The organism is Pseudomonas marginalis (assembly GCF_008692035.1).
Lineage (GTDB): Bacteria > Pseudomonadota > Gammaproteobacteria > Pseudomonadales > Pseudomonadaceae > Aquipseudomonas > Aquipseudomonas marginalis.
Window position 1 is genome coordinate 804,140 of record NZ_VTFG01000001.1, and the last position, 115,343, is coordinate 919,482.

Sequence of the window (115,343 nt, forward strand, 5' to 3'; positions counted from 1 at the left end):
AGTGAGCCCAGGTCATGGCCGAGCATGCGATGGAGTCCAAGCTCCGGCCAGCGGTGGAGCTGTACACCGTAGCGATCTGCATCGCCGCCGCGGTGTTGTGCGTGTACTCGCCCTGGGCTGTGGCCATGTCACCCGAGATCGGTTTGGTTGCAGCGCTGGCCTATGCCCTGTTCGGCCTGATCCGGCTGCGACAAGCCTGGGAGGTGCTGCGCTATCGGCGCAATATCCGTCGGCTGCCGCGCTACGAACTGACCAGTCGCCAGATTCCGGTCAGCCGAAAGCGTCTGTTCATGGGGCGCGGCTTTCGCTGGACCCGCCTGCACACCCAGCGCTTGATCGAAGCTCAAGACCCGGCGGTCGCTCACTATGTCGACCAACCGACCTGTTACCGCCTGGCCCGTGGACTCGAACGGCGCCTGGAACATGCAGCGTTTCCACTCTCGACATTGGCCCGTGTCACCGCCTGGGATAGCGCGTTCAATCCGTTGCGCCCTTTGCCCCCGGTCGGTGGTTCGCCGCTATTGCATGGGGTCGAACCCGACGAAACGGAAGTCAGTCTGCCGCTGGGCGAACGGGTCGGGCACACACTGGTGCTGGGTACTACCCGTGTTGGGAAGACCCGGCTCGCCGAAGTGTACATCACCCAGGACATTCACCGCGTCGAACATGAGGTGGTCATCGTCTTCGATCCGAAGGGCGATGCCGACCTGCTCAAACGGATGTACGTCGAAGCCAAACGCGCTGGTCGGGAAAAGGAGTTTTATGTTTTCCATCTAGGCTGGCCGGAGATCTCCGCCCGCTACAACGCCGTGGGACGTTTCGGACGCATTTCGGAAGTGGCGTCGCGCATCGCGGGGCAGCTCAGTGGTGAAGGCAACTCTGCGGCCTTCCGTGAGTTCGCCTGGCGTTTCGTCAACATCATCGCCCGGGCACTGATCGAGCTGGGCCGACGTCCGGACTACTTGCAGATCCAGCGACATGTGGTCAACATCGACGCACTGTTCATCGAATATGCCCAGCAGTTTTTCGCCAAGACCGACCCGAAGGCGTGGGAAGTGATCGTCCAGCTTGAAGGCAAACTCAACGAGAAGAACATTCCCCGGCATATGGTGGGGCGCGAAAAGCGTGTGGTGGCCATCGAGCAGTATCTGGCGGCGAAACGGGTATTTGATCCCGTACTGGATGGATTGCGTTCAGCGGTGCGGTACGACCGCACCTATTTCGACAAAATCGTTGCTTCACTGCTGCCGCTGCTGGAGAAACTCACCACCGGTAAGACAGCCCAGTTGCTGGCCCCCAACTACACCGATCTGAATGACCCACGACCGATCTTTGACTGGATACAGATCATCCGGAAACGCGGCATCGTGTATGTCGGCCTGGATGCGCTGACCGACGCCGAGGTGGCCGCCGCTGTGGGCAACTCCATGTTCGCCGACTTGGTCTCGGTCGCCGGACACATCTACAAACACGGCATAGACCATGGCCTGCCCCAATCAGGTAACAACAGTGACAAGTTGCCGATCAACCTCCACGCCGATGAGTTCAACGAGTTGATGGGTGATGAATTCATCCCGCTGATCAATAAGGGTGGCGGTGCCGGTATCCAGGTAACCGCCTACACCCAGACCCTCAGCGATATCGAAGCACGTATCGGCAACCGCGCCAAAGCTGGCCAGGTTATTGGCAACTTCAACACCCTGCAGATGCTGCGGGTGCGCGAAACCGCCACCGCAGAACTGCTCACCCAGCAGTTGCCCAAGGTCAACGTGCTGACCAAGACCCTGGTGTCGGGGGCGACTGACACCTCCGATCCCGAGGCCAAGACGGACTTCACCTCATCCTCACAGGACCGCGTCAGCAGCACCAGTGTGCCGTTGATCGAACCGGCTCACATCGTCAGTTTGCCCAAGGGGCAAATGTTCTCCTTCCAGGCCGGTGGACAACTCTGGAAAGTGCGCATGCCGCTGCCAAAAGCCTCCAACGACGATGCTATGCCCAAGGACCTGCAGGAACTCACTCAACGGATGCGGGCCACCTACAACGAGCAAGCAGGGCAATGGTGGAGCGCTAGCGGTGACGGCCCAACAACAAACTTTGATTTGGATCGGGTGGGGTAGCCCGCCTCCGCCACCGGTTTCTATTCAGCAGAAAACTATCCAGAAGGCGTCGTGACCACATCAACACTGCAGCGCGCAATGGAGTGAACGATGGCAACTTCCGCCCAGAACTCGCCGCCACAACCGATCCAGCGTCCGGGAATGATCGTCTCAGCCATCAACCTGGTCCTGCGCATCATCGGTTTGCTGATCGCCTCGTTGCTGTTCTCGATTCTGATCGAGTTCGCCGGCTTGCTGCTGTTCTGGGGTGATCAGGGCTGGCGGCATAGTGAGGCCATGCTAACCAGTGAGTTGGGTTGGCTCAGCGAGCACTTCAAATATTCACTCATCCTCCAACAACCCGGACAGACGATTGTCCAGTGGCTGGATTTCCTCAATCAGTGGCTGGTGGTCAAGACCGGTTTGGCGGATTTTGCCCAGCAGGCGCGAGTGGCGAGTCAGGGCAACGGTCTCTGGAGTGGGATCAACCAGCTATATGTGCATATCGAGGACTTTGTACTGTCGGCGGTGTATGTCACTTTCACCTTCGTGGTGCGCCTAACCATTCTAATCCTGGCCACACCACTATTTTTGTTGGCCACGCTCACCGGTTTTGTCGATGGTTTGATGCGCCGCGACCTGCGCAAGTTCGGCGCAGGACGAGAAAGCAGTTTTGTCTATCACCGCGCTAAACGAGCAGTGATACCGCTGCTGATCGTGCCCTGGGTCATTTACCTGTCCCTACCCTTTTCGCTCAATCCTATGGTCGTTTTTCTACCTTGCGCCGTAACGCTTGGTCTGACCACTGTAATTACGTCGTCGACTTTTAAGAAATACCTTTGACTCAATATAACAACGCCCCAAGCCAAAATACCTTCTGCCTTACCCCAAAACCATGAATAACTCATAGACCGAACACTAAGCCGCATCCCCCAAAACTTTACTCAGGTGCCGTCTAATAGAAATTATGGCATTGAAAGTAACTCTAACCTTTTCCTCCGTCAGTTTTGGAGGATAAGCTCTGATCATAGTCCCACCATGACTCACCCCGACATAATAATCACATCCATTAAGAAGAAACTCCCTCACATAACCTACTTGCTTAAACTCCTGCACCAACACGACCACTTCCCGATCAAGCACAGAGAGATTGCTTACCAACGTAGACTCCATCAGATGAACTGCATCATTAAGCTCTCGACAAGTATACGACGCATAGTTCCCACTAAAATCCGAACTCCAAATATTTGCCCCCACCTGGGTTCTTTCGAAGTCAAACTTACTTATTACGCCAGCCGCATCCTTCCTATCAAGAATCACGAACGGGCTCTCGCGATACTCAATAGTTCCACCACCCTCACTATAAACCATATTAATCGGCCTAAGTGAAATCTCTAACGCTTCCATAAATCTCTTATATGGGTACCTAACCACTTGCTCTTCAAGAAGACTTTTCCGATATTCCTGAACCAAAGAAAAAACAAGTATGGCGAGCGAAGAAACAATAACAACCCAACCCGTGAAATTAACTTTTCGAACCCCTACCGCTTTGAATTCCAAGTGCCTCCCTTCACTCCAGCCAAGGCAATTACAAAGGCAAGCAACGACAACAAATAGCTCACAAGACTCCTCCAATTTTTTACGACCCAGAATTTTTCACTTATCTCTTTAAGGGCTTTTTACACAAACGGCTATTCCCCCGCTTGAGCTTGCCCTCTGGAGTTATGCCTGTAGTAAGGTTCAACGTTGCTCTCCCTCATCAATACGATAGCCTTCGTCTCAATTTTTCTGCAGCTATATTGCCACCCTTCCCCGATTCTGCCCCTAGTTAACTCAGGGCCATAATCATGCCTGCTTCTGTCATTCACTACCTGTTACTTCTCCCGCTGGCCATCCTCCATGGCAGTTGCTGTGCCGCATCCGCCCATGAACAGGTCCAACTCGGCTTTATCCAACGGCAACTCGACACTATAGAGACCTCAGCCCATAAAGCCGAAGCGTCCAGTATTGCTGAACCAAACGAACGCTATCGCTTCGACTATCCCCAATTGATCCAAGATATCCAGCGCATCCGTCACGGTGTGCAGGACTATCTGTCCCCCTCTCGCGCTCAACCTCGCGATCCCACTGAATTGGTCGGCGATTACCGCCTCGACGCTCCGTCCGCGGAGCCGTCGCCATGAGCATGACTGATGCCCAGACCTCTGCGTTCCAAAACGCCTCCGGTTTCTCCGCACAGAGCAGTTCGACGCTGTGGCTGTCCCTGGTTCTAGTCCTGGCTTTGCTTTGGTGTGCCTGGGTGATGTGGACGGCTTACCGGGGGTGGGCCGCCGGCAGTGTGCGCTTTGGAGCCTTCGGTGGCAGCGCCGCTCGCGTACTGCTCACCTTGCTGGTTTTGATGTTCTTCACCCTGTCCTAACCCAGGAGATCGCCTCCATGCTCAAGTGCCTTGTCCCCCTGAAAAACAACCTGCGTGATCGTGCCAGCCAGCGCTTGATCGGTCTGCTGCTGGTGCTCGGTCCAAGCCTGGCTTTTGCCGAACTCCCGACCATGGAGGCTCCTTCACGTGGTGAAGGATCAGGGTTGATCGAGACGATCAAAAACTACGCCTACGACGGCGGCATCCTGCTCGGACTGCTAATCGCCCTGCTCGCGTTTCTCGGCGTGGCTTGGCACTCACTAACTGTCTATGCCGACGTGCAGAACCAGCGCAAGACCTGGAAGGACCTTGGGGCAGTGGTCGGCATCGGTGCCCTGCTGGTGGTGATCATCATCTGGTTCCTGACCAAGGCTGCCGCGATTCTGTGAGGTCGACATGAACGACACTATCGAACGCCTTGCCGACAACACCTTGGTCTTTCTGCCGGAGCGGCTTAACCGTGATCCTGCCGTGTTGCGTGGTTTGACCAATGATGAGATGTGGGTAGCGCTCGGTACCGGCGCAATCATTGGCCTGATGCTGGGCGTTCCTCTGACGATCGCCACCGCTTCCATTGCCGTAGCGCCGACCGGCATGATCGCAGGCATGACGGTGGTGCTATTTGCCGGTGGCACGCTACTGCGTCGGGCCAAACGGGCCCGCCCCGAGACCTGGTTGTACCGCAAGCTCGAATGGGTACTGGCCAGCCGTTGGCGCCTGGGTCGCGGCAGTTTGATCCTTCACTCCGGTGCCTGGACGGTTCGCCGTTCACGTCGACTGCGCCCTGCCCTGTCACGGTGGCAGCCATGAGCCGATTTCGAAACAAGGTGGATGCCCAGCAGGCTCATATCTTCAGCCTGCGTCTGGCGGTAGTGATCCTCGCCCTGGTCTGTGCCGGACTCTGGTATGGCTGGCGCTCGGCACCGACCGATCTGACCGTGCATGTACCGCCGGATCTGCGCTCGGGCAGCACCCGTAAGTGGTGGGATATCCCCTCAGAGAATGTTTATGCCTTTGCCCTCTACATCTTTGGCCAACTCAACCGCTGGCCCACGGATGGCGAGCAGGATTATCGCCGTGCCATCTATGGCTTGCAGTCCTATCTGACACCCGCCTGTAAGGCCTTCCTCGACGGCGACTACGAGTACCGCAAGGCCGCCGGCGAGCTGCGCCAGCGAGTGCGTGGGGTCTACGAAATTCTGGGCCGAGGTTACAGCGAAGATCCGGAACTCAGGGTCAAGCAACTCGATCGCGATAGCTGGCTAGTCAAGCTCGACCTCAATGCCGATGAGTATTACGCCGCAGAACCGGTGAAACGGGTGGTGGTGCGTTATCCATTACGCGTAGTGCGTTTCGACCTGGATCCCGAGCGCAATAAGTGGGGGCTGGCACTGGATTGCTATCAGGGCACTCCGCAAAAAATCTCCCTGCCTGGAGGTGAGCCATGAAGCGGATTCGTACCCTGGGACTAACCGTCACACTGATGCTATCGGGAGCTGCAGCGCAGGCCGTCGAACTGATGCACTGGGAACGCCTACCCCTCGCGGTCCCTCTGGTGATCAATCAGGAACGAGTGGTCTTTATCGATGAGGATGTTCGAGTCGGCGTACCCTCAACCCTGACGGGCAAGCTGCGCGTGCAATCAACTGGCGGCACTCTGTACCTGCGCGCGTCGGAAGCCATTGCGCCGACCCGACTGCAACTGCAATCAGTCACGACGGGCGAGATCATCCTTCTAGATATCGCGGCCACTCCCGGCGATCAACCGCTGGAGCCCGTGCGTATTCTCAAGAATGCTCAGGTGCAAGCTACCGAGGCTGAATCTAGCACCGTCCCTGCTCCAGAACGTACACCGATCCCGGTCGCTTTGACGCGCTACGCCGCGCAAAGCCTGTACGCGCCGCTGCGCACCGTGGAGTCCCTGCCCGGTGTACGCCGCGTCCCGCTCAAGCTACGCACCGAACTGCCAACCCTGCTGCCGACCGAAAACATGTCCAGCACACCTATCGCCGCCTGGCGACTCGGTGATTACTGGGTGACGGCGGTGAAGTTGCGCAATCGTGGTTCAGAGACTCTGCAACTCGACCCGCGTCGGCTTCAGGCCAAGCTGTTCGCCGCGGCCTTCCAGCATTCTTTCCTCGGGCCTGTCGGCAGCGCTGAAGACACCACGATTGCCTACCTCGTCACCCTCGGTGCTGGCCTCGAACAAGCCGTGCTGCTCCCGCCCGTTGCGCGAGGTGCTGACGATGAAGGCTAACGCATTGCTCAAATGGCTGGTACCGGCTGCGCTACTGGCCGTGGTGTTGATCATCCTGAAAAGTTGGGTCGCGGGTAGTAGTACTCCCTCTCCAGAGCACCCAGTTGATCAGGGTAATATTCAGTTATCCGCCGAGCAAGCCAAGTCGCTCGGCATTGCTGGCGATACCCCACGCGACACGGTCGCCACCCTGGTCGGCCAGGTGAAAGCCATGCGCAGCGACATGCTCGGATTGAAGAAACACAACGAGTCGCTGCAGACGGAAAACAACCGCTTGCGCGAGCGGGAAAACGGTGTGGATTCGCGTATCCAGACGGCGCTTGGCAGCGTGACCCAGCAGGTCGACGAAGGCCGTCGACAAGCCAACGAGGCCCGACTTAAAGCCGAACAAGACAGTCGTCAGGCTCGCGGTCTGCTGACGCAATTGCAGGATCAGTTGTCGGGGCTGACCGGCAGCGGCAAGGATATGCCAATCGGATTGGGGCTTGAGCCCGGCGACGGTGCTCAGTTTGAAGGGCGGCACTCTGCCAATGATGCGCTGCAATGGATTGAACCCTCGGATGCTCTGTCCACCGACGCCCGAGGCAAAACCAAGACCTCCCCCGCGCAGAGTCTGCCTACCGCCTTCAACTCACTGGAAGGCTTGAAAAACAATCCTATTGATCGCAGCCAGAAACAGCTACGTGCGGTCACCAAAGGTGAGCGTGACCTGACGCGATCCGTTGACCGAACCGAAGGCGCGAAGCCGGTCTACACCATTCCCGAAAACGCCACGCTGATGGGCTCGGTCGCCATGACCGCGCTGATCGGCCGAGTCCCAGTGGACGGCACAGTGAATGATCCCTACCCCTTCAAAGTGCTGGTCGGCCCCGAGAATCTGACGGCCAACGGCATCGACCTGCCGGACGTCGCGGGTGCTGTGATGAGCGGCACGGCGTCCGGTGACTGGACCCTGTCTTGCGTCCGCGGGCAGGTCGAGTCAATCACCTTTGTGTTTACCGATGGCACCATCCGCACGGTACCTCAGCCAAAAGCTGTAGCCAGCCGCACTGCCTCCACCACCCAGAGCTCGAACATTGACAAGATCCGTGGCGGCCTCGGTTACCTGTCCGATCCGCATGGCATTCCGTGCATCGCTGGCGAGCGCCGCTCGAACGCCCAGCAGTACCTCGGCAGCCAGAGCCTGATCACTGCGGCTGGTGCGGGTGTCGCCGCCTTGCTCGGGGATGAGCAGAACAACAGCAGTGTAATCAGTTCGGGCGGCAGTACCCTCGGGGTTACCAGCAGCAGTGGCAACAGCGCGCTGAATTCAATTCTCAGTGGTGGGGTCAGCGACATCCGCGAGTGGGTCAACAAACTGTATGGCGAAGCCTTTGCTGCCGTGTATGTGCCACCCGCCGCACAGGTCGCACTGCACCTCGACCATGAGATCACCATCGACTACGAGCCCAAGGGCCGGAGCGTTCGCCATGAAAAAGACCATGCCTCCCTGCCTGACCTGGATTAGCTTGCTCTGCGTGGTCCTGACGGGGTGTTCCACCGACAAGGAAACGCTTCTGCCTCACGGCGAGCAAACCATGCTGGACATCTGGAACGGTGCTGGTTCGCAAGGCACTCAGCAGCAACTGCTGGATGCTCGGCAGCAGTTACGCCGCCCGCTGGCTCAGGCAGATGCCTCCGCGGCTATCCAGGAACCGTACACGCGCACAGCGGCGAACGAGATCCGCAACCTGTTCCCTCGCCTGCCCAATCCCGATCTGGTGCTGTACGTGTATCCGCACTTGAGTGGTACCGAGCAGGCACCGGTCCCCGGTTACTCGACCGTCTTTCCGTTCTACCAACGGGTGCAGTACGCATTGCCGGGTGAACGTCAGGAAGACTTGTAGTGCGTACCGGCGATTCGCGGAACCGTGCTCCTGCGTGGAAAGCCTGGCGCAACCCATTGCGCCCTCGCGCCACCTTGGCCGATAACGCCGCACTCTATGCGCACAATCCCAGCTTCACCGATCACCTGCCGTGGGTCGAATACCTCGACACCGAGCAGTGTTTTTTGCTGGATGACAATCGCTCGGTGGGTGCGGTGTTCGAGCTACTGCCCATCGGCACCGAAGGGCGCGAACCCGATTGGTTGATGGCCGCCCGCGATGCCCTCGAGGATGCCCTGCAGGATAGCTTTGATGAGTTGGATCAAGCGCCTTGGGTTGCGCAGTTTTTCTGCCAGGACGACAACGACTTCACCCCCTACCTGACCCGGTTCACCGACTATATCCAAGATAGAGCACGAGGCACGGCCTTCACCGAGGCATATTTGGAGCTCAGCCGCCATCATCTGAAGGCCATCGCCAAGCCTGGCGGTCTGTTTGAGGATAAAGTGGTGACACGCCTGCCCTGGCGTGGCAATAACCGACGGGTGCGCCTGGTGGTCTATCGCTGGCTTGAGTCTGACGCTGAGGAGACAGGACTCACCCCGGTGCACTCCCTGCAACAGGCTTGCGAACGAATCGGTGCCTCGCTGCAAGCATGCGGGGTGCAATCGACACGAGTCGATGGCCGAGGTCTTTATGCCTGGTTAGTGCCCTGGTTCAATCCGGCACCCAGGCTCATTGATGAAGCACCCGAGGAGTTCTACCGCCGGGTGGCCTATCCGGAATCGGGTGACGGTGAATCGCTGGAGCTGCCCTTCGATCACGATTTCGCCGAGCGCCTATTTTTCAATGAGCCGCATTCAGATGTGCAGCACGGACTCTGGTTTTTTGACGATCAGCCCCACCGGGTCATGGTGGTGGACAAGCTTCGCCGGGCGCCCTTGATTGGTCAACTCACCGGAGAAACCCGCAAGGGCGACGCGGTGAATGCCCTGTTCGACCAGTTACCTGAAGGCACGGTGATGAGTCTGACCTTGGTGGTCAAACCGCAGGATGTGCTCGAAGACCAGTTAAACCGATTGGCGCGCAAAGCCATCGGTGAAAACCTAGCCTCGACCCAGACCCGCCAAGATGTTGAAGAGGCTCGTGCGATCATCGGTCGCCAGCACAAGCTGTACCGCGGCACCCTGGCATTTTACGTGCGCGGTCACGATGAACAGCAACTGCACCAGCGCTCGGTCGGCCTGGCTAATGCGCTGCTGGGTGCGGGGCTGCAGCCGGTACGCGAAGGCGATGAAGTCGCCGCCTGCAACAGCTACCTGCGTTGGTTGCCGATGGCTTACAACCCGGCCCGCGACACGCACAACTGGTACACGCGCCTGATGTTCGCCCAGCACCTGGCGAACCTGGTTCCGGTGTGGGGTCGCAGCACGGGCACCGGCCACCCGGGTATCACCCTGTTCAATCGCGGTGGTTCGCCGTTGAGCTTTGATCCGTTATCACGCCTGGACCGAGCCATGAATGGTCATCTGCTGTTGTTCGGCCCCACCGGCGCCGGTAAGTCGGCCACCCTGGTCACCCTGTTGATGCAGGTCATGGCCGTGTACCGCCCTCGCCTTTTTATCGTCGAGGCCGGCAATTCGTTCGGCTTGCAGGGGGACTACTTCGCGACACAGGGGCTGTCGGTCAATAAGGTCCAATTGAAACCTGGTGCCTCGGTCAGCCTCGCGCCCTTTGCCGACGCTTGGCGCCTGGTCGAGCAGCCGGATCAGGTCGCGAGTCTGTCGATCGATGAGCTGGACGATGAGGCGGTAGCCAGTCGCGAAGACCAGCGCGATGTTCTCGGCGAACTGGAAATCACTGCCCGCCTGATGATCACCGGCGGCGAGGCCAAGGAAGAGGCGCGCCTGAGTCGAGCCGATCGCAGCTTGATCCGCGAGTGCATTCTCGATGCGGCGCAAACGTGTGTTGCGGCGTGTCGCCAGGTACTGACCCGCAACGTGCGCGACGCCTTGCTGCGCGTCGCCGCTGACCCGCACCTGCCGGAGAAGCGTCGCGAGCGTGCCCAGGAAATGGGTGAGTCCATCGACCTGTTTTGCCAAGGTTTCGAGGGTGAGCTGTTCGATCGCGAGGGCACGCCTTGGCCCGAGAGCGATGTGACCATTGTCGATCTCGCCACTTACGCTCGCGAAGGCTACGAGGCGCAGATGTCCATCAGCTACATCAGCCTGATGAACACCGTGAACAACCTAGCCGAACGCGACCAGTACCTGGGGAGGCCAATCATAATGGTCACCGACGAAGGCCATATCATCACCAAAAACCCGCTGCTGGCGCCATTCGTGGTCAAGGGCACGAAGATGTGGCGCAAGCTCGGCGCTTGGTTCTGGCTGGCGACGCAAAACCTTGCCGACTTTCCCACTGCCGCGCAGACCATGCTCAACATGATCGAATGGTGGATTTGTTTGAACATGCCGCCCGCGGAAATCGAAGAGATCGCACGGTTCAAGAAACTCACGCCGGCACAGAAAGCCTTGCTTCTCTCCGCCAGTAAGGAGCCGGGTAAATACACTGAGGGGGTCGTGCTATCGAAGAAGCTCGAAACGCTGTTTCGGGCCGTGCCGCCGAGTCTTTATCTCGCCCTGGCCATGACGGAGCCCGAGGAAAAATCCGAGCGCTGGACACTGATGCAAGAGAACGGCTGCTCAGAACTGGAAGCGGCGTATAGGGTAGCTGAACGGATCGATATAGCGCGAGGAATAGAACCCGCATAGGGGAATCTATTCCTCGCGCTCTAAAGCGAGTGACCGGTTATTGCGGTACGCCCCGGAGCCGCTGCTGAATCCTCAACAGGAATCCGGCTTCGAAGGCATCCTGGCAGTCACCGTCAGGAAAGGTCTTGCGGGTTTGCGCCAGCTCCCACCACAGGGGAATTTCGCCGGGCGTATCAAGCCAATCCTGAGCACATTGCACGCCACGTTCGATCATCGGGGCAAATTCGTTGCCCCAAGGTGTCAGAAGACTTGGGCAACCATCCGCCGCAGGAATTGAAATGTAGTTTTCGTCCATACCCACCCTAGATTTCTGATTTATTGTTAGACGCTGAGTCCAGCCTCGATAATCTTAACGACACCAAATGAATGCTCGATAACAGGCATGAGCATCAATTGGCCTAGATCAATACCAATGTAGACTATATCCCGTGGATTGAGAGTCCCTCAAAGCGCAATTTGCGCGCATGACTCAAGACTACGAACAGCTTCGCCTGCAACTGGCGGAGAACATCCGCTTGATACGGCGCGTGAAGAACCTTACCCAAGAGCAGTTGGCGCTCATGGCCGAGGTGGATCGTACCTATGTCAGTCAAATCGAACGAGGGGTAGGCAACCCGTCGCTATTGGTCCTGTGCAAACTCGCCAATATTTTCGAGATCACCGCAGATCAGCTACTCATCGATTCTGACGCCCTTCGCCGTGTGCTGGACATCGAGTAGCCATATCATCGTCCTGTAAATCCTTGTAAACCGACAACCCCACGTTCGGCTTTATCACTGACAACTCCCACTTACGTCATTGAACCTGTCCAGGCCATTAGTCCAAAGAGCCTGGATCATGCCTGTCGTATACCCGTCAATTGCGCCCCAGAAGCTACGACCTTTGGCGTTGAGCATCCTGCTGGCGTGCGGGCCAAGCGTGGCGCTAGATACCGGCAGCATCACGTCCTCAGTGTTGTCGCCAAATTGCCTCGCATACAGGGTCGTCGGCATTTGTTTCTGGCTCCTCTGCACGCCCTTCGGCTGCACAGTTAAAACCTCGACCAAGGTTCGTCATTTCATTCCTGAACTCGTGGTCTCGAGCTACGCCACCACCGGCAACAATCCCTGGACCGAGATGGCCGCCCTCTCGTCTCCTATCAGTGGCGCGGAGGGTGGCGGCAACCTGATCACGCCGAACACCCACCGCGACAACCTGCCTCGCTTCAAAAACGTCGATGGCATCGGCCACCCCGGTGGCTGGATCGCAACGCAACTGGCTTCGCAATCCGGCTATGCCTGCGCCAGCGGTGCAACTGCATTCATGCCTTACTACCTGAGTACCCTGGACTCACTGGCCTGGCGCCATGGCATCCCGGAAAGTCTTTATCCCGAGTCGCTCATGCCGGGGATCCGTGAAATCGGTCGTCAGGCCTCAGGAAACATGTGGGGCAACGTCTATCCCCGGCAGGGATTTCTGGTACAACCCGACGACTTCAAAGCCGCTGCGGTGATGACCCAACGGGCCGGTGATGTGATTACCCGTAACTGGCAGCCGCATGTGTATGTACCACTCACACCCGCCAAACGTGACGGCTACTGGCCGCCTGGTCCCATCGTTGAAAACGATGCTTCGACCCACAAATGGCAATTGCTCTACCCCCAGGTTCAATCGACTTGCGCGGTCTTCCCCAGCGATCCGGTACAGAGCGCGGATGGCGGCTACGCCTGGTCGTTATGGCGCCCCTATAGCTGCTGCAAGCGCGAGGGGCAGACCTTCCTGTTCAGCATCGACTTCGAAGGCGGCGCATCATGAGTCGGCTTTGCGCGCGATCATGGTCGGGCGTGATGAGTCTGTTGCTCCACGTACTGCTCGCCATGGCCACGCACGCCCACGCCGCCGAGGACGATTACCGCCTGGGCACTCAAGGCGAAGTGCTCGACGACCGGGTGATGTACACCATCGGTGGCGGCTCGGCAGTCGGCTCACCGAGCTCGCTCTATCGACCCAGTGGTCTCGGCGTCGGCGGGTCATGGCGAGCGAACATGATGTGCGGAAACATGAGCCTCACCAATACCCTGCAAAACCAGCTGAACGGTGCCACCGAAGGTTTCCAGCAGATCATGGGCAGCATCGTGCAGAACGCGACCCAAGCGGTGATGTCGCTGCCCGCGTTGATCATCCAGCGCGCCAACCCAGGCCTTTATGAGTTGCTCAGTAACGGGGTGATGCAGGGGCGTATCGACTTCGACCGCTCCAAGCTGACCTGCCAGGCCATGGCCGAGAAGATGGCGGACAAGGTCGGTCAAGCCGGCTGGGGTGCGCTGGCCAAGAACCAGGAAATGCAGGGCAATCTGGAACAAACTGGCGGTGATGCGGTGGCTGCTGTGAAAAATACCGAGAGCCATAACGGCAACAATGGGGTGTCCTGGGTCGGTAGCCAGAAGGCTGGAGGTAGCGGACAGACGCCCATCCGGGTGACCTCCGACGTAGTGCGAGCAGGCTACAACTTGCTGCATAACCGGACGGTGGATGACAGTGCCTCGATCAGTAGCAGTGACTGCCTGGGTGGGGCTATTTGCCAGACCTGGGCTTCGCCCCAGGAGGAATCCGAATGGGCCGTTCGCGTATTGGGCGAGACCGAAGTCGCGACCTGCGACACCTGCGAAACTCTGCGTGCGACCGCTGGCAGCGGGCTGACGCCACTGATCCAGGAGGCCTACAGCGAACGCCTCAAGGCCCTGCAAGGGTTGCTGTCAGGCTCACTGCCGACTACTCCTGACAACCTGGCTAAAGCCTCGAGCCCGATGCTGCCGGTGACCCGTGGTGTGATCGAAGCCCTGCGCGACGACCCCGACCAGGATCTGTTGGCACGCCGTCTGGCCAGCGAGACGGCCTTGTCCAGCGTACTCGACAAGGCATTGCTACTGCTGCGCACGCTGCTGGCGGGCAGTCACGAACCGAACATTGCCTCCGCCGAGCCGGCCCAGACCGCCTTGACGAAAAACATCGACACCCTGGAGCGCGAAATACGCCTGCTGCAAACCGAGCTGCAGGTCCGGCAGATGCTGACCACCAATACCGCCAGCCTAGTGCTCGATCGGCATGCCGGTGGTGCCGATGCTTCGCGTACCGTCGAGCAAGGCGACCCCGAGCCCGGTCGACTCAATGATGCGGACGCCTGGCGCAAGTGAGCCATGAAACGTTCCCCCCTATTCACTTTGCTTTCGAGTCTGGGGATTGCCGCGGTGATGATCCTGAGCGCCGCACTGGTCGCCTGGATCGGCCGAACTGCGCTGGGTAGTTTCGAGGTCTGGCAGCAGGCATTCGAATCCGTAGGGCCCTATCTGCGGTGGTGGCGTGCCCTGCTCTACGCAGCCCTCTTTGCGCTCTGGTGGGACCTGCTTCGGCGTTACCGCCATCGACCACAGGATCGACTGCGGGTGAAACGTATCGGAACATTAGGGCTCGTGCTCTTTACCTGCGTCGAACTCACCCGACTGTGAGGTCACCACCATGCTCATGAGCACCAATAGCTACCTGGAGTTTTACCTCTCTCTGCTGGCCTGGATCATCAACAACGGCCTCTGGAGTGTCCTGTCCGACACTGGGCTATTCGCCGCGCCCTTTGGTGCAATCATTTTGCAAGAATGGTTATCGGCCCGTCAGCAAGGCACGGATGAAGGTAACAAGGGATTGCTCTCGGTGCCGCGGATCGAGAACCGGTTGTGGCTGGCCTACATCGTCGTATTGTTCGGCTGCGCGCCGGTCTTTCCGTTGAGCCTCGCCTCAATGGCGTTCGATGATGCGGCGAGTCAGCGCTGCGGCGTGAGTGTGGCCAAGCCGGCGGAAACCGCCTGGGGGACGACCTTCAATACTATCGACGAACGCTCCGCCAACGTACCGATCTGGTGGTTTCTGGTGCATGCCTTGAGCAAAGGGGTAACCGCCGCAGCCACCGCCTCCATTCCCTGCGCTCCGGATATTCGGCAGATGCGCATGGAGATCGACAACTCGCGTATCAACAGCCAGGTACTGCTGCAGGAAGTCGCCGACTTCACCCGCGACTGTTATGGCTATTCCCGTTCTCGGTTGTTTACCAATCGCCCGCAACTGGACAAGGCACAAAGTCACGACGCGTCCTGGATCGGCTCAAGCTATCTTCTCGACACGCCCGGCTACTACGACACGGATCGTTCACGCACACCGCGAATCAGTTGGCCGTATGACGAAAGCCGCGATGTTTCCTTGCCGCGGCTGGAGAATGGCGCGGGCTACCCCACTTGCAAGCAGTGGTGGAGCGACAGCGGTGTTGGCTTGCGCAAGCGGTTGATCCAGCAGGTTGATCCCTCTCTGCTGACTCAGCTGAAAGGTTGGCTAACTGGCCGCTCGAGCAACGAGATCGAGGATGCCACCCTGCGCGAACTGGTCAGTCCGCGCCAGCAATCGATGTCCATGTCGCCCGGACAGGTGTACCAGGACTATGGTTCCAGCGCTCGTGGCGGCTCGATCAATCAGGGGCTTAATAACCTGGCCACCAATACCGGCTTGGCCCTCGGCTCTTTCAGCAACTTCCCGGCGATGAATGCGCTACGCGCCGCCCTACCGATGGTGCAGGCTTTCCTGATCATGGGCATCATCATCAGCTTGCCGCTGATCTTGCTGGTCAGTACCTATCAGTTGAAGACCGTCATGACCGTGACGTTCGCGCTGTTCACGCTGCACATGCTGAGTTTCTGGTGGGAGTTAGCACGCTGGGTCGACTCCAGCATGCTCGACACCTTGTACAACCAAGTTTCGGCCTCCAATCAAGTGCTGTTATCGCTGCCCACATCCGGGTTTATGGATGGGACGGTCACGGCGCAGGTAATTGAGTATGTGATGGGGGCGATGTTTATCGTGCTGCCGATGGTCTTTCTAGCCGCAATGAGTTGGGCCGGATATAGCGTAGGTTCCATAGCAGAAGGCATGTTAGGAAAAGGGACACTCAGTGCACAAAATGCGGGTTCGAAAGGTACTGATGCTCTGATCTCTGCAGGTACTTCAATCAGAAAAAGCTAACGACAACCCACTAATGCTCGTCCAGGTCAGGCTGTCCCGGTGCTCGATTGAGTTCGTACTCGCCATAAGGATCGCCGAATGCCTGAGCCCCGTAAAAGTCCTTTGAGGCGTTGGGTCGGCGATGGACGATTACCCAATACAAACCCATTAGAGTCATCAACGACAGGAACAGCCAAAAACTTACAAAAAGCAACGCTCCCACCATAGTGAACTTGACGATCAGAAAGCTTCCGCGAACGAGTAAATTACCCGCAGGCACACCTGCCACCATCGCGCGCTCAGCTAAACGGGTCTCGAATGCTTTCAGTATGCGATACCCGCGTTTTATCGACATGCCACAGGTATATGCCCAGCGGTGGGCGCGGGAAATCTGAACAGGGTTCTGCGTCGGCATGGTCTCGCCCTCTTCTGAGCGTTTTCATGGTTGAGACAGGAGTAACAGCCTACTACTGAAAACGGTCCGTGCCTGACCGCTTATCAGTTTGCCCAGTCGAAAAATCTTCACTGGAAGACAGAAGACAAGCCCCATAAAACAGCTTCTCTACAGTGATTGACCCATGTAATTCGTCCGGCTAAATACTAGGTACGGATCGCTGTTACCGACAGCACCCTTCCCAGATAGTCAGGACCTTCAAGACTACGTCACCTCGGTGATGGTTCTCCCCAAGTGCGATTAGCGTTCGGTAGCTCGCACGGTGACCGTTTCTACGGTGATGAACGCCTACTGCTCTCCTGAGTGCCTTTCGAGCTCTGCTCGCCAGGCAAACCTTCTTGTTTTTCTTCAACCCACCGTGGGGAAATTCTTTCCCGCACGGGACAGGTTTCTTCGCGCTTTCAACGGAGGCACACCATGTCCGACTCACTTACACCGGAAACACTGAACACCCTTCGGTTGCCCATCGTGTTCACTCCTGGCGCGTGGCAACGCGCAGTCCTGCTCGAGCGTTCCGATCACGCTGAGAAGCTGAAGGTCGGTCGGCTGAGCCAGGTATTGCGCGCAGCCTTCGAGGCTCACCTGTCCTCTCCACACGAGCCCTATGTGGTGTTCGAGGTAGCCCACATCGCGCCAATGGGTCATCCACACGATGACCCGTTGCTGCAACTGAGCCTTAGCCTGCTCCTCGAGCCAAACCAACCTGGCGCCTTGCTGATAGCTCTCGCAGGAGAACACCAACGTTAAACGCATACGACCGTACTCGGCATCCAGATCCACACTCAGACGGCATGCAAGTCCTGCATCAATCCAACCCATCACCCACCGGGGAGCCCTCCCCGACGGGTAAGGCGTTCCTCCGTTTTCTGTTGAGGAAAATGCCATGCGCGATATCTACCAAGACGTGACTGACAAGATCGTTACTGCTTTAGACCAAGGCGTTGCCCCCTGGATCAAACCCTGGTCTCCAAGTGGCTCAGTTTACGTCAATCATCACCAACCCTACCCCATCAACGCAATCACGCGTCGCCCCTACTCGGGCATCAATTTACCGTTGCTCTGGGCCGAGGCCAGGTTGCAGGGATTCACTCAAGATCGTTGGCTGACCTTCAACCAAGCCAAAAAGGCCGGTGGGCACATCCGTAAGGGTGAGCACAGCACCCTGGCAGTGCTCTACAAGCCGATGGAGTGCGAGGAACAGACTGAGTCAGGCCAACCCGTACTCGATGAAAACGGTCAGCCCAAGGTCGCTCACTTTGGCATTCTCAGGACGCATTTTTTGTTCAACATCGAGCAAACAGAGGGGCTCGAAATGCTTAATGAAACCGCGCTCGAGACGGAACAGAGTGATCCCTTCCAGGCCAACAGCGCTGCGGAAAATCTGCTGTTAAGTTCAGGTGCACGCATCGTTCATCGGCCTGCCGACGAAGCCTTTTACCACCCGATCAGGGATCTCATCCAACTGCCGACAAAAGCACAATTTCACGATGAAGGCGGGTACTACGCCACGGCACTTCATGAGCTGACGCACTGGACCGGGCATCACTCTCGGTTGCAGCGCGAAGGCGTGACGTCAGCCTGTCCGTTCGGCTCGCCAGGCTACGCGTTTGAGGAGTTGATCGCCGAGATGGGCGCTGCTTTTTTATGTGCCTACGCCGGTATACAGGGGGAGCTGCGGCACGAGGGATACATCGACTCCTGGCTCGGCCTGCTCAAGGCTGACAAACGCGCGATCTTTCGCGCCAGTGGTCACGCCCGAAGCGCTTCGGAGTATGTACTCAATCTGGAGCAGCAACTGAAGCAGATGGTAATGGATGACTCACGATGCATGAACGATGGAGTTTGATCGTTACCTCACAGCTGCAATCGCATCACAGGGCCCAACGCGAGTTGGGCCCTTTTTTCTGCGCCCAGAAAAAACCCCATGCCGCGGGGCTCTGATGCAAAGAATCAGAGATGGGCACACACCCGCAGCCTGTCATTCCGCATCCAGGTTCTGCGCCAGAAAATCCACCAGTTCAAGCGGACTCCGGCTGTCGATCACCTTGTAGATCAGATCGCGTTTACTGCGCGGCAACTTCTTGACCACGCTCTTCGCCGAGGCCCTGACGGCTTCGTCGGTCCCATGGATACGTGCCGCGAGCAGCAGCACGAGCGTGGCGTCAGTGAGGTTCATGACCGTCCCCAAAAAATGTGCACAGCAGTGTACCGACTCTTCCCTTTTCCGTACTAGCACGCACCTCCAACAAAACGGCACCAGGAGAAATCGATATCCCGATTGCCGCACAAAGGGACACGAGACAAAAGGACGGGGAAGGGTTGGAAGGGAATGGGGAGTCAAGGGTAAGAGCTCTATCCGAAAAGGCTAAAAGACCACTGACCCAGCCACTTCCCGGAGGTCACGATGCTCAATCTGTTTCGTCGAAAAAGGCAAAACCCTCCTCTGCCACTGACCATGAGCGTCGCCGAAGGTTACCTGCCCATCGAGTCGGCCCACAGTTTGTTAGCAGCGGAGCATCGCCGCCAGTTGCTCGATCACATCTGGCAGTACACCGCCCTCTCCCATACGCAGTTCATCCAACTCTACTTAAATCCGATCCATCGCTACGCCGAACAGGTCCAACAACTCCCGGCCAGCGAAACGCACCACCATGCCTATCTTGGTGGCATGCTCGACCATGGCCTGGAACTGGTCGCCTGCAGTTTGAAACTGCGCCAATCCTATCTGCTTCCCACCGGCGCCGCCCCCGAAGACCAGGCCGCCCAGACTGATGCCTGGTCCGCTGGCATCGCCTATGGTGCCCTGCTGCATGACATCGGCAAGATCGCTGTGGACCTGCTGGTCGAACGCCAGGATGGCCGTGTTTGGCATCCTTGGCAGGGACCGCTGGACCAGCCCTACCGTTTTCGTTACCTCAAGGGTCGCGACTATCACCTGCATGGCGCTGCCGCAGGCTTGCTTTACACCCAAATTCTCGACCAAACAATCTTGGACTGGCTCAGTGGATTCCCTCCACTCTGGGCCAGCCTGCTGTATGTCCTGGCGGGCCAGTACGAACGTGCTGGCGTGCTGGGCGAATTGGTGATTCAGGCCGACCGCGTCTCCACCGCGCAGAACATCGGCGGTAACCCAAGCAAGGCGCTGCAAGCGCCGATTCATTCGCTGCAACATCACTTGATCACTGGGCTACGCCATCTGGTTCAGCACGAGCTAAAACTCAACCAGCCGGGTGCCGTGGGTTGGTTGACCCAAGACGCACTGTGGCTGGTCAGCAAGACGGTCACGGACAAGCTGCGAGCCTATCTGCTGTCGCAAGCGATTGAGGGCATTCCCTCATCCAACATCGCGGTGTTCGACGAACTGCAATCGCATGGGCTGGTCGAGTCCACACCAGAAGGCAAAGCCATCTGGACTGCGCTCGTGGCAAAGGGAGACTGGCAGCAAACCTTTACCTTTCTGCGACTACAACCGGCTTTGATTTGGGGGAGCGAAAACCGCCCGGAGGCGTTCAGCGGAACGGTGAGCATTGCAATCGATGACCACCCGGCTGACGCTCCGGTATCACCACCAGCTCCCAAGACAGTCAGTACAGGATCGGGTCAAAGCCCATCGCAGCCAGATACCATGGCGACGGAGGATGCCGACTACCTCGGCACGCTGCTGGATATGTTCGAATTGGCTGAACCCGAGGCCAGTGATGCGCTGTCAGAAAGCATTCTCGAAATCTCAACACCCCTTTCCAGTAACCCTGGTCAGTTTTTTGTGAATTGGGTTAAGGAAGGCATCCAGAGCCACAAGTTGATCATCAATGACAGCAAGGCCAAGGTGCACACGGTGAGCGGTTTGGTGTTTCTAGTAACACCCGGTCTCTTCCAACGCTACGCCCAGGAGTTTCCTGGTATCTCACAAGGTGCCAATCAAGAAATCGAAGAGTGGCGCTGGGTGCAGAAGGAATTCGAGAAACTGAAGATCCATAAGAAGCGAGACAACGGTTTGAACATCTGGGCGTGCAAAGTGCAAGGTCCCAGAAAGAAAACGACCTTGAAGGGGTATCTGATTTCGGAACCGACGTCATTTTTAGAATCGATACCGCCAGATAACCCGTTTCTTGCGATTGATGATGGCTAACGACGCTCATCACATCCTTCAGTCTTTTGTTGTACTCGCGACACAAGGCTCGCTGCTTCCTACTCGCTTCCCTGCTCAAAGCCTTTGTCACCTCATCAAGTGTTTCAAGCGGAGACTGCTCGACGAAGTGTCAGCGCTGGAGAAAGGTTTGAACGATGAGCAGGCGCTTGAGTTGCTGAGTAGCGAACTCCGGAAGATCGACGCTCTCGGTGCAACCGATTGTATTGGCGGGCATTACCAGGACGGCAAGGTTATCTGCGTAAGGCCAAATCGACAGATCGACCCGCAGAAGCTCGAAGCCAAACGCTAGGCGAAGGCTGCCGACGAGACCCAAGCCTCGGTGAGCGCGCGCCTCGGCTTGCCACGGTCGGCTGGCTCTGGCTTTCTCAGAGGATTGAGAGACCTGCAAAAGGCATATGCGCCGGTTTGCTGCCAAAGCTTTAACGCCATCTGGGCTCACTCCAGACTGGAGTGAGCCCAGGGTGATCATGCAGTCACTTCAGCGGGACGGTCAGCGATGAACCCACGCTTGCGCCAAGTGACCCTCACGAAGGCCTGGAAATCAGCTTCACCACTCAGCTCGAGTTCATCAGCGTGATCAGTGACGATGATCTGGGGCATGATCCCGGTCGCTTCTTTCGTTTCCTGGCAGAATTCTACGAGCTTGTCGAACATATTGGTGACAGACCCGATGTCCTCGTCAACCTGTTCAACCCGATCGGTGAGCTTCGCCAAGGCCCGTGCATCAAAGCCCTGCTGCCCATGGTCGATCTTAGCCGGGAAATAGACCTGCGTTGGCTGATCCAGAAATAGGATTGGAGGGATCTTGCACCCATCCTTGTGCTTCTGTGCAAATACCGAATGCAAAGCCAGGAATAGCGTCAGGTGCGAATACAGCCAATTCGCACCACTGCCCATTGAGCGAAGGTACACGTTCCCCATCTCGTCGCTTTCATGCCACAAGTCGAAATTTTCGAGATCAAATTTCAGGTTGATCGGCATATAAGCAGGCTCGAAATCAAAGCCAGCACCAATTCGCTCCATCTCACTATTGATCAAGTCGCTCAAATCGCGCATTTTCCCGGGCACGTCATATCCATCCAGGATGGGCTTAAGCTCAGCCATCTTAGCTTCAATTATTTTTCGCGTGCCTTCAAGCTCTGACTTCGGTTTATTGGAGTAGTTTTCAATCTCCAATTCCAAACGATGTTTCACTCGCAGCGCAATCTCATCGACCGTTTTACTCTTCTTAAGATCCTCAACCTGCTTCTCCAAGCGAGTAATTCTCGACTGGATGCCAGACAGAATTTCTTTTTGCTCTGTGAGCTTCTTGGTTATCTTACCCTCCTCCTCGCGGAAACTTTCACGCGCATAGGAAGAAATTTTCAACTCTGAGTTCATCCAGTCGATGGCTTTCGTGAGCTTGTTAGCCTCGCTCTCGACCTGATGATTAGGAGCATCACAGAATGGGCACTGCGTTTCGCTTATCTCAGCATATTCCGGCACAGGCAGATTATTTACGGTGCTAGCAAAATCCTCCGTAAGGCTTATTGATGAACGCACAGCAAAAAGCTTATCTTGAAGCTCTCGCACCTTTACAGTTTGTGCTGCACGCTCTTCTTCTAGCGCTTTTTTCTGGATAGTGTACGAGTCCGCAACACTGTCTATTCGAACGTTAGCGTCTCTGACTTTCTTTAACGAGCCTTTGGGAGAGTTCGCAATCTGAGCAGCAGTCAGTGGGGTTAGTGCGGTGCCACTAATCACTTGGTACTCTGCAAGCAAACCCTCAATCTTGGATGTGAAATCGGCCTTTTCCTGCTTGCTTTTAGGAATTTGATTATCAATCTTCTTTAGCTCTGCCTTGAGCTCATTATAGTCCTGCGAAACCCAAAAATATTGCTGATCCACAAAGTTCATAAATATTTTCAGGTGATCAATGACCTGGTCGCGCTTTCGCCTCTCATCAAACCGATAGAAAAGAGCATGTTTATTTGCCACCAAATTCTGATGCTGCAGCATATAAGATGCAAAACTACGAATCGAAGGCGTCGAGGTTTTGGCAGCTCCATAATCCCTCCCTCCCGCGTCCTCATCAATATCAGTCATCGTGACAGCAAAATAGCGACCAAGCTCTTTTTTGAAGTCTCGCAGAGGAAAATAGCAGTTAGCCTTGAAGAAATCTTTTAGATTTTTCATTCCCAGCAGCACGTCTTCAAGAGTCGCACCGCACATATCCCTAATGAATAATTTTTCACTACTTCCATCCCGCGACAGGACAAGGAGGCCGCTGTCAAATTCGAGAATGGTAAAATAAAGCTTTGTACGAGCAGTGATAACGCCTTTCGGTATTGTATTGTCACTATTTCCAAGGCAAAAATCAAAGATCTCGATAATCGCGCTTTTGCCTGTAGAAGATTTTCCGGTGACAATATTCAGTCCAGCTTTAAAGGTAACTTTATGAATTTCATTATCATGATCGATAACGCCTATGGCCTTTACAATACATTTCATAGTTGAGCAATCCCTAACAACTTATACACATGCGGGGCGTCGCTATTTTCAAAGAGCTTTGCAAGATTGCGCGCCGAGGCAACCTGCTGCACCATGCCATTCAGGGGCGGAAACGTTTTCTTGGTAGCACGTACAATCAAGTCGTCACCAACAATCAAGTACCCTGTATTCACGAGGTTCATCAGCGTGGTGTTCGTAACCTGCCGCAGGGAATGGATACGCTTATGAACACCTGCCACACGCGTTTTATCGGAGCACATTGTACGCAATGAGTAACGATCGTTCACTCGATACAGATATGTGGCTGTCGACTCGTGAAGAACGAAAGGAAGTACTAAATAACTTAACAGAATGTTGTTTTGTGTCTCTTGGAGCTGCTGATAAAACGCCAGAAGAATCGGAGCCATTATCAAAGGACTGCGGTGCAGAGTATGAAGGTGGTCAGTCGTTGTAAGCTTCATTACCATAATCTCCAGTGAAGCTTATCTTTACCCTCTTCGTCCTCATCATCAGCAAGCATATGCCAGATACCGTTTCGAAAATCCACAGAGGTATTGTCAAATGCAGGGAAACAGTCAACAGGCTCCCCGCATCGCGCATCAAAGAACCCCTGTGATTCTTCACACCAGTATTCTTGCGGCATCCGTCGGCAGAGTCTTATTGCCCCCGCCCTTAGGCTAACGTGACGTTTAAGCTGATCAGCCTTGTACCCATCGACATCTATCCTGTCGACAGTAAATCTCCTGAACTCCTGATTGATCGTATGCACGGCCACGATATGTTCAAGAATCGCCGCGGGCACTTTCTGCCCATACTCAATCTCATGGAGCTTCTTCACAAACAAGCGGTCAACATACGCAGACACATCCACCTGGTCTTGGAAGCTAGCTGAATCAATCGAGGGGAATTTACGAGAGTTTCGACCATACCTTGCGAATAAGGTCGCGATTTTCATATCGAAATCTTCGTAGCTGATAGTCCAGCCCTTTTTCACCATGCCTGGCTCAATCAGGTAACCTAGTAGCGCTTCAAAGTAATCTCCTCGCTTTGAGGGATCCAAACCCTTCCCGTACCGACTTTTTGCTTCGCTTGCGCGAGTTTCGAGATCTGGCTCAGCAGATACGATCTTCAGTTTTTCGATGACATCCAGCAGCGCTTCACGCCTCTCCTCGGCCAACACAAACTGCTGGGCTTGAACAGATTTAGAAGGCTTTTTACCCGATACAGCAAGCCGCACCTCACTGTCAGCGAGAACATTTTCGAGCTGGCTTAACCTCTCTTCCACAGACTGCTGGTTCCAGTGACTCAGCTGCGCTGTAGTGCCATACTTCTGAGTCGTTAGTAGTATTAGCTCGGAGTACTTTTCCTGCTTGAATTTCGATGTGACCCAGTTTTTGAGAGTATTCCAAAAATTGATGTGTCCATCCGTGAGATCATCAGCAAAGTTTTTTACTTCGACTTGGACTTTCCCACCAACAGTTACATCACCATAGACCTCCAGCCAAAGCGTCTGGCCTTCAACCAATGAATGGCAATACTCCAGTGTCACGATTAATTGGTAGCTTAATGCTTCGAGTAGCTTTGTCGCATCGTTGGCGAGCTTCTCCACAACATTTCTCCGCTCATTGCTTCATCGTTGCGGTAAGGACGTAGCGCTAGGAGCGTTGGGTTGAAGCCTTCCTGGCAAATCCACTACCAAACTGTGAAAAATCAACCTCGTTACTGCGCGCGGCAGTACCTTGAGAAGCTTAAATACCCAACATACTGATTATATATACAGCAATCTATACCAATATCTGTCCGATTGTAGCGTGATGGCAATATGTTAGCAAAATGCCTTATGTTGCGTTATTTGAGCAGTGTGCCACTGACTCATGCAGAGTTTTCACAGTTAACGATGGAGGGTTGCAAATGGCTTTCAGCACCGACGGCGGCGGTTTTGCCTTTTCCTGCAATGACGCAAAGATGTCCATCAATGCGAGCACCTGGGCGACTCGGTTGACCCAGCTTGGGAGGATGACCGGACGGCTATGCATTTTGACCACAAACCTTCCGGACCCCGATTATGTGATCGACGTGCTGAGCAAGCGGACCTCGGACGTTCAGATCGTGGCCCACGTGGACGCCCGAAAAGCAGCCGAGTACGTAAAACGAAAATTACCCCAGGTAAGAATTGCCCTTCATCCCGACATCGGAGCCAAGGCATTGCTGATCGCACCCGAAACGGTGTGGATCATGAGCTCCGACTTCGGCAAAAAGAGGAGGATCGATGCAGGGATCGGACTACACTCGGCTGATGTTTATCAGAAGACTCTTGCCCAGCTATTTGATCGGGCGTGGGCCGAGGCGACCGAGATCGTTCTTTGACAGAGTTTGCACTGGCCACCCTTGTAAACTATGGGCTCCCCGATTGAAACGAAGCCCCGCGTAGGGATCTCGATCTAATTACCATCTCTCGGCGCTGGGTGCGCGAGCGCATGACTGGTGATTGGGTAGGCGGCCATCAATCAATGGCTACCAAGCTGATCAGCGATCATCAGCAAAGGGAGCGGCCAAGGATCGACTTGAGTCCCTTACCACTCCCAAATTACAACTACCCATACTTGGGCAACCATAAATTTACTGAAAACAGTCCTCGCTCACCTCCTACGGCACTCCCACTCTGAAATGCACCCCCGGAATACGCGCTTTCGCCCAAGTCACTTGCGAGCTCTGCCTCCCCAACCCAAAGCGGGGCGCAAACCATACCCAGCTTAGATTGCCTCTCATTCAGCCCAACTTCCAAAAGCTAGGCCAGCAGTGATCATCGAAATGTGCAGGAGCACCGCTCCAGCAAAGACTGCTCCTGACTTGGTAGAAAGCCCACGTCGGCCTGCGCACAATATCATTTTGCCTTTAGTCTCCCTATCGCCCGCATCAAGCCAAACGATATGATAAGGGGTGGGTGTGTCCAGACCAGGAGCCTGGTTCAGCACTCGGAACGATGGACTGTCAGAGGTGCTGATGAAGATCACCAGAAACCTGAACACCTACGATATCGAAGACCTGTATGGCCTTTGCCACACGGATGCTTTCCTCCGCCTTCCCGTCAGCATGAGTCATGGGGGGCTACTGGGAGTTGATGCTTCGCTCGCCCAGCTGGTGATCAGCTGGGCTCGCGCGCAGGAGCAAAGCGTGTTGCATCTTTTTGCAGACGCTGACAACGCATCCGAGCAAATTTCGCAATTGGGCAGGACGGCCGCAGGGCTCGCTGCGCTGATCATGTGCTCCAGCATCGAAACAGAATCACATGAGCCAATCGATAAGCGAGCAGCACTCACCGTCATCAAACCGCTCATAGAAGCGATGTACGACGGTGATCTGAAGAACACTTCGAATGAGCGAGGTGCTCGCCCCAAAACGATCAATCTCTTCAGCATCAATTTCGCCAAGATGGAGTACATCAAGCCGTTCTACTACGGTGAGCGGAACCCGCAGATCCATCCCCACGCCTCATTCTCGAGCCTTATCGAGACGTCATCCGCGCTGATGCATACGAAGCACGAAAAAAGCGCACTGAATCGAGGTGGGCTTCCGGCATTAGGAAGCGTGTTGGCCGAACTCATCTCAAACGCTGATCAGCATTCCGTTACGGATGTGCACGGCGTCAAGTACAAAAAGGGCTTGCGAGGCACCTCAGTGAAGGCTAGCCGGATCAAAAAGCAGGACATTCACCTTCACTCGGACAGGGAACCAGAATTCGCCAGATTCATCGTTAAGAACATGGTGAAGGGCGAAGACTACCTCGACTTTCTCGAAATCTCTGTAATCGATAGCGGGCCTGGGCTCGCACGGCGGTGGCTTTCCGCGAGGGAAGGTGTGCCGATTGAAGACTTGGGAGATCTCCCCATGGATGAGGAGCTACAGGCCACCCTGGACTGCTTCAAAAAGCATGTAACGACCAAAGACTCTGTCACATCAGGCATGGGGTTGCACAACGCCGTCCAGGCGCTCAACAAGCTCAAGGCATTTGTTCGTCTACGCACAGGAAGACTCTGCCTCTATCAGACGTTCCAAGGCCATGAACAAGTCGTTGAGTACAATCCCAAAAACTGGAGCGGTGACCGTGAGCTGGCGGCAGCTGAAGGCACTGTATTCACCATCTGCATCCCGGTGAACTGACATGCCTGATTTGTTCGATTTCGAGGTTTCTCTCACTCCCTCCCCTGACGCAGAACCGGCTCAGGTTGTCGTGTTCTTCACCGGCCCTGAAAGGATCGATGACGCTCATATCACTGAGGCGCTGCAGAAACGGCTGAGCGAGTACATTCTTCCTGACCATGTCACGTTCCTGGTACCTGAGTGCTATCAAGACTGGATCAAGGATCAGTGCACTGACAAAAAAACACCTATCGCAATCGCGCTCCAGCGTCGCGGCGCTGGCTCCGCTCCATCCTATGGCTTCTCCTTCTTCAACGAGCATGGCGACATTACCAAGCATGTGGTTGTCGCAGGCGCTACAAAAGGGGTTGGTCGGCTCATCACCGGTGGATCAGACAAAATCATCCAGGCTGGGATGAAAAAGCTGGTGAAGTGCACCTCTGTCCTCACCAAGGCTCCTGCCGGCTTCCTGTTCTCGAAGCCATCGTCCAGGTCATCCAATTACTTTATTCGAGCCGAGAATCTGCTGTCCGAAACCCTTCACTCTCACTTTCTGGCATTTTCCTGCCTGCAGGTGCTTAAAGAGGCGTCCAAGGATGGCATGCGTGAGCCCGATACCATCTATCTCGATACAATGGCTTTCCTGCCCATTGCGCTTTCGATCCAGCTGTTCCAAACCAAGTTCAAGAAGCAAACGATCCTGAGTATCAAGTCGTTCCACTCCCACGATGGTTTGAAAGATGGGCCACTCCCGAATGGAGCGTCCTCGCTCTGCTTGATCTCCGCCTCGACCAATTGCGGACTCGCCAAGGAGTGGGTGAAGGTCAATGGAGCGCCGCCTAATCGCGTGGCGACCTTCCTTTCGTTCTTGTCTGAATCTGAATGGTGCGCCGTTCTTCACACCATTGAAAAACCAGAAGATTTCGAATCTCTAGCCGAAGCAGAATCCAGCGAAACCAGGCAGATGATTCGCATCCATGGGGAACGCTTTGCCGCGCAGCACACCGAGACAAGGTTGCTGAACATCAGCATGGATCACTTGCCGGGTGACCTACAGACCAAGTTTTATTCGTTCATGGGTAAGGGGCTCTTCAAGTGCTTCAGCCAGGTTCCCCAGCGGGAGAGGCAGCGTACCGTCCATGTCGATAAGGAAAAGCTTGTCGCCACCGACGATTTCAAGATTTGGTTCAACAAAGCCCTGCTTGAAGAATCCTCTGCATCAACGTCACTCATCATCCACGACGATGATGCCGCTAGCCAGAAAATGGCTAACGATGCCCTGGACTTCCTCAAGGTCAGAGGACTGAGGTGCGATGTAGTCAGCGCGTCTAAATTCGATCCACAGGAGAAGTTCGACGGCTCGGTGATCATCGTTGCAGCTGCAGCTGAGCGAGGATCTCTTCTCCTAAGCATCAGTCGCCGGCTTCGCTCAGCTCAGAACTCAGGCACGCGCGTATATATGGTGGGTGCGCTGTTCGGCCGTTCCTACGAACTGATGAAAGAATTGACTGCAAACCTTACTCAGCCACCTAAAGGAAGTCGTAGATACGTGCTCAAGACGTACCTCGAAATCCCTGCTGCCAGCCTTGCTTGCAACAGCCATTGGCATCAGGAACATCTGTTGTTGAGCAGACTGATTACCTTCGATGGCAACGGCGTATCGTCCTTGGTGCAGACTCGCGTCGACGCTTTTGACAATGCTGGTGCCGACGGCCTCACCGATCACGCCTTCTGGCAGAGTAGTTATCAAGAAGGAGAAATGCGGCTGACAAAGGGGTTTGCCTTCGTAAGCGGTAGTAAAGATGTCACGGTTGCTGCCTGTGTGGACATTTTCCTGACCATCTTGTGGATCCTTCAGAACGCCCGGGAAAACGCCAAGATCAAGGATGCGAAACGACTTGAATCAGGCGAGCTCCAGCAGGTCCTGCTGACGCCTGAAGTCTTCTCTCGTTACGACGACGGCATCATACAAGGTGCATTCCTCCGAGCTGCCTTACCTACAGAGCTCGACTATAGCGCCCACGAAACCTATAGCGCGTCCATGGCAGATATCATCTTGCGTGTCGTCCAGGGCTACGGGTTCGAACGCGGTGACGCTGCTATGGAATTCATCACTTCACTGGCGATAGGAAAGATTCGTCTGCACAAGGAGGTCGACGAAAAACTTCGAGCCAGCATCAAGCTAGCCCTTGAAAACAAAGTCGGCGACATAGGGCTTCTGCTGGGCGAGGAGGCTGCACCGTTCTAGCTCAGACCCTGTACGTGACACTGACCGTCTTGCTGATAGCTATTCGGTCGGTGACGCCTTCCCTCCCCTATCCTCTTGGTTTCAAGAGTTTGAACACGAGAATACTGCCCCTTCGAGAGGTCTACGAACTGCTGCGCGAAGCTACGTTCGGTTCCCCGGGCAATAACCGATTGAGCGCTCGGAGCTGGTAGAGATCTACTGCGGCCTGATGACCATTGAGATCGATGGCTGGGTCACATCCTCTACAACAAGCGAATGCCTACTTTGGGTTGTGGATTCAACCGGTCGATGCTAGACCGTCGCTGTCCAGCCACAAGCAGTCATTCGATGTCTATGAAAACTCAGGAAAATTCATATGAATCACTGCGATCGCGGATCAATGGGGCAACACGTTGGTACCCTGCTGCCTTGATGACTTATCGAGGCTCTACTACTCAGGGGCTCCGCCTGGAGCAACCCACGCTGCCCCCTTTCGTGCAAAGCAGTGCAACACGGACGGCTGAACAGCTTGGTACCGAAGTGGAAGCCGTACATGATGAGAAGCAAGAATGAGCATCGACCTCTTGCTCCCGTGCGGTTGTAATCGCTCACTTTACCGTCACTTAGTATCAAGATACTGTTAGTCATGGCATCTTGACACTTCTGCCTGCTAAGGCACTGCTTTAGCAGGCAGAGGTATTACGAACACGCCCTACTTCGACATGGACGAACGTTGTGAACATTCTCGAGTATTTGGATTCAGCGAAAGAAAAACTAAGAAACTGTCAACTCGGCGCGGTGCGAAGTTTCGTGACGTATGCTGAGGAAAACGAAGCCGATAAGGCCTTCTTAATAAATCTGCCTACCGGTGCGGGAAAAACGGGTGTCATTTCGCTTATATCCCATCTCTCGAGCGCAGCTAAAGTCCTTATTATATGTCACCGCAAAGCAGTGAAAGATCAACTTTTCCGAGAGATTTCTAAAAAATTCTTTCGCATCACAATCAATGATGCGGACTTCAAACTGAAGAAAACCTTCAGGGATTCTGATTTCGGTCAAGGTGATGGTATTTATATCACCAGCTTTCAGAAATTAACATTTATCGGAGATGAGGAGCTTGGAAAAATTCAGCAGGACTTCGATCTAATTATCGTTGATGAAGGCCATTCTGAACCGTCACCCGTTTGGCGAGAAATAATCCGACAATCTTCCGCTATGAAGGTGGTGATTACCGCGACGCCTTATAGGAATGACCTGTTTGAATTAAACGTGAGTACAGACCACTTCTATGTGTTTACGTTCAAAGACGCTGTAGTCGATGGAGTAATTTCGGAACCTTTTTATGAGCAGATTGCCGATGAAGCGAAAATGCTCGCGAAGATTACGGATTATTTGGAAGTCGACGACAGTCTAAAATGCATCGTTAAGTGCAAGAGTCTTGAGGAAATCGAGAGATATCACGACCTAATAGCGCCACTTTTTTGCACCGCAAGCGTCCATGAGCGATTGGAAAATGAGGACGAGAAGAATAAGTTTAAGCGGGTTGGACGAGCGCTTAAAGTTGAGGGCCTCAGGGTAATCATCCACCAGCATAAGCTTGACGAAGGCATAGACATTCCCGAAGCAAAATTATTGGTCTTGACCTACGAGTTGGGTAGTGGGCGAGAGCTCGTACAGGCCGTCGGTCGGATCGTCCGGCGTTACGGGGAAGCGCGGCCCTTGGTATTGGATCTTAGCCGGGGGGCGAATGAGGGGATGTGGGATGGCTACCAAAAATTTGACGATTATCTCGCCAGTGGAGGAGCGTCAGAGTTCGTAAAGTCTCTCAGTACGAGTTACCTAATCGAGTCCTTCCTCGATAGCTTCCCCAAGTACAGCTATTTCGATGGCAAATTCAAGGAGCGAGTGGATCTCAATGAGCTAGTTCCTGAGGACGACATCAAAATCCCTCATGCTTCGGTGTGCTTCGTGCAGAAGGAGGAAGAATTCTCCCTGCCCCTACTTATGGATCGCCTCTATTGGGAGCTTCATGGATCCGGGGCTTTGGTCAAGAGCTATGAGGATATCCTCGACCTAAAAGTTATGGTCTACGTGTCGTTTAACAGCTCAAAATTCTTTTCTAACAAGCTGTTTTTTGAGCCAAAACTTCATGTAATTGTCGTAAAGGAGATGGATTCAGGTGTAGCAATATTCGATAGCGGCGGCGGGCGATACTACAACCAAGAGCAGTATCGGCTTCGTAATGCCATCCATATCGACAAGCTTACTGCGTTGGCGGCCAGGACCGCGATTCATCAGGTCAAGGAGACTCACGCCCGAGCTATTGGCCAAGCTGTACGACGTCCAGAGTCTGTGGCTTTGAAGGGACAGAACCTAGATGGAAGTCGTAGTAATCAGAGCAATTCCAGATACGCCTTAACGATGGTGAAAGTCGACAATATTGGCCTGGACGGAAAGAAAGATAGCAGCTACTACATTGGCGCCAGATCAGGCCGAGTGGTCGATCAGAAGGAATCCAATTTCACGCTATATGATCTTTCTCAATGGATCGACGTGGTTAGCGAATGCATCGAGGCAGGAGGCAATGCTGGACGGCTTATTAAGTCCTACGCGCAACCGATAGCCGAAAGGCCGGACACAAAAATTCTTTCCGTATTGCTGGATTTCAATGAACTCGACGGACCAGCGCAGATAGGCCGGGGCGAGATCCATGCTGAGTTTCTTTACGTAGACTTCAATGACGGAATCAGCTTCCATGCGCAGGGTGAGTTGGTGGAACTAGCTTTGACGTACTCGGACGATGTTTCATCTTTCGAAGTCCAGCTCACTGGTGTTTCTGAAGGAAGGGCTGATCATGAATGGGTAGTGGAATATCTAAATTTTGGTCATCGATTGAAAGTTCTGTATGAGGATGGGGTAACGTATCTAGGAGGAAATTTTTACCGGTTGGCACTTCCTTATGAGCGGGGAATCGAGGCTGAACAAAGTTTCGCGGGTGCCTCGCTGTTTCCACTTCCAGAGATGCGGAGCCAAAATCTTAAGGAGAAAGGTCACGTCCGGGATCACAAATATTTTCGAACCACCAAAGACAGCTTTGATACGGACTCGATTTTCCATCTCATCGACAGGTTAAAGGGATATGGGAATTCAGGCACTCCACACGGTGATCTGGGGCCGTTCGCCAAGTTCATACCTGGTTGTGATCTCGTGCTTTGCTGCGATATGGGCGTTGAGCCGGGCGATTTCATTTTGTCATCCCCTGAGAGGCTATGTTTCGTTCATGTTAAGTGTGGCGACACCCTCAATCCAAAATCATCAGCAGGTGCTCTCGCCGAGGTCGGCAGTCAAGCGATCAAAAATATTCATATGCTTGTTTCTAATAACAAGAATATAAAACCGGGAAATTTCAAAACGTGGAATGGGTGCTGGCCCTCCAACGATGCAACTTATCCGCTCGGGACGCGCTATAGATTATTCGATGGTCAGATTAATCATCCAGTAGCACCTGACGGCTCTCTTTCTGAGCGAGTTTGGGATCTTATTTGCGAACGAAGAAAATCAATGAGATGTAAAAAAGAGATCTGGATCGTAGGCGGAAATTCATTCTCCAGTGACCATTTCATCAAAAGCATGGGAAATCCACTCAAGTCTTCGCCCGAGAGTATTCAAGCCTTTCAGCTTATCGAGGATTGGCTGAGCACTGCGGACGAATTAGATGTGGATTTGAGGATTTTTACTTCGCCCTGAGGAGGCTGCATGACTAGCCTTCAGCCGAATGAATTCCTCTGGCCGATCTCTGCCGATGTTGACCGGCAGCAATGGGTTGTGGATTCAACCGGTCGTGGCGGACGACTTTCGGTGTAAGTCGGAGGATCACTTTTTTAGGATAAGTCCTAAGCTTCTCCACCGAATCCAGTTGTGGCGTTTACACTGAAAGCCACCAAGTGCCGTACTGGAATTCCGTTAGAATCCCTGTTCTCGATCGCTCGTGTAGCGGGTACGAGCGGGGGCAAGATTGGGGGCAACGTCAAAATTTCCAGCCCTGCAACCATCGCCCTAGAGCCCAGTCAAAATGTTTTTCGGAGTTCGCAATTAACCCGGTAAGCATAAGCGTTCTGGCTACCTCTCCTGGGCTACCGTGGCATATTTCGCCCAATCGTCCATGAGACACCGTCGCTTCTCGAAGAGATCTCCACGCCGATATGCAGCTTCGACCGCATTCTCTACTGTATGTGAAAGTGCATGCTCGCAGACCTCTCGAGGATAGTGGGTGACCTCACCCGCCCAATCCCGAAAAGTCGAGCGGAATCCATGAGTCGTGAGATCGTTGCGCTTCATTCGACGCAACACCATCAACATCGCCATATTGCTTAGCGGCTTCCCTTTTCGAGCACCAGGAAATAGGTGATTGTTCCCTTCTACACGAGGAAGATCGATCAGTAGATTCAATGCTGCTTTCGACAGCGGAACGCGGTGCTCTTTCCTGGCTTTCATTCGCGACGCCGGAATGGTCCATACCCCTGCTACGAGATCAACCTCCGCCCATGTGGACGAGAGCACTTCGCTGGTTCGGCACGCAGTAAGGATAGTGAAGCGTAGAGCTTTAGCGCTCAGATCTTGTGCTTTTTCAAGAGTCGCCACAAACCCGGGAAGTTCGCCCCATGGGATGGCTGCGTGATGTTTCACAGCACGCACTTTTTGGCGGGGAGGCAAAAGCTTGTCCAAGTGCCCTCGCCATCGAGCGGGATTTTCACCAGCACGGAGATCCCGAGCCTTTGCTGCATCGAGGACCAATTCAATTCGGTTTCGCAATCGACTGGCGGTTTCGGGCTTTTCTGTCCAAATCGGCTTGAGGATTTTCAGCATATGCTCAATGCCTATCTCCTGGGGGGGAAGATCGCCTATGACCTTGAACGCATAAGTAGTCAGCGTGTTCTTCCACTGTTGGGCGTGCTTGGCATTTTTCCAGCCTGCCTTATGGGCAGCAATGTAATCGAGAGCAACCTCCTTGAAAGTTATCGGTTTGGTCGGGGCCTCGTCCTCTGATAAAAAAGTGGCTTCTTTTTCCAGTTTTTTCCGCTCCAACTCCTCATCTCGACTCGCAATTGGGTCGACTCCAGATCTGCTAAGTCTTCTGGCATCAGCTGCTTTTTCCCGAGCTACCGCCAGACTTGTCTCCGGATGCCTCCCCAAGCCCATGTATCGGCTCTTTCCTGAGAGTTTGTAGCGGAAAAGCCAACTGGCGCCGCCGGTAGGGCCAACTCTCAGATACAACCCATCACCGTCATTGGTCATGCCAGGCAAGCCGATCCTGACTATTTTCTCCACCGCCTTTGTCGTAAGTGAAGCCATGCGTCACCTCATCTTTTTTAAGGACGATGACCTAATCTAAATCAGCTCCAGCCCACACGCCAGCCCACACCTTGGATGATGGCTTTCGGTAACGTCCGTTGGAACACAAAAGACAAAAAACAGGATATCTACATGTTTAATAAAGATTTTTTAGCACACAACCAGACAGCAATAGAACTCAAAATACGTAAAAATAGCGGACATCGCCACCGCCACATCACCGACGTTCTGGCTGCAGGCCGGCGTTGCGATCAGGCGTCGACGCACCGCATTCAGGCGCAGGTTGCGCAGGTACTCCAGCGGACGCATGCCGGTCACCGCCTGGAAACTGTTCTGCAGGGTGCGCCGGCTGACCCGCAGGTGTTCGCACAGGTCGAGGATGCTCAGCGGGGTATCGCCGCTGGCATCGATCAACTCCTGGCAACGCTTGACCAGGTACGCACTCACGGCGAAGTTGCCGCGACGGCAGCGCACCTCATCGGTGGCATTGCTGAACAGGTCGAGAAACGCATTGAGCAACTCGTCTTCGAGCATGTTCTCGGCGGTTGCACTGATGGCCTCGGGTTGTTGCAAAAGGTGACGAAACAGCGGGTAGATGCGCTGGCGTATCCGCAGCAGTAACGCGTCATCCACGCACAGCTGGGAGCGGGTGCTCAAGCGCTTGAGCTGGTCGCTGGACAACTCGAAGGCGGCGAGTTTGGCGAAACGCACCGTGTCGACGTTGAAAGCGAAGAAGTGCGTGCCTTCCGGCGCATGCAGCACAAACTCCTCGCAAGCGCGCAACAGCACCACACTGTGGGTGCCCACCTGCTGGCCCTGCACGACGGGCTCGCCGCCCAATGACATGGCCGCGCACAGCCGTCCCTTGGGCGCATGGCCGCGCTGCACCACGCGTTTGTCCAATACTTCCTGGAAGATCTGAAAGCGCTCGGCCGACAGCTGGCGCAGCTCACTGGTCAGGCAGCCGCGCCCCAGTTGGTCATACACCTGCTGCCAGCCCTGGATGGAACCGGCGTGCAGTTGAGGGTCATTGAAGGTTCGAACTTCGGCAAGCATGGTGGTCGTTCCTCGGGGGCCCCGTTGTTGTCATCGGCCTGAAGGGGACTCAAGTCATCCATGACGGCAGCTGTCGCTTACACGGGGGTGGTGTCCGCGGTGAAAAGCAAAGCCAGTTCCGTGCCAAACATCTGTAGGCGGTAGGTGGCGGGCTGGATATCCATGGGCGCCAACAACGCACCGGACAGCACCACCTGCCCGGCCTCCACCGGCTGACCGTCGGCCAGCAGACGGCGAACCAGCCAGCACAGGTTGGTCAGCGGCGGGTCCTCCCGGCCCTCGGTATCGCCTTCGCCGCACAGCGCGCCGGCACATTCCAGGCGATAGGCGACGTGGGTGTGCGCGACGGCATCGAACGCGCTTCGTGGCCCCAGGCAATACAGCCCCGCCGCCGCATTGTCGGCAAGAAAGGCTCCGACCCCGAACGCCCAGCCCTGCCAACGGCAGTCGGCAATCTCGAACGCCGGCGCCACTTCGGCAATCGCGTCCAGGATCTGTTCATCGCTGTAGTCACCGGGCGCGAGGCTGCGTCCCAGCACAATCGCCACTTCGATCTCCAGCTTGGGCTGGATCAACCGCGACAGCGCCACCGCCGTGTTCGGCTGCACGCACATCGCGTCGGTCAGGCCGCCATACACCGGTTCGTCAATGCCGAAGCGCCGTTGCGCGGCGCTGCCGGCGAAGGCGATCTTCCAACCGCTGAACTGTTCGCCCGCCGCCAGGCGCGCATTCAGCGCCTGGCGTTGCAGGGCGTAGCCGCCGCGCAGGTCCAACGCTTCGGGGGCCAGTGGCGCAATCGCTTGCACCGCACGCGTGGCCTGGTCTAACTGACTCAATACGCCCGTATCGATGCTCATGACAGTTGCCCCGCTAACTTGCGTAATACCGCGTCAAGTCGCTCAGGCGTGGTAATGGCGGCGACAAACCGGTCAGGACGCACCACGACGACGCAGTCACGCACCCTGGAGAACCATTCGCCGAGGCGGTTATCCACATCCTCCACGCTGATGGCGTCCGTGGCCGTCAAGGGCTGGTGGCGGCCCAGGCCGCTGCGCGAGCGATTGACCTGGATAAAGCGCGTGTCCCAGCGCGCCCAGAACCTTGCCATGTCTTCGCTCAGTGGCTCACGGGGATTGACCCGGTAACCCAGCACCGCATAGGAATTGCCCAGCACGTCATCCAGGCGCCGACGCTGGCCCTGGGCGTCTTCGATAAACGGCTGCACAAACAGCTGGCCCACCAGGTCGTCTTCACGCAGTTCGGCACGTTCGTGATAGACCAGCCCTTTGGTGAGGGTGGCCTTGGGTTTGAACTTGAACTCCAGCAGGTGCGAACGCAGGTTATCGACGCTGTTCACCGCCTGGAACAACCAGTCGCGCACGCCGGCCATCAACGGGTTGGTCAGCCCCAGTACCGTGCCCATATTGTCGGCCAGGGCCACCAGTTCGGTGGCGTGCCCGCGACGTTCCTGGTCGTAGCTGGCGAGGATCCCATGGGCCGCACGCCCCTGGATGATCGCGGCCAGTTTCCAGGCCACGTTGGCCACGTCGCGCAACCCGGAATTAAGGCCCTGCCCGGCCCAGGGTGGCGATATATGCGCGGCATCGCCGACCAGTGCCACACGCCCCTGGACAAACCGCGCCGCCACACGCGAATGGTGGGTGTAGGCGCGGATACGGATGATATTCAGCGCGTCCACGGCGTCGCCGATATGCCCACGGATCAGGTCGCGAATGGTGTTCTCGTCACACATCTTCGCCTCGTCCTCGCCCTCCATCAGCATGAATTCCCAGCGCCGCTGCTGGTACGGCAGGTAGATGCACACGAAGGGCCGCTGCGGGTCGGCGTGCAGGGCGGTGTAAGGCGCATCCAGGGTGTCATTGGCGGTATCGACCACCACCCATTTGCGCGCATGGGTCAGCCCCAGCAGTTCGACGCCCAGCTTTTTGCGTACGGTGGAGCGCCCGCCATCGGCGCCGATCACGTAATCGGCGCGCAGCTGATAGACCTCGCCCTGGGCATCGCGGACCTGCAAGGTCACGCCCTCCCCATCCTGTTCCAGCTCCAGCATTTCATGCCCCTGGCGCAACACCACAGTGCTGCGCTGCCCCAGGGTTTCGCGCAGCGTGCCTTCGAGCAACTGCTGCATGAAGATGTTGCGCATCGGCCAGCCGTACTGCGCGGCACTTGGCTTGACCTCGGCAAAACACACGCCCCGCGCGTTGTAATAACGCAGCGGCACATCGCAGATCATGTCACGTACTGCCAATTCGGCGATGCCGATGGCCTGCAACACGCGCAGCGCTTCATCATCCATGCCCACCGCGCGTGGGTAAGGCAGTATGCAGTCGGCAAGCTCAAGGACGACGCAGTCGATACCGTACATCCCCATATAGTGCGCGGCCGTGATCCCATTGGGCCCGCCCCCGACAATCACAACCTGGGTCTTCTCCTGCTTCATCGCTGTTCACCGCTTTCTTGTTGTGGTTTTAAACCGGCGTTGCCAAGGCCGCACGCGTGTCATCAGTGCAGCCCGTCAACGCCCTGGATGTCTTCGGCACGCAGGCCACCCAGCCGTGCGTGCAGGCGCCCGCGCGTGGCGAAGGCCCAGATCACGATGACTTCGTCCGGCGCGGGGCCGTCGCCGAACATCAGCGACATGCTGTCGTAGTGGGAACGTACGTAGAGCGCATCCTTGTGCGCCAGGGGGACGTCAATGGTCGAACCCGGGCCGCCGCGCTTGCCGGTGGAAGGCACCCACGACTTGCCACCGCCCAGCGCGACGCGAATCGGATCGGCGGCCGGGTTGGTCAGGAACGCGTTGCCGTGCTCGTATTCGCCCGCGCTGCCGACCAGGATCGCCTTACCATAGCTGACAATCTCATGGGCACCGGCCAGTGCCTGTATGCGCCGGCCGAACTCTTCGCCCAGCAACGGCGATGGGTCGACCAGTTCGGCGAGCGACTCGCTGTAGCGACCGGCATAGGGGTTGGCGATCACGGCGGCGATCGCGTACTTGAACAGGGGCTCGCCATCGGCCAGCTGGCCGGTTTCGTTGGCCAGGGTTTCTTCGACAAAGCTGTACCATTTGCGGATGTGATACGTAGCAAAATTCGCGGTTTTCATCAGGGTTGCCTCAAAGTGGGTCGAGTGGATCCAGGTTGAAATGTCGGCTCGGCGCGCCGGCGGCCTTGAACCGGGCCTTGCCGCGCGCATCGTCGTGTTCGGTCTCGAGGAAGAACTCCATGCGATTGCCGTCGGGGTCGTTGAAATACACGCCATGGCCGATCTCGTGATCGGTGATCTTCACCACCTCGACGCCCTTGCCCAGCAACATGCCGTAGAGCTGGCGCAGGGTGGTCATGTCCCCGGCGATTTCCAGGCCGTAGTGCTGCAGGCCCAACCCGCCTTGATGGGCGCCGGGGTCGGCGCGAATCAGGGCGATGTCGTGGTGCTTGCCGCCAAATGCCATCATGACCCAGCTCTCGCCCCGGGCACTTTCGTGCATGCCCAGGATGTCGGCGTACCAGCGTGCCGACACGTCAGGGTCACTGACCCACAGCGATAAGTGAGTCCGCAGGATCTCGATCTTCATGGCGTTATCCCTCAGTGCTTTTTGACGATGGATTGATGCCCGGACTTGATCTGCGCAACCGCAGGCGTCCAGAGCACATCAGCGATCTCGCTGAATTCCCGCCAATGCTTCTGCCAGCCGTCACCGCCATTGTCGGAGGTGAACAAATGCCCGTACTTGGTGCCCGCCACGATCTGTCGCGGGTTGGCCGGGTTGAAGGCAATCGCCCAGACACAGGAGTTGGGCTGCTGTGGCAGCGGCAGCACGTTCCAAGTGAGTGCGGCATCACGGGACACCAGGATCTTGCTGGTGGTGCCGGGGGTGCCATCGGAAATACTCAGGTACAGTTCGTTCTGCGTGCCCAACGGCGCGTTCATGGCGCGGATGTAGTACAGGCCGAAGGCTTCGCGACCGATGATGCCGGTCCAGGTCAGCCCCTCGTCCAGGCTGCGGTACACCGCATTGACGCAGACCGCCACAATGACTTTCTCGCCGTGGTTGGGCAGCACCAGGATGTTGTGGACGTCGGAGTTGTAGTCCCACAGCAGCCGGTCGTCGACGCGGGTCCAACTGTCGCCGCCGTCACGGGAATGGAACAGCCCGCCCTCCTCGAGGCCGAACCACAGCTGGTTGCGGTCAGTGGGGTCATAGGCGAAGGCCAGCAGGCGTGGGCGGCTGACGCCGTCGCAGAACTCGGGGATTTCCACCGGGGCGCGATCCCAGCTCAGGCCGCCGTCCAGGGTGCGCCACAACACGGCACGCGAAGGCGCGCCGGTGCCGACGAAAATTCGTTGTGCATCCTGCGGGTCAACCGCAACTTTCCACACGGTTTGCCCGTTGAAAGGCGAATCGATGCGCCGCCAATGCCCACCGGTATCGTGGCTCACACACAAGCCCACATCGGTACCGGCATAGATCCGCTCGGGCGTGTCGGGGTGCAGGCTCAAGGATCGGGTGATCGCATCGAACTCCAGGTCCTGCCCCAGGCCCAGGCGATGCCAGGTACGGCCATCGTCGGCACTGCGGATCACCGCTTGCCCGACGGTGGCGACCAAAAGGGTTCCGTTACTCATCACAGATGCTCCTCAGATATAGATGCCACGGGTCAAGCCACCGTCGATGCCGATGGATTCGCCCGTCACTGCGCCAGCTTTTGGCGATGCCAGGAAGCCGATCAGCCAGCCCATTTCAATCGGTGCGAGGGTGCGGCGAATCGGTGTCGCGTCGATGTAGGCCTGCTCGACCTGCTGCGCGGTCTTGCCTTGCTTGACGGCTTCGCGGTCGTACAGCTCCTGGATATGCGGGGTATCCACCACGCCCGGGTGGATCAGGTTGACCGTGATCCCCGACGGGCCGAGCTGGTCGGACAGGGTCTTGGTCATGTGCGCGATCGCCAGGTTGCGCATGCCCGAAAGCACCTTGCTGCTGCGCCCGGTGAGGCCGCCGATGTTGATGATGCGTCCGAAGCCGGCCGCCTTCATGTGCGGGGTCACAGCCTTGGCGCAGCGGAAATAGCCGATCACCTTGGTGTTGAGGTCCGACAGCAACTCATCGTCGCCGGCGTGTTCGATGTCATTGCGCACCACACCCGATGGCGCCGCGGCCCCGTTGACCAGGATGTCGATGCGGCCGAAATGCTTGTGAGCCGCCTCGACCATCTCCGACACGGCCTTCATGTCATTGGTGTCGCAGAACAGCGGCAGCACTTCATTGCCGGTCTGTGCACTGATCTCTTCGGCCGCCAGCTGCAGGAACGCCATGCGCCGCGCGCAGATCACCACCTTGCAGCCTTCCTCGGAGAGAAAACGTGCGACTTCCTTGCCGATGCCCATACCGCCACCGGTGACAATGGCCACGCGGCCTTTCAATTCCAGATCCATAGCAATTACCTCGTGTGATTATTCAGTTCAGGCCAGATCGACAAACACGCTTTTGGTCTCGGTGTAGGCATCGATCACGTTCTTGCCCATTTCCCGGCCCCAGCCGGATTGTTTGTAGCCACCGAACGGTGAAGAGGGATCGACCACGTTCCAACAGTTGATCCATACCGAGCCGGCCTTGAGCTGTGCCGCCACGCGGTGCGCCGAGCGCAGGTCGCGGGTCCACAGGCCGGCGGCGAGGCCATACGGCGAATCGTTGGCGCGCAGCACCAGGTCGTCGATGTCGGTCCAGCTCATGACGGTCAGTACCGGGCCGAAGATTTCTTCGCGGGCCACGCAGGCGCGCTCGGCACGGTCGAGGAACACGCTCGGTTGAATGAAGTGCCCACGCTCCAGGTGCGCGGGGCGCTCGCCGCCACAGATCAGTTCGGCACCCTCCTCCCGGCCCCGCTGCAGGTAACCCTTGACCGTGTTCAACTGCCGCGCAGACACCAACGGCCCCATGCTGTTGGCCGGGTCCAGGCCATTGCCCAGCACATAGGCGGCGGCATGGCGCTGCAATTCTTCGAGCACCTGGTCGAGCACACTGGCGTGCACATACAGGCGCGAGCCAGCCGTGCACACCTGGCCCTGGTTGTAGAAAATCCCATCGGCGGCCCCCTTGGCGGCGCGCACAATGTCGGCGTCGGGCAGGATGATGTTCGGCGACTTGCCGCCCAGTTCCAGCGAGACCTTTTTCATGTTGCCGGTGGCCGCCTGGGCGATCAGCCGCCCAACCTGGGTCGAGCCGGTAAAGGCGATCTTGTCCACGTCGGGGTGCTGTGCCAGCGGTGCACCCGTGTCGGCACCCAGGCCGGTGATCAGGTTGACGACGCCGGCGGGGAAACCTGCGGCCTCGATCAGTTGCACCAGGCGGATCGCGACCAGCGGGGTCTGCTCGGCGGGCTTGAGCACCGCCACGCAACCGGTGGCCAACGCCGGGCCGAGCTTCCACACGCACATGGTCAACGGGAAGTTCCACGGCACGATCAGCGCGCAGACCCCCACCGGTTCGCGCAACGTGTAGTTGAGCATCGGCGCGCCGCTGGCCGGGGATACGGGCAGCGTGCTGCCTTCGATCTTGGTGGGCCAGCCGGCGAAGTAGCGAATGATGTTTGCCGCGCTGGCCGCCTCACCGCGCGCGTTGGCGATAGGCTTGCCGTTCTCCAGGGTGATCAGTTGCGCCAGTTCCTCGCGGTGCTGATCCAACAGATCGGCCAGGCGAAACAGCAACAGGCCGCGCTGCGCCGGTGACTGCAAGGCCCACGTGCCGGTGAAGGCTGCGCGGGCGGCCGCAACGGCCGCATTCACATCGCGTTCATCGCCTTGGGCGACTTCGGCCAGGGTCTGTTCGGTGGCCGGGTTTTCCACGGCAAAGCGACGACCGCCGACGGCGTCCTGCCAGGTGCCGCCGATAAACAGGCGACCGGGCTGCGCCAGGAATGCCTGGACGGCAGGTAATAATTCGAGCGGATGCATAGTCGACTCCTTCACAGCGCCATTTCGATCAGGCAAGGGCCACGGTCGGCCTTGGCATTGGCCAGGGCCCGTTGCAGTTCGGCATTGGTCTGGACCGTGCAGGCCGGTACTCCGTAGCCTTTGGCCAGGGCCTTCCAGTCGATACGCGGGTTGTCGAGCACGGTCAGGCGCAGGGCCTGGGGGTCCATTTCGGTCATGCCGAAACGGCGCAGCTCGTTCTGCAAAATCGCGTAGCGATGGTTGGCGGCAATCAGGATCACCACCGGCAACTGCTCGCGTGCGATGCTCCACAGGGTCTGGATGGTGTACTGGGCACTGCCGTCGGATTGCAGGCAGAACACGCTATTGCCGCGTTCCGCCAAAGCGGCGCCGAAGCCCACCGGAATCCCCTGGCCGATCGCGCCACCGGTATTGGTCAATACCCGATGCCGCGCGGCGCGGGCGGAGGCGGTAAAGAACGGGTAGCCGCAGGTGCCGCCCTCGACCGAGACAATGCTGTCGTGGGGCAGTGACGCAGCGAGCACTTGGCCGATCGACTGCGGTGTCAGTTCGGCATGGCCGGGCGGCAGTTCGATGCCCTCCGGCGTCGGCACGTAGGCCGGTGCAGCCAGGGCATCGGCCAGCGCCGTCAACGCGCCGGCGACATCGTCACCGACCTCGGCCAGGCTCAGCAGGCGCTCACGCTCGGCGAGGCGCGACGGGATGCCTTCGTAGCCAAAGTAACTGATGGGCTCCGGCACGCCTGCACAGATGACCAGGTCGTACTGCTCAAGGATTTCAATCGCCACTTCCGGGAAATACGGCAGGCGATCCAGGTCGGGCAAGCCACCGCCACGGTAGCTCAGGCGCGGAAAGGTCTCGGCAAACAGGCGCACGCCGGGCAGTTGCGCCAGGCGTCCCGCCGCTTCCAGGCCCGCGACCGACAAGCCCTCATCGCCGACGATAAACACCAGCCGCTGGCCGTCACGCAATGCCTGCGCCACGGTTTCGACCCGGTCACCGGCAAACCGACGAACCGGTGCGCGCAGAGGGGCGAATACACCGTTATGGGTCACTGCGTGGGCCTGCAGGTCCATGGGCAGGATCAGGCTGGCGATCTGGCCTTTGGCCTGCCAGGCCGCACGCACGGCTTCCTGCAGATCCTCACCGATACCGGCAGCGGTGCGCGAGGTGCGCACCCAACCGGAAACGGCACCGGCCAGGGCCTGGATGTCGCTGGCCAAGGGCGGATCGTAGTTGACATGCCAGGAGGCGTGATCGCCGATGACGTTGACGATCGGCGTATTGGCCCGACGCGCGTTGTGCAGGTTGGCGATGCCATTGGCAAAGCCCGGCCCCAGGTGGGTCAGGGTCATGGCCGGCTTGCCGGCGATCCGGCCATAGCCGTCCGCAGCCCCCGTGCAGACCCCTTCGAACAGCGACAACACCGGCTTGAGAGCAGGTGCGCTGGCCATGGCGGCCACCAGGGGAATCTCGGTGGTCCCGGGGTTGGCGAAGCAGTACTCGATACCGCTTGCCGCTGCCGCATTCACTATCAGTTGCGCACCATTCATTTTCAGCCCTCTTGCTTGAGCATTTGCAGTGATGAGATTTATCACATACAAATCCGCAACCAACAAGCATTTTATGTTTGTTTTTCTCATTAAGTGAGATTTATGCGACTTAAACACCCTTAAAATCTAACCCGCGATTGCGTTTTTCTCTCACTGCGGTAGTGTTGCGCCAGCGCTTGGGCAACCGGCTCCCCGTGGGGACGCCACAAGCGCCCTTCCCTTTCTTTTAGGAACACAATGAGCAGCCTGAGCAAATTGCTGAGCATCCTCGACCTGTTCGGTCCGCAAATGCTAAAGATCGACCCCGACACCATTGCCGAGCGCATGGGCCTGTCACGGGCGACCGTGTACCGCTACGTCAAGGATTTGTGTGACGCCGGCCTGCTGACCCGCGTGGACGCCGGCAGCTACGGCCTGGGCCCGCGGGTCATCGAGCTGGACTGGATGATGCGCCAGTACGACCCGATCCTTCTCGCCGGGCGCGAGCTGATGCACGAGCTGTCGGCGCAAACGGGCCTGGCGGTGTTCGCCAGCGTGTTTTACGACGGGCGCATCATCAACACCTACATCGCCGAACCCACCGACACCTATCACTTCGCGTTCGGGCGCGGGCAACCGCTGCCGTTTTTCCGCGGGGCACAATCGAAGGTCTTGATCGCCTTCCAGAAAGGACGCCGCCTGCAACGCCTGTTCGACGAGCACATGGCCAACGACCCGGACAGCCCGTATGACTGGGCGGGCTTCTCCAGGGCCGCGAAAAAAATCCGCAAGGACGGCTACTGCCTGACCCACGACGAACTCAACCTGGGCCTGACCGGTATCGCTGCGCCGATCATCCAGGCGGACCTCGACGAGGTGGTCGGCAGCCTGTCGGCCGTCGGCACCACCCAGAACTTCAAGCTGCTGCGCCAGGAAACCGTGATCGAAATGGTCATGGACACCACCCAGCGGATTGCCGAAAACATGCGCAACCCGCCGAGCCACACCGCCCCCTAGGCGTCATGCTCAGAACGGCACGGCCAGCGTCAACTGGCTGTACAGGTTGGTGCCGTTGCCGCCGACCTGATTGCCCCCGGTGGTCGCGTCCTGCCTGGGTGTGTACAGCCCCACCAGCGGGGTGATGATCAAGTGCGGGTTGACCGCCCACTCGGCGTACACATCCAACTCACGGCCATCGAGGTTCAACGCGTTGCTTTTGCGCACGGTGGCGTAGTCGAAATACAGCGCGCCCAGGCTCAGGTTTTCCAGTGGGGTTGCCTTCAGCCCGACATGGTGGATGCGGGTATTGGTGTTGAACGGCCCGGCGTAGTTGCCGGCCACTTCGCCCTGGAACCAGGTGCCGTAGCCCGTGCTCTGGCCGGTGAACAGTGCATCCCAGTTCTGCGAATAGCGGGTGTAGCGATACGTCACCTTGGGCGCCCAGGCGATATCGGCGAAGGTGTAGCCCGCTTCGCCGTACCAGGCTTTTTCTGGCCCCGCGTCCTTGTCCTGCCAGGCGTACTCGAAGGCCAGGCTGACGTTGGGGATGCCCGCATCGCCCTCACCGCGCACGCTGTAGACATTCATGCCCTTGCGCTGGCGTTGAAAGTCGCTGGCCCATTGATCGTTCACGTCCAGGCCGTGCACCCAGGTCAAGCCGAGCGTCCCCGGCCGGGCGGTGTAGTCCAGGGTCGCGGCGGCCAGTTCGGTTTCGGCCTGGATACGGTTATCGGACTTGAGCCACAGCACACTGCCGTGCAGGCCATCCTGCCCCCCCAGGCGCACCACCGCGGTTTGGTCGAACGCGTGCCGGGCCGCCAGGTAGTAGGCGCCCCCACGGTTCAAGGTGCCATCCGCCGGGCCCTTGCCCGGGTTCAGCCCATCGTCGTTGATCAGGAACCCTCGGCCGACCTTGACCACCTGGCGCCCGCCGGAAATATCCACGCCGTCTTGACCGAGCGCCGGGAACAGGTCGCCGGAGCGCCAGCCCAGGTAGGCGTCTTCAATCTTCGTGGTGCGCTCGGTGCCGAGGCTGTTGCCACCCGGATCGCCATCGCCCCACGTGGCGGAGCTGACCAGGGCAAATGCCCCGTAGGCGCGGCCAATGCCGCCGAGTGCCTGGTCGCCACTCAAGCCATACTTGATAAAGCCTTCACGCCAACTGGAGCCGCCCGGCGTGCCATCGTAGTTCTTGCGACTGTTGAACTGACCGAACACCGCGGTCATGTCGGCGTTGAGGTGACGGCTCTCATCGCTGTACAGCTCATAAGCGTGCACCTGACTGATAGCGCCGAGCGCCAGGGTGCACACAAGCGTGCAACCGAATACGGGATGACGGGATAGATAACGCATGGCTCAAACTCCTTCTTCGACAGCCTGATTGCGCACAAACAACAGTTGCTGCCCCGTGAACTCCAGCAGCCCCTCCAGACCGAACTCGACACCGAACCCCGACATCTTGCTGCCGCCAAACGGCGTGTTCGGCTGGATCTGGGCGTGGCAGTTGACCCACGCCACACCACTCTCCAGGCGACTGGCCAAGGCCTGGGCCTGCTCGACATCCGGCCCCCAGACCGAGCCGCCGAGGCCCATGTCACCGGCATTGGCGCGCTTCAGGACATCCTCGACATCCCGGTAGGCAATCAACGGCAACACCGGGCCGAACTGTTCTTCGTCCACCAGGCGATGGCCGTCGGTCACGTCCGCCACCAGGGTGGGTGGATAGAAAAACCCGGGGTGGTCCAGACGCGCACCGCCGCACAACACCCGCGCACCGTTGGCACGTGCGTCATCGACCAGGGCTTCCACCAGTTCCAGTTGCTCAAGGTTCTGCACCGGCCCGAAGGTGACACCGGCGTCCAGGCCGTCGCCCACGACCTGGCGCGCCGCAATGTGCATCAGCGCGTCGGCAAAAGCCTCGTACTGCGACTCATGGATATACAGGCGTTTGAGCGCAGCACAGGTCTGGCCCATGTTGAGAAAGGCCGCCTGGAAGATCGCCTCGGCCACCGCCTCCACCGGCGTGCCGGGCAACACGATGGCGGCGTCGTTACCGCCCAGTTCCAGGGTCAGGCGCTTGAGGTTGCTGGCGGCACCGCGCATCACGCTTTGCCCGGTGGCCGTGGAACCGGTGAACACGATCTTCTGGATCCCCGGGTGCGAGGTGATCGCACTGCCGAAGCCCTGCTCGCCGGTCACGCAGTTGATGACGCCACGGGGCACATGCCGGGCAATGATCTCGGCCAGGCCCAGGGTGCTCAGCGGCGTCAGGCTCGACGGTTTGCTGATCACGCAGTTGCCGGCACGCAGCGCCGGCATGATGTGCCAGACGGCGATCATGAACGGCCAGTTCCAGGGGGTGATCGACGCCACCACGCCCAACGGTTTGCGGTGCAGCTCAATGCGCTGGGTGGGCGTTTCTTCCACCCGTTCCACCGCAATTTCCTGCCCGGCCGCGTAGCGGGTCCAGGCGGCGGCGCCCATGACCTCGGAAAAGGCCAACTCCAGCGGCTTGCCCTGTTCCAGCACAATCAGCCGGGCCAGTGATGGGGCCTCCTGCTCGATATCGGCGGCAATCGCCAACAAACGTTCACAGCGATCAGGGTGGCTGCTGTGGCGCCAGCTCTTGAAGGCCAACTGCGCGGCGTTCACCGCCTGGTCGAGTTGCCCCAGGGAACCGGCCGGGCATTGGGCGAACACGGCCCCGGTGGCCGGGTTGATCACATCGAACCGGCCTTCTTCACCGGCCACCTGGATCCCATCGATGAGCATTTTATAGTTGTGCATTTGAAACCTTCCTTTCACACGCTGGCGCGCCATGCCGAGCAACGGCAGGCTGCGATTGTCTGGTTAGTCGAGCGATAAAAACGCGGGGGCCTTAAAGCTTGTGGCTGCCCAAGGCCAGGAAGCGTTGCGGCGAGCTGTTGCGCAGTCGCGCGGCGAGCACGATGCCGATGATCAAGGCCGCCGGAATAATCGCGCAGAGGCTGTAGGACAGCAGTTGGCTGGCACCGGTCAGCACATCGAAATGCACCACCGCCAACACCAGCACCATCACCAGCGCCAGGCACGAAATACCGGGCAGGATCCGTCCACGCAGCAGCCCGACCTTAAGCTCGGGATGGCGATGAAAGTAGACGCACACCGACACCGAGGTCAGCGCCATCAACAGGATCACGCACAACGTGGCCAGGTTGGACAGCCAGGCAAACAGTTGCAGGATCGGATCGGCATCCATCGCGGCAAATATCAGCACCACGACCGCAGCGATCAGGCTTTGCAGCGCCGAGCCCATATGCGGGCTCTGGTGCACGCGATGGGTGGTGCCCAGCAGGCTGTGCAACAGGCCGTCGCGGCCGATGGCGTAGAAGTAACGCGCGGCGGCGTTGTGAAAGGCCAACAGCCCGGCATAAATACTGACCATGAACAGCACGCGGATGATCTGGGTCAGCTGCGGGCCGACAAAGTGGTCGGACATGCCATAGATAAAGGTGGTCGGGTCCTGCAGGGACTGCAGCAGCGGCACGATTTTGTCCGCCCCCACGCCCACCACCATCGACCACACCGACAACGCGTAGAAACCACCGATCAGCAACACCGAACAGTAGGTGGCAATCGGGATACTGCGCTTGGGGTTCCTGGCCTCTTCGCCGTAGATAGTGGTGGCCTCGAAGCCGATAAAGGCGGCGAAACAGAACAGCAAGCCGATTGACGGCGTACCACTGAACACATGACGGCTGCTGAACGAGTCCAGGTTGATGCCGCTGTCGCCGCCGGACTTGAGGATGGCAAAGTCCAGGACCAGGATCGCCAGGTACTCGGCGATCACCACCACCGACAGCACCCGCGCCGACAGGTCAATCTTGCGATAGCCCAGGATCGCGATGCTCACCATCGCCATCAGCGAGTAGGCCCACCAGGGCAGCACCAGGCCGAAGGCGGTTTCCATGGTGCCACTGACCACACCACCGAACATCCCGTACAACCCGACCTGCAGGATGTTATAGGCAAACATCGCCAGCACCCCAGCGGCACCGCCCGCCAGGCCACCCAGGCCACGGGACGTGAACGCGTAAAAGCCACCGGCATTGGTCACGTGGCGCGACATGGTGGTGTAACCCACCGAGAACGCCAGCAGCACCAGCAAGGCCAGGATCAGCAAAGCCGGGGTACCGGCACCGTTGCCCAGCATGATGCCGATCGGGAAGCCGCCGGCGATCACACTCAGCGGGCTTGCCGCCGATATCACGAAGAAGATGATGAAGCCCACACCCAGGGCACCACGCTTGAGCTCCGTAGAGCTGTTGACCGGGATAGATACACTCATGTTGTTGACCTTATTGTATGAGGCAGTCGCTTTTGGGTTGGCCCGACCACACCGCATCGGCACCGGTTAGCGTTTTGTTTTAGTTGCGCGCTGAATTTGATCCTATGCCCGCCCTGGAACGGCTCGCTATCCCAAATCGGTAGCATCCAAAGCCCCGCCCCAAAACAGGTCGGGGCCGCCCGATCCCTCCTCGCGCTGTTGCCGATTCGGGATAGCCGCCCGGCCTGTCATGCCCGCACCCTAGCCTCACCCGTGCTATGCGCGGATGCCGGCAACAAGAATAAGAACGTGCCCATCACCGCCAACGCCCCCGTAGGAAGCCCCAGCCATGCGTCCAGCCCATCTCACCCTCCAATGGCGTATCACCCTGCTGAGCGGACTTTGCCTGCTGGCAGTCGTGGGCGCGCTGATTGGCGCCAGCGCCTACCAGAATCAAACCAGTGCAAAGCTGCTCAAAGAGCAGAGCAGCGCGTTGCTGACACAGGCCGCGCTGGAACGCTTGCAGGCCCAGGCCGTGGCTCATGGCCAACAGGTGGAGCGGTTTTTCAATGAAACCGCGCTGTATGGCGAAGGGTTCGCCCAGCAGGTTCTGCAACTGCGCGAGCAAACCCTCAATGGACGCCTGACGGTCGTGCAATTGCGTCAAGCCCTGGTCGGCATCGCCCGAGAAGCCCTCAGGCAGCGCGAAAAAGTCCTCGGCCTGTACGTGATCATGCTGCCCGATGCACTGGCCGGCAGCGACGCCGACTGGCGCGACCAACGCGCCCTGGCCGGGAATGAAACCGGGCGCTTTGCGCTGTACTGGTCCCAGAGCCAGCCGGGGCAACTGGTGCAGGAGGTGTTGAGCGAGGCACAAATCGCCGCCAACACAGCGCCCCCCGGCAGCGCACCGGCAAACGCCTGGTACGCTTGCCCTCAGGCGCAACGACAGGTGTGTGTGGTCGAGCCGTACACCATCGAAGTGGAAGGCCACAAAGCCCTGATGAGCAGCATTTCCATCCCCCTGATCGTCGACGGCAACGTGCTCGGCGTGGTGGGCATGGACATCAGCCTCGACACCTTGCAGAAACTGGCCGCCAACCTCAGCCAGGACCTCTACCAGGGCGACAGCCAGGTCACCCTGGTGTCGGCTTCGGGTCAAGTGGCGGGACGCAGCGGCGATGTCGCGGGGGAAACCCTGGACATCCGCCAATCCGTGCAAACGGCAGCGGGCACTCCAGCCTGGCAACTGCAGATCAAGGTCCCGCAGGCACGGGTGCAGGCCTCCGCCCGGCAGATGCAGAGCGAACTGGACGACAAAAGCCGTGAGTCCAATTGGCTCAACCTTGGCCTGGGCATCCTGGCCAGCAGCCTTGGGATGCTGCTGATCTGGCTGGCGGCCTACGGCGTGACTCGCCCATTGCTGAAGATGGCCGAGCTGCTCGATGCCATTGTCGAAGGCGACGGGGACCTGACCCAGCGCCTGCCCCTCGGGCGACGCGACGAGCTGGGCCGCCTGGCCAATGGTTTCAACCGTTTCCTCGACACCTTGCAGCCGATTATTCGCGCCATCCAGACCGCGTCCCTGGACACCCGCGACAGCGCCGACACCTCCTCCGGTATTGCCCGCGAAGTCAGCGCCGGCATGCAGCGCCAATACCGCGAAGTGGAGCTGGCCGCCACCGCGCTGCACGAAATGAGCGCCAGTGCCCAGGAAGTGGCCCGTCACTCCCACAGCGCCGCCGACGCCGCCACCGCCGCCGAAAACGCGAGCCGCTCAGGCCAGGCGGTGTTCTCCACCGCCGAACGCAGCATCGAGGCCCTCGACCAACGCCTGGAAACCACCCTCCAGCAAGTCAACGCCCTGGCCGACAGCAGCAACCAGATCGGTCAGGTACTGGACGTGATCAGCGCCATCGCGCAACAGACCAACCTGCTGGCGTTGAATGCGGCCATCGAAGCGGCCCGGGCCGGCGAACAGGGTCGCGGTTTTGCGGTGGTGGCCGATGAAGTCAGGCACCTGGCCAGCAACACCCAGAGTTCGGTCGAACAGGTGCGCACGGTGATCGAAACGTTGCAACAGCTGAGCCAGGCGGTGGTGCACAGTACCCAACTGAGCCGCGAGCAAGCGGGCGGCAGCGTGCTCCAGGTGCAACAGACCCGGGTGGCGCTGGGGCATATTTCCCAGGCCGTGGATGTGATCGAACAAATGAATCAGCAGATCGCCAGTGCGGCCCTGGAGCAGAGCAGCGTGGTGGACGATATCAGCCATCGCGTCAGCGACATCCGCGGTATCAGCGAAACACTCGCCGGGCGCATGCACGAGGCGTCGCAGGCCAGTGACGCATTGCATCAGATGGCCAATCACCAACAACAGCTGGTCGGGCATTTCCGCGTGTAATGGCGTGCCGTCTGACTGAGCTGCAGTGGCCGCCTTTCAACTCTCCAACATTGAGTTAACCCATGATTTATCCACGCCGCTGGCTGATCCTCGGGATTATTTCCAGCGGGGCCTACTCGGCAGGCGTGGTCATTCCAGCCTGGTTGACCCTTCGACAGCCTTGACCACGCGCTGCTGGTCAGGCTGAGCAGGCAGACACCACCGCCCACGCCTTAAAGCTTGTGGCTGCCCAAGGCCAGGAACCGCTGCGGCGACGCCTTGCGCAGCCGCGCCGCGAGGAATACACCGCCCAGCAACGCCAGGAGAATGATCGCGCAGAGGCCGTAGGACAGCAGTTGGCTGGCACCGGTCAGCACATCGAAATGCACCACCGCCAACACCAGCACGGCCACGAGCGCCAGGCACGAGAAACCGGGGAGGATCTGCCCACGCCAGAGCCCGACCTTGAGCTGCGGATGGCGCCGGAAGAACACCAGCACCGCGGCCGAGGTCAGCGCCATCAGCAGGATCACGCACAGCGTGGCCAGGTTGGACAGCCAGGCAAACAGCTGCAGGATCGGATCGGCATCCAGCGCTGCGAAAATCAACACCACCACGGCCGAGATCAGGCTCTGCAAGACCGAGCCCATATGCGGGCTCTGGTGCACCCGATGGGTGGTGCCCAACTGGCTGTGCAACAAGCCGTCACGGCCGATGGCGTAGAAGTAACGGGCGGCGGCGTTGTGAAAGGCCAGCAGGCCGGCATAGATGCTGACCATGAACAGCACGCGGATAACCTGGGTCAGTTGCGGGCCGACAAAGTGGTCGGACATGCCATAGATAAACGTGGTCGGGTCCTGCAAGGCCTGCAACATCGGCACGATCTTGTCCGCACCCACGCCCACCACCATCGACCACACCGACAACGCGTAGAAACCGCCGATCAGCAACACCGAGCAGTAGGTCGCAATCGGAATGGTGCGCTGCGGGTCCCGGGCTTCTTCACCGTAGATGGTGGTGGCCTCGAAGCCGATAAAGGCGGCGAAGCAAAACAGCAGGCCGATTGACGGCGTGCCACTGAACACATGGCGGCGGCTGAACGAATCCAGGTTGATGCCGCTGTCGCCACCGGACTTGAGAATGGCGAAATCCAGGACCAGGATCGCCAGGTACTCGGCGATCACCATCACCGACAATACCCGCGCGGACAGGTCGATCTTGCGATACCCCAGGATCGCGATGCTTGCCATCGCCATCAGCGAATAGGACCACCATGGCAGCACCAGGCCGAAGGCGGCTTCCATGGTGCCGCTGACTACCCCGCCGAACATGCCGTACAAGCCGACCTGCAGGATGTTATAGGCAAACATCGCCAGCACCCCGGCCGCGCCACCGGCCAGGCCGCCCAGCCCACGGGCGGTGAACGCATAGAAACCGCCGGCATTGGTCAGGTGGCGCGCCATGGTGGTGTAGCCCACCGAAAACGCCAGCAGCACCAGCAAGGCCAGGATCAGCAACGCCGGGGTACCCGCGCCGTTACCCAGCATGATGCCGATGGGGAAGCCGCCGGCGATCACACTCAGCGGGCTTGCCGCCGATACCACGAAGAAGATGATAAAGCCCACACCCAGGGCACCACGCTTGAGCTCCGTGGAGCTGTTGATCGAGTTGGATACACTCATGCTGTTGACCTTATTGTATGAGGCAGTCGCTGTAGGATCGGTGCAGCCGGTTGTCGACCGATACCGAATAGCTTGTCGTTGTTGTTGCACGCTGGCATCGATCCTATGCCTGCCCGACAGCGTGCCGGTATCCCAAATCGGTAACGCAAGCGCCCACGGCGAAACACCTGCGCATCCCGAGCGGACGACGCAGGCTGATTCAGATCTTGCTAAAGGCTTGGGTTCAGGCTCGCACGTTGCCGGTAATGGCGGCGCGGGTCGTGTGGGAAGGCAACTGCGCGAACAGTTCCTGGTACTCCGCGGCAAAATGGCTCAGGTGATAGAAGCCCCACTGGGCGGCGGCATCCCCAATCGACAGCTCGGATGCCCGGGTAGACATCAAGGTTCGGCGTACGCCGTTGAGCCTCACTGAACGCAGGTAATTCAGCGGTGTGGTCTCGGCGACCGAGCGGAAGCTGTTCTGCACCGTGCGCCGACTCACCTGGAGACGCTGGCACAAATCGATCACGCTGGGCACGTTGATCATTTCGGTCGTGGCCAGGCGATGACATTTCTCGACGATAAAGCTGCGCGTGGAACTGGGGCTGCGCTGCTGCTTGTCACAGGCCGGGTCGGTCATCAGTTGCAGCAGCTCGCCGAGCATGGCCTGTTCCAGCGCCGACTCACGCTCGCGCGTGTAGTCGAGGTCATCGTTCACCAGGGCCTCGGAGAACAATGCCAGCAATCGACGCCGGGCCTGGACGAAACGCTGGGGAGACACCTTTATCACCGGTTGGCGCAGCAACCGATTGAGTTCTTTCGCCGACGCCGTCTGTTCCAGCGCCTCTTCGAACAATTCACGCTCAAAGGTAATGGACAAAAGCTCCATGCCCATCGGCATATGGAACATGAACTCCTCGCCACCGTGGAGGAAGAACAGGCTGCTGTCATCCACCTCGCGGCCCTGCATGCGAACCGAGCCGGGCACATTGATCGGCACCGCAAAGCACATCTTGTCGCGAGGCGCCACGCCGTTCTGCACCACACGCTGGTTGATCTGCTCGAGGAACAGGTGGCAACCGGTCGTCGTCAGTTGCATCAGCGAACTCTCGGCCGAACCGGCGGTGAGCTGGCTGTAGTCCTGGCTCCACTGTTGGATGGTGGCTGCGTGGACGTGGATATCGCGGAAATGGCTGATCGTCTGGTTTTTCATTGGGGGGTGTGCCTCTACCAACATTCTTGTTTTTAGATCGCCGATGCCTTTGATACTCGCACATCGGTCACATCCTGCAAATTGTTTATGCGCTGGAATGCCCGCGTCTCATGTGCCGATTCGGGCTACCGGCCGGGAACCCGCGGCGGAGATGATCGGCACACTTAAATCGACATTCCAGAGAGACCGTCATGAGTGAAGCCAACTTTCAAGCCCTGCACTTCGCGGATGCCCCGCACATTGTCTCCGGCACACTGCCCGGCCCCAAGACCCGCGAGGCCCTGGCGCTGTCGGCGCGCACCGAGTCGATGGCACGCGGCGGCGGCCGCATGCCGGTGGCCATGGACCGCGCCTTCGGTGCGACCTTCAAAGACCCCGACGGCAACACCTACATCGACCTGTCCGCCGGCGTCGGTGTCAGCAGCGTCGGCCGCTGCCACCCCAAAGTGGTGCAGGCGATTCGCGAACAGTCCGAAGTGCTGATGCACGCCCTGGAAATCAACAGCACGCGGCGCACCGAATTGGCGGCCAAGCTCTCCGAGATCGCCCCCGATGGCTTGCGTGGCGACTGCGTGACCTTCTTCACCCAGAGCGGCAGCGATGCGCTGGAGGCCGCGATCAAGTTTGCCCGGCGCATTACCGGACGCCACCAGATCATCGCCTTCCATGGCGGCTACCACGGCGTGTGGCATGCCTCGGGCGCGCTGACCACCGGCACCGCCTACCGCAAGGGCTTCGGTGCCCAGATGGGGGGCGTGATCCACGCACCCTACCCGTACGCCTACCGTTTCCCCTTCGACACCACCCACAAAAGCGCCGAGCAGATCGCCGGCGAGTACATCGACTACCTGTTGAACACCCCCTATACCGCCGCCGATGACGTGGCGGCAGTGATCGTGGAGCCGGTGCAGGGCGAAGGCGGCTACGTGCCACCCTCGCCGGAATTCCTGCAATTGCTGCGCCAGGCCTGCGACCGCAGCGGCACATTGCTGATTGTCGATGAAGTGCAATCCGGCGCAGGACGCACCGGCAAGATGTGGGCGGTCGAACACTCCGGCGTGAAGCCCGACATGCTCACCTTCGGCAAGGGCATCGGCAGCGACCTGCCCATGGCCGGGCTGATCATGCGTTCGGACCTGGCGGCCAAGATTCCCGACGGCTCGATGCCCAACACCTTTGCCGCCAACTCGTTGTCGGCGTCCGTGGCGTTGACCAACATCAGCATCCTGCAGGATCCACAACTCGACCTGCTCAACCGCGCCCACACGTTGGGGCTGGAAGCCCAGGCGCATATTCGCGGCTTCAACAGCCCGCTGGTCGGCGAAGTGCGCGGGCGCGGCCTGATGATCGGTATCGAACTGGTCGAGGATCCGCTCACCAAGGCGCCCCTGGCGGGCGAAAAGATCGGCCAGTTGATGGGCTACCTGCTCAACCACGGCGTGCTGATGATCCCCTGCGGCCGCTACAGCAACGTGATGCGCGTGATGCCCTCGCTGACGATCTCCCGCGAACTGTTCTTCAAGGCCCTGGACATCTTCGGCGACGCCCTGGCGTCCCTCAAGGCGTGAGCCTGCCCACTACTCGAGGACCGCAACATGACTGAGCACTTGAATCATTTCATCGAAGGTACGCCCTGCGAAGCCTTCGACCGTCGCCGTTTCGACCTGGTCAACCCCGTGACCGAGCAGGTGTATGGCAGCTCCGCCCGTGGCACCCGCGAAGACGTGGAACGTGCCGTGGCGGCGGCACGCCACCAACTGGAAAGGGGCGACTGGAGCCAACTCGGCGGCGCCCAGCGTGGCCGACTGTTGGCGAAACTGGCCGACCTGGTCGAGCGCGACAGCGAACGGCTGGCCGATCTGGACGCCAATGCCATCGGCCGCTCGCCCATCGAACCGCGCCGGATGGACCTGCCCAACGCGATCGCCAACCTGCGCGCCGCCGCCGGCTGGGCCAATCAGCTCGAAGGTCGCACCATTCCCACCGGCGGTTACTTCGGCACCAAAACCCTGTCGTACACGGTGCGCGAGCCCGTCGGCGTAGTCGGTGCCATCGTGCCCTGGAACTCGCCGCTGATGATCACCGTGTGGAAGCTCGCCGCGTTGCTGGCGGCAGGCTGTACCGTGGTGGTCAAGCCTTCGGAGGAAACCCCGCAGTCGGCCCTGCACCTGGCGCGGCTGGCGCAGGAAGCCGGCTTCCCGGACGGCGTGATCAACGTGGTCACCGGCTACGGCAACGAAGTCGGTCGCGCCCTGTGCGAGCACCCGGATGTGGCCAAGATCAGCTTCACCGGCAGCCCCGAGGCCGGGCGTGAAATCCAGCGCACGGCCGGCGTGCTGTTCAAGCGCGTGGCCCTGGAACTGGGCGGCAAGAGCCCGCAGATTGTGTTCGACGATGCGTCCTTCGACGATGCCCTGCGCGGCTGTGCACTCGGCCTGTTCGCCAACCAGGGCCAGGTGTGTGCCGCCGGCTCGCGGATCCTGGTGCAGCGCAGCCTCGCCGAGCGTTTCGGCGCCGCGCTGGCCGAGGCCGCACACACAGTGAACGTCGGCGACCCGCGCGAGCCCGGGGTACAGATGGGTCCGGTGGCCAAGAAAGCCCAGTTCGATCGCGTCAACCGCTACATCCAGCGGGGCATCGACCAGGGGGCAACCCTGCTGGCCGGCGGCGTCTCGACGCCCGAGCAGGGCTGGTTCGTGCGCCCGACGATCTTCGCCAACGCCCGCAACGACATGGACATCGCCCGGGACGAGATTTTCGGGCCGGTCGGCACGCTGATCACGTTCGACAGCGAAGACGAAGCGATCGCCCTCGCAAACGACAGCACCTACGGCCTGGCGGCCACGGTCTGGACCGGCGACCTGGCCAGGGCGCACCGTGTGGCGGCGGCGGTAAAGGCCGGCGCCGTCGGTATCAACTGCTGGAGCCCGCTGGACGCCAACCTGCCTTGGGGCGGCGTCAAGACCAGCGGTATCGGGCGTGAAGGCGGGTTCAGCGGCGCGCTGGCCTACACCGAGGAGAAAGTCATCACCGTGCTGCTGCCGGCCTGAGCACACGCGCTGTCCTGACCGAGCCACCCTCCAACGTCGAGGGTGGCCATTCCACCGTGCATCGCTCCCTGGAGAGCTTGATATGAACCCAATGGATCAACCGACAATCGATCGCTACCCGACGTCCCTGCGCCTGTTGCACTGGCTGCGGGCAGTACTGGTGCTGGGCCTGCTCTGGGCAGGCTGGCATATGACCGGCATGAATGATGAGGTGGCGAGCAAATTCGAGCTCTATTACCCGTGGCACAAGTCCTTCGGGGTGTTGACGTTCCTGGTGGTGCTGACTCAGCTTGCCGTGCGCTTTCGTACCCCCAGGCTGCCGCAGCCACTGGAAACCCTGGCCGGATATGAACGCTTCCTGTCACGCCTGACGCAGCGCGTCATGTATGTCCTGCTGGTGATCGTGCCGCTGATGGGTTACTCCATGTCGAGCACCTTTACGATGAGCGACGGGGTGTTCTTTTTCGGGGTCAACCTGCCGGAGCTGTTGCCGAAGAATGACGATTGGTTCGCGGTGTTCCAGTGGCTGCACAAAGTCCTCGCCTACACGCTGCTGGTGCTGATCGTGCTGCATGTCGCAGGCGCCCTCAAGCACCGCTTCTACGACCGCGATCCGCGCAACGACGTGCTGCGCCGCATGCTCTGAATGAATGGTGCAGGCAAGGGACATGAAATAACCCCGGCAGGCAGCGTGGCGGGGTCGTCTTCAGCAATCCATGCGCCTGGCCGGCCCCTAGGCCCGCGCCCCGATCAACACCAGCACCCCACCCCACTGCGTCACCCTGATCGGCAAGCTTTGCTCCAAGGCCTCCAGGGTCTGGCGCGCATCATCCAGCGGGAACCGGCCACTCACGCGCAGCTGCGCCACCGCGGCATCCAGGCGCACGATGCCCTTGCGGTAGGGCCGGATCGCTTCCACCACGCTGGCCAGTGTCTGGTTGCGCACCACCAGCCAGCCGTCGAGCCAGGCGGTTTCGGTGGCGGCCATGGGCACTTGGGTGAGGATGCGCTGGTGGTCGAACAGCGTGCTCTGGTGCATGGCCACCCGTTGCTGGGCACCGCCGTCGAAGTGCAGCACCGCATCGGCATCCAGGGTGACCAGGCGCATCGCGCCGTCCTGTTCACTCAGCATCAGGCGGCCCGTGGTGGCACTGATATGGGCGGCGCGGGTCTTGACCTGCAGCGGACGCAGCAGGTTCACCAGCATTTCGCCGGTGCGCAGTTCAAGGCTGTGCGCGTCCCCGGCCTGCGTCGAGACCACCTCGCTGCGGGCATTGAGCTTGAGGGTGCTGCCATCGGCCAGTTGCCAGCTGCGACGCTCGGCGGTACCGGTGGCGTAGGTCTGCCCTGCGTCTTCAAAACGCCAGCCCCACCCCGCGCCGGCCGCCAGTCCCAGCGCGCACAGGCTGGTACGCAGGAATGCGCGACGGCTGTTGGGTTGCTCCAGGCTGCGCAGCAACTGCGCGCTGGAGCGCCCGCGCCAGGGTGAGGCCTTGAGCTGATCGAGACCGGCGAGCAGTTGCGCGTATACCTGGCGATGATGGGCCGAGGTGCCCCGCCATTCATCCAGCGCCTGCTGCTGGGCGGGGCTGAAGTCGCCGGACTGGATCTGCACCAGCCAGCCGATGGCTTCCTCGGCCACCGGGTCGTTCAAAGGCTGTTTGCTCACTCGCTCAACCCCAGGTAACAGGCGCGCAGGGCCTGGGTCATCAATTGGTGGATGCGCCCCAGGGACAGGCCCAGGCGTTCACTGATCTGCGTGTAGGTCATGCCGTCCAACTGGCTGTGCACGAACACCGCCTTGGCTTGCCCCGACAGGCCGTCCAGCAGTCGGTCGATGGCCAGCAGGCTCTCGATCAGAATCAGTTGTTCCTGGGGCGATGGGTGCACGTGTTCGGGCACGTCGGCCAGGATCTGCAAGTAAGCTTTTTCCAGGTCGCGCCGGCGCCAGCTCTCGTACATCAGGCGCTGGGCGATGGTGGTCAGCAGCGCGCGCGGTTCGCGAATGGCCGTGGGGTCGGGCAGCATCCACACCTTGAGGAAGGTCTCGGCGGCGATGTCCTCGGCGCTGTGGCTGCAACCGGTGCGGTACGACAAACGCGCGCACAACCAGCTGTAGTGCTGCTGGAAAATCTGGCCGATAAGGCGGGTCTTGAGCAAAGCATTCGGGTCCATAGGTCCATAATCTTCATGGACTGCACACGCCAGCGGACAAGTGGTGGTGGGCCTGTCGGTTTGAGGTAGACCTGCGTCCGGGCAGGTGAGTCCAGTTTGCCCCAGGGGGCTTCACCAGATAAAAGAATAAAAAAAGCCATCAAGCTGCATTTTTTGCATAACCTTCGGCGCTTTTACGGGCACGCCAAAGTACCGCCTGCGGCTGTCGCAGGCGGTACGGCGCGTGGCTCAGTGCGTGGCCAGTTGCGCCTCGCTGCGTTCCTGTTCGCGCAGGGGGCGCACCAGCCAGGTGACCACCACGGTCAGCACCAGCAGAATCACCGCCAGCGCCCAGAGCACGCCGTGGAAGGCGCTGTCATAGCCGCCGATAAACAGGCTGTGCACCGTCGCCGCTTGCTCCGCGCCCAGGGTTTGCAGGGACCCGGTGAGGTTGCCGGCGGCGACGTCATCGATCCAGCGTTGCAGGGTCGCCGGGTCGGGCGCCAGGCGGCTCAGCGTGCCGCGCAACTGGCTGTCGAGCAAGGTCGCCAGCAGCGAGCCATACAAGGCCACCGCAATCGCTTCACTGCCCAGGCGGAAGGTGTTGAGCAGGCCCGCCGCCATCCCGGCCTTCTGCTCCGGCACGGTCTTGAGCGCCAGGCCATCCACCAGCCCGGCCGACAGGCCCATGCCAATGCCCACCAGCAACAGCGGCACTGCCAGTTGCCACAGCGCCACACCGACCTGGCTGACCAGCGCCAACGCCACCACACCGACCAGCAACGCAATCAGGCTGGCCTTGAGAATGCCGATCGCCGACACCCCGCGTGCCGCCCACTTGCCCGCCAGGATCGGGCAAAACAGCATCGGCACCGTCAGCAGCAACATCGCCAGGCCCGCATGGGTCGCGCTCAATTGCAGCACGCCGAACAGGTAGCTCGGCAGGTACGTGAGCAAGGTCACAAAGCCGAACGACGCCGCCACGGTGACCAGCGCCAGGCCGACAAAGGGCCCGCGCGCCAGCAGCGACAGGTCGAGCATCGGCTGCAGGTGGCGACGCTCCTGCCAGGTAAACACCGCCAACAGCACCACGGCGACCGCCACCAGGCCGAGTACACCGCGGCTGCTCCAGCCCCATTGCGAACCCTGCACAATCGCCACCATCAGCGCCAGCAATGCCAGCACAAACAGTGTCGCCCCCGGCACATCGAAGCGCGCGGTGCGTTCAGCCAGCACGCCATCGCGGGTAATCAACGGGCTGCCCAGCAGCACGATCACCAGGGTCACCCCATGGGCCCAGAAAATCGCGCGCCAGCCGACGCTGTCCAGCAGCAGGCCGGACAAGGTCGGGCCCAGGCTCACGCCCAGGCCGGCAACGGTGCCGAACAGGGCAAACGCGCGCAGCCGCGCCGGGCCGCTGAAGTGGGTGGACAAAATCGCGATGCCGCAGGAAAAGATCGCCGCCGCCCCGATGCCCGCCAGCCCCCGCGCCGCATCCAGCAGCCAGGCGCTCTCGGCCACGGCGGACAGCACCGAGGCCACCACGTACAGCGAAGCGCCGGCGACAAAACAGCGTTTGCGCCCGAGCCGATCCGCCAGCGCGCCCCACGCCAGGGTGAAGCAGGCAAACGCCAGGTTGAACGCATTGACCACCCATTGCAGGCTGGTCAGCGGCGCCTGGATGTCGGCGCCGATGGCCGGCAACGCGAGCGCCGTACCCGAGATGGAACTGGGCACGACGAAAATCGCCAGCAGGATGATGGTCAGTAGAGCCGTATCGGCAAAGGTCGTTTTCATGGGTCCTTCCAAGGTCAGGTTGAAGTGAAGCCGTGCACCGGCAAGCGGGCAGGACGGCGCAGGATGATGCCGTCGACCCAGGGCACCTGGTCCGCCGGCACCGCCAGGCGCAGGTTCGGAAAGCGCTGCACGAGGATCTGCAGCACCGTGGTGATTTCCAGGCGCGCCAGGGCGGCGCCCATGCAGTTGTGCATGCCGTAGCCGAACTGCAAATGCCGCGCGCCCTTGCGGTCCAGGCGAATCGCCAGGGGCTCGGGGAACGCCGCCGGATCACGGTTGGCGGCAAACGCATCGGCGTAAATGATGCTGCCTGCGGGAATCAGCCCCCACGGCCCTTCCAGGTCGACGCTGGCCAGGCGCGGAAAGGTCGAGATGGTGCCCAGGGGAATCAGGCGCAGCAGCTCCTCGACCGCCTCCGGGATCAGCCCCGGATCGTCGACCAATTGCTGCCACAGCTCGGGGGCCGCCAACAGGGTGTACACCGATTTGGTCAGCACGGTGAGGATGTTCTGGTCGCCGCCGATCAATACCCCCAGGAGGATGCCCACCAGCTCCTTGTCGTTGAGCGGCGGCTCGCTGTCGGCACGGGTCGCGACGAAGCGCTGGATCAGCCCATCGGGAGCGGTGGGCCGCGCACCGGTGACCAGGTCCGTCAGGTAGTTGTACACGCCCCAGAACTGGTTCAGCAGTTCCGGCACATCGGCGTCCGACGCCACCTGCACGGTATGGCTGAGGGGCCGGTAATACTCACGGTCACTCAAGGGGATACCGAGCAACTGGCAATCCACCGTGGCGGGGATGTGGTCCAGCACCTGGGCAAACAGATCGGCACCGGGCGCCTGGCGTTGCAGTACATCGAGGCGTTCATGGGTGGCGTGTTCCACCTTGTCGCGCAGCAACGCCACGCCACTGGGGCTGAAGTCCCGGGCCACCACCTTGCGCAGGCGACCATGGTCGGGGATGTCGTTGTTGAGCAGCAGTTCAGGCGGCGTGATGGTCGGCAAAAAGCTCGCGCCGTCTTCTTCGTTGCACGGCGCGCGTATCGCGCGGTTATCCAGCAGCAACGCCTGCACGTGTTCGTAACGGGTCAGGTGAAAGGCCAGGTGGCCGCTGGGCAGCAGAATCCTCGGCAGGCCATTGGCGGGGCTGGCGGGTTGATAGGCCGGCGGTGCATCCAACTGCGGGATGCGCGCCACGGTGACCTCGGGTCTGGCGATCACGGCGATATTCATCAGGCAGGCTCCACGGCAGGTTGCAACAGGCTGACACCGGTGAAGCGCTGCAGCTGGGCGAGCGCCTGGTGGTTGTCGATGAAGTGCAGCACTTGCCAGCCGAGCGCGGCGGCGGCTTCGATGTTTTCCGCGACGTCGTCGATCAGCAGGCTGTGCTGCGGTGCGACGCCCGAGCGCGCAGTCGCCACCTGGAAGAACGCCGGCTCCGGCTTGCGGCTGCGCTCCCGGCTGGAATCGACAATCAGGTCCACCACCTCATCCAGGCCCACCATCGCCCGCCAATGCCGCTCCCACTCCACCACGTTGTTGGTGAGGATGCCGACGCGAAAACCGGCACGCTTGAGTGCGCGCACGGCGGCCACCAGCGGCGCATTGGCCGGCACCCCGGCGAACCATTGCGCGCCGAAGGTGTGCAGGTGAGCGCGGGATAAATCGACCTGCGGGTCACGGCGGCGCAGGGCCTGCGCCAGGCGCTCGCCCCACTCGCGCTCGGTGAGCAAGGCACTCTCCACCGGCGCGAGCATGGGCACGCCCAACTCATCGGCCACATCGCCCATGGCCTGTTGCAGCACGTGCGGGGCCAGGCCGGTCTTGACCTGGTATTGCTCGAACAGCGCAGGAATCGGCGGCGACAGCACGCCACCGAAATCGAACCAGATAAATTGCAGGTCGCTCATCGCACACCTCCCGCCACCAGGGCCAAGGGTTGGCTGGCGACCAGCGGCAGCAACTCGAGCTCAGCGGTGGCAATCACCGCGCCGCCCTGCTCGACCTCCAGCGCCAGGGTGATGCGACCGTGTTCGTCACGGGCCAGGGAGGTCAGGTCCGCACGCACCTGGGTTGGCAAACCAAACTCACCGAAGCGAGTGAACACCACATGGCAGCGGGATAACAGCAACTGCTCCGGGCCCACCTGCAACTGCCGGTCCGCCGCCACCAGCGCCACTTGGCGGAAGCCTTCGAGCAACAGCATGCCGGGGATATGGTCGAGGGGGTGGTCGAAGATCGCCGGGTTGTTCAGGTCGACGATCAGCGGCGCCACCAGCGTCGCGGCGCCCTGCTCCAGTTCACGGCCGAGCACCACATTGTTCAGCCAGTGACGCCCTACGGCGGATGGGCTCAAGGGTGGCGGCAACTGTGCCAATGGGTCGGCGTTGGCGGGAATCACCGCCAGGCCACGGGCACGCATCTTGTTCCAGGCCGCGCCGCTCATCCAGCGAATGCTCATGCGTTCGTGGCGTGCAGCCACTTCGCCATTGATGCTCAGGGACATGTTCAGGGTCACGCCACTGCGCTCGCCGTGACGCAGGTATTCATCCACCACGTAGACATCGATCTCGGCGGATGCCGGACGATCCCCCACCACCAATAAACTCCGGTCGGTCACGCGGGTCACACTGTCCAGGTAGATAAACTTGTCCTGGGCGCTGACGTCGAGGAACGCATGGGAGATATAAATTGACGCCTGGCGGAATACTTCCAGCAATAACAGCATGTCGTAGTGTGCGGCGCGGTGGGTATGTTCACTGAAGTAACTGTGGGTACGCGGTAGTTGGGCGCTGCAGCGAAAGTGTCCTTCCTTTACCAGTTCCGCGCCGGTCAGGAACACTTCGCTGACGGCGGCACGGTGCACCATGCTGCGCGGCACGGTGTTCTCGCAACGAATAGCCAGGGCTTCAGACATAGCAATCTCCTCCTTTGATTACCGCGAGAAGGCTAAGCTGAAACGTTTTTTCGCCACAACTGACCGAACGGCTAGGTCGTTGGACATGAACCTGTAGAACTTGCACTTCAGACATGGGCATCTGTCTCCTGATGAGCTTCTCCGTAAGCGTGCAGACCGCCGTACACGTTCATCGCGGTGAACGTTGTATGCTTTGCGCGGACAACCCGTTCTGGCTGTCAGTACCCTTGTGCAGATAGTCCCTTATATTTTCACTGCGCACTTAGACCCATTTGATCGAAGCTTATAAGCGCAACTAAATCATCTAGACACCCAACTAATCGTTCTAACTTAGTAGTGAAAATCCACACGCGAAGTTGCTCAAGGTCGTAAAGAACATCACGACCTGGAGCAGATTGGCATGTTGAAAACAGGATTCACCCTGGCGCCCCTGGCGTGTGCATTGGCCATGGGCGGGCTGACGCTGCCGAGCCTGGCGTTGGCGCAAAACGACGCGGCGTCGGTACAACGGGTGATTGACTTCAATATCCCCGCAGGCCCCCTGGATGAGGTGCTGCTGAGCATCTCCCAGCAAAGCGGCCACCCTATCGCCTTCGACCCGCCGCTTGTGGAAGGCCGTGGGAGCCGCGCGATCCAGGGCCGACTGAGCCAGGAACAGGCGCTGGGCATTGCCTTGGGCGGCTCCTCGTTGGGCTTCAGCCAGACGGCCAGCGGTGCAGTGTTGATCCATCGACTGGCCATCCCGGCAGCGGCGGCCAACAGCGAACCGCTGGCGCCACGCCTGAAATCCGTGGAGGTGATCGGCACCCGGCGCAGCGACGTCACCGCGCTGCAAAGCGCGGCCCCCGTGGATGTGATCAGCAGCGAGCAGTTGCAGCGCGCCGGCACCGATAACCTGGCCAAGGCCCTGGAAACCCTGGTGCCGTCAGTGAACTACCCGCAGGTCAACGGCACCGATGGCGTGTCGTCGCAGCGGCCGGTGTCGTTACGCGGGTTGGCGGCCGACCAGGTGCTGGTGCTGGTCAATGGCAAGCGTCGGCATGCCTCGGCGTTCGTCAACACCAAGGCCACCCTGGGGCGTGGCTCACAGGCGGTGGACTTGTCGACGATTCCCGTCAGCGCCGTCGACCATATCGAAGTGCTGCGCGATGGCGCCTCGGCCCAATACGGTTCGGATGCGATTGCCGGGGTGGTCAATATCGTGCTCAAGGAGCAGGACCACGGCGGCGCCGTGCAAAGCACCTTCGGCCAGTACACCAAGGGCGATGGCTTTCGCCGGTCGGTGGGGGGGTGGAGCGGTTTCACCTTGCCCGGCGATGGCTTTCTCACCCTCAGCGGCGAAGGCCTGCGCAGCGAACGCACCTCCACCGGCGGCACCGATGGCCGTCAGTTCTACCCCAGCGGCGACGCCCGTGAAGCGGATGCCGACCGCCATTGGCGCTACGGCTCGCCGGGCCTCGAGGACTGGAACCTGGCGCTGAACAGCGGCCTGTCCCTGAGCGACACGGTCGACCTGTACGGCTTCGCCACCTACCAGGACCGTACCGGCGAATCCCAGGCAACCTTTCGCCGCCCCATCGACCCCAACAACCTGGTGGCCGTGTACCCCAACGGCTTCCTGCCGCTGCTCGACGTGCGCTCGCGGGATGCCTCGGTCACCGGCGGCGTAAAGATTCGCGATGAGCAACTCGGCAGCTTCGACCTCAGTGCCAACTACGGGCGCAACCGCATCGACTATCACCTCAGCGATTCGCTCAACGCCAGCCTCGGCGCCGCGAGCCCGACGAGCTTCAATGCCGGGGCGCTGGTCAATGAGCAAACCAACGTCGGCCTCGACCATATCAAGGAATTCAAGGTCGGCTGGGGCGCGGGCCCGCTGGTGTTCTCCAGCGGCCTGGCGTGGCGCAATGAAGCCTATGAAGTGATCGCCGGTGACCTCGCCTCCTGGACCCACGGCAGCGCCCTGCCCGCCCGTGCCGGCGGCGCCCAGGGCTTCCCCGGCACCCAGGACAGCGACGAAGGCCGTTATGCCCGCCACGTGTTCGGCGGCTACCTGGGCCTGGAGCAGCAAGTCACCGACAAACTGCAACTGGGCCTGGCCGGGCGCAGCGAGCACTACGACGATTTCGGCACCACCAGCACCGGCAAGTTCTCCGCGCGCTACGACTTCACCCCGCAGTGGGGCCTGCGCTCGACCCTCAGCAGCGGCTACCGCGCGCCCACCCTGGGGCAGATCGGCACCTCGGCGACCCAGACCGAGTTCAAGGCCGGCGACCCCACCGCCTACCAGGTCGGCACCGTCAGCGTGAACACCCCGGTCGCCCGCGCCTTGGGCGCCAGTGACCTGAAGCCGGAAAAATCCACCAGCCTGTCCCTCGGCGTGGTCTGGCAGCCGCTCGAGCGTGCAAGTGTCAGCCTCGATGCGTACCACATCCGCATCAAGGACCGCATTGCCCTGTCGGAAACCCTCAGCGGCACCCAGGTCAGCCAGATCCTCGCCAACCAAGGCTATGGCAACTACTCCGGGGTGAGTTTTTTCACCAACGCACTCGACACCAAGACCAGCGGCGTGGACCTCGCCGCCCACTATCGCCTGGACCTGGCCGACGCCAGCCAGCTGACCCTCAACGGCGCCTTCAACTACAGCAAGACCCAGGTCACCGACATCAAGGACAACCCCGGCCCACTGGCCGGCACCGGCATCACCCTGATCAATCGCGAAGCCCTGAGCTATGTGGAAAGCGCCTCGCCCAACAGCAAGCTGATCCTCGGTGCCGACTGGCGCAAGGGCGCCTGGCAGGCGAGCGTCAACACGATTCGCTACGGCACCTACACCCTCGACTCCAACCTTGGCGAAGCCCGCGACCAGACCTTTTCGGCGCAATGGGTGAGCAACGCCAGCCTGTCCTACGACATCAGCCAGTCGCTCACCCTGACCCTGGGCGGCAACAATATTTTCGACAGCTACCCGGACAAGATCGACGTGGCCAACCGCTTTGTCGGCGGGCGCGTGGCCTACCAGAGCATCTCCCCGGCCGGTGCCGAAGGCGCCTTCTACTACGTGAAAGCCGACTACCGCTTCTGACTCAACCAAGGAGTTCCCATGAGCTTTGATCCTGTGCGTTTTACCCAAGTGTTCGAACACGACTTTGCCCTGGCCAAGCAACTGCTGATCAAGCACCAGGTGTTGTCGAGCAATGAGGCGGGCAATATCAGCCTGCGTATTCCCGGCGAAGCACGGCTGGTGATCGCCTCGCTCAGCGGCGCCGACAGTGGCGTGGCGGCGATTGTCGATTTCGACCTGCAACACAGCCAGGGCAGCCTCACCGACAACCTCAAGGAAGTGGCGGCGCTGCACGTGGCGATCTACCGCGAGCGGCCCTTGGTGAATGCGGTGATTCACACGCACTCGCCGTACCTCACCGCCTTCGCGATTGCCGGGCGAGCGTTGCGCCCCCATGCCACGCAGTTGCTGGGGATTCTGGATGAAGACCAGGAGGTGCCGCTGACCGCGTGGGGGCCGCGGTATGCGCCGGAGCCGGTGGTGGCGGCGTTACGTGAACATCCGCGTGCGCCGGCGGCGTTGCTGGCCAATCACGGGCCGTTTGCCTGGTCGGAACGGGACGTGCTGGCCGCGACACGGTTGTTGGTGAACCTGGAAGAAGCGGCCTACCTGACCTTCCTGGCGCAGCAGCTCGGTACGCCGCAGCCCTTTCCCAGCGGCGCGGCGCAGCGGTCGCGCCTGGGCTGGAGTGCGACATGAGTGCGCTCGCCCATCGCCCTGATAAAAGTGGAAGGGGCGGTGCGACGATTCGACTTGCCCCCGGCCCTTACGACAGGTCACTTTGGCAGCGGGCGCTGTTGGTTATTTTTGCATTCGGCGCACTCCACGCCCACGCCGAACCCCTGCTGGAACGGGCCCAATCCCGTAGCACCCTCAATGTCTGCACCAGCGACGAATTCCCCCCCTTCAAGACCTTCGATGCCCAAGGCAAGCCCGGCGGGTTGATCCTGGACCTGATCGTCGACCTGCAACAGCAGCTGTCTGCCAAGGTCGGCCAGCCGCTCAAGCTGCAACTTGTGCCAGTCAATCCGCTCAACCGCTTGCTGTTTCTCGAACAGGGCCGTTGCGAGGTGCTGGTCACGTCCCTGCTCGACACTCCCGCACGGCGGCGCGAAGTGGATTTTGCCAGCCCCGGTTTCTACAGCTCGGCCGCCACCGTGTTTGCGCCGAAAAGCACCGCCGTGCCGGACTGGCAAAGCCTGCGCGGCAAGACCCTGTGTGCGCCCGCCACCAGTGTCTGGGTGCGCCCGTTTGAAACGCGCTACGGCGTGCAGTTCGCCTCGTTCAACGGCACGGCCGAAGTGCGCAAGGCGGTGGCCGACAGCCGTTGCCTGGGGGCGATGGGTGACGATGCGTTGTACAGCGCCCTGGCGCGCCAGCCGGAATGGGCCGACTACGAGGTCAAGCTGCCGGGCCAGGATCCGGCGCCGTGGGGCATCGCCTTGCGCAAGGGCCAGCCGGCGTTGTTGGCGGCGCTGTCGAGCATCGTCGAAGGCTGGCATGCCCAGGGCGTGATCATCGGCCTGGAACAGCGCTACGGCCTGGCGCCGAATGCCTGGGTAGCGCAGCAGCATGCGCGGGCCAGCCATGAGTGAGGCCAACCTGCGCCTGTGGCTGGAACAGCATGGCCTGTCGCTGAGCATCCTGTGGGACCCGATGGACCGCCAGCGCTTCCTGCTCGGCCTGGGCCTGACACTGTTGCTGTCGGTGGCAAGTATTGCCCTGTCCCTGGTGATCGGTGTGTGGGGGGCCGCCGGCCTGGGTTCGCGCCGCTCGCTGTGGCGCCGGTTGAGCGCGGGGTACGTCGCGTTGTTTCGCAACACGCCACTGTTGGTGCAGCTGTTCTTTTTCTACTTCGGCGTCGGCGCCTGGCTGCCGCTGGCGGACGACACCAGTGTGCGGCTGCTCAACGGCACGCAATGGGCGATCATCGTGATCGCCCTGCACAGCGGCGCGTTCCAGGCCGAGAACCTGCGCGCCGGGATCGATGCCGTGCCCCGCGCCACCCTCGACGCGGCCGCCGCCCTCGGCATGCAGGGCACCACGGTACTGCGCCATATCGTACTGCCGCTGGCGCTGCGCAACAGCCTGCCGGCCATGGGCAATACGGTGGTGCAAACCATCAAGTCGACCTCGATTGCCTACGCGATTGCGGTGCCGGAATTGCTCTATGCGAGCAATCGGATCTGGTCGGACAACTTCAACGTCGCCGAGATGATGCAGGTGTTGCTGCTGGTCTGGTTGCTGCTGATCGGCACCAGCAGTTGGCTGCTGCGCCGCCTGGAAAACCACTTGCGCCTGCCAGGCCAGGAGTTGCCCGATGCTGCCTGAACCGTCCTGGCCCGCACTGTTGTGGCAGTGGGCGCCGGCGCTGCTGCAAGGCTTCGGCCTGAATATCCTCATGGGCGTCACCGCGATGCTGGTGGCCACGCTGGCCGGTGTCGTGCTCGGCAGCCTGCAGGTCAGCGCCCGGCCGCGCCTGCGTCGTGGTGCCGGGCACCTGAGCCGCCTGCTGCGCAACCTGCCGTGGCTGGTGGTGATGTTCTATGTGGCCTACCTGTTGCCCTATGAAGTGCACTGGGCCGGGCGCTGGTGGCAATTGCCGGATTGGCTCAAGGTCGCACTGGGCCTGGCGCTGCCCGCTGTCGGCTATGTCTCGGAGATCGTGCGCGGTGCCGTACGCGCGGTGCCGCTGGGGCAGTGGGAAGCCGCCCAGGCCCTGGGCATGCATCACGGCCAGGCACTGCGCCACGTGATCATCCCGCAGACCCTGCCCAGCCTGGTGGCGCCGTGGATGAACCTGTATTGCGCGGTGACCATGTCCACCTCCCTGGCCAACCTGCTGGGGGTGGAAGAGCTGATGACCACCGTGCAATCGCACCTGTCCACGCAACTGCGCAACGACCTACTGCTGCCCGCCTACGGCTTGGTGTTCATCGCCTTCTTTGTCTACATCTACCCCCTCTCCCGCCTGGCCAAACGGCTGGAGCGCACATGAGCACTGACCCCATGCATGACGATACCCTGCTGACCCAGTTGGGACGCGACCCCGCCAGCCACGAAGGCAGCGTCAACACCCCGGTGTATCGCAGCTCGACCTTTATCTGGCCCGACACCGGCACTCTCGAAAACCACCTGCAACAGGCCGCCGACCCGCACTATCGCGGGCATATCTACGGCCGTAACGGCAACCCCACCACCGCCGCCTTCGAAGACGCCGTGGCGCAGCTGGAAGGCGGCTTTCGCGGGCTGATCATGCCCAGCGGGCTGGCGGCGATTGTCGGCGCGGTGCTGGCGGTGGCGCGGGCCGGCGACCATATCCTGGTGACCGACAATTGCTATTGGCATGCGCGCCAGGTGTTCGACCAGATCCTGCCGCGCTATGGCATTGAGGCCACGTACTTCGCGCCGATGCTCGGTGCCGACATCGCCGGCTTGCTGCGCCCGAATACGCGCCTGGTGTACGCCGAAGCACCCGGTTCCAGCACCTTCGAGGTCCAGGACATTCCCGCCCTGGCCCGCGTCGCCCATGCCCACGGCGCACTGCTGATGCTCGACAACACCTGGGCCACGCCGCTGTTCTTCAAGGCGTTCGCCCACGGCGTGGACATCTCGATTCATGCCGCCACCAAGTACCTGGTGGGCCATAGCGACGCCATGCTCGGCGTGATCGTCACCACTGAAACCCTGTATTCGACGGTGCGCGAGACCGTCCGCCAACTGGGCTATATCGCCAGCGCCGACGACGCCTACCTGGGCCTGCGTGGCCTGCGCACCCTGGGTGTACGCCTGCGCCAGCACCAGCGCTCGGCGCTCACCGTCGCGCAGTGGCTGCAACAGCGTCCCGAAGTGGCCCAGGTGCTGCACCCGGCGCTGCCGGGGACCATCGGGCACGACCTGTTCAAGCGTGACTTCCTCGGCTCCACCGGGCTGTTCGGCGTGGTCCTCAAGCCGCGCTTCGAGCCCCACACCAAGGCCTTCCTGGAAAGCCTGCGGTTATTCGCCATGGGCGCCAGCTGGGGCGGTTTCGAGAGCCTGATTCGCCAACAGCAACGCCACCCTTCGGCACAGATTGAAGCGGGCGTGCTGCTGCGCCTGCACGTGGGCCTGGAAGCGGTCGAGGACCTGCTCGCCGACCTGCAACAAGGCCTCGAACGCCTAAGCGCCACCCCCCATTCACCAAGGAGTCTGCCATGAGCCAAACACTGCCCACCCACTACAGCATTTGCCCGCTGCTGGTCGCGTCCAACATTGCCGTTGAACTCGGTTGGCTGGACGAGGAATACCAACGCGTCGGCGCCGACGCGATCTACCTGCGCTCACTGCCCGACAACCTCGGTTGGCTGCCGCACTTCACCCATGGCGAAGCCCGCTTGATTCGCGACGGCGGCGCGGTGCCGGCCTTGTGGGCGCGCGCCGACCAGGCCGATACGTTGCTGGTGGCCAGCACCGCCACCCAACGCGCCGGGCAGATCCTGGTGCGTGCCGACGGGCGTATCCGCCAGGTCGCCGACCTGTTCGGCAAGCGCATCGGCGTGCCGGTGAGCCGCAACACGGCGCGGGTCGATGTGCTCAAGGCGCTGGCCGAGCATGGCCTGTTCAATGCCCTGCAACTGGCCGGGCTGGAGCCGTCGCAAGTGCGCCTGATCGAGCTGGAGGATGAAGGTGACCCGCAGACCTTGCTGCCGGCCGTGCGGCCTTCGGCGTTCTGGTCGCAACTGCATGGGCTGCATGGCAAACCCGGGCATGAGGTGCAGGCCCTGGCCGAAGGCCGTGTGGATGCGCTGCATGTCGCGGCCGGGCATGTGCCGGCGCTGCTCGCCAGCGGTGAATTCACGGTAATCGAAGACCTGGAACGCTACCCGGACTGGACCCTGAAAAACCACAACGGCCCCTACGCCACCACCGTCAACCGTGCCTTTGCCGAAGAGCATCCCCAGGTGGTCGTGGCGTTCCTGCGCGCCGCGATCCGCGCCGGGCGCTGGATCAACCAGCACCGCGATGCCGCCGCCGAGCTGTTCACCCGCGTGACCTTCCTGCCGGACGCCGGGTTTATCCGCCGTGCCATCGCCGAGCTGGATTTTGTACCGAACCTGGCGCCGCAGAACCTGGCGGCCCTGGAGCTGAAGAAGGACTTCCTGGTGCAACGCGGCTTCCTGCAGAACGACTTCAGCGTGCACGAGTGGGCCCAGCCCGAGTTTCTCGCCCAAGCCCACGCCGGGCTTTAACGCCACACCTTTGCCAAGGACAGACAATGATTGCTCAGTACCGCAAGACCCTGCTGGCCAGCCTGCTGGTCGCCGATTCAAGCTGGGCGGCGCAGGCCGCCGATTCCACCGAACCGCAACTGAGCAAAGTCGAGGTGGTCGGTGCCCGCGTGACTGAAGCCAGCGCCGCCATTGGCGAAGACAAGATCAGCAATACCCTGAGCATCTCGCACCAGGCGTTGCTGTCGGCGCCGGCCGGCACTTCGGGGCTGAAAATGCTCGAGGCGCTGCCCGGCTTCAACGTGCAGGTCAACGATGCGCTGGGCCTGTATGAGTTCGGCAACTCGGTATTCGTGCGCGCCTTCAACCTGCAGCAGATCGGCTTTTCCATCGACGGTGTGCCCCTGGGCCGTACCGATCAGTTCGGCGGCAGCCCGATCTATCGCTACGTCGACAATGAAAACACCGAGCGGGTCACCGCCTCCACCGGCGCGGGCGACGTGTCGCAATCGGGCTATGCGTCCCTGGGCCCGTATGTGGATTACCAGACCAGCAACCCCACCCTCGAGCCGGGCGCCAGCCTGTCCTACACCCTCGGCAGCGACAGCCTGCGGCGCAGTTTCGTCAAGCTGCAAAGCGGCGAATACCAGGGCCTGTCGGCGTATTTCAGCCGCTCGAAAATCGACGGCGACCTGTGGCGCGGCCCCGGCACCATCGACCGTGAACACCTGGAAGCCAAGGTGCGCTATCGCTTCGGTGAACGTGACGAGGTGTGGCTGCGCGCCGTGCACAACGCGTTCTACGACTACGACTCGCCCTACGTGAGCAGCGCCCAGTACGACGGCAGCGCCAATGACCCGTTCGGTCGCTCGGGCCGTTACTTCGCCTACCTCGGCAGCCTGCCCGACTTACCCGAGAGCGTGCCCGGCGTGCGCTACAGCAACACCAACTACAACCAGTTCTACAAACAGGCGGTGAACCAGCGCCGCGACACCTTGTACAGCCTGGGCGGCCAGTTCGAGATCCGCCCGGACCTGCTCAACTACACCACCCTCTACTACGAGGCCAAGAAGGGCTTTGGCGTGTCCCCCGAGGCCTACGCAACTTCCCTGGCGCTGCACACTGCCGAAAACACGGTGGATGGCCTGTTTGCCCCACGGGGCGTGCAATACGGTTTGTCGTCCCTCAGCGGCCACCGCTTCGGCGGGCGCACCGGGCTGCAATGGGACATCGGCCAGCACCAGATCGACACCGGTGTGTGGGCCGAGACCGATGTGTTCAACCGCCAGCAGGCGCGCTACAACCTCACCGACGGCAGCCCGGCCGGCGAGCCGCTGCTCAATGAGCCGGTGCACCTGCAAGGGGATTTCAGCTCCACGCGCAATTCGTTGCAGTACCACCTCAAGGACACCTGGACCCTGCTCGACGACCGCCTGCGCCTGCAGTTCGGTTTCAAGAGCCTGCACCTCAAGTACCGCATCGAGGGCTATCGCAACGCCGGCGACTACATCAACGACCGCCAGCCGCGCCTGGCCACCCAGTGGAACGACGCCTTCCTGCCCCAGGCCGGGCTGGTCTACAACCTCACCGATGACACCCAGGTATTTGCTTCCTATTCGGAAAACATGGCCCTGCCCCGTGGCGCCGACGACATCTTCCGCGCGGCCAGCCCCAGCGCGCCGCCACCGGAGGCGGAGCGGGCGAAGAACTACGAGGTGGGCTATCGCATCAACCGGCCGACCTTCAACGCGGCCTGGGCGCTGTACCGCACCGACTTCGATAACCGCCTGCAAGCCTTCGCCTCAGCCGTGCCCGGCAGCAGCCAGGTGGAAACCTACTACCAGAACGTCGGCAAAGTGCAGGCCTACGGCAGCGAGCTGAGCGGGCAATGGAAACCCCCGATCCTGGCCGACAAGGTGGTGCTCAACGGCAACCTGACCTACAACACCTCCACGTTCCGGAACGACGCCGGCGGCCTTTCGATCAAAGGCAACGAGGTGCCCGACAGCCCGCGCTGGCTTGCCCAGGCCGGGGTTACCTATGAACTGGCGCCATGGGCACTGCTGAACTTTTCGGCACGCTATATCGGCGAGCGCTACAGCAACTTCACCAACAGTGAATCGGTGCCCGGCTACACCCTGTACAACGCCTACCTGGATCTGGGGGGCGAGCGCCTGCACTACGGCCCGCTGAAGAATGTGAAGTTACGGTTCAATGTCGACAACCTGTTCGACAAGGATTACCTGGGCTACATCCTCACCAGCACCAGTGGCCCCGCCGTGTTCCGCCCGGGTTCGCCGCGCACCTTCCAAAGCACCTTGAGCATGGAGTTCTGAGCATGAACAAGCGCCTGCTGCTGCTCGCCCTGCTGCCACTGCTGGCCCACGCCGACACCGCCGTCAGTCCCACCACCCTGGCCTTGCACCAGCGCTTGCTGGTGCTGGACAGCCACCTGGATACACCGCTGACCCTGACGCGCCCCGGCTGGAACATCCTCGAGCGCCACGACTATCGCCAGGACGGCAGCCAAGTCGACCTGCCGCGCATGCGCGAAGGCGGCCTGGATGGGGGGTTCTTCGCCGTCTACACCCCCCAGGGCCCACGCACCGAGGAAGGCCGCGCCTACGCCAGCGCCTATGGCCTGGCCACCCTCACCCGCATCCGCGATGTGATCGACCGCAACCCCGACAGCTTCGCCCTGGCCCTGACCGCCGCCGACGCCCGGCGTATCGCGGCCCAAGGCAAGCGCGTGGTGTTTATCAGCATGGAAAACGCCGATCCACTCAGCTCCGATCCCGAGTTGCTCGACACCTACTACCGCCAAGGCCTGCGCATGCTCGGCCTGGTGCATTTCATGAACAACGACCTGGCCGACTCGGCCACCGCGCTGCCGGAATGGAAAGGCCTGAGCCCCAAGGGCCGCGACCTGGTGCAACGAGCCAACCGCCTGGGCATCCTGCTCGACGTGTCCCACGCCAGCGACGCGGTGTTCGACCAGATGCTGGCGTTGTCCAGCGCCCCGCTCATCGCCTCCCACTCCAGCAGCCGCGCGGTCAACCCGCACCCACGCAACCTCGACGACAACCGCGTGCGCCAACTGGCGGCCAAGGGCGGGGTAATCCAGGTCAACGCCTACAGCGACTACCTGATCCCCCTCACGCCCAACCCGGATCGCAACAAAGCCATGGCCGCGCTCGGCGCACGCTTCCACAACCTTGCCGCCCTCAGCCCGGAACAGGTCAAGGCGCTCTATCAGGAACGCGACAGCCTCAACCAGCGCTTCGCCCAACCCAAGGCCAGCCTCGATGTGTTCATGAAGCACCTGTTGCACCTGCTGGAAGTGGCCGGCCCGGACCACGTCGGTATCGGCGCCGACTGGGACGGCGGCGGTGGCGTAAGCGGGCTGGACGATGTGAGCCAGTTGCCGGTGATTACCCAGCGGTTGCTGGATGCCGGGTATAGCGAGCAGCAGGTGGCGAATATCTGGAGCGGGAATCTGCTGCGGGTGTTACAGGCGGCGCAGGATCAGCGGCGGCCATAGTTCAACGCCCGGGTATCCAACCTCTTGGAAAAAGCCGCCTTGGGCGGCTTTTTCCAGCCCCCTTCGTCCTACGACTTGAGAGCAACGTGTGATAACGGTAGATTCGCCTCGCTTACAGAGTCGAAACACACCCTATTTTTCAAGGATGAAGGCGTTCTATGGATCACCAGAAGTTGCTGCTTGAAGTCAAAGACGAATTCATCTGGTTGGTGAAGAATGTCGAAGCCAGCACGGCAATGGGTCTGTTCGACGTCCACAGGATCTCAGAAAAAGTCGTTCTGCCCCTATTCCAAACCATCATGGGCTGGCCGGACCTGCGTAACCTCAACGAAGAGAAAGAGGACTACCCAGCCATCGACCTGGGGGATGAGGTCAAACAGATCGGCATCCAAATATCTGGCACCACCACCCTGACAAAAGTAAAGAACACACTGGCAAAGTTCTTGAACCACGACCTGGACAAAACCTACACACGGGTCATCGTCTATGTGCTGACCAATAAACAGCAAAGCTATTTTCAAAAGGCTATTGATGAAGTGGTGGGAAGCCGGCTGGCATTCAATGCCAAGACGGATATTCTCGACTACACCGACCTGCTGAAAAAGGCTGCCAAGCTAACGCCAGAACCGCTTCTGGTGGTGTGGAAGATACTTAAAAGTTATCGCCATGCTGAAGACCCCGCGCACCGTCCCGTTTGGTTGCTCAGGACTGAAGTCTCCCAAGAGGAAATCCCGCCGTTCACTCCCCGCTGGTTGTTTTTCGCCGAACGTAAGATTCCGCTGCTGGGGCGTGGCGGTGACTTGGACGTACTGGCGGACTTCATGGAAAGCCCGTCGCCATTCAGTTGGTGGACGCTGTGTGGTCCCGCGGGAATTGGCAAGACGCGCTTGGCCCATGAACTTGAGCTCAAGTACAAAGATAACTGGTATTGCGGCTTCACCGACGCGAAAAACCTACCGACCGTCGAGCAACTTCAACAATTGCAACGCCCCACTCTGCTGGTGTTCGATTATGCGGCACGGGACTCTGAAGCGCTCAAGGCATTGTTAAGAATGTGCTGCGCACTGGGCGATAGCCTGAGTTCGAAGTTGCGTGTGTTACTGCTTGAGCGAGAAGCAAATGAAAACGCAGACTGGTGGAAAGAGCTGGTCCTCACTGAAAGCACCACCGCGACATTGATTAGAAACAATCAGTACCAGGCGCCGCGCGAACTGACCGCGCTGAGTGCACAGGCTGGCGAGATATTACGGGCCTGGCTAGAAGCCGGAGCACCAGCGGTCGTGGAGCAACTGCCACCGCCGTCCTCACCGTTCTGGACGCAGGTCATGCACGTCAGCGAAGGCCGTCCTTTGTTGATTGCGCTGATTGCAGGGGCGTTCAGCCGAGCGCCAAATGATACTCACGTGCCCGCCTTGCGCGAGTTGCTGCTGCCGGTGCTGCAACGTGAGGCGCAGCGCTGGAAAACCAGATGCAATGACACAGGTCTGTTTCCAAGGCTCGTGCAGTTGCTCGCAGTGGCCACTCTTATTCGCGGCCTGGATATCCTCCAGGAGGATCACCGGGTACTTGTTCGAACCGGCGATGATGAGTCGGACTACCTGCTGGTCAAAGACCCCAAGACCCAGACATATCGGATCCCCACCGTCGAAGACTTGAGACAGCATGAGCACATCTTCGAACTGTTGAGCACACAACAGCAACAACTCTGGGATGACCTTGCGCAGCTGATTCCTGCAACACAGTTAGCGCCGACTACCAAAGCAGCCTTAGAGGTCTGCCCTCCGAGAGGCATCCTGCAGCCCGACCTGATCGGCGAGTTCTTTATCGATGAATTGTGGCGCCCTCAAATGCAGTTCGCGCCCGCTACCGCACTGCCGACTCTAACCGACGCCTCGCTTGAGGCTATCTTGAGTTCGGCATGGACTCTCCACCCTTACAACCTGCTCGAAACCCTGGATGCGTTGAAAAAAACCACGATCTGCCTCCCAGGATATCTGCGTCTACTCGACATGCTGACGGCGGTCGCCTGTAAGGTGCCGACAACTCATAAGTTTGCGCTGAGCCTACTCGCACGGCTGCTTTATAACGCGATGATCAAACTCGGCACGCAAAAACCGTCTGCGGCGCAAATCAATCGTACTTGCGAGCTATTATCCAGGCTGGCACAACACTTCCCCGCCGATCGAGAAGTGGCGTACCGGCAGCTCAAAGCGCTTATGCACCTGATCGTTGACCCAGTCAAGAAACAAGTCGACGTAGCGCGTGCGCGCGCAGTCAATCTGGAAGCCAGGCAGTTCGTCACCGAAGTCATAGAACATCCAGACGACAAGTTTGAGCTCTTCTGGGGGGACGCTATTGTGAACGTTGCCATGGCAGCTATACAAAACCACCATGAAGAGATGCTGGCTGAGGCGCTGGTTTCTGCCCAAATCCTCCAAACGAATTTTGGCGCTTCCTCTGAGCTGAACACACTCCTGGCGCGTCTTTACAAAGAAGTCGCCAAGTACCTTAGTGAGCCCTTGGGCGATACTTACTCGCTAAGTAGCCAACTGATCCCGCTGGCCAAACGCTGCCTTCCTTTGCTGGCACCACAGGTGGGACAGGGCATTGAACAAGGAAACCTGGACCAGCCTTTCCACGTCAGTTCAACTTGGGCATTGGTCAATATCATGTACGCATACGCGAAACTAAAAACGCCAGCAAAGGTACTCGAACTGCATCCTGAAATAGAACGCTACGTCGCACGGGTCAGCGACCCGGCAGTCGCAATCGCCATGGAGGCCAAAGCGGTATTCAACGCGCAGACTGCGCGACTGCTTGAAAATGACCTACGAAGCGCTTTAGCCCTGGCGAGTCAAATCCAAGTGGTATTCAACGTGTCTTATTCGAATGAAGCAGGCCAGGCGCACTTGTCACTATGGGGACGAAGCCTCAGCCTCACGCTGGCAGCACGCGACTGCGAGGGTTTTCTCGGCAACTGCGAAAAACTTTTCACTCTCTGCCCGCTACTCAGTGACGATGACGGCGTGGTGTGGATGCTTGCCCAAAACCTGCAGCTAATTCGTGAAGGTATAGCTGTACTGTCTATCGAGCAAATTTGCCTTGCAAAATTTACCCGGCATTTATCGGCCTTTGGCAGCCAAACAGGACGTTGCACGAACCTCTTTTTTGCGAACACCTTGACCCTCGCCTGTAAAGACTTCAACAACAAGAAAGACGATCTCCGAAATCTTGAGCAATTGTTCCTATTCGTCAAAAAACGGCTTGAGTTCGACGAGCTGTCCGAGTGTCTGTACGCTGCGTTGTTTGATTACTGGATATCCAAGGGCAAACCCGCATCAATTGCGTTGTTTGGGTGTTGTGAAATCTCCAGCGGTGTAGACAGCAACCTTCGTATACGCATCACGGCTGATGATCTGTCAGTGCTGAGTGACAAGACAATGAAGTTCATCTCGCTAGCAAATCCATAACGCGCTTCCAAAACCGTTCGACGCTGAACTGCTGTACAGACTTCGCCATATTTACTGCCACCCTCCCCCCATCACCTTATACAAACTCACCCGATTACTCTGCTCCGCCAGGCGCAGGGTGATCAGGTCCTGCTGGGCGCTGTACAGCGAGCGTTGGGAATCCAGGGCTTCGAGGTAGCTTTGCGAGCCGGCGCGGTAGAGCGCGTCGGACAGGTCGTAGCTCTTCTGGCTCGCCTCGGTCAACGCTTGCTGGGCGGTGAGGCGCTGGTCCAGGGTGCTGCGCACGGCCAGGGCGTCGGCGACTTCCTTGAATGCGGTTTGCAGGGTTTGCTGGTAGGTCTGCACCTGGATCTCTTTCTCGACCTTGGCCGCATCCAGGGTCGCGCGGTTACTGCCGGCATCGAAGATCGGCAGGCTGATGCTCGGGGCGAAGGTCCACGCGCCGCTGCCGGCCTTGAACAGGCTGGACAGTGACGCACTGGCGGAGCCCGCATTCGCGGTGAGGCTAATGCTGGGGAAAAACGCCGCGCGGGCCGCGCCAATGTCGATGTTCGCGGACTTGAGGCTGTGCTCCGCCGCCAGTACGTCGGGGCGCCGCTGCAACAGGCTCGACGGCAGCTCGGCCGGCACCTGCACCAACGCCGCTGCCGATCGCAGGTGGGCGTCGGGCAACAAGGCATCGGGGATGTCGCTGCCGACCAGCAGGCGCAGGGCGTTGCGGTCCTGGAGGATCTGGCTCTGATACTCGGCCACATCGACCCGCGCCGATTCGACGGTGGTTTGCGCCTGGGCCACGGCCAACGCCGTGGAGCCACCCAGGGCGTGGCTGCGCTGGGTCAGTTCGTAGGTGGACTGCTGACTGGCCAGGGTCTCTTCGGCCAGTTGCAGGTGCTCGTTGTCGGCGGCCAGGGTCAGCCAGGCGGTGGCCACTTCTGCCACCAGGCTGATTTGCGTGCTGCGCCGGGTTTCGGTCAGCGCCAGGTAGTCTTCCAGCGCTTCGTCCTGCAGGTTCTGCACGCGGCCGAACACGTCGACCTCATAGCTGCTCAGGCCCAATTGCGCGCTGTAGTCGTGGCTGGTGACGGCCGTGCCGCCGCTGGACAGCGAGCCCGGCGTGCGGCTGTGGGTACCGCTGACGCTGGCGTCGAGGGTCGGGAACGCCGCTGCGCGCTGGATGCGGTATTGCGCCTGGGCCTTCTCGATATTCAGGCTGGCCAGGCGCAGGTCGCGGTTATTGGCCAGGGCCAGGGTTTGCAGGTGTGCCAGGCGGCGGTCGGTAAAGAACTGCTGCCACTGGATGTCGGCCGGCACCTCACCCTGCACACCCGCTTGCCATTCGCCAGGCACCGGTGCCTCGGGTTGCTGGTAGTGTGGCGCCAGGTTGATGCAGCCACTCAAGACCACTGCGGCCACTAACGGGAAGAGAAAGCGGGTCATGCGTCACCTTTTTCGACAATGGGCGTCGTGCTGACACGGCCAAAGCGGCGACGGATCAACACAAAAAACAGCGGTACAAAGAAGATCCCCAGCACCGTGGCGCTGAACATGCCGCCCAGCACACCGGTGCCGATGGCCCGGCGCCCGGCGGAACCTGCGCCACTGCTCACGGCCAGGGGCAGCACGCCGAACATGAAGGCCAGGGACGTCATCAGGATCGGCCGCAGGCGCTGGCGCACGGCGATCAGCGTCGCCTCGCGCAGGCTGTTGCCCTGCTCCTGCAGGTGCTTGGCAAACTCGACGATCAGGATCGCGTTCTTCGCTGCCAGCCCTACGGTGGTCAGCAGGCCGACCTGGAAGTACACGTCATTGCTCAACCCCGTAAAGCGAGTGGCCCACACCGCGCCGACGATACCCAGGGGCACTACCAGGATCACCGAGAACGGCACCGACCAGCTCTCGTACAGCGCGGCCAGGCACAGGAACACAAACAGGATGGACACCGCATACAGCAACGGCGCCTGGGACCCGGAAAGACGCAACTGGTACGACTGGCCGGTCCACTCGTAGCCGATGCCATCGGGCAGTTGCCGGGCAATCGCCTCCACCGCGTCCATCGCCGCGCCGGAGCTCACACCGGGTGCCGGGTCGCCGACCACTTCCAGGGAGGATGTGCCGTTGTAGCGCTCCAGCAACGGCGAGCCATAGCTCCAGGCACTGCTGGCAAATGACGAAAACGGCACCATTTCATCGTTGCTGTTGCGCACGAACCAGTGGTCCAGATCGGCCGCTTGCATCCGCGTGCTGGCTTCGCCCTGCACGTAGACCTTCTTCACGCGGCCCTGGTTGAGGAAGTCGTTCACATAGGTACCGCCCAACGCCGTGGACAAGGTGCTGTTGATGTCGCTGGTGCTCAGGCTCAGGGCCCCCGCCTTGCGGTCATCAATGCTGATTTTGAGTTGCGGCGCGTCGTCCAGGCCATTGCTGCGCACGCCCAGCAGGCGCGGGTCTTGCCTGGCCAGCGCGATGAACTGCTCGCGCGCCGCCACCAATGCGTCGTGGCCAAGACCGGCGAGGTCCTTGAGCTGCAAATCAAACCCCGAGCTCTGGCCCAGGCCACGCACGGCGGGCGGTTGCATCACGAATACATCGGCATCGCCGATGCTTGCCAGGGCCAACGTGGCACGTTGGGCAATCGTGGCGGCATCGTCCGAGCGCTCACTCCAGTCCTTCAAGCGAATGAACGCCCGTGCGGTGTTCTGGCTGTTGCCGCCCATGCCCAGGCCGCTGATGCTGATCATCGCCTCGACTTCCGGCTGCTTGAGCATGTACGCCTCGAACTGCTGCAACACCGCCTGGGTGCGGCTGTCGGTAGCGCCCACCGGCAGCTGGATTTGCGCCATGAGAATGCCCTGGTCCTCATCCGGCAGAAACGAAGTAGGCAAGCTGGCATAACCCGCCGCCATGGCTGCGGCGATCAGCACATACACCACCAGGCTGCGCCGTGAGCGTTGCAGGACAGCGCCGACCAACGCTTCATAGGCGCTGGAACAGCGTTCGAAGGAACGGTTGAACCAACCGAAGAAGCCCCGTTGAACCGCATGCCCCGGCTTGAGCAGCGTGGCGCACAGTGCCGGCGTGAGGGTCATCGCCACCACCACCGACAGCACCATGGCCGAGACGATGGTCACCGAGAACTGCCGATAGATGATCCCGGTGGAACCGCCAAAAAACGCCATGGGAATAAACACCGCGCTCAGCACCAGGGCGATGCCGACCAGTGCACTGGTGATTTCATCCATCGATTGACGCGTGGCCGCCAGGGCCGACAAGCCCTGCTCGCTCATCACCCGTTCGACGTTCTCCACCACCACAATCGCATCGTCGACCAGCAAGCCAATGGCCAGGACCATGGCAAACATGGTCAGGGTATTGATCGAGTAACCGAACAACGCCAGCACACCAAACGTGCCCAGCAACACCACCGGCACAGTGATCGCCGGGATCAGCGTGGCCCGCAGGTTTTGCAGGAACAGGAACATGATCAGCACCACCAGCACGATGGCCTCGCCCAGGGACTTGACCACTTCCTCGATGGACAGGCTGACAAAGGGCGTGGTGTCGTAGGCGATCACGTTCTTCAATTGCATTTCGGTGGGGTAAAACGGCGCCAGTTCCTTGAGCTTGGCCTTGACCGCCTCGCCCACCTCCAGCGCATTGGCGCCCGCCGCCAGTTGCACGCCCATGGCGGCGGCCGGCTTGCCGTTGAGGGCCGAGTTGATGTCATAGCTCTCGCTGCCCAACTCCACGCTTGCCACATCACCGAGCAGCACGACCGCGCCGTCGCTGCTCGACTTGACCACCACGTTGCGGAACTCCTCGGCCGTCTGCAGTTTGCTGCGCGCGCTGATGGTGGCATTGAGTTGCTGGCCCTTCACCGCCGGCAATGCGCCGAGTTGGCCGGCTGACACTTCGGTGTTCTGCGCCTCCAGCGCGGTGCTCACATCCGACGGCATCAGTGCGTATTTTTCCAGCAGCGCGGGGTCCAGCCAGATGCGCATGGCGTAGCCCGAACCGAGGGTCTGTACGTCGCCCACGCCGTCGATACGGCTGATGGAGTCGAGCAAGGTGCTGGAGATGTAGTCACCGATCTGGGTGCCGGTGACGCTGGGGTTGTCCGAGGCCAGGGCGGCAATCATCAGGAAGTCCGAGCCGCCCTTGGTCACGGTCAGGCCTTCGCTCTGCACCGACTGCGGCAAGCGCGACTCGGCCTGTTGCAGCTTGTTCTGCACCTGCATCTGCGCCACATCGGGGTCGGTGCCGGCGCCAAAGGTCAGGCTGATACTGGCGCTGCCCGCCGAACTGCTGGAGGCCGACATATAGGTCAGGTTGTCCAGGCCTTTCATCTGTTGCTCGATGACCTGGGTCACCGAGTCTTCGACGGTCTTGGCCGAAGCGCCGGTGTAGGTGGCGGAAATACGCACGGTGGGCGGCGCGATGTCCGGGTACTGCTCCAGCGGCAACTGGCTGATGGATAACGCGCCGCCGAGCATGATCACGATGGCGATGACCCAGGCGAAAATCGGTCGATCGATAAAGAAACGCGCCATGTTCAACCCTCCTGCGCCAGGGCGCCGGCATCGGCGGCCTGGGTCTGGACCATGGCGCCGATGCGGACTTTCTGGCCACCTTCGACGATCACCTGGTCACCGGCCTGCAAACCCGCCGTCACCCACCACTGGTTGCCCACGGCGCGGTCAACGCTGAGCACGCGTTGCTCGACCTTGCCGTCAACCACCAGCAACACCGAGGTCACGCCGCTGGCGCTGCGGCTTACGGCTTTTTGCGGGATCAGGATCGCCTGGTCATCCCGGGCCTGCTCCAACACCCCACGCACGTACATGCCGGGCAGCAGCACATGCTCGGGGTTGTCGAACACCGCACGCAAGGTCACGGTGCCGGTGCCCTGGTTGACGCTGACCCCGCTGAACTTGAGGCGGCCGTCGTGGTTGTAGGTGCTGCCGTCATCCAGTTTGAGGCTGATGCGGGCCTCACCGTCGCCGTTGGCCTGCAACACGCCACGGGCCAGGTCGCGCTTGAGGGCGAGCAATTCAGTGGTGGACTGGGTCACATCCACATAGATCGGGTCGAGTTGCTGCACGGTAGTGAGTGCGGTGTCCTGGTTGGCCACCACCAGTGCGCCGGGGGTGACCGTGGACGTCTCGATACGCCCGGCCACCGGCGAGCTGATGCGGGTGTAGGCCAGGTTGATGCGGGCAGTGTCGAGGTCGGCCTGGGCCACCTGGACGTCAGCAGCGGCGGTCAGCAGGGTGGCCTGGGAATCTTCGTTGGTTTGCTGGCTGATGGCGTCGATCTTCACCAACCGGGCGTTACGCGCGGCGGTGGTCTGTGCCGACTTCAAGGTGGCGCGCGCCTTGGCCAGGCTCGCCTGGGCCTCAGCCAATGCCGCCTTGTAGGGTGCCGCATCCAGTTGGTACAGCGCCTGCCCGGCCTTGACCTCGGCGCCTTCGACAAACAGGCGCTGCTGCACGATACCGCCGACCTGCGGGCGAATCTCGGCGACCATAAACGCCTGGGTGCGCCCGGCCAGTTCAGTGGTCATGACCTGGCGCTTGGGCTGCACAGTGATCACCGAGACCTTGGGGGTGGCGACTGCGGGCGCGGGGTCGCCAGACGAGCAGCCGCCGAGCAGCACCAGAATGACGAACGACAGGAGAACCGCGGCGGTTACCAGGTATTTGGCGAAAAGTTTGGTCGACATAGTTGCCTCTGCAAGACGGGGTGGTGCAAGCCTTACCGTCATGCTGCTGGGCAAATGTGCAGGAAAATTGAAGATTGCCCGCCTGGGTTGAATGTTTCCTCCCTGGGGCCCTAAATGGGCGGGTCCACTCTTTTACGGCCCTTGTTCATGAAGTTGAGTATCTCCACCAAACTGTTTGTCGCGGTATCGGCCGGTGTGCTGCTGGTCATCCTCAGCATGGGCCTGGCCACCAGTTGGAGTTTTGGCCGCGGGTTCCTTGGCTATATCAATGAACAGGCGCTGGAGCGCATGGCCACGGTGGTGCCGCGCCTGGCCAGTGCTTATGCGCGCGAAGGCAATTGGGCGTTCATGCGCAACCGCCCGGATCGCTGGTTCGACATCATGCGCCCAGACCCCGACGAAGAACGGGTCACCCATGACCTACGTACACCGCTGGCCTCGGACTTGACCGGTGCGCTGTTTCGCATCGCCTTGCTCGACAAGGACCGCAAGCGCGTCACCGGCTACACCGCGATTGGTGAGGATGCGCTGGTGAGCCCCATTGTGGTCGCGGGCGAAACCGTGGGCTGGCTGGCCGTGACCCCGTTCCAGAGCGTGACCGAGGCCGGTGGCGAACGCTTCCAGCAATACCAGCTGCGCACCAGCCTGGTGATGGGCGTGTTCTCGCTGCTGCTGGCGATGCTGATTGCCTGGTGGATCGCCCGCACACTGCTGGAGCCGGTCAAGCGCGTGGCCGCCGCCACCCACCGCCTGGCCGGCGGCGACTACAGCAGCCGCGTGGCCGTGGCCTCCCACGACGAAGTCGGCCAACTGGCCCGTGACTTCAACCAGTTGGCCTATACCCTGGAGCGCAACGAAAAAATGCGCCGGGAGTTCATGGCAGATGTCTCCCACGAACTGCGCACGCCGCTGTCGGTGCTGCGCGGCGAGCTGGAGGCGATCGAGGACGGTGTGCGCAGCCTGGACCCGAATACGATGAAATCCCTGCTCGGCGAAGTCGGCATGCTCAGCAAGCTGGTGGATGACCTGTATGAGTTGTCCCTGGCGGATATCGGTGCGCTGACCTACCGCAAGGCCCCATGCATGCTCAACGACGTGCTCGAAAACAGCCTGGCGATGTACCGGGAACGCTTCGCTGCCCGCCAGTTGCAGCTCGACCTGGAGCTGCCGCGCGAGCCCATGGAGCTGCTGGCGGATGCCAGTCGCCTGCAGCAATTGTTTTCCAACCTGCTGGAAAATTCGCTGCGCTACACCGACGTCAACGGCAGGTTGCGCCTCAGTGTGGGGGTCGACCGCGACACGGTGCGTATCGACTTTCTCGACTCCGGGCCGGGCGTGTCCGCAAGCCAGTTGCCACGCTTGTTCGAGCGGTTCTACCGCGGCGAGTCATCGCGCAACCGCGAGCATGGCGGCGCCGGCCTGGGCCTGGCAATCTGCCGCAGCATCGCCAACGCCCACGATGGCAGCCTGGTTGCCGACCACTCGCCCTGCGGCGGCCTGTGGCTGACCCTGCGCCTGCCCCGGAGCCTGTGAACCATGCACGATGAACCGCCGATCCTGATCGTCGAAGACGAACCCAAGCTCGCCGCCCTGATGCGCGACTACCTGGAGGCCGCCGGCTATACCACCCGGTGCCTGGACAATGGCCTGCACGTGGTGCCCGCCGTGCGTGCCCACGAGCCCAGGTTGATCCTGCTCGACCTGATGCTGCCCGGCCGTGACGGCATGCAGCTGTGCCAGGACCTGCGCGGTTTCAGCGCGGTGCCGATCATCATGATCACCGCCCGCGTCGAAGAAGTGGACCGCCTGCTCGGCCTGGAACTGGGCGCCGACGACTACATCTGCAAACCCTTCAGCCCCCGTGAAGTGGTGGCCCGGGTCAAGGCCATCCTGCGCCGCAGCCCGCAGCTGCTCGGCACCGGCGCGCCGCGCCTGCTGATCGACGAAGCCCGCTACCAGGCCTCGCTGGACGGCATCGCGCTGGACCTCACGCCCCTGGAACTGCGCCTGCTCAACACCTTCGCCCGCGCCGCCGGCCGCGTGTTTTCCCGCGACCAGTTGCTGGATCACCTCTACTCCGACCACCGCGTGGTCACCGACCGCACGGTGGACAGCCATATCCGCAACCTGCGGCGCAAGCTGGAACAGGTATGCCCGGGGGAAACGCCGATTGAGTCGTTGTATGGGGTGGGGTATCGGTTTCAGTTGGCTGAAAAGCAGCCACAGGCCTGACAACACCCCTTCCCACATTGGGTTCTTCGGTGCTTGGAAGATTGAGGTTACATCGGCGTGCTGCTGATAACCCGCAGCGCCAACCCCTCGTACGCATCCAGGGTAATGGTGAACTCGCCCTCCGCCGTCAGGTCGCCCTCCACCCGTTCGTTGATGATGTCCACCACCATCCCCGCCGCGATATCCGGCAGGTTCAGGGTTTCGGTGATCGGCGTGGCGCCGAAGTTCAGCGCGGTGATTTGCGTGCCTCTGCCGGCCGGCAATTCGTGGACCATGATCAACAGGCCGGGGTTCTGCACGTCGGGCACCAGTATCTGGCGGCTGGCGGCGATGTCGTAGGCGCGGCGCACGGCGAGGATCTTTTGCAGTTGCGAGGCGAACGAGTCCGGGTCCTGCAACTGGCTGTTGAGGCTGCCGTAGAGGCTTTTCGAGCGTGGCATCTGGCCGGCCGACAATTCTGCGTCAGGGTTCAGATCCACCAGGTCGTACGCGCCGCGATGAATCCAGCGGGTATCGCCATCCTGCATCAAGTGCGCGACTTCCTCGGCGGCCAACGGCAGCGCGCCTACCAGGTCCCAGCCGGACAAGGCGAACACCCCGGGCTGCATGGCGTTGTACATCACCAGCAGTAAATGGATCTGGCGAATCTGTTGAATGTCGGCGGCACTGATTGCCTCCAGGTCGCGAATGCCCAGCGCCGCCGTGATGATGCTGGCGGTGGTGCAGGACACGCCATTGGTCACGAACTTGAGGTTATACGGCGCATGCTCGCCGGCCAGGCGTTCGTACATCTGCTCGCGGATGTGCTCGCGCAGGATATTGCCGGGGAATGTCTGCCCCTGGTAAAGGAAGGTGTCGTGGGCATGCAGGGTCCAGAAGTGCACCAGCTCCAGGGTCAGCTCATCGTGGTTCTGCAACGCGTGGATCAGCGAGCCGGGGTCGATGCCCTGGCGGTGCATTTCGCGCAGCATCAGGCGCAGGAATTCGGCATCGCCCATCAACAGCGCGTGCTGGTACGCCGGGCGGGTGATGAAGTCATAAGACAGGTCGGCGCCGCCATGGGACATCGACGCAATGTCATCCACCGTGAGGTTCAACTCCTGGAAGCTGAAACCGCCGGCCTTGCGAATCGCCCCGCCCAGCAACTGGTTGCCGGTGATCGACAGCGGATGGCTCTCGGACCAGGCCGTGCCATCGAGGGTGCGTTCCACGCCGAGGAAACCATTGGCGTCCAGGCGCAGGATTTTCGCGCCCATCACGTCGATGGCGTGCAAGGCGTCGCCGATGATCATCTGCTGCGCGGCGAAGGTCGGGTCGAGCCAGTTCAGCGACGGCTGGCCTTCCTTGAAGTAATGCAGGTACACCCAGCGACGCGGCTTGCCATCCACGCCAATGACCACCGGCGTGGTGCTCCAGTCGGTTTCCTTGACGCCGGGCTCGAAGAAGATCACCCGCTGTAACTGGCCGACGATATAGTGCTTGTCGCGCAGGGCGTCCACCTGGGCCGGGCTGAGGTTCTGCGCGTCGCGACCCTCGGCTACCTCGGGCAGCAACGGCCAGTCTTCCTCGCGGATCTCCACCATATGGTAAAGGCCGGGGTAATCCTCGTAGGCCATCTCCGCCAGGCGAAAGTCCGCGCCCTTGCCGGTGTGGGACGGAATCACGTCGTCGATGATCACCGCATTGTGCGCCGCCGCCATGCGCGTCAACGCCTGCAACTGCGCCTCGGTGCCCAACTGCGGGTCGATCTCGAAGCTGATGCGGTCGAAATTGCCGTCGATGGTCGGCGTGTGCCGGGTGCCGGTCAGGCCACCGGATTTCTTCAGCGGGCCGTTATGGATGCCCTGGATGCCGATCTTCGACAGCGCATGCCACAGCGTCTCATCCCCCAGCGCCTCCAGCACCGTACCGCCCTCACGCGTCACAATCGACGCCGGGTAGGCGGTAAACCACACCGACGACAAGGCCGAGGCATCACGGGGCCGGGTCTGCGCGTACGGCTGCTGCCACAACCGGCCCTGGCCCGAATAGAGCTTGGCGCGCTGGCGTGCCGCGTGCAGCATCGATTGTTCCACCAGCCAGTTCACATGGTTGTTTTCAGCCGCGGTCATAAGCGTGGTACCTGTCGTCGTGAATGGTTCCACCGCGGCGGTATCAAGGGTCGATAACACCGGGTGTAGTCATATGAGGCGTGGTGGGGCTATTCGTTGCATTGAATATGCGGTTGCGTTGCTCGAAGCGATCAGCTTCACGTTGACTGGCGTTATCTTTAACAATGTTGTTGATCTCGTCCGTGTACGGCAGGAAGTCGGAAACTATGAGCAGCTCCCAGCGGTTTTCCGGAACGTTATCCAAGACATCAATCGATTTGAGGCGGGTCGTCGACAATAACCGTGCAAGCGTGTCATTCGAGATCGCCTTCTGGCGCAGCAAATACTGTTGCAGCTCACCATGCTCGTCGGGATGCAGCGTCCACAGCGTGTCAGCCAGGACATCTACGTGGCGCTCAAGAAACCTGTTCAATATCTCGTTTTTTGGCTTGCGGCCCAATGCATTGCCCTTTCCGAAAAGAAGCGGGCGACCGTCCCTTCTAGGAATAGATCGAAAATACGTCCAGACCGCCTGAGCCGTCTCACTGACTCTATCAGCGTCCAGCAGGCGTCCCCAGGTTGCAACAGGAGCGCTCTCAAGTACAGCCAGGGAACAATCGGTTCGTTCGAGTAATGACGCCACCCATTCAGGTTCACCCTCAATTGCCGCCAGTAAAGCACTCAACGACTCTGCGGACTCATCCAGCATCCCCTGCTGCCCCAGCAATGCCTTAACCAGCGTCTTCGGGGAGTGAATGAGCAACTTGTCGATGCCATCCAGTTGCAACGCCAATAGCCGACGGTAGGTCACGAGCGCTTCATGGCCTGTTTTAACGTCAAACGTTGAACAAATCAGGCTGAGCATATTCAGTTGAGGCTCGACAAACCCCAAGCTCACCAGTTGCCTGAGGTCATCTGCACGCGTGGTATCGCTCAGGTTATGAAATTGCACGGGCTGTTCATGCAACCACGTCCACGCGCCCTTACCCTGCGCCAGCAGTGGGACCAGATCGGAAACATCCGGCAGTCCCTGAACGCTGTACAGAACACCGCTGTCGCCCCCGTCAAGCACGGCGGCTTGCTCATGGGTCAGGCTGCTGAAGATCGCGCAAAGCAACGCCTGCCTTGGATCGCTTGGCACAAATAACACCAGCGTCTCCAAGAGCATGGGATCAACGTGATAGATGGCCTGAATCAAGGCGGACGCATGCGGGCTCGGCAGAATGGAGCCGACCGTCTCGGCAAAGCGCTCCATGAATTGAGGGGCCGTGTTAAGGATCGTAGACAGTTTCCCTGCGTTGGGCCCATCATCGGCAGCGCTGTATTGACTGCACAGGTATTCGACCAACCCGCAGATCAAGCCGCGGCCCTCCTCCAGGGTTTCATGCTCAAGTTTACCAAGCACCCTCGCTGGGTCGTTGACGATGGTCATCACCGGCAGGGACTCACCTCGGCGCAAGGCCAGGATAAGGTTCTTGTCATCCTGCGTCAGTGCGCCTTCGTAGAAGAAGCTCAGGTAATCGTTGTAATCGGTATCGATAAAGCCGGCACGCATCAGGTCGGCCACGGCGTCAAGGCCCGCGAGCTTGCCGGCCAGAACCTCGCCGTACGCTTGCTTTGCGCCGACTCTGAAGGTCATTCGCTTGATATGGATGAGCTTGGTTTTGAACGGTTCGATTTCTTGCTCGAAACGCGCTGGCTCGGTATTTGAGCCTCGATCCTCTAGAAAGAGGATCTGACGTTCTGTCTTTTCTTCCTGTTCAACCCGCCACCCACCAAACTCGCTGAACACCGAATAGATCGTGCCGCGCCGCTTGGTCAGATCGGCAAACGCTTCCGGGTACAGGTTGCGCACCACCACCATCGCGAACAGCTTATTCGCGTCCAGCACCACACCATGACTGCCCAGCAGGCTGGAGAACATGTCGAACTCATTGACGATGTTCTTGATCAACCTCATCTCATCGATGTAGTAGCACACCGTCTCGATCATCCCCGGATCCAGGTGCCCTATCACCGCTTTAAAGCGCTCTGCCCTCAGCAGGCCCATCATTTTCTCCCCTGAGTTCTCCAAGTTCACGACGGGAATCACGGGAATGATCAGGTCGAAGAACTTGGTCTTTTCACCCACGGAAAACAGCTCATCACGGATGGCATAGATGAAATGAACGGGACGTTTGATTTGGGGAGATTGCCTGATGGTGAAATTGATCTCGCGCAACCGGAAGAACACGTCCTGAATGCCGAACCTGTCGAGGTCCTCAATCACCACCACGTCGATATCACTGCGTTCGAAGCAGTAAATGATTTCGTCGAGGTACTTGTGCAATACGGACCCATGATGGGTCGCTTCCAGCTTTCCGCCCTTCAGCGTCAGCCCATCGATGCTGAAGAGCGAGAGGTACTTCAACACGCAATGGAGTATGTACAGGCTCGATGCACCGGCAAAAACCACAGCGCACCAATCCGGCAGGCGCATCAGCGCGGGAATCAGCCACGCGGGATCGATCTTCGGGAGCATATTGACGGAGGGGAGATATATGCGCAGAACGCTGACAATCAGCAGTGCGAAGAACACCGTGTGCAGCGCAATGCTGGAAGCGGGGGCTTGTACGATGCGCTTCAATCGCGTTTTCGGCAGTCGCTTGGCGGGCACTGCGTACAACAGTTGCTGGACGATGGTCTCCTCGATGCGCGACATCAGATCGGCTTCTGCCTCGGGCCCTTTCGGCGTGTCCTTGCTGAAGGTCGCCAGTGAAACCAGTACGTGCTCGTACTCCGGGTGACGCTCAAAAAAAGTTCTGATCACACTGCTCTTACCGGCACCGTAGCCGCCGGTTATCGCAATATTGCGAACCTGATCGTTTTCGAGCGCGTGCAACAACTCACTTTCATAACGATCCGCTTGCTTGCCCTCGAGTAAAACAGGCGTCAGAGGTTCGAACGCCCCCTCACTCCTGGAGCCAGCCTTGGAAGCCCTCCATGCCTTTAGAAAAGCCTTAAGACTCCGTTGAAACCTGAGCACTATTCCTTGAGTCACTGAATCGTCCTGTCTTGCAATCTGGAAGGGCACGCGAAGGCGCAAGCCATGATAGCTCATTGCCATTTTCCCCGTCCTGCCATCTGACTCAAGCCCTCACATTTCTGCCCCTCCCGTCGCCTGCCGATACTGCCTCGGCGTAAACCCCGTCGATGCCTTGAACTGCCGGGTGAACGCGCTGTGGTCGGTATAGCCGCACTGCAGCGCGACTTCGGTAATCGGCATGTCGCTGTGCAGCAACCGATGGGCGTGTTCCAAGCGTACTTTCTGGATCATCTGCCGGGGTGTCAGGTGGAACACGCGCTTGCAGTAGCGCTCCAGTTGCGCCACGGAAATCCCGGCGATGCGCGTCAGTTCGCCGAGGGTGACTCGGCGGTTGAAGTGCGTGCGGATGTGCTCGTCCACAGCGGCCAGGCGTTGGTAGGCCGGGTGGGTCTGGCTGGCCGATTGCAGGTCGACCGATATCCCGGCCAGGCCGATGATGCGGCCTTCGTGGTTGTACAGCGGCCATTTGTGGGTCAGGCACCAACCGGGTTCGCGGCTGCCGTAGAGGTGCAGTTCGAGTTGGTCTTCCAGCACAAAACCCTGCTGCAGCACGCGCCGGTCCTGCTCGGTATAGCCCGGCCCCAATGGTGCGGGAAAGACGTCGGCGCTGGTCTTGCCCAGCAACGGTTGCAACTGCTTGAGGCCGCAGCGCTGCACCAGGGTGCGGTTGGCGAGGACGTAACGGGCCTCCAGGTCCTTGATGAAGATGGCGGCATTGGGGATCACGTCCAGCATCGGCAGCAATTGCGCTACGCCGGCCAATAGTTGCTCGATGCTGTGGGGAGGACTGGCCCCTTGGCAAAGGCTCGCAAACGCGCGTTGAAGCATGAGTGTCTCTCCCCGGCTGTCACCTTGATGGCAAGCAGATTGCCCCATGCCCGGGGTGCTGTCGAGCAGGGCGAACTGTGCTGATTTCGTCATCAATGTCGGCAAAAAACATCAATCGCCGCCCAGCCTGCGCGTTCACGATAGGGCCACTGCATGCCTATCCCTACACTCACAAGAAGGCAGCCCACAGCTCTTATTGATGGAGCGCGTTATGAAGCGACTGCATGTGATCGACTCCCACACCGGCGGCGAACCCACGCGCCTGGTAATGACCGGCTTCCCCGCGCTCAAGGGCGCGAGCATCGCCGACCAGTTGGAGAACCTGCGCACGGAGCACGACCCATGGCGCCGCGCCTGCCTGCTGGAACCCCGTGGCAATGACGTACTGGTGGGCGCGCTGTACTGCGCGCCCGTCACCCCGGGCGCCACCTGCGGGGTGATCTTCTTCAACAACGCCGGTTACCTGGGCATGTGCGGCCACGGCACCATCGGCCTGGTGGCGTCCCTGCACCACTTGGGGCGTATCCAGCCGGGCGTGCACACCCTCGACACCCCGGTGGGGCCGGTGGCCGCGACCTTGCACGACGACGGCGCCGTGACCCTGCGCAACGTGCCTGCCTATCGCTATCGCCAGCAGGTGACGGTGGATGTACCGGGCCATGGCGCAGTCCAGGGCGATATTGCCTGGGGCGGCAACTGGTTCTTCCTGGTCTGCGAGCATGGCATGGCGTTGGAGATGAGCAACGTCGACGCCCTCACCGACTACACCTGGGCGATGCTCAAGGCCCTCGAGGCCCAGGGCATCCACGGCGCAGACGGCGCCCTGATCGACCATATCGAACTGTTCGCCGACGACGCCCACGCCGACAGCCGCAACTTCGTCATGTGCCCTGGCAAAGCCTACGACCGCTCCCCCTGCGGCACCGGCACCAGCGCCAAGCTGGCGTGCCTGGCCGCCGATGGGAAACTCAACCCCGGTGAAACCTGGGTACAAGCCAGCATCACCGGCAGCCGCTTCGAAGGCCGATATGAATGGGACGGCACACGTGTCATCCCCTTCATCACCGGCCGCGCCTACATGACCGCCGACAGCACCTTGCTGATCGACGAGCAAGACCCGTTTGCCTGGGGCATCTGAGCCCACCCCCTTTGATTGAACGCTGCAAGGAGCCAGGACAATGAGCGACAACATCTTCACCGGTTGCGTCCCCGCACTGATGACCCCATGCACCGCCGCGCGCAAGCCGGACTTCGACGCGCTGGTCGCCAAGGGCCGCGAGTTGATCGATATCGGCATGAGCGCCGTGGTGTATTGCGGGTCCATGGGCGACTGGCCGTTGCTCACCGAAGCCGAGCGCCAGGAAGGCGTGGCGCGCCTGGTGGCGGCCGGCGTGCCGACCATTGTCGGTACCGGTGCGGTGAACAGCCGCGAGGCGGTGGCCCACGCCGCCCACGCGGCCAAGGTCGGCGCCCAGGGCTTGATGGTGATTCCGCGCGTGCTGTCCCGAGGTGCGTCCGCCACCGCGCAAAAGGCGCACTTTTCGGCAATCCTCAAGGCCGCGCCCAACCTGCCGGCGGTGATCTACAACAGCCCTTACTACGGCTTTGCCACCCGCGCGGAGTTGTTCTTCGAGCTGCGCCGCGAACACCCGAACCTGATCGGCTTCAAGGAGTTCGGTGGCGCTGCCGACCTGCGCTATGCCGCCGAGCACATCACCTCCCAGGACGACAGCGTGACCCTGATGGTGGGCGTCGATACCCAGGTGGTGCACGGTTTCGTCAACTGCAACGCCACGGGCGCGATCACCGGCGTCGGCAATGCCTTGCCCCGCGAAGTGCTGCACCTGATGGCCCTGAGCAAGCAAGCCGCCAAGGGTGATGCCAAGGCCCGGCGCCTGGCCCGGGAACTGGAAGCGGCATTGGCGGTGTTGTCGTCCTTCGATGAAGGCTGCGACCTGGTGCTGTATTACAAGCATCTGATGGTGCTTAACGGCGATATGGGCTACGCCCTGCACTTCAACGAGACCGATGTGCTCAGCGATGCCCAGCGGCGTTACGCCGAAACCCAGTACGCGCTGTTTCGCCAGTGGTATGCCAACTGGTCGAGAGAGGCGTAGCGGATGCACGACCCTGACCCTGCGGATATCGCCGTAATCGGAGCCGGCATCATTGGCGTTGCCTGCGCCCTGCAGCTGGCGCGCCAGGGGCGGAAAGTGCGGGTGATCGACCAGCTGGCGCCCGGCATGGGCGCCTCCTACGGCAACGCCGGGCACCTGGCGACCGAGCAAGTGTTCCCGATCGCCGACCTGTCGATCCTCAAGCGCTTGCCCGCCATGCTCACGGACCCCATGGGCCCGCTGCGCCTGGACTGGAAATACCTGCCACGCGCCCTGCCCTGGTTCATCCGCCTGCTGCTGAACCTGCGCCCGGCGAGTTACCAGGGCACGGTGACGGGTCTGCGCGCGCTCAATGAAGCGAGCCTTGGCGCCTGGCAACGGTTGCTGGCCAGTATTCAGCGCCCGGAGCTGTTGCGCGAAGATGGCTCACTGCTGGTGTTCGAACGTTCAGACTCCCGCGCGGCCATCGATGGGTTGCAACGGCGCATGCAGGCGCAAAACGTGCCGGTGGAGTTCTGGTCGGGGGATGCCATACATGAGATTGCCCCGCAATTGGCCGCGCAGATCCAGGGCGGCCTGTTTTTCCCGCGAACAGGGCACTTCCTCGACCCTTACCGATTGGTCTGCGAATTGGTGGAGGCGGCCAAGGCCAGTGGCGTGCAGTTCCTCCAACGCCAGGTGCTGGATGCGCGGATTGAAGGCGATGGCATCACCGTGAGCACCGATCAAGGCACCTTTGCCGCCCGCCAGGTGCTGATCGCCTGTGGTGCCCACTCGGCCAGACTCACCGCCGCCCTGACCGGCAAAAAAGTCCCGCTGGACACCGAACGGGGCTATCACCTGATGCTGCCCCATGAACAGCAGCGCCTGCCGTTTGCCGTCACGTCCCTGGAGCGCAAGTTCATCATGACGCCCATGACAGGCGGCCTGCGCCTGGCCGGCACCGTGGAATTCGCCGGCCTCGACCGCCCGCCGAACATGGCGCGGGCGTGGCAGTTGCATCGGTTGAGCCAGGGGTTGTTTCGTGAGGATCTGAGTGCAGAGGACGCGACGCCGTGGATGGGCTTCAGACCGTCGCTGCCGGATTCGCTGCCGATTATTGATCGGGTGTGTGACGGGAAGGTGCTGCTTGCGTTCGGGCATCAGCATTTGGGGCTGACCCAGGCGGCGGTGACGGCGGAGATGGTGGGGCAATTGGCGTCGGGGGCGCCTGCGTTTTCGGGGTTGCCGGCGCTAGGGCCGTATCGACTGGGGCGGTTTTGAGAAGAACCGCCACCTCCAAGCACAGCAACTTGCACACGCTATTTCATGTGGTAAGCGGGCTTGCCCCGCGTGGGGGGCGAAGCGCCCCTGATCAAGACGAATGCCGAGTCTCAGGCACTCCTCTGCGCCTGGTTTTGGGGCTGCTGCGCAGCCCAGCGCGGGCGGTGCGACGATTCGACAAGCCCGCTCACCACAATTGAGCTCGACAACTCCCACATTTGATCTTCATGGTTTTGCAGACGGTGCTCGCTTCACTGCACGAGATTACCGGTCGAAGCTGCCAACAGGGCATCCGCCATGCCTTGGATTTCTTCGCGCATCCACAGCTTTTCCAACCAGTCGCCAGGAATCGCTTGGGCGCCATAATATGCACCGGCCAGTTGGCCAACGATGGCTGCGGTAGTGTCTGCGTCATCGCCCAGATTGGCCGCCATCAGCACTGCCGCCGCAAAGCTGTCGGTATGGTGGAAGCACCAGAGTGCGGCCTCAAGGGACGCCACGGCGTAGCCGGTGCCGACGATGTCATCACGGGACTTCTCCAGGTAATTGCCCTGCGCAAGTGCGGCGACGTTGGCCGCCGCGAGGTCCATATGCGCCAACTGCAATACCTGATCCTTTGAAACACCCTCAAGCGCATTGCTGATTGCCTGGGCCAGCACCAGGCAGCACTCGATTGCTTCCTGAGCAGCGTGGGTGGTGCGCGAGCTTTCGGCGGCGTAATAGCGGATACGTTGAAGGTCCGGAAAGTAAAACAACACCACCGGTGCAAGGCGCATCATCGAACCATTTCCGGCGGAATACGGATCCGTAGAGCCTGAAAAGGGGTTTGCGCTGTCTTGATACGCCGTTAGCGCCTTACTCACGGTCAGGCCAATATCGAAACAGTCGCCGGTGGAGCTCAAATAGCCCCATTTCCACCAATTCAGATAGCGACCCATCTGATCCGCCGCGTCAAACCCCTCTTTGCGCAACAGACTTTCGGCCAGGCACAGCGCCATTGAAGTATCGTCGGTCCACTGGCCGGGCTTGAGGTTGAACGGCCCTCCTCCCACCATATCGGTGAGCGGAGTAAATGTGCCACGGGGCATGAACTCCACCGTGGTCCCGACTGCATCGCCACAGGCCAAGCCCAGCAAACTGCCGCGATAACGATCCAAACGTGTAAGAGACATGGGTCCTCCTTGAAAAATCATGCCGGCGCGCATAGAGCGACAGTCACCTTACTTGACCAACCGCTTCTCCTTGGAGGGGCGATATCCGAAATACGAGCTGTAGCATTTGCTGAAATGGCTCGGCGAGACAAACCCGCACGCCACCAGCACCTCCACCTGTGACAGTTCGGTGTGCTGCAACAGCCGGCGTGCTTCGGTGACGCGCAGTTCCATGTAGTAGCGCTGCGGCGTGGTGCCCAGTTGTTCCTTGAACAGGCGCTCCAGTTGGCGGCGCGAGCGGCCGGCGTAGACGGCAAGTTGGTCGAGTTCCAGCGGTTCTTCGAGGTTGGCGTCCATCAGCTTGACCACTTCGCGCAGGGGCGCGCTGACGCTGACGTTTTCGGTGGGTTTGATCCGCCGGTAACGCGATTCTTCGAAGGCCAGGATGTCCTCGATACCTTCGACCAGGGCTTTGTCGTGCAAGCTTTTGATCCAGTCCAGGGCCATGTGGAAGGCGCCGGAGGGGCTCGACGCGGTGAGGCGGTCGCGGTCGATCACGTAGGGCTCGCTGGTAACGTGGGTGGCCTTGGACACTTCCGCCAGGGCCGGGCGGTGTTCGGGGTGGATGGCGCAGCGGTAGCCCTGCAGCAGGCCGGCGCGGCCGAGGAACCATGCGCCGTTCCACAACCCCGCGAGGCTCACACCCTGCTCGGCGGCCGTGCGCAGCAGCTGGATGAAGGGATCGTCAGCCTTGAGTTCGGTGCGAAAGCCCCCGCAGATCACCAGCAGATCCAGGCCTTGCAGCGCGGGCGCATCGAGACGCGCGTCGGGGCGGATCACCAGGCCCAGGTCGCTGATGACTTCCCCGTCGTCACACCCGAAGGTCCGCGTGGCGAACAGATCAGGTCGCAGCAGGTTGGCGGTGACCACGGTATCGAGGGTCTGGGTGAATGCCGGCAGGGAAAAATGCTCGAGCAGCAGGAAGCCGACGCGGGTGACCGATGCCGGCTGGGAGGTTTCATTGAGGTAGCGCAGGTTCTTGCCTTTCATGCCACCGCTGAACTGGCGTCTTTCCATCGAGGGTTGGCCCACTTTTATTGTTGATGCAATGGGCGCCATCTTAGGGGGAAAAACGCTGGCTGTCTCAGGCACTGATCTTGAAAAAACCACGGGCGCCAAAAGCCCGTGGCAGAACCCTCGCCGGCGCATCTGATACGGTTTTTTCTTTGCTATCTGCGCCTGTATTGAAACGCCGCCTGGGCGGACAATGGCCCCCATCCCTACCCCCTTCCCTTCGGAGGCCTTATGACCAAGATGGCGATTTTCCTGTTCGGTTTTTTAGTGCTGACCATCGGCATCGGGCTGCTGGCGACCATCTCGCCGGTTTAGCGCCTAGCCGGCAAACAACATCGGGTACAGCGACAGCACCAGCAACCCGGCCATTGACCAGTTGAACAGCCTCACCCAGCGCGGTTCGCGCAGCACGTTGCGCAAGCCGCTGCCACACCCGACCCACACGCACACACTGGGCAGGTTGACCACGGCAAAGACCAGCGCAATCACCAGCACGTTGGTGACATAGCCCTCAGCCGGCGTATAGGTGGTGATGGCCCCGAGCGCCATGATCCACGCCTTGGGGTTCACCCACTGAAACGCCGCCGCGCCGAGGAAGGTCATGGGCTTGCCGTGTTCCTCATTGCTATCGGACATGCCGCCCGCCGTGGCGATCTTCCAGGCCAGGTACAGCAAGTACGCCGCGCCCACATAGCGCAACACCGTGTAGGCCCACGGGAATACCTTGAACACTTCGCCCAGGCCCAGGCCGACCGCAATCACCAGCAGCATGAATCCGAGACTGATCCCCAGCGCATGGGGCATCGAGCGGCGAAACCCGAAGTTCACCCCCGAGGCAAGCAACAGGGTGTTGTTCGGACCTGGGGTGATCGAGGACACGAAGGCGAACAGCACAAAAGCCGACAGCAGGCTGGTAGACATGGACATGGTGCGGCATCCGAGCGGTGTGGTAGGCCTGCGACAGTAGTGGGTTATGCCGCCCGGCGCCTCGTACAGCCAGGCACGGATCGAGGCATACACTTCAGGTTCAGATGGCTCCGGCGTTTTCACAAAGCTTTCACAGACGCACCCTTATGGTGAACCCAGCTCCTAATGAACATCCCTTTTAGCCCGTGCTCCCCATCGCGGGCTTTTCTTTGCCTGGGATTTATCCGGGGCAAAAAAGAGGCAGGCCATTGTTCATGGCCTGCCTCCCGTTGACTGACTGTCAGCGCGGACCGCCACCAGGGCCGCCGCCTTGACCATGACCACCACCGCCATGGCCACCACCCCCGCCACCGCCCGGTGGCATGAATATCCAGCAGCCCGACAAGGTCGACAACAGCGCGACAACAACAGCCGCCTTGGTTAGGTAATTCAACTTCATGACAACGCTCTCTGCTTTACAAGGTTGGGTGTACGTCAAGTAAGACCGCGTTAAATGAAGTCCGTCATGGGTTTCGTGTAACGTCTTGGTAGGGTTTGTGTTGGGGTGGATACACGTCAACTCATTGGGTACGCGTTAACCGGGGGGAAGAACATGCTCAACATTCGCGCAGCGACCAAGGCCGATCTCGATAGCCTGCGTGCAGTCGGCTGCGAAACCTATCAAGCGCATTTCTCGACACTCTGGCCTCCCTCAGGCATGCAGGACTTTCTCGAACAGGATTTCTCACAGGATTCGCTCAGCCGCTCACTTGAGCTGCCCGACCGTCATTCGTGGCTTATCGCCTCAGACGAACGGGGTAACCCCTTGGGTTTCTCCAAGGTCAACTGGTCAACCCCGGCGCCGATCACTGGCGAATTGGGGGCAGAGCTGCAGAAAATCTATTTCCTCAAGTCCGCCGCCGGTCTTGGCTATGGCAGGCAACTTTTGCAGGTTATCTGCGATCAGGCGGTGCAGCGCAGGGAACGCTTGCTGTGGCTGGACGTGCTCAAGAGCAATTTAAATGCCCAGCGGTTTTACGCGGGGTTTGGGTTTCGCCGGATCGGTGAAATCCCCTTCAGCACGGATTTGGTAGAAATAGGGATGGTGGTCATGGGCCTTGAACTGAATCAGCACCAGGCGGAGAAGTAGATGAACGAGTTGATACAGGGCCTCGATGGACCCAGAACCGCCCAGCAGGAATTGTTTTATGACCTGGAAGATGCAACTGCAGTCATTGGCTGGTCCGTGGTTGAACTGACAGCCCTGGCAAACAGCAGCAGGACGCCGAGTGAGGCGTTGGCGCTAGTGAAGATCTGCACGTTGCTGGCAACTCAGCGGGAGAAAATCGCCAGGTACGCGGGTGAAGTGAAGGCGCAGCGCATCAGCAGGTCAGAGACTGGCGCTGAAGATAGAGTTCAGTACGCTCAAGAATGAGGGCCTCGACTCGGAAATCGTAGCCAGCCCTCGATCTTTACGTCAGTGAACAGTGCGAGCCAGCGGGAGCCGACTCGATCAAGTCATTCGACAGCAGCGTCAGGTTGAGCGTTTGTCGTCGAGATCATGTAGTTTTTTAACACCCTTCCCCGTCTTTCGCTCGTATTGATGATGAAAAAACCAAACGACCAAAAGTAGCATCGCCAGACCAAAAATGAATAGCAACAGCTCTATTGCGGGACCTTCGTGTGAAAACATTTTCGTTCCTCATCCTGAAGTAGCGTGACTTGAAAACAGCCACAACCGAAATTATTCGTAACAATACGAACATTTTCAGGGTAGTCGCCAACACGGGCCATGACAACCTTAAAAGCCTCCTGACCCTTGATCTAGACACGTCACTCGTCGAAAAACCCTTCGAGCGCGGGAGGAACAAGGCACAACGCTGTACACAACGGCAAGGGAATGGCGCCTGCACAGGCGGATGCGGAGGGAGGTAGATCGGCCTGCTCGAGAGGTTGGCACCCGGGCCTTTTCTTCCGCCCAATAAAAAACCCCGTAGACGTTAATCTACGGGGTTTTCAAGAGTGGAGGCCGAGGTCGGAATCGAACCGGCGTAGGCGGATTTGCAATCCGCTGCATAACCATTTTGCTACTCGGCCTCAAACGATCAATGCCCTTGCCACTGGCATTCACCGCATAAAAACTTGAGTGGGCCATAGAGCCCTACCTCTACTCTAACTCATTGAATACATTGAAGTTTTTAATGCTTCGTTGCGTTCGATGGGCGCCATTATGTACTTATTTGCTTTTGCCTGCAACCCCTTGATTTCAAAAATATTTCGTATTGGCATCAAGGAGTTGCGCGCCTGCCCTACTCCTTGATGAGCTGCTGCTGGTACTGCGGGTCGGCCTTGATCTGGGCGTCGGTGAACGGCAGTGGGCGCAGTTTTTTCTCGGAGAACGCTTGGGTCTGGTCCTTCGAGTATTTCGATGCCGGGTTGCTGGACAGGGAGAATGCCAGCAGGCCTTGGGCGTGGGGGCCGTGGTCGTCGAAGGTGACGATCTGCAGGTAGCTGCTGCCGCTGACCACTTCGCGCTTGCCGTCGGCCCGGGGCACGGTTTGCATGGCGTTGTAGATCCCCAGCGCTTGCGGGCCGCCGTGGATCGGGGTTTGGCCGCTGACCTGGATATCGCCCCATTTGCTGTCGGCGTTGAGGCCGAGTTTGGCCACGGCTGCGGTGGAGGCCAGCATGGCTTCGCGCAGGGCCTTGGCCACGGGGGCGCGCTCGATGGCCAGGCCCCGTGGGGTGGTCAGGGGTTGGGCCGGGTCGAACGCGACGCGCCAGGCATCGGGGAGTTGCTGCAGGTCTTCAACCAAATTGATGAAGTGCACCAGGCCCAGGCCGCTGTCGAGGTTGGCGTGCCGGTCCCAATCGGTGAGGTTGGTGCACAGTGGCTTGAGCGCAGCCGCGTCGGCGCCCAGGTGTTTGGCGCAGAATTCCAGCAGGTCGGGCATGACCTGGCCGGCCAGGTACACCTCGTTGTCCATGACCATGTTTTGCAGGTCGGCGACGCTGATCGGTTGCGCCTCCAGGGATTGCAGGCGTTGCAGGGCGAAGCGTGCGCGCGGGCCGAGGCCGATGTGGTCCTGGCTGATCACCGGGGAGAAGCCGGTCAACGGTGCCTTGGGGTTGGCCAGCCACGCCGAATCGTTAGAGTGCTGCACGTAGTCGCTACGCTCCAGCTGCGGCAACTGGTCGGCGGGGAAGATGCCGGCCTGGGCGGCGCGCGGGTCGACGTCCCAGGCGCAGGCACTGCGGGCGCCGTCGAGCATGATCATCTGCAGGCCGGCACGCGGGTCGCTGCATTGCGCCAGTTTGGCCGCACTGACGTTGGGCACCACCGACAGGTTCATGTACAGGCTCTGGCCCTGGTCATCGGCGGCCAGGGTATTGACCCACGGGATGCCTTGTAGGGTGTGCACCGAGGTTTGCAGGTCCTTGAGGCTCGTGGCACGGTTCATGGCATACCACTGTTGCAGGACGCGGTCGTTGCCCAGGTTGGCATCGCGCAGGCTGAAGGCGTGGCGACTGTCCCAATCCAGCTTGCCGGGCCATTGCACCACGGGGCCGAACTGCGAGCTATAGACCGGATGGGTCACCGGCTTCACGCTGCCGTCCGCTTGCCTGACCTGCACCGTCACCGAGGTTTTCTCCAGGGGGATGGATTTTCCATCCAGCATATAGCGCGTGGAGTCCTTGGGATCCAACGTCAGGCGAAACAGGGTGAAGTGCTTGGACGTATCCACCGTGTGCGTCCACGCCACATGCTGGTTGAAGCCGATATTGATCACCGGCAGGCCGGGCAGCGCGGCGCCCATCACATCCAGCTGGCCGGGGATGGTCAGGTGCATTTCATAAAAGCGCATGCCGCCCACCCACGGGAAATGCGGGTTGGCCAGCAACATGCCACGGCCATTGAACGAACGGTCGCGGCCCACCGCCACGGCATTGCTGCCGCGATCCAGGCTGAAGCGCTGTTGATTGGCGGCGGCCAATTCGAATGCCTTGGCGCTGGGTTGCACACTCGCGGTGGCCTGGGGCGGCGCGGCGCCGACCAGGGCTTCGGCGAACTGGCCGACACCGCCCTCCACCAACAACCTGCGGGTCAATTTCACCAGGTCTTCAACCACCAGCGGCCGCACCCAGGCCGCCTGGCACTGGGCGGGTGCGCCCTGTTCTTTCAGATAGCGGTTGTAGCCGGCCACGTAGCCTTGCATGCGCTGTTGGATCTGCGGGCTTTGCGCCTTCCAGAAAGCCGCCACCGCGCCCGGAGTATTCAGCCAGGTGAAAAACACATCGCTGGCCAGGTTGTTGCGCTCTTCCAGGGTCGACTGCTCGGGGCCGAAGTACCGGGCCCGCTCGCCGTTCACGGTAGCCACTTCATTGGCCAGCAGGCATAGGTTGTCCTGGGCATAGGCATAACCGATCCCGAAGCCCAGGCCACGCTCGTCATTGGCGCGAATATGCGGCACGCCGAAACTGGTGCGGCGGATATCCGCCGACGCCTGCGTTGTCGACTCCCGTGCCGTTGCAGCCAGGCTCACCCCCAGCAACAGCCCCGTCACGCACACCCTGGCCAACCCGTTGGAAATAATCACACAGACTCCGCAGTCAAATTGAACACCCTCACAGGGGTAACCACCCCACCGTAAGGACGCAAAAAACCGGGAGAAATTTAACCCTGGAGCGGGTTTATTCGAGGCGCTGCAGATGTGACAAAGCCGATACCGACAAATTTTCTACATCACGCCCTTCATGATTTAGCACGCTCGTTCGTCTTATTAACTAAGAGCGCCATCATTTTCCTGATCAGGCTCTGATAAGGAGTTTTTGCATGTACAACCCGCAAGTGCCCACGGACGGACATTCACCCTCAGCCGACAGCCAATTTGGCAACGGCGCCCAAGCGTTCGGCAAAACCCCCGAACAGCAAGGCAACCAGCGTATTCGCCACCTGCTCAAGTGTTTCGGCCTGCGCACCAGCCTGATCCGGCTGAAGGTCATCGACGCCCTGCTCACCGCCGCCGACAACCAGCGCACCCTGGGGGTACGTGGCGTGCACAGCCATTTGCTGGAGCTGGGGATCCCGTTGTCGTTCCTGAGTGTGCGCGAGGTGCTCAAGCGCCTGTGCAGCGAAGGCGTGATCACCCTTAACGCAGATAAAAGCTACAGCCTCCATGAAGAGGCTGCCAAGGTACTCGACGCTCGAAGCTGAGGCGGACCTTAAAGCTTGACCTTGCGGCGCATGATGCCGTTGATCACCACCACGACGACCGCGACGGCGATGGCGATGGTCTGGAACGTCTTCTCACTGATAAACCCGATGTTCTGCAGGTAGGACAGGCCAAACATCGTCGCCAATACCGCCAGGGCGATCAGGATCGAGTATTTCAAGCGTTGCTTTTGGGTCATGACGGGTTCCTGAACCGGAAGAATGTATTCACTGTGTATCGCCGAACACGCCAGGCACATACCCGGCGACGGGATGCGCGGGGTCGACGGGGTCTTATGTTACAGGTGATGAAAAGCTTTGGCTCCTCCGGTGTGCCGCTCACCCCGACGACGGCGGGCCGCCGGGCTCAGGCCATGCCGTCACTGGCTCCCGCCATGCACCCAGCGCTGATGCAACCCGCGTGCAAGCGCATCCAGGGCAAACCCCAACAGCCCGATCAGCAACACCATCGCCATCAGTTCCGAATAGGCCAGGCGATCACGGGTATCCAGGATGTAGTAGCCAAGCCCCGCGCTGACCCCGAGCATTTCGCACGGCACCAGCACGATCCACAGGATCCCGATGGCCAGCCGTACGCCGGTCAGCACGTGGCCCACCACGCCAGGGATGATCACCCGGCGCAAGGTTTCCCAGCGCGTGGCGCTCAGGCTGCTGCTCAACTGCAGCCAGCGCGGGTCGAGTTGGCGCACGCCGGCGGCGGTGTTGAGCATGATCGGCCACACCGCGGCAAACGCCAGCAGGAAGTAGATCGGTTGGTCCCCTACCCCCATCAGCATCACCACGATGGGCATCCAGGACAGCGGTGAGATCATCCGCAGAAACTGGAAGGCCGGCGTGGTCGCCGCTTCCAGGTTGCGCGAACTGCCCACCAGCAGCCCCAGCGGCACCCCCACCAGCAAGGCCAGGAACAGCCCGACGAAGATACGCTTGAGGCTCACGACAATATGCAGATACAGCTCACCGCGCCCCAGCAATTCCCACAGGCTGCTGAAGGTGGCGGCCAGCGAAAAGCGCGCAGCCAGGCCGCCCCCATCGCCCCACACCTTCACCCCCAGCCACCACAGCAACAACAGGCCGGCCAGGCCACTCAACCCGAGCAACCAGCCCGGGACTCTGCGGTTGTTCAAACGCCAATCTCCTCGATCCGCTCAAAGCCCTCGGGCAAACCGAAGGTGCCCATGCCGCCCACCGCTTGGATGGCGTTGCGCACAAAGCGGTCATCCACCAGATCCTTCGCTACAAAGGCCGGGTCCAGGTCGGCGAGGAATTTCTTGTCCCCCTCGATCAGCGTGTCCTTCAAGCGTCGCACCAATTCCTCGGTGTAGCTGGGGAATGGATAGGGCTGGAAGTCGATGCGGTGCTCGTCCCAGTCGGCATGCCGGATCGCGCCATCGGCCAGGTAGGCCGCGCGGTCGGCAGCGGCTGGCGCCAGGACTTTGCTCAACACCGGCTCGGCATGTGGCGTGTAGCGGTTCGGGCCGTCCTTGGACAGCAGTTTCACCGCCTCTGCGCGGTTATCACGGGTCCACACCTGGGCCTTGACGATCGCATTCACGACTTTCTGCGACCACTCCGGGCGATTGTTCAGATCATGTTCGTGCATGAACACCACGCAGCACGCGTGATTGCGCCACACGTCGCCGGTAAACCGCTGCACACGCCCGACCTTGAGGTTCTCCGCCAGGGCGTTGAACGGCTCGGCGACGATATAACCGTCGATGCGCTGGCTGGCCAGGGCTGGCGGCATGTCCGAAGGCGGCAGCACGATCAGGTTGACTTCATTGGCGCCGATCGCGCTGCCGGCGGCACGCGCCACCGGGGTCAGGCCGTTGTCGCGGAACAGTTGCTGCACCACTACGTTATGGATCGAATACCAGAACGGGATCGCCACGGACTTGCCGCCCAGCTGCTTCACCTCGGTAATGCCCGGTGCCACGGTGAGCCCCGAACCGCCCACATGGTTCCACGCCACCACCTTGGCCGGCACCTGGCTGCCATAGCGTGCCCACACGGTCATCGGCGACAGCAGGTGGATCACGTTGACCTGCCCGGAGATAAACGCCTCGATCACCTGCGCCCAACTGCGCAGCAACACCGGGCGCTCGGCCTTGATGCCTTCGGCTTCGAACAGGCCGTTGTTATGCGCCACCAACAAGGGCGTCGCGTCGGTGATCGGCAGGTAGCCGATGCGCACCGGCGCATCCGGCTCGCTGGCGGCGCGGGCCTGCAGGCTGCTCAGCAGCGGCAAGGCGCCGGCGGCACTGAGTACCGCGGAAAGTTTGAGAAAGTCACGGCGCGAGTGGGTCAGGTCATCCAGGCACATGGCTGGGCTCCGGCAGGTCAAGGGTTTGGGGTTGAGGGCGGCTCGCCTGCCGTAGGGTTTTAAGAATCTCGATGCGCAGCGCGCCGATCGCTTCCACCTGTTCTTCCCGCGGTTGCGGCAGGTCGATGCGCCATTCGCCCAGCGTCCGCGCCGGGCGGTTGCCCAGCAGCAGGATGCGGTCGGACAACAGCAGCGCTTCGTCGATGTCATGGGTGATCAACACCGCCGCCGAACCCTGCTCACGGTTGACCTTGAGCAACAGGTGCTGCATATCGGCACGGGTCACTTCATCCAGCGCACCGAAGGGCTCATCCAGCAACAGCACCTGGGGCTGGCGTGCCAGGCAACGGGCCAACGCGGTGCGCTGGGCCATGCCGCCGGACAGCTGCGCCGGAAATTGCTGGCGGGCGTGCTCCAGGCCAACCGCCGCGATGGCGTGGTCGACGCGCCGGCGGCGCTCATCAGCGCTCAGGTGCGGCTGGCGGGCGAAATCCAGGCCGAACGCGACGTTCTTTTCCAGGCTCAACCACGGCAACAGGCTGGGGTCCTGGAACGCTACGGCGACACGTGGATGGGGGCCGCTCAACGGCTCGCCCAACACCTGCACCTTGCCTTCCTGGGGCGTCTGCAAACCGGCGAGCACCCGCAACAGGCTGGACTTGCCGACCCCGCTGGGGCCCAGGATCGACACCACTTCACCGCGCTGCAATTGCAGGTCGAAGCCTTGCAGCACCGGGCCGCCGGCGTACCCCAGGCCAATGCCCCGGGCACTCAATACCACCGGGCTCACAGGTTGGCCTGGCGTTGCAACTCGGTGCGCAATTGCACCAGGCTGGGCGTGACGATCGGCACAAATGCCGACTCCCGCCAGCGCCGCGCAAACCCACTGCCATGGGCCGTGAGGTAAGCCTTGCCGCCACTGGCCTGCAGTTCCAGCTGCACCGCGCTGGCGGCGGTTTCGGCCAGGCCGATGCGCAACTTGAACAGCGCCACCGGCTCGGCGGCGAAGCGCCCGGCGAGCAGGCCATTCTGCAGCTCGGTCACCAGGTGATCCAAGGTCCCGCGCAACCCTTCGAGTTCTTCGCGCAGCACCGTGCGGGCCGCGCCCAGGTGATGGGCGACTTCCGCCAGCGAGCGCCGGGCCAGGCCGATCGACATACCGCACTGCAAACCCAGGAACGCCGGGCGCACGGCCGGCAGGAACTTGCGTGCATCCTCGTGCAGCAACCACTCGCGACTCAGCTCGACACCTTCCAGGCCCAGGGCTGCGGTGTTGCTCGATTGCAGGCCGAGCAGTTCCAGGTCGCCGGAACGTTGCAGGCCAGCCACCGAATCCGGGATCGCCAGGATAAACGGCGCGCCGCCGCCGGCATGCTCGACCGCCGCCGCCGCGACAAAGCCGTTCTTGCGCAGGTTGGTCACCCAGTGCAGGCGACCGTTGAGGGTCCAGCCGTGATCGGTGGGCTCGGCGCTGATCTGCAGCGTCTCGATGCCCGACAGGAACTTCATGGCATTCGACAAACCGGTGGCCCCCGCCAGCCTGCCGCTGAGCAGGTCCGGCAGCAATTGCTCGCGCAGCCGCTCATTCGGGCTCTGCAGCAAATACTCGATAAACGAGCGCTGGCCCCAGCACACAAACGCCGCCGCCAACGAATGGCTGGCGACATGGGCGATGGCCTCGACAGCGCCGGCCACATCGCCGCCCAGGCCGCCGAAGGCTTTTGGCACACCGATACGCAGTACGTTGGCCTCTGCCAGCCGGGGCAGCACTTCCTGGGGATCGCAACTGCCCACATCCAGGGCCTGCGCTTGAACATCGAGCCAACGGCTCAAGATCGGGTCAAGCATTCATGTTTCTCCTTGTCAAAGCAGCGGGACCATCAGCCATTCAGCTGGCCGGTTTTTCCCAACGGTATTGCGCCAGCTCCGGGTTCAGCGGGGTACGGGCAAACACGTTAGCGAAGTTGCACAGGGTTGCCAGGCTCACTCCCAAAATAACTTCCAGGGCCTGGCCTTCGGTGTAACCGGCGGCGCGGAACGCGTCAAAACCGGCGTCGCTGACATCGCCACGGGTGGCAATGACTTCCCGGGTAAAGGCAGCGAGTGTCTCATACCGGGCATTGGGCAATTCGCCGCGCTGGCGCAGGGCGTCGATCACCTCTTCCGGCAGCTTGGCCTTGTTGCGCGCCACGGCGGTGTGGCCGGCGACGCAGAAATCGCAGCCGTGGGTGGTGGCGGCAATCAACTGCACCACTTCGCGATCGGCCAGGCTCAGCTCGGCCTTGGCGTTCAGGCCCGAGACGGTGATGTAGGTTTCCAGCGCCGCCGGGGCATTGGCCAGCACGGCCAGCAGATTGGGGATGAAGCCCGAGGCTTTCAGCGCATTTTCCAGCAGCGGCTTGGCGGCGGGTGGCGCGGTTTGCGGGGTGAGCAGCGGTACACGGGACATGGAGCGGTCTCCTGAGGGTTCGTGTATCCAGTCTGTTGGTTATAAGAAATCCTCTCAATAGGCTAAAGTAGCGATTACTTGCTCTTGAGTCTTTCCATTAGATGAATTCTTCCAGTGCCCTTGTCGATTGGTTATTAGACAGCCTCGAACTCAACACCAGCCTGTTCCATGTCGGGCGCTATTGCGGCGATTGGCATGCCAGCACCCACGGCCTGGCGCGTGCGAGTTTCCACCTGATCGTGCAAGGCGAGTGCTGGCTGCACATCGCCGGCGAACCCACCGCCGTAGCGTTGAACAACGGCGACGCGGTGTTCCTGCTCCGTGACCTGGAATATCGGTTGTCCGGGGCAGCCACGGCGGCTGGCGCGCAGGAATGTCCGCGACGCCCGATGCTGCCCCTGGACAACGGCGCCAGCGACGGCGTGGGGCTGGTGTGCGGGTTCTTTCACTTCCAGTCGGGCTTGTCGGCGATGATCGTCGACACCCTGCCCGCGTGGATCGTCCTGCGGGCCGGCGACCCCTCGCTGACGGCCGCCCGCAACCTGTTCGAGCTGATCCTGCAGGAGTGCCAGCGCGACCCGGCGCCGTCCGCGGCCTTGCTCGAGCGCCTGTGCCACCTGCTGTTCCTGTATGTACTGCGCCAGCAAGTGCTGGATAACCACGCACTCGGTGGCCTGGCCGCGCTGGGGCGCCAGCCGGCGTTCGCGAACCTGCTGGAACACTTGATCGCCCGCCCGGCAGACGCCTGGACCCTGGAAAGCATGGCGGCCTGCACCGGCTTGTCGCGCTCGGCGTTTTTCAAGCGCTTCACTGAATTGTGCGGGCAGTCGCCCGGCCAGGTGCTGCTGATGATGCGCATGCGCCACGCCTGCCAATTGTTCAAGCAGGACCAGACCGTCGCGGATGTCGCAGTGGCGGTGGGTTATCAGTCCGTGGCGGCGTTTACCCGCGCCTTCCACAAAGTGACCGGGCAGCAACCCGGCGCTTACCGCAAGGCCCAGGCCTAGCGGTGCAAACCGGTGCCCGGCTGTCGGCACAGCTCAACCAGCCAGTCCACGAACACCCTCACCCGCTGTGACAACTGGCGATGGGGCGGATACAGCGCCGTCAGCGCCATTGTCGGCACGGGCAACTGCGCCAGCACGGGCACCAGGCGGCCCTCGGCCAGTTGCCGCATCGCATGATAGTGCGGCGCCTGAATCAGGCCGTAGCCGGCTTCGCACGCAGCGAAATAACCATCGGAGCTGTTGACCGCCACGCGCTTGGGCAACTGGATCGAGTGCACGGCGTTGTCGACCAGGAACTCCAGGCCGAACCGCTTGCCGCTGGCCGTGGAGACATACTCGACCATCTGGTGATTGGCCAGGTCGTCGAGGCCCGCCGGTATGCCCATGCGCTCCAGGTACCCGGGGCTCGCCAGGGTCAGCTGGTCCATCATTGCCAAAGGCCTGGCCACCAGCGACTCATCCAGCGCCGGACCGCCGCGCAGCACGCAATCCACACCTTCGCGGATCAGGTCCACCGGGCGGTCGTTCAGGCCGATGTCCAATTCGATCTGCGGATAGCGCGCGGTGAACGCCGGCAACGCGGGAATCACAATCAGGCGCCCGATCCCCGAGGGCATATCCACGCTCAGGGTGCCGCGTGGGTTCTGGCGGCGGGTGGAGAACACCGCCTCGGTTTCCTCCAGGTCGGTGAGCAACTGTACGCAACGCTGGTAATACGCCGCGCCGTCCAGGGTCGGGCTGACCTGGCGCGTGGTGCGCTGCAGCAACTGCACGCCCAGGTGCGCTTCCAGTTGCTTGATCAGGATGGTCACCGACGCGCGCGGCAGTTGCAGGCTGTCGGCGGCCTTGGCAAATCCACCCAACTCGACAATCCGGGTAAACACCCGCATGGCGTTAAAACGATCCAAGGGCCGACTCCAGGAGGATTATTTAGAAATTATCAATAGTGATAGTGCTTTTAGCCGGTTTATCCCGGTTTTGTCGAGGGCAACAATGGCGTCCTACCTCATCAGGAGCTGCACCCATGCACACTCGTCAACTCGGTAAGAACGGTCCTCACGTCAGTGCCATCGGCCTCGGCTGCATGGGCATGAGTGATTTCTACGCCCCCGGCACCGACACCTCGGAGGCCACTGCCACGCTGCATCGCGCCTTGGAGTTGGGCGTCAATTTCCTTGATACCGCCGATATGTACGGCCCCCACACCAATGAGCAACTGATCGGCAAAGCCATTGCCGGCAAACGTGACCAGGTGTTCCTGGCGAGCAAGTTCGGCATTGTGCGTGAACCGGCCAATCCGGCGGTGCGTGGAGTGAACGGTCGCCCCGAGTACATTCGCGATGCCATCAACGGCACCTTGCAGCGCCTGGGCGTGGACACCCTGGACCTGTACTACCAGCACCGAATCGACCCGCAGGTGGCCATCGAAGAAACCGTCGGAGCCATGGCCGACTTGGTGCAGCAAGGCAAGGTGCGTTACCTGGGGCTGAGCGAGGCATCCGCCGCCACGCTGGAGCGCGCCCATAAGGTGCACCCGATCAGCGCCCTGCAAAGCGAATATTCCCTGTGGAGCCGCGACCAGGAAAGCAACGGCTGCCTCGCGGCCTGCCAACGCCTGGGCATCGCGTTTGTGCCTTACAGCCCGCTGGGCCGAGGCTTTCTGACGGGCGCCCTGAAAAGCCCGGCGGATTTCGATGCCGATGACTACCGTCGCACCAACCCACGCTTCCAGGGCGAGAACTTCGCGAAGAACCTGCAACTGGTCAAGCAGGTTCAAACCCTCGCAGCCGACAAAGGCGTCACCGCCGGGCAACTGGCGCTGGCGTGGGTGTTGGCACAAGGCGACTTCATTATTCCGATTCCTGGCACCAAGCAGCGCAAGTACCTGCAGGAGAACGTGGAGGCCGTGTCAATCCGCCTCGGCGCGGCTGAACTGGCGGCACTGGAGAGGATCTTTCCGGCCGATGCAAGTGCCGGCCTGCGCTATCCCGCAGAGGTGATGGCCATGCTGGATATCTGACGGCCAAGCTCAAGGGGCACCCGGTTTGCGGTGCTCCGACGCCAACACGTTTAGCACTAAAGCCCCTCCGGGGGCGGGGAACCTTCTCAGTCGGAGTTCCACGTAATAGCAACCCTGATACGTAATCAGGGTGCCCTTACACGCCACCCCAGAGGACATACCGATGTTATCTGCACTTGCCCACTCCTTGACATCCGGACTCTACGCCCAACTCCCCCGGCCTTTCGCTGAAACAAACGTTTCGCACTTCACCCCTCCCACCGACCTGACGCCAGGCATCGTGAACCGCCGCACCCACACGCTGCTTGTAGACGGTGACACCAAAATCAGCAGGGTCGTTGACTGGGACCCATCTGACCCCGAAAAACCGGAGATCCTGACCAGTTATCTGCACCTGCAAACCGGTAATGCCGCCGACCGTATCCACGTGCGCAGTTGGTCGGTGGACAAGCTGCAGATCTTCATCAACGATAAACCGCATTTAGTCGATATCAATACAAACGAAAGAAGCGAGCACGAGCTATTCATCGAAAGCCACGGCGGTGACGACACGGTCATCATCGACGATGACGTCAAGCTTCGCGTGAGCGTGCAAGGCGGCGACGGCAACGATTATCTCCAGGCGGGCGGAGGTCGCAGCAGGCTTTTCGGAGGGGCTGGCAACGATATCCTGCAGTTGGGCAGCGGCCTGGGTTATGCCGAGGGCAACGACGGCGATGACACAATCATGGGAGGTCCCGGCAATGGCGTAATGTACGGCAATAAAGGCAAGGACCTGCTCATTGCAGGCTTTGGCCCCTCCACCAGGCAGACCTATCTGGACGGTGGCGACGACAACGATGTACTTCTCTCAGGCAGCGGACATACCGTTGCACATGGGGGCAATGGCGACGACGTCCTTGCAGGGTACGAGCGCACGACCTTCTACACCGGCAAAGGAAACGACACTATCTGGAACAACCAGCGCAAGGACCTTATCTACGCCAAGGCCACGGATGGTTTCGACCGCACCAGGGGTTCGACTTTCACCGAAGTGAAGCCAAGCAATGCCGGCAACCTGGGATTCAGTGTAGAAACTCCCCCTCAGACCCCGGAGGAGGACGCACAGGCTTTCAAGCAGCGCGTCGCCGACGATTTTGAATTTCTGCGCAGTTCACCCATAGGGCAACAAGCACTCAAACAAATGGATGAGCTCGCGGTAACAAATGGCGGCAAGGTCACCATTGAGCCAATCGGGAACGGCGGTACCGACTACATTCCTGGCGGTAGTGAACTGGATGAA

Annotated in this window: 96 protein-coding genes, 1 tRNA gene and 2 pseudogenes (2 of these 99 running past the window's edge); 52 read left to right on the plus strand and 47 right to left on the minus strand. The window is 60.6% G+C overall.

Going from position 1 to position 115,343, the window contains the following annotated elements:
• The 3 genes from FX984_RS03470 to FX984_RS03480 all read left to right on the plus strand — a co-directional run.
• Positions 1-5, plus strand: partial view of an integrating conjugative element protein gene (locus tag FX984_RS03470; RefSeq protein WP_154905306.1) — the 3' end only. It extends 511 nt beyond the left edge of the window; 5 of the gene's 516 nt are visible here — the last part of the coding sequence; its start codon lies off the left edge, out of view; its stop codon occupies positions 3-5.
• A gap of 9 nt (positions 6-14) precedes the next feature.
• Positions 15-2,120 (plus strand): type IV conjugative transfer system coupling protein TraD, encoded by a 2,106-nt coding sequence (traD, locus tag FX984_RS03475; protein WP_154905307.1) that lies wholly within the window; start codon positions 15-17, stop codon positions 2,118-2,120.
• A 90-nt stretch (positions 2,121-2,210) separates the two neighbouring features.
• Positions 2,211-2,942 carry a TIGR03747 family integrating conjugative element membrane protein gene (locus FX984_RS03480; RefSeq protein WP_154905308.1) on the plus strand — a complete coding sequence of 244 codons (732 nt, stop codon included), beginning with the start codon at positions 2,211-2,213 and terminating at the stop codon, positions 2,940-2,942.
• 75 nt (positions 2,943-3,017) lie between these two features.
• Here FX984_RS03480 and FX984_RS03485 read toward each other — a convergent pair whose 3' ends face one another.
• On the minus strand, positions 3,018-3,659 hold the full coding sequence (locus FX984_RS03485; RefSeq protein WP_154905309.1) for a hypothetical protein: 642 nt from the start codon (positions 3,657-3,659) through the stop codon (positions 3,018-3,020).
• 287 nt (positions 3,660-3,946) lie between these two features.
• Here FX984_RS03485 and FX984_RS03490 point away from each other — a divergent pair, with 287 nt between their 5' ends.
• The 9 genes from FX984_RS03490 to FX984_RS03530 are packed head-to-tail and all read left to right on the plus strand — an operon-like array spanning position 3,947 to position 11,414.
• Positions 3,947-4,282: an integrative conjugative element protein, RAQPRD family gene (locus tag FX984_RS03490; protein WP_154905310.1), complete on the plus strand. Its 336-nt coding sequence runs from the start codon at positions 3,947-3,949 to the stop codon at positions 4,280-4,282.
• Positions 4,279-4,518, plus strand: a complete 240-nt coding sequence (locus FX984_RS03495) for a TIGR03758 family integrating conjugative element protein (protein WP_154905311.1) — start codon at positions 4,279-4,281, stop codon at positions 4,516-4,518. The genes FX984_RS03490 and FX984_RS03495 overlap by 4 nt, the downstream gene beginning before the upstream one ends.
• 17 nt (positions 4,519-4,535) lie before the next feature.
• Positions 4,536-4,907, plus strand: a complete 372-nt coding sequence (locus tag FX984_RS03500; protein ID WP_003174125.1) for a TIGR03745 family integrating conjugative element membrane protein — start codon at positions 4,536-4,538, stop codon at positions 4,905-4,907.
• A 7-nt stretch (positions 4,908-4,914) separates the two neighbouring features.
• On the plus strand, positions 4,915-5,328 hold the full coding sequence (locus FX984_RS03505) for a TIGR03750 family conjugal transfer protein (protein WP_154905312.1): 414 nt from the start codon (positions 4,915-4,917) through the stop codon (positions 5,326-5,328).
• The gene (locus FX984_RS03510; protein WP_154905313.1) at positions 5,325-5,966 is read left to right on the plus strand and encodes a PFL_4703 family integrating conjugative element protein; all 642 of its coding nucleotides are present in this window, start codon (positions 5,325-5,327) and stop codon (positions 5,964-5,966) included. The genes FX984_RS03505 and FX984_RS03510 overlap by 4 nt, the downstream gene beginning before the upstream one ends.
• Positions 5,963-6,775, plus strand: coding sequence for a TIGR03749 family integrating conjugative element protein (locus FX984_RS03515; RefSeq protein WP_154905314.1), 813 nt, complete (start codon positions 5,963-5,965; stop codon positions 6,773-6,775). The genes FX984_RS03510 and FX984_RS03515 overlap by 4 nt, the downstream gene beginning before the upstream one ends.
• Entirely contained in the window at positions 6,765-8,282 is a 1,518-nt protein-coding gene (locus tag FX984_RS03520) for a TIGR03752 family integrating conjugative element protein (RefSeq protein ID WP_154905315.1), read from the plus strand. The genes FX984_RS03515 and FX984_RS03520 overlap by 11 nt, the downstream gene beginning before the upstream one ends.
• Positions 8,245-8,661, plus strand: coding sequence for a TIGR03751 family conjugal transfer lipoprotein (locus FX984_RS03525; RefSeq protein ID WP_154905316.1), 417 nt, complete (start codon positions 8,245-8,247; stop codon positions 8,659-8,661). Before FX984_RS03520 ends, FX984_RS03525 begins: the two co-directional genes overlap by 38 nt.
• Positions 8,661-11,414, plus strand: coding sequence for a conjugative transfer ATPase (locus FX984_RS03530; protein WP_154905317.1), 2,754 nt, complete (start codon positions 8,661-8,663; stop codon positions 11,412-11,414). The genes FX984_RS03525 and FX984_RS03530 overlap by 1 nt, the downstream gene beginning before the upstream one ends.
• Positions 11,415-11,451: 37 nt before the next feature.
• Here the strand turns inward: FX984_RS03530 and FX984_RS03535 are convergent, their stop codons facing one another.
• Complete coding sequence (locus FX984_RS03535) at positions 11,452-11,709, minus strand: LasR-specific antiactivator QslA (RefSeq protein WP_154905318.1); 258 nt, start codon at positions 11,707-11,709, stop codon at positions 11,452-11,454.
• Positions 11,710-11,878: 169 nt separating this feature from the next.
• Between FX984_RS03535 and FX984_RS03540 the strand changes: the two genes are divergently transcribed.
• From FX984_RS03540 to FX984_RS03560, 5 genes are all read left to right on the plus strand, one after another.
• Entirely contained in the window at positions 11,879-12,133 is a 255-nt protein-coding gene (locus FX984_RS03540) for a helix-turn-helix domain-containing protein (protein ID WP_154905319.1), read from the plus strand.
• A gap of 118 nt (positions 12,134-12,251) precedes the next feature.
• Entirely contained in the window at positions 12,252-13,208 is a 957-nt protein-coding gene (locus tag FX984_RS03545) for a TIGR03756 family integrating conjugative element protein (protein WP_154905320.1), read from the plus strand.
• Positions 13,205-14,587, plus strand: coding sequence for an integrating conjugative element protein (locus FX984_RS03550; protein ID WP_154905321.1), 1,383 nt, complete (start codon positions 13,205-13,207; stop codon positions 14,585-14,587). The genes FX984_RS03545 and FX984_RS03550 overlap by 4 nt, the downstream gene beginning before the upstream one ends.
• Positions 14,588-14,590: 3 nt before the next feature.
• Positions 14,591-14,899: a hypothetical protein gene (locus tag FX984_RS03555; RefSeq protein ID WP_154905322.1), complete on the plus strand. Its 309-nt coding sequence runs from the start codon at positions 14,591-14,593 to the stop codon at positions 14,897-14,899.
• Positions 14,900-14,909: 10 nt separating this feature from the next.
• Positions 14,910-16,454 (plus strand): conjugal transfer protein TraG N-terminal domain-containing protein, encoded by a 1,545-nt coding sequence (locus FX984_RS03560; RefSeq protein ID WP_154905323.1) that lies wholly within the window; start codon positions 14,910-14,912, stop codon positions 16,452-16,454.
• A 10-nt stretch (positions 16,455-16,464) separates the two neighbouring features.
• Here the strand turns inward: FX984_RS03560 and FX984_RS03565 are convergent, their stop codons facing one another.
• Positions 16,465-16,848 carry a DUF3742 family protein gene (locus FX984_RS03565; protein ID WP_154905324.1) on the minus strand — a complete coding sequence of 128 codons (384 nt, stop codon included), beginning with the start codon at positions 16,846-16,848 and terminating at the stop codon, positions 16,465-16,467.
• Positions 16,849-17,304: 456 nt separating this feature from the next.
• On the opposite strand from FX984_RS03565, the gene FX984_RS03570 reads away from it, so the two are divergent.
• Together FX984_RS03570 and FX984_RS03575 are read left to right on the plus strand one after the other, a co-directional pair.
• Entirely contained in the window at positions 17,305-17,634 is a 330-nt protein-coding gene (locus FX984_RS03570) for a hypothetical protein (protein ID WP_154905325.1), read from the plus strand.
• A gap of 136 nt (positions 17,635-17,770) precedes the next feature.
• Positions 17,771-18,733, plus strand: coding sequence for an ArdC family protein (locus FX984_RS03575; protein ID WP_154905326.1), 963 nt, complete (start codon positions 17,771-17,773; stop codon positions 18,731-18,733).
• 132 nt (positions 18,734-18,865) lie between these two features.
• Here FX984_RS03575 and FX984_RS03580 read toward each other — a convergent pair whose 3' ends face one another.
• The gene (locus tag FX984_RS03580; RefSeq protein WP_007901093.1) at positions 18,866-19,063 is read right to left on the minus strand and encodes a DUF7740 domain-containing protein; all 198 of its coding nucleotides are present in this window, start codon (positions 19,061-19,063) and stop codon (positions 18,866-18,868) included.
• A gap of 228 nt (positions 19,064-19,291) precedes the next feature.
• On the opposite strand from FX984_RS03580, the gene mobH reads away from it, so the two are divergent.
• Positions 19,292-21,016: a MobH family relaxase gene (mobH, locus tag FX984_RS03585; protein ID WP_154905327.1), complete on the plus strand. Its 1,725-nt coding sequence runs from the start codon at positions 19,292-19,294 to the stop codon at positions 21,014-21,016.
• Positions 21,009-21,326, plus strand: coding sequence for a hypothetical protein (locus FX984_RS03590; protein ID WP_154905328.1), 318 nt, complete (start codon positions 21,009-21,011; stop codon positions 21,324-21,326). The genes mobH and FX984_RS03590 overlap by 8 nt, the downstream gene beginning before the upstream one ends.
• A gap of 176 nt (positions 21,327-21,502) precedes the next feature.
• On the opposite strand, the gene FX984_RS03595 is transcribed toward FX984_RS03590, so the two are convergent.
• Genes FX984_RS03595 through FX984_RS03605 form a run of 3 tightly spaced genes read right to left on the minus strand, consistent with a single transcriptional unit; the run spans position 21,503 to position 25,136 of the window.
• On the minus strand, positions 21,503-23,527 hold the full coding sequence (locus FX984_RS03595) for a DUF3732 domain-containing protein (protein WP_154905329.1): 2,025 nt from the start codon (positions 23,525-23,527) through the stop codon (positions 21,503-21,505).
• Positions 23,524-23,988, minus strand: a complete 465-nt coding sequence (locus FX984_RS03600; RefSeq protein ID WP_154905330.1) for a three component ABC system middle component — start codon at positions 23,986-23,988, stop codon at positions 23,524-23,526. The genes FX984_RS03595 and FX984_RS03600 overlap by 4 nt, the downstream gene beginning before the upstream one ends.
• Positions 23,988-25,136, minus strand: coding sequence for a hypothetical protein (locus FX984_RS03605; RefSeq protein WP_154905331.1), 1,149 nt, complete (start codon positions 25,134-25,136; stop codon positions 23,988-23,990). Before FX984_RS03605 ends, FX984_RS03600 begins: the two co-directional genes overlap by 1 nt.
• Positions 25,137-25,438: 302 nt before the next feature.
• Here FX984_RS03605 and FX984_RS03610 point away from each other — a divergent pair, with 302 nt between their 5' ends.
• The 4 genes from FX984_RS03610 to FX984_RS03625 all read left to right on the plus strand — a co-directional run bounded on the left by FX984_RS03610 (position 25,439) and on the right by FX984_RS03625 (position 33,641).
• Positions 25,439-25,894 (plus strand): hypothetical protein, encoded by a 456-nt coding sequence (locus FX984_RS03610; protein WP_154905332.1) that lies wholly within the window; start codon positions 25,439-25,441, stop codon positions 25,892-25,894.
• 636 nt (positions 25,895-26,530) lie between these two features.
• Complete coding sequence (locus tag FX984_RS03615; RefSeq protein WP_154905333.1) at positions 26,531-27,688, plus strand: ATP-binding protein; 1,158 nt, start codon at positions 26,531-26,533, stop codon at positions 27,686-27,688.
• A gap of 1 nt (position 27,689) precedes the next feature.
• The gene (locus tag FX984_RS03620; RefSeq protein ID WP_154905334.1) at positions 27,690-29,915 is read left to right on the plus strand and encodes a hypothetical protein; all 2,226 of its coding nucleotides are present in this window, start codon (positions 27,690-27,692) and stop codon (positions 29,913-29,915) included.
• A gap of 714 nt (positions 29,916-30,629) precedes the next feature.
• Positions 30,630-33,641 carry a DEAD/DEAH box helicase gene (locus tag FX984_RS03625; protein WP_154905335.1) on the plus strand — a complete coding sequence of 1,004 codons (3,012 nt, stop codon included), beginning with the start codon at positions 30,630-30,632 and terminating at the stop codon, positions 33,639-33,641.
• Between the two features lie 372 nt (positions 33,642-34,013).
• Here FX984_RS03625 and FX984_RS03630 read toward each other — a convergent pair whose 3' ends face one another.
• The 10 genes from FX984_RS03630 to FX984_RS03675 form a co-directional block, all read right to left on the minus strand.
• Positions 34,014-35,246 (minus strand): tyrosine-type recombinase/integrase, encoded by a 1,233-nt coding sequence (locus tag FX984_RS03630; RefSeq protein WP_154905336.1) that lies wholly within the window; start codon positions 35,244-35,246, stop codon positions 34,014-34,016.
• Between the two features lie 150 nt (positions 35,247-35,396).
• A complete protein-coding gene (locus tag FX984_RS03635) occupies positions 35,397-36,302 on the minus strand; it encodes a helix-turn-helix domain-containing protein (RefSeq protein ID WP_154905337.1) in 906 nt (301 codons plus the stop codon).
• A gap of 77 nt (positions 36,303-36,379) precedes the next feature.
• Positions 36,380-37,159 (minus strand): 2-keto-4-pentenoate hydratase, encoded by a 780-nt coding sequence (locus FX984_RS03640; protein WP_146476292.1) that lies wholly within the window; start codon positions 37,157-37,159, stop codon positions 36,380-36,382.
• Positions 37,156-38,763 carry a bifunctional 3-(3-hydroxy-phenyl)propionate/3-hydroxycinnamic acid hydroxylase gene (locus FX984_RS03645; protein ID WP_065941641.1) on the minus strand — a complete coding sequence of 536 codons (1,608 nt, stop codon included), beginning with the start codon at positions 38,761-38,763 and terminating at the stop codon, positions 37,156-37,158. The genes FX984_RS03640 and FX984_RS03645 overlap by 4 nt, the downstream gene beginning before the upstream one ends.
• Positions 38,764-38,825: 62 nt before the next feature.
• On the minus strand, positions 38,826-39,428 hold the full coding sequence (locus FX984_RS03650; RefSeq protein WP_027606677.1) for an amino acid synthesis family protein: 603 nt from the start codon (positions 39,426-39,428) through the stop codon (positions 38,826-38,828).
• 10 nt (positions 39,429-39,438) lie between these two features.
• Positions 39,439-39,897 (minus strand): VOC family protein, encoded by a 459-nt coding sequence (locus FX984_RS03655; protein WP_012724261.1) that lies wholly within the window; start codon positions 39,895-39,897, stop codon positions 39,439-39,441.
• A gap of 11 nt (positions 39,898-39,908) precedes the next feature.
• Entirely contained in the window at positions 39,909-40,949 is a 1,041-nt protein-coding gene (locus tag FX984_RS03660; protein WP_146476291.1) for a WD40/YVTN/BNR-like repeat-containing protein, read from the minus strand.
• Between the two features lie 12 nt (positions 40,950-40,961).
• Positions 40,962-41,756, minus strand: a complete 795-nt coding sequence (locus FX984_RS03665; RefSeq protein ID WP_027606679.1) for an SDR family NAD(P)-dependent oxidoreductase — start codon at positions 41,754-41,756, stop codon at positions 40,962-40,964.
• 27 nt (positions 41,757-41,783) lie between these two features.
• Positions 41,784-43,274: an aldehyde dehydrogenase family protein gene (locus tag FX984_RS03670; RefSeq protein WP_146476290.1), complete on the minus strand. Its 1,491-nt coding sequence runs from the start codon at positions 43,272-43,274 to the stop codon at positions 41,784-41,786.
• Positions 43,275-43,285: 11 nt separating this feature from the next.
• On the minus strand, positions 43,286-44,827 hold the full coding sequence (locus FX984_RS03675; protein ID WP_027606681.1) for an acetolactate synthase large subunit: 1,542 nt from the start codon (positions 44,825-44,827) through the stop codon (positions 43,286-43,288).
• A 237-nt stretch (positions 44,828-45,064) separates the two neighbouring features.
• Here FX984_RS03675 and FX984_RS03680 point away from each other — a divergent pair, with 237 nt between their 5' ends.
• Positions 45,065-45,823: an IclR family transcriptional regulator gene (locus tag FX984_RS03680; protein WP_027606682.1), complete on the plus strand. Its 759-nt coding sequence runs from the start codon at positions 45,065-45,067 to the stop codon at positions 45,821-45,823.
• Positions 45,824-45,832: 9 nt separating this feature from the next.
• Here FX984_RS03680 and FX984_RS03685 read toward each other — a convergent pair whose 3' ends face one another.
• The 3 genes from FX984_RS03685 to FX984_RS03695 all read right to left on the minus strand — a co-directional run bounded on the left by FX984_RS03685 (position 45,833) and on the right by FX984_RS03695 (position 50,132).
• Entirely contained in the window at positions 45,833-47,158 is a 1,326-nt protein-coding gene (locus FX984_RS03685; RefSeq protein WP_027606683.1) for a hypothetical protein, read from the minus strand.
• 3 nt (positions 47,159-47,161) lie between these two features.
• Entirely contained in the window at positions 47,162-48,592 is a 1,431-nt protein-coding gene (locus FX984_RS03690; RefSeq protein WP_098479425.1) for an aldehyde dehydrogenase family protein, read from the minus strand.
• Between the two features lie 91 nt (positions 48,593-48,683).
• Positions 48,684-50,132, minus strand: coding sequence for an APC family permease (locus tag FX984_RS03695; RefSeq protein ID WP_027606685.1), 1,449 nt, complete (start codon positions 50,130-50,132; stop codon positions 48,684-48,686).
• Between the two features lie 712 nt (positions 50,133-50,844).
• On the opposite strand from FX984_RS03695, the pseudogene FX984_RS33110 reads away from it, so the two are divergent.
• Both FX984_RS33110 and FX984_RS33115 read left to right on the plus strand, forming a co-directional pair.
• Positions 50,845-51,654 (plus strand): annotated as a pseudogene (locus FX984_RS33110) (PDC sensor domain-containing protein); the annotation flags it as partial.
• Between the two features lie 315 nt (positions 51,655-51,969).
• Positions 51,970-52,512: pseudogene (locus FX984_RS33115) on the plus strand (methyl-accepting chemotaxis protein); the annotation flags it as partial.
• Between the two features lie 212 nt (positions 52,513-52,724).
• Here FX984_RS33115 and FX984_RS03705 read toward each other — a convergent pair.
• Complete coding sequence (locus FX984_RS03705) at positions 52,725-54,173, minus strand: APC family permease (RefSeq protein ID WP_146476289.1); 1,449 nt, start codon at positions 54,171-54,173, stop codon at positions 52,725-52,727.
• A gap of 223 nt (positions 54,174-54,396) precedes the next feature.
• Positions 54,397-55,365 carry a helix-turn-helix domain-containing protein gene (locus FX984_RS03710; protein WP_146476288.1) on the minus strand — a complete coding sequence of 323 codons (969 nt, stop codon included), beginning with the start codon at positions 55,363-55,365 and terminating at the stop codon, positions 54,397-54,399.
• A 191-nt stretch (positions 55,366-55,556) separates the two neighbouring features.
• Between FX984_RS03710 and FX984_RS03715 the strand changes: the two genes are divergently transcribed.
• The 3 genes from FX984_RS03715 (at position 55,557) to FX984_RS03725 (ending at position 59,061) form a co-directional block, all read left to right on the plus strand.
• Positions 55,557-56,933 carry an aspartate aminotransferase family protein gene (locus FX984_RS03715; RefSeq protein WP_146476287.1) on the plus strand — a complete coding sequence of 459 codons (1,377 nt, stop codon included), beginning with the start codon at positions 55,557-55,559 and terminating at the stop codon, positions 56,931-56,933.
• Between the two features lie 27 nt (positions 56,934-56,960).
• Positions 56,961-58,415 carry an aldehyde dehydrogenase family protein gene (locus FX984_RS03720; RefSeq protein WP_146476286.1) on the plus strand — a complete coding sequence of 485 codons (1,455 nt, stop codon included), beginning with the start codon at positions 56,961-56,963 and terminating at the stop codon, positions 58,413-58,415.
• Between the two features lie 82 nt (positions 58,416-58,497).
• Positions 58,498-59,061: a cytochrome b gene (locus FX984_RS03725; RefSeq protein ID WP_027606691.1), complete on the plus strand. Its 564-nt coding sequence runs from the start codon at positions 58,498-58,500 to the stop codon at positions 59,059-59,061.
• A gap of 87 nt (positions 59,062-59,148) precedes the next feature.
• Here FX984_RS03725 and FX984_RS03730 read toward each other — a convergent pair whose 3' ends face one another.
• The 6 genes from FX984_RS03730 to FX984_RS03755 form a co-directional block, all read right to left on the minus strand.
• On the minus strand, positions 59,149-60,084 hold the full coding sequence (locus FX984_RS03730) for a FecR family protein (RefSeq protein WP_051429377.1): 936 nt from the start codon (positions 60,082-60,084) through the stop codon (positions 59,149-59,151).
• Positions 60,081-60,590: a sigma-70 family RNA polymerase sigma factor gene (locus FX984_RS03735; RefSeq protein WP_065927404.1), complete on the minus strand. Its 510-nt coding sequence runs from the start codon at positions 60,588-60,590 to the stop codon at positions 60,081-60,083. Before FX984_RS03735 ends, FX984_RS03730 begins: the two co-directional genes overlap by 4 nt.
• 228 nt (positions 60,591-60,818) lie before the next feature.
• Entirely contained in the window at positions 60,819-62,366 is a 1,548-nt protein-coding gene (locus FX984_RS03740) for an MFS transporter (RefSeq protein WP_146476285.1), read from the minus strand.
• A 14-nt stretch (positions 62,367-62,380) separates the two neighbouring features.
• Entirely contained in the window at positions 62,381-63,598 is a 1,218-nt protein-coding gene (locus tag FX984_RS03745) for a cytochrome P450 (protein ID WP_143491227.1), read from the minus strand.
• Positions 63,598-64,275, minus strand: coding sequence for an HAD family hydrolase (locus FX984_RS03750; protein WP_092357139.1), 678 nt, complete (start codon positions 64,273-64,275; stop codon positions 63,598-63,600). Before FX984_RS03750 ends, FX984_RS03745 begins: the two co-directional genes overlap by 1 nt.
• Positions 64,272-65,282, minus strand: a complete 1,011-nt coding sequence (locus FX984_RS03755; protein ID WP_146476284.1) for a ScbA/BarX family gamma-butyrolactone biosynthesis protein — start codon at positions 65,280-65,282, stop codon at positions 64,272-64,274. The genes FX984_RS03750 and FX984_RS03755 overlap by 4 nt, the downstream gene beginning before the upstream one ends.
• Before the next feature lie 400 nt (positions 65,283-65,682).
• Between FX984_RS03755 and FX984_RS03760 the strand changes: the two genes are divergently transcribed.
• From FX984_RS03760 to FX984_RS03805, 10 genes are all read left to right on the plus strand, one after another.
• Positions 65,683-68,367, plus strand: a complete 2,685-nt coding sequence (locus tag FX984_RS03760; RefSeq protein WP_146476283.1) for a TonB-dependent receptor — start codon at positions 65,683-65,685, stop codon at positions 68,365-68,367.
• Between the two features lie 18 nt (positions 68,368-68,385).
• Positions 68,386-69,045 (plus strand): class II aldolase/adducin family protein, encoded by a 660-nt coding sequence (locus tag FX984_RS03765; RefSeq protein WP_027606698.1) that lies wholly within the window; start codon positions 68,386-68,388, stop codon positions 69,043-69,045.
• Complete coding sequence (locus tag FX984_RS03770) at positions 69,042-69,941, plus strand: transporter substrate-binding domain-containing protein (protein WP_146476282.1); 900 nt, start codon at positions 69,042-69,044, stop codon at positions 69,939-69,941. The genes FX984_RS03765 and FX984_RS03770 overlap by 4 nt, the downstream gene beginning before the upstream one ends.
• Positions 69,934-70,677: an amino acid ABC transporter permease gene (locus FX984_RS03775; protein WP_051429379.1), complete on the plus strand. Its 744-nt coding sequence runs from the start codon at positions 69,934-69,936 to the stop codon at positions 70,675-70,677. The genes FX984_RS03770 and FX984_RS03775 overlap by 8 nt, the downstream gene beginning before the upstream one ends.
• A complete protein-coding gene (locus FX984_RS03780; RefSeq protein ID WP_092357127.1) occupies positions 70,667-71,344 on the plus strand; it encodes an amino acid ABC transporter permease in 678 nt (225 codons plus the stop codon). Before FX984_RS03775 ends, FX984_RS03780 begins: the two co-directional genes overlap by 11 nt.
• Complete coding sequence (gene metC / locus FX984_RS03785; RefSeq protein WP_146476281.1) at positions 71,341-72,543, plus strand: cystathionine beta-lyase; 1,203 nt, start codon at positions 71,341-71,343, stop codon at positions 72,541-72,543. Before FX984_RS03780 ends, metC begins: the two co-directional genes overlap by 4 nt.
• Positions 72,540-73,574 (plus strand): ABC transporter substrate-binding protein, encoded by a 1,035-nt coding sequence (locus tag FX984_RS03790; protein WP_146476280.1) that lies wholly within the window; start codon positions 72,540-72,542, stop codon positions 73,572-73,574. The genes metC and FX984_RS03790 overlap by 4 nt, the downstream gene beginning before the upstream one ends.
• 26 nt (positions 73,575-73,600) lie before the next feature.
• Complete coding sequence (locus FX984_RS03795) at positions 73,601-75,889, plus strand: TonB-dependent receptor (RefSeq protein WP_146476279.1); 2,289 nt, start codon at positions 73,601-73,603, stop codon at positions 75,887-75,889.
• A 2-nt stretch (positions 75,890-75,891) separates the two neighbouring features.
• A complete protein-coding gene (locus tag FX984_RS03800; protein WP_146476277.1) occupies positions 75,892-77,094 on the plus strand; it encodes a dipeptidase in 1,203 nt (400 codons plus the stop codon).
• Between the two features lie 158 nt (positions 77,095-77,252).
• Positions 77,253-80,564, plus strand: a complete 3,312-nt coding sequence (locus tag FX984_RS03805) for an SMEK domain-containing protein (protein ID WP_027606705.1) — start codon at positions 77,253-77,255, stop codon at positions 80,562-80,564.
• A 51-nt stretch (positions 80,565-80,615) separates the two neighbouring features.
• On the opposite strand, the gene FX984_RS03810 is transcribed toward FX984_RS03805, so the two are convergent.
• Genes FX984_RS03810 through FX984_RS03820 form a run of 3 tightly spaced genes read right to left on the minus strand, consistent with a single transcriptional unit; the run spans position 80,616 to position 86,283 of the window.
• Complete coding sequence (locus FX984_RS03810) at positions 80,616-82,001, minus strand: efflux transporter outer membrane subunit (protein WP_027606706.1); 1,386 nt, start codon at positions 81,999-82,001, stop codon at positions 80,616-80,618.
• Positions 81,998-85,111 (minus strand): efflux RND transporter permease subunit, encoded by a 3,114-nt coding sequence (locus tag FX984_RS03815; protein WP_146476275.1) that lies wholly within the window; start codon positions 85,109-85,111, stop codon positions 81,998-82,000. Before FX984_RS03815 ends, FX984_RS03810 begins: the two co-directional genes overlap by 4 nt.
• A 2-nt stretch (positions 85,112-85,113) precedes the next feature.
• The gene (locus FX984_RS03820; RefSeq protein WP_146476273.1) at positions 85,114-86,283 is read right to left on the minus strand and encodes an efflux RND transporter periplasmic adaptor subunit; all 1,170 of its coding nucleotides are present in this window, start codon (positions 86,281-86,283) and stop codon (positions 85,114-85,116) included.
• A 147-nt stretch (positions 86,284-86,430) separates the two neighbouring features.
• Between FX984_RS03820 and FX984_RS03825 the strand changes: the two genes are divergently transcribed.
• Entirely contained in the window at positions 86,431-87,816 is a 1,386-nt protein-coding gene (locus FX984_RS03825) for an ATP-binding protein (protein ID WP_146476271.1), read from the plus strand.
• Positions 87,817-87,819: 3 nt separating this feature from the next.
• A complete protein-coding gene (locus FX984_RS03830) occupies positions 87,820-88,515 on the plus strand; it encodes a response regulator (RefSeq protein ID WP_027606710.1) in 696 nt (231 codons plus the stop codon).
• 47 nt (positions 88,516-88,562) lie between these two features.
• Here the strand turns inward: FX984_RS03830 and treS are convergent, their stop codons facing one another.
• The 3 genes from treS to FX984_RS03845 are packed head-to-tail and all read right to left on the minus strand — an operon-like array spanning position 88,563 to position 94,518.
• On the minus strand, positions 88,563-90,626 hold the full coding sequence (gene treS, locus FX984_RS03835) for a maltose alpha-D-glucosyltransferase (protein ID WP_141606488.1): 2,064 nt from the start codon (positions 90,624-90,626) through the stop codon (positions 88,563-88,565).
• Between the two features lie 43 nt (positions 90,627-90,669).
• On the minus strand, positions 90,670-93,705 hold the full coding sequence (locus FX984_RS03840) for a YobI family P-loop NTPase (protein ID WP_455710201.1): 3,036 nt from the start codon (positions 93,703-93,705) through the stop codon (positions 90,670-90,672).
• 36 nt (positions 93,706-93,741) lie between these two features.
• Entirely contained in the window at positions 93,742-94,518 is a 777-nt protein-coding gene (locus FX984_RS03845) for an AraC family transcriptional regulator (protein WP_146476266.1), read from the minus strand.
• A 211-nt stretch (positions 94,519-94,729) separates the two neighbouring features.
• Between FX984_RS03845 and FX984_RS03850 the strand changes: the two genes are divergently transcribed.
• Genes FX984_RS03850 through FX984_RS03860 form a run of 3 tightly spaced genes read left to right on the plus strand, consistent with a single transcriptional unit; the run spans position 94,730 to position 97,898 of the window.
• On the plus strand, positions 94,730-95,656 hold the full coding sequence (locus tag FX984_RS03850; RefSeq protein WP_092357101.1) for a 4-hydroxyproline epimerase: 927 nt from the start codon (positions 94,730-94,732) through the stop codon (positions 95,654-95,656).
• Positions 95,657-95,696: 40 nt separating this feature from the next.
• Entirely contained in the window at positions 95,697-96,635 is a 939-nt protein-coding gene (locus FX984_RS03855) for a dihydrodipicolinate synthase family protein (protein WP_146476264.1), read from the plus strand.
• Positions 96,636-96,638: 3 nt separating this feature from the next.
• Positions 96,639-97,898 carry an NAD(P)/FAD-dependent oxidoreductase gene (locus FX984_RS03860; RefSeq protein ID WP_146476262.1) on the plus strand — a complete coding sequence of 420 codons (1,260 nt, stop codon included), beginning with the start codon at positions 96,639-96,641 and terminating at the stop codon, positions 97,896-97,898.
• Positions 97,899-98,149: 251 nt separating this feature from the next.
• On the opposite strand, the gene FX984_RS03865 is transcribed toward FX984_RS03860, so the two are convergent.
• The 4 genes from FX984_RS03865 to FX984_RS32385 form a co-directional block, all read right to left on the minus strand.
• Positions 98,150-99,070, minus strand: a complete 921-nt coding sequence (locus tag FX984_RS03865) for an ADP-ribosylglycohydrolase family protein (protein WP_027606716.1) — start codon at positions 99,068-99,070, stop codon at positions 98,150-98,152.
• A gap of 48 nt (positions 99,071-99,118) precedes the next feature.
• Complete coding sequence (locus FX984_RS03870; protein WP_092357095.1) at positions 99,119-100,126, minus strand: GlxA family transcriptional regulator; 1,008 nt, start codon at positions 100,124-100,126, stop codon at positions 99,119-99,121.
• 315 nt (positions 100,127-100,441) lie between these two features.
• The gene (locus tag FX984_RS03875; protein ID WP_092357092.1) at positions 100,442-101,050 is read right to left on the minus strand and encodes a LysE family translocator; all 609 of its coding nucleotides are present in this window, start codon (positions 101,048-101,050) and stop codon (positions 100,442-100,444) included.
• A 280-nt stretch (positions 101,051-101,330) separates the two neighbouring features.
• On the minus strand, positions 101,331-101,489 hold the full coding sequence (locus FX984_RS32385; protein WP_167361111.1) for a hypothetical protein: 159 nt from the start codon (positions 101,487-101,489) through the stop codon (positions 101,331-101,333).
• Positions 101,490-101,642: 153 nt separating this feature from the next.
• Between FX984_RS32385 and FX984_RS03880 the strand changes: the two genes are divergently transcribed.
• Together FX984_RS03880 and FX984_RS03885 are read left to right on the plus strand one after the other, a co-directional pair.
• A complete protein-coding gene (locus tag FX984_RS03880; RefSeq protein ID WP_146476260.1) occupies positions 101,643-102,179 on the plus strand; it encodes a GNAT family N-acetyltransferase in 537 nt (178 codons plus the stop codon).
• Positions 102,180-102,464, plus strand: a complete 285-nt coding sequence (locus FX984_RS03885) for a hypothetical protein (RefSeq protein ID WP_027606720.1) — start codon at positions 102,180-102,182, stop codon at positions 102,462-102,464.
• Positions 102,465-103,052: 588 nt separating this feature from the next.
• Here the strand turns inward: FX984_RS03885 and FX984_RS03890 are convergent.
• Positions 103,053-103,126: transfer RNA gene (locus tag FX984_RS03890), tRNA-Cys, on the minus strand.
• 212 nt (positions 103,127-103,338) lie between these two features.
• Complete coding sequence (gene pvdQ / locus FX984_RS03895; protein WP_146476205.1) at positions 103,339-105,627, minus strand: bifunctional acylase PvdQ; 2,289 nt, start codon at positions 105,625-105,627, stop codon at positions 103,339-103,341.
• A gap of 236 nt (positions 105,628-105,863) precedes the next feature.
• Between pvdQ and FX984_RS03900 the strand changes: the two genes are divergently transcribed.
• Positions 105,864-106,244 (plus strand): fe2+ zn2+ uptake regulation protein, encoded by a 381-nt coding sequence (locus tag FX984_RS03900; protein ID WP_146476203.1) that lies wholly within the window; start codon positions 105,864-105,866, stop codon positions 106,242-106,244.
• An 8-nt stretch (positions 106,245-106,252) separates the two neighbouring features.
• Here FX984_RS03900 and FX984_RS03905 read toward each other — a convergent pair whose 3' ends face one another.
• The 6 genes from FX984_RS03905 to FX984_RS03930 all read right to left on the minus strand — a co-directional run bounded on the left by FX984_RS03905 (position 106,253) and on the right by FX984_RS03930 (position 111,034).
• Entirely contained in the window at positions 106,253-106,441 is a 189-nt protein-coding gene (locus FX984_RS03905; protein ID WP_027606724.1) for a hypothetical protein, read from the minus strand.
• Positions 106,442-106,621: 180 nt separating this feature from the next.
• On the minus strand, positions 106,622-107,389 hold the full coding sequence (locus tag FX984_RS03910) for an ABC transporter permease (RefSeq protein WP_065927338.1): 768 nt from the start codon (positions 107,387-107,389) through the stop codon (positions 106,622-106,624).
• Positions 107,386-108,585, minus strand: coding sequence for an ABC transporter substrate-binding protein (locus FX984_RS03915; protein WP_146476201.1), 1,200 nt, complete (start codon positions 108,583-108,585; stop codon positions 107,386-107,388). The genes FX984_RS03910 and FX984_RS03915 overlap by 4 nt, the downstream gene beginning before the upstream one ends.
• The gene (locus FX984_RS03920; RefSeq protein WP_027606727.1) at positions 108,572-109,375 is read right to left on the minus strand and encodes an ABC transporter ATP-binding protein; all 804 of its coding nucleotides are present in this window, start codon (positions 109,373-109,375) and stop codon (positions 108,572-108,574) included. The genes FX984_RS03915 and FX984_RS03920 overlap by 14 nt, the downstream gene beginning before the upstream one ends.
• The gene (locus FX984_RS03925) at positions 109,372-110,433 is read right to left on the minus strand and encodes an acyl-CoA dehydrogenase family protein (protein WP_027606728.1); all 1,062 of its coding nucleotides are present in this window, start codon (positions 110,431-110,433) and stop codon (positions 109,372-109,374) included. Before FX984_RS03925 ends, FX984_RS03920 begins: the two co-directional genes overlap by 4 nt.
• Before the next feature lie 40 nt (positions 110,434-110,473).
• Positions 110,474-111,034: a carboxymuconolactone decarboxylase family protein gene (locus FX984_RS03930; protein WP_027606729.1), complete on the minus strand. Its 561-nt coding sequence runs from the start codon at positions 111,032-111,034 to the stop codon at positions 110,474-110,476.
• Positions 111,035-111,135: 101 nt separating this feature from the next.
• On the opposite strand from FX984_RS03930, the gene FX984_RS03935 reads away from it, so the two are divergent.
• Positions 111,136-112,041 (plus strand): AraC family transcriptional regulator, encoded by a 906-nt coding sequence (locus FX984_RS03935; RefSeq protein ID WP_092357080.1) that lies wholly within the window; start codon positions 111,136-111,138, stop codon positions 112,039-112,041.
• Here FX984_RS03935 and FX984_RS03940 read toward each other — a convergent pair.
• Positions 112,038-112,949 (minus strand): LysR family transcriptional regulator, encoded by a 912-nt coding sequence (locus FX984_RS03940; RefSeq protein ID WP_108573002.1) that lies wholly within the window; start codon positions 112,947-112,949, stop codon positions 112,038-112,040. The two genes, FX984_RS03935 and FX984_RS03940, sit on opposite strands and share 4 nt — an antisense overlap.
• A 116-nt stretch (positions 112,950-113,065) precedes the next feature.
• Here FX984_RS03940 and FX984_RS03945 point away from each other — a divergent pair, with 116 nt between their 5' ends.
• Together FX984_RS03945 and FX984_RS03950 are read left to right on the plus strand one after the other, a co-directional pair.
• Positions 113,066-114,061 carry an aldo/keto reductase gene (locus FX984_RS03945; RefSeq protein WP_027606732.1) on the plus strand — a complete coding sequence of 332 codons (996 nt, stop codon included), beginning with the start codon at positions 113,066-113,068 and terminating at the stop codon, positions 114,059-114,061.
• Between the two features lie 163 nt (positions 114,062-114,224).
• Positions 114,225-115,343 carry the 5' portion of a M91 family zinc metallopeptidase gene (locus tag FX984_RS03950; RefSeq protein ID WP_092357071.1) on the plus strand. It continues 444 nt past the right edge of the window, so the window shows 1,119 of its 1,563 coding nt (coding positions 1-1,119); it begins with the start codon at positions 114,225-114,227; its stop codon lies off the right edge, out of view.

Coding starts and splice junctions, on each gene's coding strand:
- FX984_RS03825 (WP_146476271.1), top strand. CDS start 86,431: ATGAAGTTGAGTATCTCCACCAAACTGTTTGTCGCGGTATCGGCCGGT.
- FX984_RS03860 (WP_146476262.1), top strand. CDS start 96,639: ATGCACGACCCTGACCCTGCGGATATCGCCGTAATCGGAGCCGGCATC.
- FX984_RS03925 (WP_027606728.1), bottom strand. CDS start 110,433: ATGCTTGACCCGATCTTGAGCCGTTGGCTCGATGTTCAAGCGCAGGCC.
- FX984_RS03650 (WP_027606677.1), bottom strand. CDS start 39,428: ATGAAAACCGCGAATTTTGCTACGTATCACATCCGCAAATGGTACAGC.
- FX984_RS03600 (WP_154905330.1), bottom strand. CDS start 23,988: ATGAAGCTTACAACGACTGACCACCTTCATACTCTGCACCGCAGTCCT.
- FX984_RS03740 (WP_146476285.1), bottom strand. CDS start 62,366: ATGAAAACGACCTTTGCCGATACGGCTCTACTGACCATCATCCTGCTG.
- FX984_RS03760 (WP_146476283.1), top strand. CDS start 65,683: ATGTTGAAAACAGGATTCACCCTGGCGCCCCTGGCGTGTGCATTGGCC.
- FX984_RS03795 (WP_146476279.1), top strand. CDS start 73,601: ATGATTGCTCAGTACCGCAAGACCCTGCTGGCCAGCCTGCTGGTCGCC.
- FX984_RS03775 (WP_051429379.1), top strand. CDS start 69,934: ATGAGTGAGGCCAACCTGCGCCTGTGGCTGGAACAGCATGGCCTGTCG.
- FX984_RS03780 (WP_092357127.1), top strand. CDS start 70,667: ATGCTGCCTGAACCGTCCTGGCCCGCACTGTTGTGGCAGTGGGCGCCG.
- FX984_RS03580 (WP_007901093.1), bottom strand. CDS start 19,063: ATGAACCTCACTGACGCCACGCTCGTGCTGCTGCTCGCGGCACGTATC.
- FX984_RS03790 (WP_146476280.1), top strand. CDS start 72,540: ATGAGCCAAACACTGCCCACCCACTACAGCATTTGCCCGCTGCTGGTC.
- FX984_RS03555 (WP_154905322.1), top strand. CDS start 14,591: ATGAAACGTTCCCCCCTATTCACTTTGCTTTCGAGTCTGGGGATTGCC.
- FX984_RS03525 (WP_154905316.1), top strand. CDS start 8,245: ATGAAAAAGACCATGCCTCCCTGCCTGACCTGGATTAGCTTGCTCTGC.
- FX984_RS03805 (WP_027606705.1), top strand. CDS start 77,253: ATGGATCACCAGAAGTTGCTGCTTGAAGTCAAAGACGAATTCATCTGG.
- FX984_RS03815 (WP_146476275.1), bottom strand. CDS start 85,111: ATGGCGCGTTTCTTTATCGATCGACCGATTTTCGCCTGGGTCATCGCC.
- FX984_RS03725 (WP_027606691.1), top strand. CDS start 58,498: ATGAACCCAATGGATCAACCGACAATCGATCGCTACCCGACGTCCCTG.
- FX984_RS03660 (WP_146476291.1), bottom strand. CDS start 40,949: ATGAGTAACGGAACCCTTTTGGTCGCCACCGTCGGGCAAGCGGTGATC.
- traD (WP_154905307.1), top strand. CDS start 15: ATGGCCGAGCATGCGATGGAGTCCAAGCTCCGGCCAGCGGTGGAGCTG.
- FX984_RS03765 (WP_027606698.1), top strand. CDS start 68,386: ATGAGCTTTGATCCTGTGCGTTTTACCCAAGTGTTCGAACACGACTTT.
- FX984_RS03750 (WP_092357139.1), bottom strand. CDS start 64,275: ATGAGCGACCTGCAATTTATCTGGTTCGATTTCGGTGGCGTGCTGTCG.
- FX984_RS03930 (WP_027606729.1), bottom strand. CDS start 111,034: ATGTCCCGTGTACCGCTGCTCACCCCGCAAACCGCGCCACCCGCCGCC.
- FX984_RS03590 (WP_154905328.1), top strand. CDS start 21,009: ATGGCTAACGACGCTCATCACATCCTTCAGTCTTTTGTTGTACTCGCG.
- FX984_RS03560 (WP_154905323.1), top strand. CDS start 14,910: ATGCTCATGAGCACCAATAGCTACCTGGAGTTTTACCTCTCTCTGCTG.
- FX984_RS03855 (WP_146476264.1), top strand. CDS start 95,697: ATGAGCGACAACATCTTCACCGGTTGCGTCCCCGCACTGATGACCCCA.
- FX984_RS03935 (WP_092357080.1), top strand. CDS start 111,136: ATGAATTCTTCCAGTGCCCTTGTCGATTGGTTATTAGACAGCCTCGAA.
- FX984_RS03630 (WP_154905336.1), bottom strand. CDS start 35,246: ATGGCTTCACTTACGACAAAGGCGGTGGAGAAAATAGTCAGGATCGGC.
- FX984_RS03640 (WP_146476292.1), bottom strand. CDS start 37,159: ATGAGCATCGATACGGGCGTATTGAGTCAGTTAGACCAGGCCACGCGT.
- FX984_RS03570 (WP_154905325.1), top strand. CDS start 17,305: ATGTCCGACTCACTTACACCGGAAACACTGAACACCCTTCGGTTGCCC.
- FX984_RS03490 (WP_154905310.1), top strand. CDS start 3,947: ATGCCTGCTTCTGTCATTCACTACCTGTTACTTCTCCCGCTGGCCATC.
- FX984_RS03610 (WP_154905332.1), top strand. CDS start 25,439: ATGGCTTTCAGCACCGACGGCGGCGGTTTTGCCTTTTCCTGCAATGAC.
- FX984_RS03840 (WP_455710201.1), bottom strand. CDS start 93,705: ATGAGCTATCATGGCTTGCGCCTTCGCGTGCCCTTCCAGATTGCAAGA.
- FX984_RS03810 (WP_027606706.1), bottom strand. CDS start 82,001: ATGACCCGCTTTCTCTTCCCGTTAGTGGCCGCAGTGGTCTTGAGTGGC.
- FX984_RS03735 (WP_065927404.1), bottom strand. CDS start 60,590: ATGGACCCGAATGCTTTGCTCAAGACCCGCCTTATCGGCCAGATTTTC.
- FX984_RS03870 (WP_092357095.1), bottom strand. CDS start 100,126: ATGGAAAGACGCCAGTTCAGCGGTGGCATGAAAGGCAAGAACCTGCGC.
- FX984_RS03830 (WP_027606710.1), top strand. CDS start 87,820: ATGCACGATGAACCGCCGATCCTGATCGTCGAAGACGAACCCAAGCTC.
- FX984_RS03865 (WP_027606716.1), bottom strand. CDS start 99,070: ATGTCTCTTACACGTTTGGATCGTTATCGCGGCAGTTTGCTGGGCTTG.
- FX984_RS03720 (WP_146476286.1), top strand. CDS start 56,961: ATGACTGAGCACTTGAATCATTTCATCGAAGGTACGCCCTGCGAAGCC.
- FX984_RS03800 (WP_146476277.1), top strand. CDS start 75,892: ATGAACAAGCGCCTGCTGCTGCTCGCCCTGCTGCCACTGCTGGCCCAC.
- FX984_RS03565 (WP_154905324.1), bottom strand. CDS start 16,848: ATGCCGACGCAGAACCCTGTTCAGATTTCCCGCGCCCACCGCTGGGCA.
- FX984_RS03820 (WP_146476273.1), bottom strand. CDS start 86,283: ATGTCGACCAAACTTTTCGCCAAATACCTGGTAACCGCCGCGGTTCTC.
- FX984_RS03900 (WP_146476203.1), top strand. CDS start 105,864: ATGTACAACCCGCAAGTGCCCACGGACGGACATTCACCCTCAGCCGAC.
- FX984_RS03690 (WP_098479425.1), bottom strand. CDS start 48,592: ATGCACAACTATAAAATGCTCATCGATGGGATCCAGGTGGCCGGTGAA.
- FX984_RS03595 (WP_154905329.1), bottom strand. CDS start 23,527: ATGAAATGTATTGTAAAGGCCATAGGCGTTATCGATCATGATAATGAA.
- FX984_RS03915 (WP_146476201.1), bottom strand. CDS start 108,585: ATGTGCCTGGATGACCTGACCCACTCGCGCCGTGACTTTCTCAAACTT.
- FX984_RS03480 (WP_154905308.1), top strand. CDS start 2,211: ATGGCAACTTCCGCCCAGAACTCGCCGCCACAACCGATCCAGCGTCCG.
- FX984_RS03695 (WP_027606685.1), bottom strand. CDS start 50,132: ATGAGTGTATCTATCCCGGTCAACAGCTCTACGGAGCTCAAGCGTGGT.
- FX984_RS03670 (WP_146476290.1), bottom strand. CDS start 43,274: ATGCATCCGCTCGAATTATTACCTGCCGTCCAGGCATTCCTGGCGCAG.
- FX984_RS03510 (WP_154905313.1), top strand. CDS start 5,325: ATGAGCCGATTTCGAAACAAGGTGGATGCCCAGCAGGCTCATATCTTC.
- treS (WP_141606488.1), bottom strand. CDS start 90,626: ATGACCGCGGCTGAAAACAACCATGTGAACTGGCTGGTGGAACAATCG.
- FX984_RS03515 (WP_154905314.1), top strand. CDS start 5,963: ATGAAGCGGATTCGTACCCTGGGACTAACCGTCACACTGATGCTATCG.
- FX984_RS03620 (WP_154905334.1), top strand. CDS start 27,690: ATGCCTGATTTGTTCGATTTCGAGGTTTCTCTCACTCCCTCCCCTGAC.
- FX984_RS03535 (WP_154905318.1), bottom strand. CDS start 11,709: ATGGACGAAAACTACATTTCAATTCCTGCGGCGGATGGTTGCCCAAGT.
- FX984_RS03745 (WP_143491227.1), bottom strand. CDS start 63,598: ATGAATATCGCCGTGATCGCCAGACCCGAGGTCACCGTGGCGCGCATC.
- FX984_RS03905 (WP_027606724.1), bottom strand. CDS start 106,441: ATGACCCAAAAGCAACGCTTGAAATACTCGATCCTGATCGCCCTGGCG.
- FX984_RS03755 (WP_146476284.1), bottom strand. CDS start 65,282: ATGTCTGAAGCCCTGGCTATTCGTTGCGAGAACACCGTGCCGCGCAGC.
- FX984_RS03545 (WP_154905320.1), top strand. CDS start 12,252: ATGCCTGTCGTATACCCGTCAATTGCGCCCCAGAAGCTACGACCTTTG.
- FX984_RS03845 (WP_146476266.1), bottom strand. CDS start 94,518: ATGCTTCAACGCGCGTTTGCGAGCCTTTGCCAAGGGGCCAGTCCTCCC.
- FX984_RS03655 (WP_012724261.1), bottom strand. CDS start 39,897: ATGAAGATCGAGATCCTGCGGACTCACTTATCGCTGTGGGTCAGTGAC.
- FX984_RS32385 (WP_167361111.1), bottom strand. CDS start 101,489: ATGAAGTTGAATTACCTAACCAAGGCGGCTGTTGTTGTCGCGCTGTTG.
- FX984_RS03615 (WP_154905333.1), top strand. CDS start 26,531: ATGAAGATCACCAGAAACCTGAACACCTACGATATCGAAGACCTGTAT.
- FX984_RS03880 (WP_146476260.1), top strand. CDS start 101,643: ATGCTCAACATTCGCGCAGCGACCAAGGCCGATCTCGATAGCCTGCGT.
- FX984_RS03885 (WP_027606720.1), top strand. CDS start 102,180: ATGAACGAGTTGATACAGGGCCTCGATGGACCCAGAACCGCCCAGCAG.
- FX984_RS03710 (WP_146476288.1), bottom strand. CDS start 55,365: ATGAAAAACCAGACGATCAGCCATTTCCGCGATATCCACGTCCACGCA.
- FX984_RS03575 (WP_154905326.1), top strand. CDS start 17,771: ATGCGCGATATCTACCAAGACGTGACTGACAAGATCGTTACTGCTTTA.
- FX984_RS03500 (WP_003174125.1), top strand. CDS start 4,536: ATGCTCAAGTGCCTTGTCCCCCTGAAAAACAACCTGCGTGATCGTGCC.
- FX984_RS03680 (WP_027606682.1), top strand. CDS start 45,065: ATGAGCAGCCTGAGCAAATTGCTGAGCATCCTCGACCTGTTCGGTCCG.
- FX984_RS03495 (WP_154905311.1), top strand. CDS start 4,279: ATGAGCATGACTGATGCCCAGACCTCTGCGTTCCAAAACGCCTCCGGT.
- metC (WP_146476281.1), top strand. CDS start 71,341: ATGAGCACTGACCCCATGCATGACGATACCCTGCTGACCCAGTTGGGA.
- FX984_RS03675 (WP_027606681.1), bottom strand. CDS start 44,827: ATGAATGGTGCGCAACTGATAGTGAATGCGGCAGCGGCAAGCGGTATC.
- FX984_RS03665 (WP_027606679.1), bottom strand. CDS start 41,756: ATGGATCTGGAATTGAAAGGCCGCGTGGCCATTGTCACCGGTGGCGGT.
- FX984_RS03770 (WP_146476282.1), top strand. CDS start 69,042: ATGAGTGCGCTCGCCCATCGCCCTGATAAAAGTGGAAGGGGCGGTGCG.
- FX984_RS03705 (WP_146476289.1), bottom strand. CDS start 54,173: ATGAGTGTATCCAACTCGATCAACAGCTCCACGGAGCTCAAGCGTGGT.
- FX984_RS03645 (WP_065941641.1), bottom strand. CDS start 38,763: ATGAAGCAGGAGAAGACCCAGGTTGTGATTGTCGGGGGCGGGCCCAAT.
- FX984_RS03550 (WP_154905321.1), top strand. CDS start 13,205: ATGAGTCGGCTTTGCGCGCGATCATGGTCGGGCGTGATGAGTCTGTTG.
- FX984_RS03540 (WP_154905319.1), top strand. CDS start 11,879: ATGACTCAAGACTACGAACAGCTTCGCCTGCAACTGGCGGAGAACATC.
- FX984_RS03875 (WP_092357092.1), bottom strand. CDS start 101,050: ATGTCCATGTCTACCAGCCTGCTGTCGGCTTTTGTGCTGTTCGCCTTC.
- FX984_RS03520 (WP_154905315.1), top strand. CDS start 6,765: ATGAAGGCTAACGCATTGCTCAAATGGCTGGTACCGGCTGCGCTACTG.
- FX984_RS03635 (WP_154905337.1), bottom strand. CDS start 36,302: ATGCTTGCCGAAGTTCGAACCTTCAATGACCCTCAACTGCACGCCGGT.
- mobH (WP_154905327.1), top strand. CDS start 19,292: ATGCTCAATCTGTTTCGTCGAAAAAGGCAAAACCCTCCTCTGCCACTG.
- FX984_RS03945 (WP_027606732.1), top strand. CDS start 113,066: ATGCACACTCGTCAACTCGGTAAGAACGGTCCTCACGTCAGTGCCATC.
- FX984_RS03685 (WP_027606683.1), bottom strand. CDS start 47,158: ATGCGTTATCTATCCCGTCATCCCGTATTCGGTTGCACGCTTGTGTGC.
- FX984_RS03505 (WP_154905312.1), top strand. CDS start 4,915: ATGAACGACACTATCGAACGCCTTGCCGACAACACCTTGGTCTTTCTG.
- FX984_RS03715 (WP_146476287.1), top strand. CDS start 55,557: ATGAGTGAAGCCAACTTTCAAGCCCTGCACTTCGCGGATGCCCCGCAC.
- FX984_RS03850 (WP_092357101.1), top strand. CDS start 94,730: ATGAAGCGACTGCATGTGATCGACTCCCACACCGGCGGCGAACCCACG.